The 82,833-nt window shown below is 46.4% G+C and carries 72 protein-coding genes, 1 tRNA gene and 1 pseudogene; 32 read left to right on the forward strand and 42 right to left on the reverse strand.

The window, feature by feature from the left end; all coding sequences use genetic code 11:
• Nucleotides 1-899: 899 nt before the first annotated feature.
• The 6 genes from RID53_RS11215 to RID53_RS11240 all read left to right on the forward strand — a co-directional run bounded on the left by RID53_RS11215 (nt 900) and on the right by RID53_RS11240 (nt 12,860).
• Nucleotides 900-2,180, forward strand: coding sequence for a response regulator (locus RID53_RS11215; protein ID WP_446388181.1), 1,281 nt, complete (start codon nt 900-902; stop codon nt 2,178-2,180).
• Between the two features lie 68 nt (nt 2,181-2,248).
• A complete protein-coding gene (locus RID53_RS11220; protein WP_446388182.1) occupies nt 2,249-2,614 on the forward strand; it encodes a response regulator transcription factor in 366 nt (121 codons plus the stop codon).
• A gap of 67 nt (nt 2,615-2,681) precedes the next feature.
• The gene (locus RID53_RS11225; RefSeq protein ID WP_446388183.1) at nt 2,682-3,218 is read left to right on the forward strand and encodes a chemotaxis protein CheW; all 537 of its coding nucleotides are present in this window, start codon (nt 2,682-2,684) and stop codon (nt 3,216-3,218) included.
• A 213-nt stretch (nt 3,219-3,431) separates the two neighbouring features.
• Nucleotides 3,432-8,411 carry a GAF domain-containing protein gene (locus tag RID53_RS11230; protein ID WP_446388184.1) on the forward strand — a complete coding sequence of 1,660 codons (4,980 nt, stop codon included), beginning with the start codon at nt 3,432-3,434 and terminating at the stop codon, nt 8,409-8,411.
• A 553-nt stretch (nt 8,412-8,964) separates the two neighbouring features.
• Nucleotides 8,965-12,333 carry a response regulator gene (locus tag RID53_RS11235; RefSeq protein WP_446388185.1) on the forward strand — a complete coding sequence of 1,123 codons (3,369 nt, stop codon included), beginning with the start codon at nt 8,965-8,967 and terminating at the stop codon, nt 12,331-12,333.
• A gap of 89 nt (nt 12,334-12,422) precedes the next feature.
• A complete protein-coding gene (locus RID53_RS11240) occupies nt 12,423-12,860 on the forward strand; it encodes a chemotaxis protein CheW (RefSeq protein WP_446388186.1) in 438 nt (145 codons plus the stop codon).
• A gap of 198 nt (nt 12,861-13,058) precedes the next feature.
• Here the strand turns inward: RID53_RS11240 and RID53_RS11245 are convergent, their stop codons facing one another.
• A complete protein-coding gene (locus RID53_RS11245; protein WP_446388187.1) occupies nt 13,059-13,664 on the reverse strand; it encodes a restriction endonuclease in 606 nt (201 codons plus the stop codon).
• On the reverse strand, nt 13,645-13,884 hold the full coding sequence (locus RID53_RS11250; protein WP_446388188.1) for a helix-turn-helix domain-containing protein: 240 nt from the start codon (nt 13,882-13,884) through the stop codon (nt 13,645-13,647). The genes RID53_RS11245 and RID53_RS11250 overlap by 20 nt, the downstream gene beginning before the upstream one ends.
• Before the next feature lie 224 nt (nt 13,885-14,108).
• Here RID53_RS11250 and RID53_RS11255 point away from each other — a divergent pair, with 224 nt between their 5' ends.
• Nucleotides 14,109-15,401, forward strand: a complete 1,293-nt coding sequence (locus RID53_RS11255) for a DNA methyltransferase (RefSeq protein ID WP_446388189.1) — start codon at nt 14,109-14,111, stop codon at nt 15,399-15,401.
• 91 nt (nt 15,402-15,492) lie between these two features.
• Here RID53_RS11255 and RID53_RS11260 read toward each other — a convergent pair whose 3' ends face one another.
• The 4 genes from RID53_RS11260 to RID53_RS11275 all read right to left on the reverse strand — a co-directional run bounded on the left by RID53_RS11260 (nt 15,493) and on the right by RID53_RS11275 (nt 21,100).
• Nucleotides 15,493-15,858 carry an aspartyl protease gene (locus RID53_RS11260; protein WP_446373961.1) on the reverse strand — a complete coding sequence of 122 codons (366 nt, stop codon included), beginning with the start codon at nt 15,856-15,858 and terminating at the stop codon, nt 15,493-15,495.
• A complete protein-coding gene (locus RID53_RS11265) occupies nt 15,855-16,172 on the reverse strand; it encodes a hypothetical protein (protein ID WP_446388190.1) in 318 nt (105 codons plus the stop codon). The genes RID53_RS11260 and RID53_RS11265 overlap by 4 nt, the downstream gene beginning before the upstream one ends.
• A 701-nt stretch (nt 16,173-16,873) precedes the next feature.
• Nucleotides 16,874-20,776 carry a HEAT repeat domain-containing protein gene (locus tag RID53_RS11270; RefSeq protein WP_446388191.1) on the reverse strand — a complete coding sequence of 1,301 codons (3,903 nt, stop codon included), beginning with the start codon at nt 20,774-20,776 and terminating at the stop codon, nt 16,874-16,876.
• Nucleotides 20,777-20,779: 3 nt separating this feature from the next.
• Complete coding sequence (locus RID53_RS11275; protein ID WP_446388192.1) at nt 20,780-21,100, reverse strand: CU044_2847 family protein; 321 nt, start codon at nt 21,098-21,100, stop codon at nt 20,780-20,782.
• A gap of 219 nt (nt 21,101-21,319) precedes the next feature.
• Between RID53_RS11275 and RID53_RS11280 the strand changes: the two genes are divergently transcribed.
• Genes RID53_RS11280 through RID53_RS11290 form a run of 3 tightly spaced genes read left to right on the forward strand, consistent with a single transcriptional unit; the run spans nt 21,320 to nt 22,700 of the window.
• Nucleotides 21,320-22,000 carry a Uma2 family endonuclease gene (locus RID53_RS11280; protein WP_446388193.1) on the forward strand — a complete coding sequence of 227 codons (681 nt, stop codon included), beginning with the start codon at nt 21,320-21,322 and terminating at the stop codon, nt 21,998-22,000.
• 51 nt (nt 22,001-22,051) lie between these two features.
• Entirely contained in the window at nt 22,052-22,369 is a 318-nt protein-coding gene (locus RID53_RS11285; RefSeq protein WP_446388194.1) for a nucleotidyltransferase family protein, read from the forward strand.
• Nucleotides 22,356-22,700, forward strand: a complete 345-nt coding sequence (locus tag RID53_RS11290) for a HepT-like ribonuclease domain-containing protein (RefSeq protein WP_446388195.1) — start codon at nt 22,356-22,358, stop codon at nt 22,698-22,700. Before RID53_RS11285 ends, RID53_RS11290 begins: the two co-directional genes overlap by 14 nt.
• Before the next feature lie 266 nt (nt 22,701-22,966).
• On the opposite strand, the gene RID53_RS11295 is transcribed toward RID53_RS11290, so the two are convergent.
• Nucleotides 22,967-23,854: a metal ABC transporter permease gene (locus RID53_RS11295; protein WP_446388196.1), complete on the reverse strand. Its 888-nt coding sequence runs from the start codon at nt 23,852-23,854 to the stop codon at nt 22,967-22,969.
• Nucleotides 23,855-24,010: 156 nt separating this feature from the next.
• Nucleotides 24,011-24,802, reverse strand: a complete 792-nt coding sequence (locus RID53_RS11300; RefSeq protein WP_446388197.1) for a metal ABC transporter ATP-binding protein — start codon at nt 24,800-24,802, stop codon at nt 24,011-24,013.
• A 339-nt stretch (nt 24,803-25,141) separates the two neighbouring features.
• Between RID53_RS11300 and RID53_RS11305 the strand changes: the two genes are divergently transcribed.
• The 3 genes from RID53_RS11305 to RID53_RS11315 all read left to right on the forward strand — a co-directional run bounded on the left by RID53_RS11305 (nt 25,142) and on the right by RID53_RS11315 (nt 26,605).
• Nucleotides 25,142-26,059: a metal ABC transporter substrate-binding protein gene (locus tag RID53_RS11305; RefSeq protein ID WP_446388245.1), complete on the forward strand. Its 918-nt coding sequence runs from the start codon at nt 25,142-25,144 to the stop codon at nt 26,057-26,059.
• 127 nt (nt 26,060-26,186) lie between these two features.
• Entirely contained in the window at nt 26,187-26,483 is a 297-nt protein-coding gene (locus RID53_RS11310; RefSeq protein WP_446388198.1) for a nucleotidyltransferase family protein, read from the forward strand.
• Nucleotides 26,480-26,605, forward strand: a complete 126-nt coding sequence (locus tag RID53_RS11315; RefSeq protein ID WP_446388199.1) for a hypothetical protein — start codon at nt 26,480-26,482, stop codon at nt 26,603-26,605. The genes RID53_RS11310 and RID53_RS11315 overlap by 4 nt, the downstream gene beginning before the upstream one ends.
• A gap of 16 nt (nt 26,606-26,621) precedes the next feature.
• Here RID53_RS11315 and RID53_RS11320 read toward each other — a convergent pair whose 3' ends face one another.
• Nucleotides 26,622-27,227, reverse strand: a complete 606-nt coding sequence (locus tag RID53_RS11320) for a hypothetical protein (RefSeq protein ID WP_446388200.1) — start codon at nt 27,225-27,227, stop codon at nt 26,622-26,624.
• Nucleotides 27,228-27,507: 280 nt separating this feature from the next.
• Entirely contained in the window at nt 27,508-28,356 is an 849-nt protein-coding gene (locus RID53_RS11325) for a hypothetical protein (RefSeq protein ID WP_446388201.1), read from the reverse strand.
• 70 nt (nt 28,357-28,426) lie between these two features.
• Between RID53_RS11325 and RID53_RS11330 the strand changes: the two genes are divergently transcribed.
• On the forward strand, nt 28,427-29,293 hold the full coding sequence (locus tag RID53_RS11330; protein WP_446388202.1) for a shikimate dehydrogenase: 867 nt from the start codon (nt 28,427-28,429) through the stop codon (nt 29,291-29,293).
• Between the two features lie 98 nt (nt 29,294-29,391).
• Here the strand turns inward: RID53_RS11330 and RID53_RS11335 are convergent, their stop codons facing one another.
• From RID53_RS11335 to RID53_RS11350, 4 genes are all read right to left on the reverse strand, one after another.
• Nucleotides 29,392-30,312 carry an alpha/beta fold hydrolase gene (locus RID53_RS11335; protein ID WP_446388203.1) on the reverse strand — a complete coding sequence of 307 codons (921 nt, stop codon included), beginning with the start codon at nt 30,310-30,312 and terminating at the stop codon, nt 29,392-29,394.
• The gene (locus tag RID53_RS11340; protein ID WP_446388204.1) at nt 30,309-30,761 is read right to left on the reverse strand and encodes a DoxX family protein; all 453 of its coding nucleotides are present in this window, start codon (nt 30,759-30,761) and stop codon (nt 30,309-30,311) included. Before RID53_RS11340 ends, RID53_RS11335 begins: the two co-directional genes overlap by 4 nt.
• A 285-nt stretch (nt 30,762-31,046) precedes the next feature.
• Nucleotides 31,047-31,448, reverse strand: a complete 402-nt coding sequence (locus tag RID53_RS11345; RefSeq protein WP_446388205.1) for a hypothetical protein — start codon at nt 31,446-31,448, stop codon at nt 31,047-31,049.
• Nucleotides 31,441-31,788, reverse strand: a complete 348-nt coding sequence (locus RID53_RS11350) for a hypothetical protein (protein ID WP_446388206.1) — start codon at nt 31,786-31,788, stop codon at nt 31,441-31,443. The genes RID53_RS11345 and RID53_RS11350 overlap by 8 nt, the downstream gene beginning before the upstream one ends.
• Before the next feature lie 283 nt (nt 31,789-32,071).
• Here RID53_RS11350 and RID53_RS11355 point away from each other — a divergent pair, with 283 nt between their 5' ends.
• Nucleotides 32,072-33,271, forward strand: a complete 1,200-nt coding sequence (locus RID53_RS11355) for an ImmA/IrrE family metallo-endopeptidase (RefSeq protein ID WP_446388207.1) — start codon at nt 32,072-32,074, stop codon at nt 33,269-33,271.
• 12 nt (nt 33,272-33,283) lie between these two features.
• Here RID53_RS11355 and RID53_RS11360 read toward each other — a convergent pair whose 3' ends face one another.
• The 5 genes from RID53_RS11360 to RID53_RS11380 all read right to left on the reverse strand — a co-directional run bounded on the left by RID53_RS11360 (nt 33,284) and on the right by RID53_RS11380 (nt 37,830).
• Nucleotides 33,284-33,481, reverse strand: a complete 198-nt coding sequence (locus RID53_RS11360) for a hypothetical protein (protein ID WP_446388208.1) — start codon at nt 33,479-33,481, stop codon at nt 33,284-33,286.
• 105 nt (nt 33,482-33,586) lie between these two features.
• Nucleotides 33,587-34,480: a hypothetical protein gene (locus tag RID53_RS11365; protein ID WP_446388209.1), complete on the reverse strand. Its 894-nt coding sequence runs from the start codon at nt 34,478-34,480 to the stop codon at nt 33,587-33,589.
• Nucleotides 34,481-34,810: 330 nt separating this feature from the next.
• The gene (locus RID53_RS11370; protein WP_446388210.1) at nt 34,811-35,041 is read right to left on the reverse strand and encodes a hypothetical protein; all 231 of its coding nucleotides are present in this window, start codon (nt 35,039-35,041) and stop codon (nt 34,811-34,813) included.
• 43 nt (nt 35,042-35,084) lie between these two features.
• Complete coding sequence (locus tag RID53_RS11375; protein WP_446388211.1) at nt 35,085-36,389, reverse strand: glutamate-cysteine ligase family protein; 1,305 nt, start codon at nt 36,387-36,389, stop codon at nt 35,085-35,087.
• A 157-nt stretch (nt 36,390-36,546) separates the two neighbouring features.
• Nucleotides 36,547-37,830 (reverse strand): valine--pyruvate transaminase, encoded by a 1,284-nt coding sequence (locus RID53_RS11380; RefSeq protein ID WP_446388246.1) that lies wholly within the window; start codon nt 37,828-37,830, stop codon nt 36,547-36,549.
• Nucleotides 37,831-38,023: 193 nt separating this feature from the next.
• Between RID53_RS11380 and recR the strand changes: the two are divergent.
• Nucleotides 38,024-38,614 (forward strand): annotated as a pseudogene (recR, locus tag RID53_RS11385) (recombination mediator RecR); the annotation flags it as partial.
• Between the two features lie 217 nt (nt 38,615-38,831).
• Here the strand turns inward: recR and RID53_RS11390 are convergent.
• Entirely contained in the window at nt 38,832-39,719 is an 888-nt protein-coding gene (locus RID53_RS11390) for an ABC transporter ATP-binding protein (RefSeq protein ID WP_446388247.1), read from the reverse strand.
• A gap of 223 nt (nt 39,720-39,942) precedes the next feature.
• Nucleotides 39,943-40,716 (reverse strand): ABC transporter permease, encoded by a 774-nt coding sequence (locus RID53_RS11395; RefSeq protein WP_446388212.1) that lies wholly within the window; start codon nt 40,714-40,716, stop codon nt 39,943-39,945.
• Nucleotides 40,717-40,858: 142 nt separating this feature from the next.
• On the opposite strand from RID53_RS11395, the gene RID53_RS11400 reads away from it, so the two are divergent.
• The 3 genes from RID53_RS11400 (at nt 40,859) to RID53_RS11410 (ending at nt 44,852) form a co-directional block, all read left to right on the forward strand.
• A complete protein-coding gene (locus RID53_RS11400) occupies nt 40,859-42,814 on the forward strand; it encodes an FAD-dependent oxidoreductase (RefSeq protein ID WP_446388213.1) in 1,956 nt (651 codons plus the stop codon).
• A gap of 155 nt (nt 42,815-42,969) precedes the next feature.
• Entirely contained in the window at nt 42,970-43,560 is a 591-nt protein-coding gene (locus RID53_RS11405; RefSeq protein WP_446388214.1) for a type IV pilin-like G/H family protein, read from the forward strand.
• A 263-nt stretch (nt 43,561-43,823) separates the two neighbouring features.
• Nucleotides 43,824-44,852 (forward strand): aromatic ring-hydroxylating dioxygenase subunit alpha, encoded by a 1,029-nt coding sequence (locus tag RID53_RS11410; RefSeq protein WP_446388215.1) that lies wholly within the window; start codon nt 43,824-43,826, stop codon nt 44,850-44,852.
• 387 nt (nt 44,853-45,239) lie between these two features.
• On the opposite strand, the gene RID53_RS11415 is transcribed toward RID53_RS11410, so the two are convergent.
• From RID53_RS11415 to RID53_RS11445, 7 genes are all read right to left on the reverse strand, one after another.
• Nucleotides 45,240-46,334 carry a hypothetical protein gene (locus tag RID53_RS11415; protein ID WP_446388216.1) on the reverse strand — a complete coding sequence of 365 codons (1,095 nt, stop codon included), beginning with the start codon at nt 46,332-46,334 and terminating at the stop codon, nt 45,240-45,242.
• Nucleotides 46,335-46,349: 15 nt separating this feature from the next.
• Nucleotides 46,350-47,837 (reverse strand): DNA methyltransferase, encoded by a 1,488-nt coding sequence (locus tag RID53_RS11420; protein WP_446388217.1) that lies wholly within the window; start codon nt 47,835-47,837, stop codon nt 46,350-46,352.
• Between the two features lie 191 nt (nt 47,838-48,028).
• Nucleotides 48,029-49,300: an ATP-binding protein gene (locus RID53_RS11425; protein WP_446388218.1), complete on the reverse strand. Its 1,272-nt coding sequence runs from the start codon at nt 49,298-49,300 to the stop codon at nt 48,029-48,031.
• Nucleotides 49,301-49,557: 257 nt separating this feature from the next.
• Nucleotides 49,558-50,838, reverse strand: coding sequence for a PAS domain-containing sensor histidine kinase (locus tag RID53_RS11430; RefSeq protein WP_446388219.1), 1,281 nt, complete (start codon nt 50,836-50,838; stop codon nt 49,558-49,560).
• A gap of 112 nt (nt 50,839-50,950) precedes the next feature.
• Nucleotides 50,951-52,822, reverse strand: coding sequence for a CheR family methyltransferase (locus tag RID53_RS11435; RefSeq protein ID WP_446388248.1), 1,872 nt, complete (start codon nt 52,820-52,822; stop codon nt 50,951-50,953).
• An 81-nt stretch (nt 52,823-52,903) separates the two neighbouring features.
• Nucleotides 52,904-53,533: a chemotaxis protein CheB gene (locus RID53_RS11440; protein ID WP_446388220.1), complete on the reverse strand. Its 630-nt coding sequence runs from the start codon at nt 53,531-53,533 to the stop codon at nt 52,904-52,906.
• A 190-nt stretch (nt 53,534-53,723) separates the two neighbouring features.
• Entirely contained in the window at nt 53,724-54,287 is a 564-nt protein-coding gene (locus tag RID53_RS11445) for a Uma2 family endonuclease (RefSeq protein WP_446388249.1), read from the reverse strand.
• Between the two features lie 530 nt (nt 54,288-54,817).
• Between RID53_RS11445 and RID53_RS11450 the strand changes: the two genes are divergently transcribed.
• Complete coding sequence (locus tag RID53_RS11450; RefSeq protein ID WP_446388221.1) at nt 54,818-54,943, forward strand: hypothetical protein; 126 nt, start codon at nt 54,818-54,820, stop codon at nt 54,941-54,943.
• Nucleotides 54,944-55,008: 65 nt separating this feature from the next.
• Here the strand turns inward: RID53_RS11450 and RID53_RS11455 are convergent, their stop codons facing one another.
• Nucleotides 55,009-57,237: a Na-K-Cl cotransporter gene (locus RID53_RS11455; RefSeq protein ID WP_446388222.1), complete on the reverse strand. Its 2,229-nt coding sequence runs from the start codon at nt 57,235-57,237 to the stop codon at nt 55,009-55,011.
• Between the two features lie 377 nt (nt 57,238-57,614).
• Complete coding sequence (argC, locus tag RID53_RS11460; protein ID WP_446388223.1) at nt 57,615-58,673, reverse strand: N-acetyl-gamma-glutamyl-phosphate reductase; 1,059 nt, start codon at nt 58,671-58,673, stop codon at nt 57,615-57,617.
• Between the two features lie 270 nt (nt 58,674-58,943).
• Here argC and RID53_RS11465 point away from each other — a divergent pair, with 270 nt between their 5' ends.
• Together RID53_RS11465 and RID53_RS11470 are read left to right on the forward strand one after the other, a co-directional pair.
• The gene (locus tag RID53_RS11465) at nt 58,944-59,354 is read left to right on the forward strand and encodes an ArsR/SmtB family transcription factor (RefSeq protein WP_446388224.1); all 411 of its coding nucleotides are present in this window, start codon (nt 58,944-58,946) and stop codon (nt 59,352-59,354) included.
• Between the two features lie 53 nt (nt 59,355-59,407).
• Complete coding sequence (locus RID53_RS11470) at nt 59,408-59,917, forward strand: hypothetical protein (protein ID WP_446388225.1); 510 nt, start codon at nt 59,408-59,410, stop codon at nt 59,915-59,917.
• A gap of 228 nt (nt 59,918-60,145) precedes the next feature.
• On the opposite strand, the gene RID53_RS11475 is transcribed toward RID53_RS11470, so the two are convergent.
• Nucleotides 60,146-61,555, reverse strand: coding sequence for an S-layer homology domain-containing protein (locus tag RID53_RS11475; RefSeq protein WP_446388226.1), 1,410 nt, complete (start codon nt 61,553-61,555; stop codon nt 60,146-60,148).
• Nucleotides 61,556-61,733: 178 nt separating this feature from the next.
• On the opposite strand from RID53_RS11475, the gene RID53_RS11480 reads away from it, so the two are divergent.
• From RID53_RS11480 to RID53_RS11490, 3 genes are all read left to right on the forward strand, one after another.
• Nucleotides 61,734-62,624: an alpha/beta fold hydrolase gene (locus RID53_RS11480; RefSeq protein ID WP_446388227.1), complete on the forward strand. Its 891-nt coding sequence runs from the start codon at nt 61,734-61,736 to the stop codon at nt 62,622-62,624.
• Between the two features lie 47 nt (nt 62,625-62,671).
• Complete coding sequence (locus tag RID53_RS11485; protein ID WP_446388228.1) at nt 62,672-63,445, forward strand: ZIP family metal transporter; 774 nt, start codon at nt 62,672-62,674, stop codon at nt 63,443-63,445.
• Nucleotides 63,446-63,723: 278 nt separating this feature from the next.
• A complete protein-coding gene (locus RID53_RS11490; RefSeq protein WP_446388229.1) occupies nt 63,724-64,248 on the forward strand; it encodes a hypothetical protein in 525 nt (174 codons plus the stop codon).
• Between the two features lie 356 nt (nt 64,249-64,604).
• Here RID53_RS11490 and RID53_RS11495 read toward each other — a convergent pair.
• Nucleotides 64,605-64,676, reverse strand: a tRNA-Gly gene (locus RID53_RS11495).
• A gap of 293 nt (nt 64,677-64,969) precedes the next feature.
• On the opposite strand from RID53_RS11495, the gene RID53_RS11500 reads away from it, so the two are divergent.
• A complete protein-coding gene (locus RID53_RS11500) occupies nt 64,970-65,845 on the forward strand; it encodes an Npun_R2479 family HD domain-containing metalloprotein (RefSeq protein WP_446388230.1) in 876 nt (291 codons plus the stop codon).
• 10 nt (nt 65,846-65,855) lie between these two features.
• On the forward strand, nt 65,856-66,971 hold the full coding sequence (locus tag RID53_RS11505; RefSeq protein WP_446388231.1) for an ABC transporter permease: 1,116 nt from the start codon (nt 65,856-65,858) through the stop codon (nt 66,969-66,971).
• Here the strand turns inward: RID53_RS11505 and RID53_RS11510 are convergent.
• The 8 genes from RID53_RS11510 to RID53_RS11545 all read right to left on the reverse strand — a co-directional run bounded on the left by RID53_RS11510 (nt 66,913) and on the right by RID53_RS11545 (nt 73,524).
• Nucleotides 66,913-67,923, reverse strand: coding sequence for a LysR substrate-binding domain-containing protein (locus tag RID53_RS11510; protein ID WP_446388232.1), 1,011 nt, complete (start codon nt 67,921-67,923; stop codon nt 66,913-66,915). The two genes, RID53_RS11505 and RID53_RS11510, sit on opposite strands and share 59 nt — an antisense overlap.
• Before the next feature lie 183 nt (nt 67,924-68,106).
• Nucleotides 68,107-68,259: a hypothetical protein gene (locus RID53_RS11515; RefSeq protein WP_446388233.1), complete on the reverse strand. Its 153-nt coding sequence runs from the start codon at nt 68,257-68,259 to the stop codon at nt 68,107-68,109.
• Between the two features lie 148 nt (nt 68,260-68,407).
• Nucleotides 68,408-69,187 (reverse strand): BMC domain-containing protein, encoded by a 780-nt coding sequence (locus RID53_RS11520; protein ID WP_446388234.1) that lies wholly within the window; start codon nt 69,185-69,187, stop codon nt 68,408-68,410.
• Nucleotides 69,188-69,352: 165 nt separating this feature from the next.
• A complete protein-coding gene (locus tag RID53_RS11525; protein WP_446388235.1) occupies nt 69,353-69,970 on the reverse strand; it encodes a hypothetical protein in 618 nt (205 codons plus the stop codon).
• A 277-nt stretch (nt 69,971-70,247) separates the two neighbouring features.
• A complete protein-coding gene (locus RID53_RS11530; protein WP_446388236.1) occupies nt 70,248-71,963 on the reverse strand; it encodes a ribulose bisphosphate carboxylase small subunit in 1,716 nt (571 codons plus the stop codon).
• Nucleotides 71,964-72,343: 380 nt separating this feature from the next.
• On the reverse strand, nt 72,344-72,646 hold the full coding sequence (locus tag RID53_RS11535) for a EutN/CcmL family microcompartment protein (RefSeq protein ID WP_446388237.1): 303 nt from the start codon (nt 72,644-72,646) through the stop codon (nt 72,344-72,346).
• Nucleotides 72,647-72,784: 138 nt separating this feature from the next.
• The gene (locus RID53_RS11540) at nt 72,785-73,126 is read right to left on the reverse strand and encodes a carbon dioxide-concentrating mechanism protein CcmK (RefSeq protein WP_006105258.1); all 342 of its coding nucleotides are present in this window, start codon (nt 73,124-73,126) and stop codon (nt 72,785-72,787) included.
• 86 nt (nt 73,127-73,212) lie between these two features.
• The gene (locus tag RID53_RS11545) at nt 73,213-73,524 is read right to left on the reverse strand and encodes a carbon dioxide-concentrating mechanism protein CcmK (RefSeq protein ID WP_006105229.1); all 312 of its coding nucleotides are present in this window, start codon (nt 73,522-73,524) and stop codon (nt 73,213-73,215) included.
• 555 nt (nt 73,525-74,079) lie between these two features.
• Between RID53_RS11545 and RID53_RS11550 the strand changes: the two genes are divergently transcribed.
• The 4 genes from RID53_RS11550 to RID53_RS11565 all read left to right on the forward strand — a co-directional run bounded on the left by RID53_RS11550 (nt 74,080) and on the right by RID53_RS11565 (nt 79,619).
• The gene (locus RID53_RS11550; RefSeq protein WP_446388238.1) at nt 74,080-75,963 is read left to right on the forward strand and encodes an NAD(P)H-quinone oxidoreductase subunit F; all 1,884 of its coding nucleotides are present in this window, start codon (nt 74,080-74,082) and stop codon (nt 75,961-75,963) included.
• Nucleotides 75,964-76,075: 112 nt separating this feature from the next.
• Nucleotides 76,076-77,572, forward strand: a complete 1,497-nt coding sequence (locus RID53_RS11555; protein WP_446388239.1) for an NADH-quinone oxidoreductase subunit M — start codon at nt 76,076-76,078, stop codon at nt 77,570-77,572.
• A gap of 201 nt (nt 77,573-77,773) precedes the next feature.
• Nucleotides 77,774-78,904 (forward strand): CO2 hydration protein, encoded by a 1,131-nt coding sequence (locus RID53_RS11560; RefSeq protein ID WP_446388240.1) that lies wholly within the window; start codon nt 77,774-77,776, stop codon nt 78,902-78,904.
• 79 nt (nt 78,905-78,983) lie between these two features.
• Nucleotides 78,984-79,619 carry a type I restriction endonuclease gene (locus tag RID53_RS11565; RefSeq protein WP_446388241.1) on the forward strand — a complete coding sequence of 212 codons (636 nt, stop codon included), beginning with the start codon at nt 78,984-78,986 and terminating at the stop codon, nt 79,617-79,619.
• Between the two features lie 161 nt (nt 79,620-79,780).
• Here RID53_RS11565 and RID53_RS11570 read toward each other — a convergent pair whose 3' ends face one another.
• Together RID53_RS11570 and RID53_RS11575 are read right to left on the reverse strand one after the other, a co-directional pair.
• On the reverse strand, nt 79,781-80,359 hold the full coding sequence (locus RID53_RS11570; RefSeq protein WP_446388242.1) for a hypothetical protein: 579 nt from the start codon (nt 80,357-80,359) through the stop codon (nt 79,781-79,783).
• Nucleotides 80,360-80,399: 40 nt separating this feature from the next.
• Complete coding sequence (locus tag RID53_RS11575) at nt 80,400-81,227, reverse strand: ABC transporter permease (protein ID WP_446388243.1); 828 nt, start codon at nt 81,225-81,227, stop codon at nt 80,400-80,402.
• A gap of 235 nt (nt 81,228-81,462) precedes the next feature.
• Between RID53_RS11575 and RID53_RS11580 the strand changes: the two genes are divergently transcribed.
• The coding region (locus RID53_RS11580; RefSeq protein WP_446388244.1) for a CHASE2 domain-containing protein at nt 81,463-82,833 on the forward strand (1,371 nt) is incomplete at its 3' end.

The raw sequence follows: 82,833 nt of genomic DNA on the forward strand, positions 1-82,833 counted from the left end.
CAACTCCTCAAAAATCGTACATAAGTAGCCCTTGCAAAAATACCGCGTTGGCGGAGCCTGCTGAAGAAGGAACGTATCGCGGTATTTTTGCAATATGACAAGAGATAGGCTGAAACCCACGCCACATCAAGGTTTCAGCGAGTGTACATAAGTAGGGTCTGCTGAATAACTCTTGTGGTGGGGAGAGGCACTAGGCAATAGGCAATGGTCATTGGTTTCAACCCTCTGTCGAGTGAAAATTCGGCGCTGATGTTGGCAAAAATTCCAGGATGCAAGAGAGTGGTAGTGTAAAAACCTTGCACTTGTTGGGTCAAAAAATGGCTTGAAACCCCTATCTAGTCTACCTTACACACTTATGCAGCAAGCCCTAACTATTGTGGTGAGGGGAGAGAACAGGGAACGGTTTTCCGATGACTTCAAGTGACTTTAAGCCCTACCTAAATTATTGGGCATGATTAAGGTTAACGCTAAAACTTCATTAGACTGTGTATTAAGTCGGTGGGGACAATTAAAATTAACGATTGATGTTGGGTGATATAAAAGAAAATGCAACAGTAATGTTCGAGAATTTTTAATGTTTTTTAGTACAGCGTACAGGATTAGTACAGGTATATTCAGGTAGTTGTTTGGCTGTTATTTTTATTTTAAAACAAAATAAAAAACAGCAAAATTAAATATTTTTGAGTTTTAGTATTGACATTTTGGCTTTTTAATAAGCTACAATTAAACCAGCTATTTATATAGCTAGTGTACCATAAAATGCCTAATAGTATAAATAGAGCCAATCTAGTGCATTCGAGAAAAGCTAATTTTAAATTTTCCGTAGAAAAATTCATCCGTTTTTTGAGGGTGATGACTAACTATAATGTCAAAAATAGTGAGACCAATTATAAACCAAAATGCTTGCCCCTTTATCTGTTCGTTCAACTCATTGGCCTATAACAAAACATGATGTTGTCTTTACCACGGAGGAACTGCTAAAACGCATTCAAACTTGTGCAAGTCAGCAATTTACAGGTCAGTTGGATTTCAACATAACTAATCCCCAACAACAGCAATGGAAGCTATTCTTTAGTGTCGGCAGTTTGATTGGTTGTCACAGTAAGGTACATCCTGTACGTCGTTGGTTTCGTCAGCTATCATTGCATTGTCCTTCGGTGGCTGTTAATGCTGTGGCGCAAAAAGGAGGGCTAATTCAATATCAAGATTATGAATCATTAGCCATACAAGTGAAACAAGGACAAATCCCTCTGGGACAAATGGCAGCACTGGTTGAAGGTCATACCAGCGAGGTTCTTTTTGATATTATCCAAGCTGGCGAACAACAAAACTATCATTCTGGGATTTATCTAAGCTACCGAGTTATTCCTCAAGATTCCATCGATTTAGGGTGGGTTGTGGTAAGAGCGGAGCGCGTTTGGCAGCAAGTTTTTCAGGATTGGCAAGCTTGGCAAAAAGCGGGTTTAGCTGACATTTCACCGAATCTTGCCCCCAAAATTTTGCAGGCAGATCAGTTACGCCAGCAGACATCCCCCTCTGCTTATCGCAATCTAACAGCGTTTGCGGACGGGAAACAAACGCTTCGGGATTTAGCGGTTAAGTTAAAACAAAGTCCTCTGCCCTTAACTCACTCGATTGCCCCTTATATTCAGAAAAATTTAATTGGATTAATTGAAGTTGAGGACTTTAAGAGTTCTATTTTACCTCGCCAAGTTGTTGAGGATAAATCTAATGAAAATGGCAAACTTACATCACGAAAGTCTTCTCGCCCGTCATCCTCCTCTAAATCAGCAAATGCGGTAATTGCTTACATTGATGATAGTCGAATTGACACTCAAATGATGGGTTATATTTTAGAGGAAGCGGGTTACAAGTTTGTCTCAATCCAGGATTCAGTGCAAGCCCTTGTTAAGCTTCTAGAAAACAAGCCGGATCTGATCTTCCTGGATTTGGTGATGCCTGTCGCCAATGGTTATGAAATTTGTTCTCAAATTCGTCGTGTTTCGATTTTTCAGAATATTCCCGTGATTATTCTGACCGGAAACGATGGCATTGTAGACCGGGTGCGTGCCAAGATGGTCGGGGCTTCTGGGTTTTTGCCAAAGCCGATTACTCAACAAAAAGTGCTGAGTACTTTGCAGAAGTATTTACCGACCAAATCGATATCGATGAGTAATTAAATAGTGTTCAGTATTTATGACTGAACAAAAAACTGCAAAGGTTGTGTATCGCAAACATTGGATTAACTATGACAACTGTTCTTTTAGTGGAAGATAGTGTAACCGAAACCCAGGTGCTAACTCGTTATTTAAGACAAGCCGGATTTAACGTGATTAGTGTGACAAGTGGAGAGGAAGCGCATAGAAAACTTCAAGCTCAAAAACCTGATTTAGTGATTCTCGATGTTATTTTACCGGGTCAAAGTGGCTTTGAACTTTGCCGCGAGATTAAAACCAACATCGACACGAAAAAAATTCCTGTGGTCATTTGTTCGACCAAAGGAACGGAAGCTGACAAATTATGGGGGTCAATGCTGGGTGCTGATGCCTATATGTCTAAACCCGTAGACCAACAGGAATTAATGAAAATCATTAATAAATTTACGTTGGTTTAGCTGTTCCCTGTGACACACCGAGCGAAGCCGAGGTGTTCCCTGTTCCCTGTTCCCTGTTCCCTAAAATATGACAAATTCACTTGACTCAATCCTATTAACCACGAGTCTTGATTCACTCACCCTTAAACCTTTACCTCCGGAAACACAGCGACGGTTACTTCGCTTTCCTCTGAGTCACCAAGATAGTGCCTTATTGCCCTTGGAACAAATTGGGGAAGTGCTACGGGTAAATGTAAGAGACATTCTGCCTGTTCCGGAAATGCCCGGTTGTGTTTTAGGGATCTGCAACTGGCGTGGCGATATGCTTTGGCTGGTTGATCTGAGCCAGTTGCTGGGCTATTTATCGTTAGACCAACAAGGGCAATTGGCTGATGTTTTGGTGGTTTTAGTGGTGCAGGTGAATGAGCAATCGATCGGACTGGTTGTTTCCCAAGTTAATGACATCGAATACCACAATTTGCAACATTTGCAGCCTGCTGTTCCGGGTGTATTTCCACCTAAACTGTTGCCGTTTATTCTGGGTTCCCTCCCTGAAGATCAGGGCATCGTTTTGAATGTTAATGCCATTAGCCACTATCCCCTGTGGCAAAGGCATCGTGAGTGAAAAATGAAGAAGATGAGGGAGATAGGGGCGATGAGGGCGGGTTTTGCACAAACGTTACCATCAATAGCGATAAAAAAGTTTCTAAACCCGCCCCTACAAACCATGTCCGACTAGGGAATAAAGGGTCAAAACTCTACTTTCTCTATCTTCCTCACTTTCCCCATTTTTTCCGATCGCAGATCGCAGATCTATTAGGACTAGACACATCGAATTATGCAAGAACTCGAACAATCCAAACAAGTACTCAACCCTGATGCGGAGAACGATTCCGCTCATAAAATTAGTAATGGCGATCGCGTGACAGATGAATCTCAGCCAGAGATGGGTGTCAATATCGAAACCTATTTTCAGGAACAACGCCAGTGGCTGTTAGCGGTTGCTCAACGGATGCGTCGTGCGTCTACGATTGAAACCGTTGATACGCTGCTGGAAACCACTGTGGCTGAAGTGCGAGAGCATTTCCAAGTGGATCGCGTCCTGATTTATCAATTTAAGACGGAAACCGAGGGCGTGGTTCGTGCCGAATCCCTGGTTGCGGGGTATACTCCCTGTGTGGGTGAATCCTTACCCGCCTTAACCTTTGGCGCCAACAGTCAAATCGAATATCAGCAGCAACAGGTTGTGACGCTGAGTCATCTGTATCAAGGTGTAACCAGTCCCTATCAACTGCAACTGCTGAAACGGTTTCAAGTTAAAGCCAGCTTAAGTTTACCGATTCTGTTCAGTAAACAAGTCTGGGGGTTACTAATTGTTCAGCAATGTTCCGGAACCCGCACTTGGCAAGACTCCGAGATTAACCTGCTGTATCAGGTGACAACGGAACTGGCTCTTAACTTGCAACCGGGAGAACTATTTAGCCAACTCCGCCGCCAAAACAAAAATACCAAAATTGTCGGTCAAGTCGCGGCGAAAATCCTCAAGAACATATTGCGATCGCTAAATATTCCCCAAGTCTTTAGCAGCGCTACACGGGAGATCCGTCAGCAACTCCAGTGCGATCGCGTGGCGGTGTATCGGTTTAATCCAGATTGGAGTGGGGAATTTATCGCCGAATCCGTTGCTCCTGGCTGGGTTCCCTTAGTTGGTCCGGATATCCAAACAGTTTGGGAGGATACCTATCTCCAAGAAACCCGAGGCGGACGTTATCGCTACGAAGAAACCAATGGCGTGAATGATATTTACGCCGCTGGGTTAACCGACTGTCACATCGATCTGTTGGAACAATTTGAGGCAAAAGCGTATGCGATCGCGCCCATTTTTGAAGGAGATAAACTCTGGGGATTACTCGCCGCCTTCCAAAACTCAGGTCCGCGTCAATGGGACACTTCAGAACTGAATATACTGGCATTAGTCGGACGTCAGTTTGGTGTGGCGCTTCAGCAAGCCGAATATTTGAACAGTTTACAAACGCGAACTGGACAATTAGCAAAAGCGGCGGAACGGGAACGCACCATCGCCCGGGTGATTGAGAAAATTCGTCAAACTACAGACTTAGAGACGATTTTCCAAACCACCACCAAAGAAGTGCGTAAACTCCTGAATATTGAGCGCGTCACCATTTATAAATTCCGCGACGATTACTTCGGTGATTTTGTCAGTGAATCCCAAAGCGGAGGATTTCCTCCAGTCGTGGGCAGTGGTTGGGAAGATCCCTATCTCAACGAACATCGAGGCGGACGGTTTCTCGATAATGAAGCCTTGGTGGTCGATGATATTTATACCGCCAATCTCACCGATTGTCATGTCGAAGCGTTAGAAAACTATGGCGTTAAATCCTGCGCCATTGTCTCGATTTTCCAAGGGCAAAAGCTGTGGGGATTACTCAGTGCTTTTCAAAACACCAGTACCCGCCATTGGGAAGAAGGCGAAGTCCAATTACTCAAACAAATTGCCAACCAACTCGGTGTCGCCCTACAACAAGCCGAATATGTGCATCAGATTCAGGTGCAATCTGAACAACAGGCGAAAGAGGCGGAACGCGAACGGGCGTTAGCCAAAGTCGTGGATAAGATTCGTCAACCCTTCAACATTGACAAGGTGTTTGAAACCACCACTCAGGAAGTGCGGCGACTGCTAAATGCAGAACGGGTGACGATTTATAAGTTCCGGGAGGACTATTTCGGTGACTTTATCTGTGAATCCGAGTCGGGCGGATTTCCTAAATTAGTCGGGAGTGGTTGGGAAGATCCCTATCTCAACGAACACCACGGGGGATGCTTCCGGGACAATGAACCGTTTGTGGTAGACGATGTTCACGATGGTACGCTGACGGATTGTCATGTTGAGGCGTTAGACTACTATGGCGTCAAATCCTGCGCGGTGGTGTCTATCTTCCAAGAAGACAAACTCTGGGGATTACTCAGTGCCTTTCAAAACACAGGGACACGCCACTGGGAAGACGGTGAAGTGCGCTTGCTCAAACAAGTGGCGTCTCAACTGGGCGTGGCGTTGCAACAAGCCGATTATTTGCAGCAATTACAAACCCAATCCCAGCAACTGCTGAAAACCGCCGACTTGGAACGAGTCACGGCTCAAATTATCAGCAAAATTAGCCAATCTCAAGACTTGGATCAGATTTTCCAGACGGCTTGTGGGGAACTACAAACCTTTTTGGGGGCTGATCGCGTGGGGATTTATCGCTTTGATCCCGAATCGGGGTTTGATCAGGGAGAAATGGTGTCTGAACGGGTCGTCGCTGGTTTCCCCTCTTCGATGTCGATCAAAGTTGATGACCATTGCTTTGGCGAAAAACATGCGGAAAATTATCGTAAGGGACGGGTTTGGGCAGTTGCCGATATCCATCACGCCAATTTAGCGCCCTGTTATATTGATACCCTCTCCAAATTCCAAGTGCGCGGGAATTTGGTCGCCCCTGTTATGCAAGGGATCGAATTGTGGGGATTACTCTGTATTCACCAGTGCAGTGGTCCACGCAAGTGGAGAAACCAAGAAGTGGAATTTGTCAAGCAGGTGGCGTATCAATTGTCTATCGCCCTAAAACAATCCCAGTACCTGCACCAGTTACAAGACCAATCCACGCAGCTCGCGACGATTGCCCAAACTCAGGAAACGGTATCCAGTGTTCTGACTAAGTTGAGCTATGGCGAGGATATCGCCACCATCTACAACATATCCACTCGTGAACTGCGGAAACTACTCAAGTGCGATCGCACGGCGGTGTACCAATTTGAACCGGATTGGAGTGGTGTGTTTGTGGCGGAGTCAGTGGCTACGGGTTGGACGCCGTTAGTGGGTCCGGATATCCGCACCGTCTGGGAAGACACCTATTTACAAGAAACTCAAGGGGGTCGTTATCGCGATCGGGAAAGCTTTGCCGTGGATGATATCCATACCGTGGGTCACTCCGATTGTCACGTTGAAATTTTAGAACAGTTTGAGGTCAAAGCTTACGCCCTCGCCCCGATTTTCGTGGCTGATGAGTTATGGGGAATCCTCTGTGCTTATCAAAATAGTGGATCTCGCCATTGGACAAGTACCGAAATCACTGCATTGACCCAACTCGCTCAAGGCGTAGGAACGGCATTACAACGCCTCTACTACTTGGAACAGGTGCAACAGCAGTCAGATCAATTCGCCCAGTTAGCGAAACGGGAAAGTAACTTTATCAACCTGCTGTATAAAACCGGACAACGGATTGCTGAACGCTTGCAGAAAGGAACCTTAAACCCAGAGGTTCTCCTACAGGCGACGAGTCAGGAACTGCGACTGCTGCTGAATGCGGATCGGGTGTCGGTTTATCGCTTTAATTCCGATTGGAGTGGGGAATTTGTGCTTGAAGATGTCGGGGGTTCCTACGTCAAGGTTGTCGGTTCCCAACTGGCAAAGGTGAGTGATCCGGTGTTGCAACAAAGTGAGGGTGGTGTTTATCGCCAAAATCAGACCAGTGCGGTTAACGATATCACTCAAGCCACGGAGTTGACATTTACTCGTGAACTGTTGCAGCAGTGGGGAGCGAAGGCTTACATCATCGCCCCCCTATTCCAAGGGGAACAACTGTGGGGATTGCTGGGGGTGTATCAAAACAGTGAACCCCGCACCTGGGAAGAGGGCGAGGTTAAACTTTTGGCGCAGATGGCAACTCAGTTAGGGATTGCTCTCCAGCAAGCGCAATCCTTGGAACAAGTTCAGGAACAGTCCCAGCAATTGATGGCGGCGGCGCAACGGGAGAAAGCGGCGAAGGAAGAATTACAACAGGGGGTGATTCAACTGCTAATGGCGGTACGTCCGGCGTTACAAGGGGATCTGACGGTACGAGCGCCGATTACCGAAGATGAAGTGGGAACGGTGGCGGATGCCTATAACAATACCCTGCAAAGTCTGCGGGCGATTATACAACAGGTGCAGCAATCCTCTCGCCAAGTAGCACAAACCTCCCAAGCCAGTGAAACCGCGATCGCAGGATTAGCCCAACAAGCCCAACGTCAGTTCCAGGCGCTGGAAAACACCTTGGAACAGATTCAGATGATGGTGAATACCACTGAAGCGGTGGGGGCTAGCGCTCAACAGGTGGAAGAAGCGGTGCAACGCGCTAACCAAACGGTTCAAGCCGGGGATGAGGCGATGAACCGCACGGTGGATGGGATTATGGATATCCGGGAAACCGTGGCGGAAACCAGTAAGCGGCTGAAGCGTTTGAGTGAATCGACGCAGAAGGTATCGCGAGTGGTGAATTTGATTAGTAACTTTACGACTCAAACCCAGTTGTTGGCGTTAAATGCGTCAATTGAAGCCACCCGCGCTGGTGAATATGGACGAGGGTTCGTCGTGGTTGCGGATGAAGTCCGTTCTCTGGCGCGTCAATCGGCGGAAGCGACGACGGAGATTGCCCAATTGGTGCAGGAAATCCAGATGGGTACGGCTGAGGTGTCATCGGTTATGGAAACGGGAATTCAGCAGGTTGCATCGGGTACAAACCAAGTCAACGAAGCGCGGGAGTATTTGTATGCGATCGTGGAAGCTACGAGTCAGATTAGTCAGGTGGTAGCGGGAATTACCCAAGCGACTCAAGTTCAGAGTCAGGAGTTGCAGTCGGTTACCCGAACCATGACTCAGGTGGCGACGATTGCTAACCAAACGGTGGAGAATTCGACGGAGATGTCGTCATCGTTCCAAGGTTTGTTGACGATGGCGCAAAATCTGCAAATGAGTGCGGATCAGTTCAAGGTTGAATAGTCTGTCATTTGTCCTTTGTCATTGGTCATTTGTCCTTTGTCATTGACGTTGTAGGGGCGGGTTTGACGATTATCGTTTTTTATCTTACCTAGGTGTGAGTAAACCCGCCTCTAAACCCAACCCTACTCGCTGAAGTGTTTATCCATCCTGCTTTTAGCCCATTTCTTTTTGTCACAGATAGGGTCAAAAATAGGAGTTTGTCTCTGGGGGACCAGCCCCCCAGACCCCCCGATGGGGGACGAGCGCCTCCCCCATACCCCCCGCGCAACGCTTCGCTTGACTATATCTCATCGGGTGGTCTTCATCTGTAAATAAGGATATCAATAAGGTTTCATCTTTGGAGATACTAATGTCGCTCAAAGCCTGATTTTAAAAGGTTTTAGATGCCTTGTCATTCCTTCAGTCCACCCCTACAAACCAGAATTATTGAGCCTAGCGTTGGGTCAACACTCAACACTTAGTCAGGGCGGGTTTTGTACCAAGGTTACTATCAATCGCCAACAGAAAGTCCCTAAACCCGCCCCTACATCCTTCACAATCCAACAGTTTTCCTATGAATGATCCAAATATTCGTGAACAAAGCTACCACTATTTTCTGGAAGAAGCGCCAGAACTTATGGGTATTATCGAACAAGAATTACTCGATCTACGGGCTAATTTTAGTGTTAATAAAGTTCATCACTTAATGCGAACCACTCACACCCTAAAAGGGGCGGCGGCGAGTGTGGAGTTGGAAACGATTAAAACAGTGGCTCACTCGTTGGAGGATATCTTTAAAACTCTGTTTAATCCCGATGTGGTGATTGATGCGGAGGTGGAGGCGTTACTGTTTGAAGGCTATGAATGTCTGCGGCTACCCCTGACGGCGGAAGTGATGGGGGGAAAGATTAATGAGGCGGAAGTTCTCGATCGCACGGCGGCGGTGTTTGCGAAGTTGCAGGAAAAGCTGGGTGATTGTTTTGACCAACAAGCGAATATTCCGAGTTCGTTGGAGTTGGGATTTGATGTCACCCAATCTATTTTTGAAGTGGGGGTGAGTCAGCGGTTAGACCAAATTACTGAGGCTTTGGCGAGTAATGATCCGTCAGTGATGGCGGATACCTTGCGATCGCAGGCGGAGGTGTTGCTGGGTGTGGCGGAATCGATGAATTTACCGGGGTTTGCGGCAATTGCTAGTAGTGCGATCGCGGCGTTGGAGAATTATCCGGATCAGGCGGAAATGATTACTCAGATCGCCCTAGCTGACTTCCAGGCGGGACAAAAGGCGGTGCTGAATGGCGATCGCACTCAAGGGGGTCAACCCTCGCAATCGCTGCAAGAATTGGCGGGTGTGGTAGATGGTGATCTAGAGGATGCTGCGCCAGCCGCCGCGCCAGAGAATGTCTGGGAAGCGGATCTGAGTGATTCAGAGGTTAATGAAGAGTTGGCGGCGTCTGATGCATACGCGGCGGATTCAGCTTACCCCAATGAGGAGTTTTCGCAACCTCCGATCACTGATTCGGCAGATTTTCAACTGGATGCGACGGATTTGACGCCTTTACTGGATATCGATATCAATGAGTATGAGGATTATAGTGTATCCGAACCGGAGACAGAAGGGGTTGAGGAACCCGATTCGGCTGACTTATTGGATAGTGTTTGGGGAAATATCTCGGTTTCCGAATCAACAACGGAGGAGGATGTTCCGGTAGAATCTGAATCGGAATCCGAAGAAGTGTTTCCCGTCTTCAAAACTCCAGCCAATAATTTTCAGGACTCAATCCCAGAATCTGTACCGACTCCTCCAGTAGAGGCGGAAGAACCCTTAATGGATTATGTTTTACCTTCGGCACGGGTACAACAAGAATCGGTTCCGGAAACGCAGCCACAAACGGTGCGGGTGAATATTGATCATTTAGAACATTTGAATTATGCCGTTGGGGAACTCTTAACCTACCAAAATCGCCAATCTCTCCAGGATGAGCAATTGCAATCAGCGGTGCGTTTGGTATTAACTCGGCTGCAACAGCATCAACAACTCTTGGATGAATTGCAAGATTGGCATGACCGTCAATTGCATCGATCGCAACAAAAACGGATGAATCTCAGGGGAAGAAAACGCCGAGAAGCGATTCAAGAAAAGCCGTCATTGGCTTGGCAAAATCCCCAGACAACAATCCCCAATTACTTTGACCCGTTAGAACTGGATAGTTATAACGAACCGCAGCTTTTAATCCAGTCGCTGATGGATGATACCGCCCAACTGACGGAAGCAACGGAGTCGATTGAAGTTTTTGCCAGTCAATTTAATCAAACCTTTGACAAACAACGGCGACTGTTAACCAGTATCCGGGATACCTTGATGGAGGCGCGACTGTTACCGTTAGGCACTTTATTTAGACGGTTTCCGCGAGTGTTACAACAGTTAGAAGTCACCCACAATAAATCTGTGGAACTCTACATGGATGGAACAGAAGTATTAGTGGATAAAGTGGTGGTGCAGAAACTTTATGACCCCTTACTGCACCTGATCCGAAATGCCTTTGATCATGGGATTGAGTCGCCAGAGGTTCGCCAAGAATCCGGCAAAACTCGTCAGGGTACTATTGCCATTGATGCCTATCACCAGAATCGATATTTGGTGATTGAAGTTCGGGATGATGGGCAAGGGTTAAACTTTGAGAAGATTCGCCAACGGGCGGTAGAACAGCGCTTAATTGACGCCGAACAAGCCAGACGATTGTCACCCGCTGAACTGGCTGAGTTTCTGTTTGAACCCGGTTTTTCCACCGCTTCCGGGTTAAGTGATTTATCCGGGCGGGGAATTGGTATGGATGTGGTGCGTTCTCAGGTGGAATCCCTGCAAGGGTCAGTGACGGTATATTCTCAACCCTATCATGGAACGACGTTTCGGCTGCAAATCCCCCTAAATCTGACCATCGCCAAGCTACTGTTGATGGAGGCGGGAGGTCAAACTTATGCTTTACTCTCAGATGCGATCGAACAAATCATTATCCCGTCACCGGAACGACTGCGCTGCTGGGATGAGGGGAAAGTGCTGCGATGGGGTACTGGCAAGGATGAGCAACTAATTCCGATTTTTTCGTTGGCAGAGGTGTTAGATTACCATATTCCTCAACCGAAAACCTTAGTGTTATCCTCTCAACGCCCGTTAGTTGAGCAAACTGCGAAAATGTCGGTGATTTTGATCCGGTGTCAGAATCGGCTATTAGGCTTGGAAGTCAACCAGCTTGTCGGGGAACAGGAATTAGTGATTCGTCCCTTGGGATCGATGATTGCACCTCCAGATTACGTGTATGGCGGCTGTATTCTGGCAGATGGTGGGTTAGCCCTGGTGCTAGATGGGACCACATTAATGCAGTCGATTGCCGATCAGCAGACGGCAAAATCCCCGCCAGAGTTTACCTCTGATTTTCAATCCTCAATGGTGGCTTTAACGGGTTCCACCTCCGTTGCATCCGATCGCAACCAGCGACAATTATCTCCCTCCCGCCCAGCCGCGTTACCTGCTGCACCTGAACCACCACCCCCTACGCCAACCCCCAGGCGATCGCCCCAACTGGTTCTTATTGTCGATGATTCGATTACCGTGCGCCAAAGCTTAACCTTTACCTTACAAAAGGCGGGCTATCAGATTCTCCAGGCAAAAGATGGGTATGAAGCCATTGAACAACTGCAAAATCATGGAGAGATTCAAGTAGTGATATGCGACATTGAAATGCCGCGCATGAACGGATTTGAGTTTCTCAAATACCGCCAACAGGAGCCAGAACTAGCCAAGATTCCTGTTTTAATTTTGACCTCTCGCAGTAGCGAAAAACACCGTTTAATTGCCACTGAGTTAGGGGCAAATGATTATATCACCAAGCCATTTATCGAACCTCAGTTGTTAGAGACCGTGCAGCAATTCATCAACACTTAGATGGTTATAACGTTCTGATTAATTTCCACCTGGAGAGGGATAAACGTGCTGCTGTATTTTGCATTCTGTCCTTTATCAACCAATAAACTATGACCAGTGACACCCAAAAATATATCGTCTTTAAGATTAGCGACTGTCTAATTTCACTGCCCATGGATAACGTGTTAAAAGTGCTAAACACACCATCCAATGAGAGTGGTTGGAATGCCATGGGATTACTGCAAATTGGAGATTATACAATTCGGATTGTTGATTTACATCAACAGTTAAATCCTGACCATGACACCGATTCAACCAACTTGCAATCCTTTTTAGTCATTACCAACCCCATAGAAGGCGATCTCTTTGGCATTATCGTTGATGAACCGCCCAATTTAATTGAATTAAATCCTGACCTCATTCGTAAGTTACCTAAATATAACCGTCGCTTACCGATGGTAAGTCATGCGGCGATTCTCCAGGAGAATGATAAAAAAACCACAATTTTCATGTTAGATTTATTTGAATTATTTAATCCAGTTGCATAAACTTCGTCATTTGTCCTTTGTCCTTCGTCTTATGTCATTTGTAAGAACCGTAGGGTGCGTTAGGCGTAATCAATTATATTGATCATCCTGTTAATGGGAATGTCGCCGTAACGCACCATTATTCTGGTCAAGGCAAAAAAGGGCTAAATGCCCTTACTACAAACGGCGCGATCGCACTCCTCACGACTGATGAAACAGTTAGCGTAACGCTCGCCCATCTGTTCCTTTTTCGATACGTTGAACAGACGGCGAAGTCCGATCATGTTCTACCTCAATGACAGCTAAAATTCCTTCCTCAACAGGGACAGAACGCCACAGAGGAAAATAGGGTTCAATCTCAAGAAAATTACCGATACGGTCTGTCAACCACTGGTACATTTCCCGTGAGGGTACAATCAGCAAGCCTCCAACTATTGCACGTTGAAGCAGTCCAATTGCAATTTTGTTCAACGCCCGGTGGCTTGAGGATACATTACCTGTTTCCCATTCAACGACGAATTGTCTATCATTAGAGAGTGTTTTAACTGCATCCACTGGACTAGGGCGAGCATTGGTTATGATCTTCATCCGTTTTTCCCGTTGCCAGCCAAACTGCTCATCTAGGACAGTGATACAGCTTTCTTTTATCGGTTTTACACCATTTTTATGTTTCTTGTTTTCCTCACGCAGGATAAACTGATTATTGCCTGGGGGCCAGTGAACTGCACGAATAGCAGCATAAACTTCTTTCAGGACTTGCTCAAATTCCTCTGTGTCTGCAAACTGCCCTTTTCTGATTAGAAACTCAGTCCTGTTTATCTTCATTCAGCAGGTTTTCTACTTCAGCCACTATGGATGTAGCCGACACACCAAGCGCTTCTGCAAGCCTGATAATCGTTGATAGGGTAGGTTGTCTTAGCCCCCCTTCTAGACGAGAAATAAATGTTCGATCAAGCTGACTTCGGAAGGAAAGTTCTTCTTGTGAAAGTCGTTTTGCCTTCCTAAGACGCTGAAGAACCTTCCCAAATGCTTTTTCTGGCGTCACGGTGTATCCTCCAAACTAGAGGGTATCCTGGTTGACGGAACGATGCAGTTGCCTATAGGCTACAAAAACCTAACCTCAGTCGAATGGTACTGACTGGTATGTTGGTGGGTTTCGACTTCGCTCAACCCACTCTACGGTATATCAATGGTTTTGGCGATGCCCTAATGCTTATTGAGCGTGCCATTCAATCTCAGTCTGATTGACATAACGGAGAAAAATTGCTCATGTCTGTCGCTTATCCATTTTTTCAAGCCATCGGGATCAAATTCGATGATTTAGCTGCGATTAAGCAATTAGCGTCTAAAACAGGCATTTCTGTTAAACGACTGAGATACTACGATAAAAATAGAATTCTGCCTTCAGAGACAGACTTAGAGAAAATTTGTTCGGTGACAAATATTCCTCTCCTAAAACTTAAGTTGTTAATGGGTTGTCTGGATCGGAAAACCATTGCCGCCATACAGAATAAGGCTGAAGAAATTTATGAACTTATTAAATCTGATAGTCCATCCTTGCCTGCTGAGACAACGACGCCAAAATTAATGCTCGAAACGGATTATGGACAGTTATATCAGGGAGATTGCCTAGACTTGATGCGCGACATGGAAGCAGAAACTGTTGATTTAGTTTTTGCTGATCCTCCTTTTAATCTCAGTAAACACTATCCTTCAGGAATAGATGATAATTTAAACAAATCGGATTATTTAGAGTGGTGTGAACTTTGGCTCAATGAATGTATTCGCATCTTAAAGCCTGCTGGGAGTTTATTCCTCTGGAATCTGCCTAAGTGGAATAGTCATCTATCTGGATTTCTGAATAACCGCCTGACATTTAGGCACTGGATATCTGTTGATATTAAATACAGATTTCCTATTGCTGGACGATTATATCCTTCCCATTATTCACTCCTTTACTATTGTAAGGGGGAAAAGCCAAAAACCTTTCATCCGGATAGGCTTCCCCTAGAGATATGCTCAAACTGTTACCGGGAGTTGCGCGATTACGGAGGTTATAAACATAAAATGAATCCTAGAGGTGTCAATCTAACCGATGTCTGGTATGATATCCCACCTGTTAGACACAAGCGTTATAAGCAGCGAGAAGGAGCGAATGAACTTTCTATTAAACTGATAGATCGGATTATTGAAATGGCATCTGATCAAGGAGATATTGTTTTTGATCCGTTTGGTGGTGCAGGGACAACTTATGTCGTCGCAGAGATGAAACATCGCCGTTGGCTGGGTATTGAGATTGGTTCCGTCGATGATATTTTAAGCCGTTTCCAGAAACTTGATCAGGAACGTGATTATTTACAACAAATTCGAGAGGATTATAATTGTCTGTTTACCAACAAAACATTGAAGGTAAGGAGGGAGAAGGGACTCTGGACTTCGGAATCGGTTAGAGAAAAAGCACAGATGTGTGGAAAAACACCAGGGAAGCGTAATCAGAAAGCTTTAGCTATTCAAACTGAACTGGATTTCTCAGGACTTAATAATCGGTCAAAGCCTACCTAGATCAGGACAGCATGATTCGGGTCAAGGTAAAGAAGGGCTAAATGCCCTTACTACAAACGGCGCGATCGCACTCACAAAAATGTGATTATTCTTAGCCAAGGGTTAATAATCTTTCTGGAAAATCTACTACAAGTCGTTTAAGTTGGAGCCAATACACACCTAAAAGAATATCTTCCAGTTCATCTCCACCCAAAGCTTCAATGGTGAACGCCTCTCCATCCAAAAGCACAGTCCCTTCGTAAAGATTAAACTGTGCTTCTCCCCATGCTGTTTGCATATCCTTTTGTTCAGTTTTAAGTAGCCAGCCTAAACTCTCTGCATCTTGGTTATTAATTGCCAGCCAACCTGTAAATCCTGTATCCAGAATTGCTTGAATTGGAATACTATCACTATCAACGGCAATTAATTCAATTTCAAAAATCAACTCCCCCTTACTGTTAAATTCGCCTGAAATCATATCCTGCCGCAAGTTCCTGTCTGATTAATACGCATGATGAGACGTTTAGAATTAGGATGGTTTTCACGAGCTTTTTTTCGAGCAACGGTTTCATCTGGGTCAATAAAATAATCTCCGCTTTCTGGCTCTATGACAATAAACCAATCATAGTGATGTTTGATAAGTTCAGGTTTAACTCGGTCAAAAACCACACGACAATTCCGATAAAAGCTTTCATTTTCTGCGCGGCGTTTGGCTTTCTCTTCTGGCGAGAGACGACGTTCGGGAAATACTCGTCCTTTACGGACAACGCGATTAGACGATAACTGACTCATATTGGGTTCTACCTGTCTAAGATGAAAATTAGTGTAATCCTCTTTCTTAGTTTAGTATAGTAAGATTTGAAGATTTGCAATAAGGTTCGTCAAAGCGATCGCATCAAACGAACGCTCCCACGAGTCAGACTCACCAGCGCTAGATCAGGGTACGATAATCAGAGTGCCCCTACCGGATCAATTCGCTCTAAATAGTGGTAAAGGCATCGCACTATTAAAGGAAGAACCGTAGGGTGCGTTAGGCGTAATCACTCATATTTGTTATCCTTCTAATAGAAATGTCGCCGTAACGCACCATGATTCGGGTCAAGGTAAAGAAGGGCTAAAGTTCCCTTACTACAAACGGCGCGATCGCACTGCACGTTCCGAGTTCCGAACTCCAAATGCTGTGTTTTTGGGTCAGGACTTACGCACCTACACCCTATACATGGATTAAGGTGCGTTACGCTTCGCTAACACACCCTACATTTAGAGCCTTGGCGTAATATCATGTCCGGTTGAATACCCATAATTACGGTGATGGGGAGAGGGGGAGATGCGGTGAGGGTGAGTAGGGGCTTGGGTTTTGGAGTCCGTACATTTTTATAGCAACCGCCATAGCGGTTAGGACACATCATTTATGTTCCAGACGCGCCATGGCGCGTCTCTACTATGGGTGAAAAGGTAACAGGGGAATGTCCTAACGTATCCCCATCATCTTGTCACCCCCTAGATAGGGCTTCCTGCCAAATTTCGTAGTTATAGAACTTGCAGTTTTCTTGGATAGCGAGGATGACGCTGAGGGCATTTTTACCAGAATCAGTTGGGATTAAGGTGAGGAGATGGGGGAGGTATTGAGTGATGGCTTCTGTGTTTTTCTTGGCGATTTCACCTAAGGCATCGGTGGCACTCCTATGCACCCAATACTCAGAATCTTCCACCAGTTTTAGCAAGGCAGGAATCGCCGCCTGTGAACCGATTTTACCTAAGGCTTCTGCGGCACTCCTACGCACAGAAGAATCCGAATCTTCCAGCCGTTTTAGCAAACTAGGAATCGCTGTTTCTGAACCAATTTTACCTAACGCATAGGCGGCACTACTACGCACATGATAATCCGAATATTCTACCAGTTTTAGCAATGCAGAAATTGTCCTCTCTGAACCAATTTTACCTAAGGCATCGGCGGCACTACTACGCACACCAGAATCCGAATCTTTTATCAGTTTAAATAACGCAAAAATTACCTTCTCTGAACCAATTTTACCTAAGGCTTTAGCTGCACTTCTACGCACATCAGAATCCGAATCTTCCACCAGTTTTAGCAATGCACAAATTGCCCTCTTTGAACCGATTTTACCTAAGGCATCGGCGGCTCTCCTACGCACAGAATAGTTAGAATCTTCTACCAGTTTGAGCAAGGCAGTAATCGCTGTCTGTGAACTGATATTACCTAAGGCTTTAGCGGCGCTCCAACGCACAGAATAGTTAGAATCTTCCACCAGTTTGAGTAAGACAGTAATTGCTGTCTGTGAACTGATATTACCTAAGGATTCAGCCGCACTACTACGCACAGAGCAATCCGAATCTTCTACCAGTTTGAGTAAGACAGTAGTCGCCCTCTCAGAACCGATTTTAACTAAGGAATTTGTGGCACTACTACGCACAAAAGAGTCAGGATGTTTTACTAGTTTGAGTAAGGTGGGAATTACCCTCTCTGAATCGATTTTAACTAACGCATAGGCGGCACTCTTACGCACATTACAATCCGAATCTTTTACCAGTTTTAGCAATGCAGAAATTGCCCTCTCGGAACCAATTTTACCCAAGGAAATTGTAGCCATCCAACGCACATAATAGTCAGAGTCTTTTGCTAGTTCAAGAAAGGCAGAAATAGCTGTCTGTGAACTGATATTACTCAAGGCTTCAGCGGCTCTATAACGTACAGAAGAGTCAGAATGTTTTACCAGTTTGAGTAAAACAGTAATCGCTCTCTCAGAACCAATTTTTCCTAAGGCATCGGTGGCACTACTACGCACAGAGCAATCCGAATCTTTCACCAGTTTGAGTAAGACAGTAATCGCCCTCTTGGAACCGATATAACCTAACGCATTGGCGGCATTGCAACGTACACCATAATCCGAATCTTCCACCAGTTTAAGCAAGGCAGAAATTGCCCTCTCGGAACCGATATAACCTAACGCATCGGCGGCTCTCCTCCGCACATAAGTATGAGAATCTTCCACCAGTTTGAGCAAGGCAGGAATCGCCCTCTCGGAACCGATATAACCTAACGCATTGGCGGCACTACAACGCACACGATAATCCGAATCTTCCACCAGTTTAAGCAAACCGGGAATGGCACTATCCGATCGCGTCTCCTCCAAATACTGAATCTTTAACCAAGCGGGTACATCCAACGCCTCCACATACCCAACTGTCTGTTCCTGAAACTCTGGCTTTACCTCCCCTGCTAACCGCGCTCCTAACCGCCAATCCACTTCTAGTGCCAATTGCACCACCTGCACCGCTCGCCTATCCTCCACCAGCGCCAACATCAACGCGATTGGCTCTGTCCACTTCAGATAGTTGAGATACTCCCGCTTCAGCACCTTATCACTCAACATTGGCAACCGTGCCAACAATGCCTCTGCTGCGTAATATTCCTGAATCAGTTGATGGCGAAACTCTAACTCTTCATTACCTGTTCCCGCCTGAATTAGATGATACTTCTGCAAATCCCGCAGACATTTGCGGGCAAAATCCTCGCCATACGCCACTTTGCCATGGAGAAATTGCGCGATCGCCTGTACTGCTTCTTCCCGTGGAATCCCTACCCGTAGTTCCGTCGGTGTCTCCCCCTGCATCATTACCCACGCCAACTGTTGCAGCACCGATTTCCACCAGTCGCGATCGCTCTCAATCACGACATCCTGTTTTAGGTTGCGCTCATACCCCTGAGTAAATAACCGGAACACCAACCCCAAATTCTCTGGAATTTCGTTTGTCTGCTGAAACAAGCTACACAGCATCCACAGCAGTAACGGGGTTTGTCCAAACTCTCGTAAGCGATCACCCAGTTGGCGCAGCATTTCCTCCGCTTGTTCTGGCAAGTATGCACGGATAAACGCCTGCATTTGCGCTTCCGTGAGTGGCTGCATTTCCAGCTTTTTCTCAATCCCCAGATCTCCCCCCAGGCTCAAATCCCGTGTGGTGAAGATCATCGGCACTTTGGGATGATTGCGCCGAAAATCAGAAAGCTGCGATCGTGCTTCTTCTGAGGGTAACTCATTCACCCCATCAAAGAGGATGAGGGAGCGAGACAACAGGGTTTCCAGTTGTGCCTCCCTTAAGGGGAGTTCATTTCGAGTAAAGGCATTGAGAATTAATTGGGTGATTGAACCTTGCCAGTAACGCAGTTCCACCAATACTGGAATCCTCCTAAGCTCCCCTCTCCCGTGCAACAAAAGCTCATCCGCCAGGGGTTCAAACCCCTGGCTCATAGCTAAAGTCCTCTGAAGAGGACTAATAATTGGTGGTTGAGTCGTCTTTAGACGACTTGGGCTATTAGGCAGGGACTTAAGTCCCTGACGGGCTTCGGGACAATGAATCAGCCCTGGGGAATGAGGGGGGTTGGCAGAGGGGCTGGAGTTTAGGACAGTTGTCGCCTCTTCCAACAGTAACCGTGCTAACGCCGTAGACTTTCCCGATCCGGGACGCCCGACTAACAAAACCTGCTCTTGGGCATACTTACGCAGCCCTTCCAGCACAGAAAATCGCTCAACCTTCTCTTTCTGTCGCTGTTCTCGCTCTTTCTCTTCCTGTCGCTGTTCTGGCTCCTCCTTTTCCACCATCTGCACCATCAACCCGAAGTCAAAAATCGGGGTCACATCTTCAGACTGCCGTTGTTTGCTTTCGGCATCGGTTAAGGTGTAAAGCTGCCACCACTTCTCATACTTGGTAGTAATTGCCGTTAAATAGGGCTGAAAATCAATGTCAGCCTGCTTTCCAACCAAATCCCGCCAGCGCCGATCGCGTTGATGAAACTGCTGCTGCAACTCTCGCAGTTGGGGGAACTGCTGCAAAATCGCCGTCGTTGGTACAGCACCACCCCCCAAATCAAACGAGCGATCGCGGGTAAACTTGACAATCCCACAAACCTTACCCGTTCGCTGATTCAGCAACGGTGCGCCACTCATCCCTGGACGCACCTGTCCCAATTTAAACTTAATTAATCCTGGCTCATCCCCGGTTAAACCTTCACAGTTAAACGTTACCGGACAGCCATTGTCAAACTCTTGATCCGGATAACCAAATAGATGGAGGGGATCGCGGGATTGAATCGCCCCATCCAAATACACACAAGGCGGATAATCATCAGTCGGAAGCGTCACCCGCAACAGCGCTAAATCATAAGGATCAGGGCGCAATTCCTCTACTACCGCCTGGGACCAATTCTCCTGGGTTTGCCAGCGTACCTGAACCGGTTCCCCTTCTGCCTTTTTCACCACATGAGCGCAGGTGAGAATCCATTCTGGAGCCACAAAAAAGCCTGTTCCCCAACCCATGCGACCCGGAAGGGAAAGCTTCACCGTGCATTGTTGCAACAGATTCTCGACCCGACTCATGGTTTACGTTTTCGGCTGGGCTTCCCATTCCAACGTGATTTCCAGATTCGCTTTCCCCGATCCTTTGACAATCACCGCCGTCAATTGTCCCGCCTCGATCGCCATTTCCATACCAAATTTTACCGTCGCCTTCTTCGGTCTGGCTTTTTTCAGGGGGGCGGCGACCATCTGTACTACCCCCTCGATCGCATCAGCGACAGGCTGAAACTGCTTGGCGTCAAAGCTGACATCTTCTCGCCCCGTGGTTGTCACCTCAAATTTCGCGATCGCCCCATTGGGAAGTTCAACGGGAACGGTGTCACTGCGGGATTCGGCAAAGGTCATTTGATTCTCCTCAATGGGAAATGTAAGGGCTAAGGTTCCCTGACTACAAACTTGTTATGCCTATTTTAAGCTCAAGCTGACTTTTCAGGGGATCTAGAAAACCTCTCTCCAAACCTCTCTCCTTGCAGGAGAGAGGCTTTGAATTCTCCCCCTTTCGTGTCACGCGATCGCATTCTAGAATTGCAACAGTAGACTTAAAATAGTCATCACTTGGGTGATATGGCAACTCTGACTCAGATTCGGGTACGAACATCGCCCGATCAAATTCCTCAATGGCAATCAGCAACCTGGGACGATTACGTGGCGTGCTGCGCGGATGCTGAACAGTCCCAGGTTGACCATTTTAGAATCTTTTTTAATCAGGGCTACCTCTTTGTTGACATGGGCTGGGAAGGTATTAATCACGCCAGATTTCGCGAACTCCTGACAATGTTAATTGCCTTCTGGTTTAGTCGTCAGCCAGAACAAACATTCGATTGTTTGGGAGGATGTATTCTCGAAAAACCAAAACAACGGGCGGCGTCTCCCGATCAGGTGGTGTATATTGGCGCAGAGTCTCCTCGTTGGCAAGTGGGAGAACCGCGACGGATTAATTTAAGACAGTGGCGAGTTCCTGATTTAGTCTGTGAAGTGGGAGATACAACTTTAGCAACGGATTTGGATGAAAAAAAGCAAATTTATGCCCGCCTAGAAATTCCCGAATATTGGGTGATTGATGTATCAGCCGCCAGAGTGATAGCATTTTATCTGCAAGCTGATGGTCGATATCAACAAAGTCACGTCTCTAGGGCATTGGATGGGTTAGCGATCGCGTTAGTTGAACAAACTTTTGCCCGTCTTGAACAGGAAACCAACGGCGCGGCGGCTGTTTGGTTTGCCCAGCAGATTGCTAATCTCTAGAACATCCGTTCCATACATGAGTGTGAATCGCTTATAAATACACTTGGATTTATGCAAAAATTAGAAAAGTTACCTATTGCACTCCCAAATGAAAAGATTAATAGGTTTTGCCAGCAGCATCAAATCCGCAAACTATGGTTGTTTGGTTCTGTACTACGGGAAGATTTTTCGCCCGAAAGTGATATTGACATTTTGGTAGAGTTTTTACCTGAAGCTAAAGTAACATACTTTGACCTTGCCCAGATGGAAAGGGAACTCTCGCAAATGTTTAATGGTAGGCAGATTGACCTCCGCACTCCGGCAGAATTAAGTCCCTATTTTCGTCAGGATGTGTTAGAGACGGCGTTAATGCAGTATGTCAAAGATTGATGATCCTACTCGGCTAAAGCACATGAGGGATGCCGCCGTTGAAGCACTGGGTTTTATCGCTGGATGTAATCGCCAGAGTTTGGACAATAACCGTATGTTAGTTTTTGCCCTCGTGAGAGCGATCGAAATTATTGGTGAGGCAGCGGCAAATGTTTCATCGGATTGTCGGAATAAGTATCCACAAATTCCTTGGGTAGATATCATTGGAATGCGGAATCGTCTCGTCCATGCTTATTTTGATATTGACTTGGATATTCTCTGGAATACGGCGACTACTAAGCTGGAACCGTTAATTGAGCAGTTAGACAGTATTATCTCATTGGAGACCTAAATAATAACCAAAATATCAAAGCTCAAGTAAGAATGCAGCTTACTTGGTAAGTCTTTGAACCCGTTTTAACGGGTTTAAGCTTTTAGCCCCAACTTTAGTTGAGGGCTGATACTGGGTTATCACGGGGATAGCGTTCCCCGGATTTGGTAGGGAGCATGTCAAGCTTGCACAAAATGTCCAAGTTAGTTTGCTCTCGTTGGGTTTCGTTCCTCAACCCAACCTACAAAGGTGACTTCCAATTTGCTATAACTAAAGCATGACTCATTTCATCTCAATAGTCCCTTTATTTCTCGCCAAATCTGTGACTGATTAGATTGAACTCTGGGATGAGTTAAAACGCCCTGACTGGGACTAAATAAAAACGCCAGCATGAAAAATCCAAAGGTAACTAATACAATCGCCGGACCCGATGGTAAATTGAAAAAATAGCTCAAATACATCCCACTAATACTGGCAACAACGCCAATTCCTGACCCTAACAGCATCATCTGGTGCAACCTTGTCACCAATAAATAAGCCGTCGCCCCTGGGGTAATTAGCATGGCTAAGACTAAAATCACGCCAACTGCTTTGAGACTGGCGACGATGGTTAAAGCAATTAAAATCATTAAGCCAAAGTTGAGTAAATTTGTCGGTAATCCGGCTGCTTTTGCACCTACGGGGTCAAAGGTATAATACATTAATTCTTTATACAGCAATAAAACAATGGCGAGAACAATGGCGGTAATTATAGCTGTATTGATCACTTCCTCGTTTGTAACACTGAGGATATTGCCAAATAAAAAGTGATTTAGGTCAATCTTATTGTCTTTTTGAATAACTGTAATTAAGGTAATCCCAAGGGCAAAGAATGCGGAAAAGACAATCCCCATCGCCGCATCTTCTTTAATCTGCGATCGCGTCCTAATCCAGGTAATGACAAGGGTACTGACAATACCCGCCAAGAACGCCCCTAGAAAGATATCCACACCCACAATATAAGCGATCGCTAATCCGGGTAATACGGAATGACTGATCGCATCACCGAGTAAGGCGAGGCGTTGTACCATCAGGTAGCTTCCTACCGAGGCGCAGACGATTCCCACCAAGACGGCTGTCATGAGCGATCGCTGCATAAAACTGTATTGCAAGGGTTCAATTAAAAGGTCAAGCATTATTTGTCATTCGTTATTCGTCATTCGTTATTTGTTAAATTCATCAAACGTTAGCCAGGGCGGGTTTTGTAGAAACGTTAACACAAACAATCAATATTAGTCCCTAAACCCGCCCCTACAAACCCGGACATTTGCGCGAAGCGAAGGGTCAAAAGTTTAAGCGGCGTCTGAGAAAAATACAACCTGACCTCCATACGCCCGTTGTAGGTTATTTGCCTGCATGACTTGTTGGCGGGAACCTGAGGCGATTAATTCCCGATTCAATAAAATTAAATCATCAAAATTGGTAATGGCTTCTCCTAAATCATGGTGAACCACTAACACGGTTTTCCCGGAATCGGCTAATTCGTGGAGAATCTCAAAAATAACGGCTTCGGTTTTTTTATCAATTCCCGCCATGGGTTCATCAAAACAGAAAATATCCGCTTCTTCAGCTAATGCTTTGGCGAGAAAGACGCGCTGCTGTTGTCCCCCGGATAATTGCCCAATTGGGCGATCGCGAAATTCACTCATCCCCACCCGCGCTAATGACTGGGCTGCAATTCGCCGGGATACGGTGGAGAAACGCCGAAACCATCCCGTCTTGCGTATCCGCCCCATTAATACCACATCCCACACGGTTGCAGGGTATGTCCAATCAATCTGCGATCGCTGGGGTACATAGGCGATCCTGTCTAACTGATCCATCATCGGTTTCCCCTGATACATGGCTGTACCACAGCTAGTCTGCACTAACCCCAGTATCGCTTTCATCAGCGTACTTTTTCCCGCACCATTGGGACCAATAATTCCCGTCAGTCGCCCCGGTTGAATCTGACAGGTGATATCTTTTAGCGCCTCCACGAAACGGTACTGCACACTCAGATGCCCAATCCGTATGGGTTCCTGGCTGGTAAGGGTTGGGTTTTGGGGAGTGCGATCGTTTTGCGTAAAGATAAGCGTTGACATGATTAAACCGGGTAGACTCCAGAAAATGAAACGAATATGAAAATATTGTATCCTCAAAAATGAAAACAATATGAAAACCACTATATAAACTCAATGAATGGAATGACTCACTCGCAGGGTAGAACTCAGTTGCAGGGGTGTACAGGTGTAGGGGCGGGTTTGACGGCTAACCAGAACCAACACACCAATACCTTGACTAAACCCGCCCTGCTTGGGGGAAAGGGTAGTTCACATCGGTTGGGTAGAGCGATCGCGAAATCCGACAGGCTTCCTCATCGGAGTTGGGTTTCGTTCCTCAACCCAACCTACAACAATGGAATATTTGCGCTGGCTGGGGTGATGCTGGGACTTTGGCTGAGTGGCTGTGAGGCGACAAATCCGACTCTTTCAGGAACCGATGCAGAGGATAAACCTAACGTTGTCGCTACCAGTACCATTATTGCCGACTGGACTGAACAAGTGGGGGGAGACGAGATTGAATTAACCGGAATCCTGGAACCTGGTGCTGATCCGCACGTTTACGAACCCGTACCTGCTGATACCATAGCCTTAGAACAAGCCGATTTGATTCTCTACAACGGGTATAACTTAGAACCCGCACTGATTAAACTGATGCAATCAGCCGGGGTAAATGCTAAAACCTTTGCGGTTGGGGAAGTTGTTACCTCCTTAGACTTTGAATATCAAGGAGAAACCGAACCTGATCCTCATGTTTGGGGAGATGCAGACCATGGGATTAAAATGGTCAATGCCATACGCGATCGCTTAATTGAATTATCACCAGAAGACAAAGACGAATTTACCGCCAACGCCGCCCAACTCACGGCTGAATTAGAACAAGTAGATACCTGGATTACCCAGCAGATTCAAACCATCCCCGTGAATCAGCGTAAACTGGTTACCACCCATGACGCCTTTCAATATTATGCTCAGGCTTATGGATTAGAAGTAATTGGCACACTAATCGGAATTAGCACCGAAGAACAACCCAGCGCCCAAACCGTGAAAACCCTATCCGATGCGGTGAAAGAAGCCGGAGTTCCGGCTATTTTTGCTGAAACTACAATTAACCCCGCCCTAATTGAAACCGTTGCGGAAGAAGCGGGAGTTAAACTAGCCCCATCCGAACTCTATTCCGATTCCCTCGGCGCACCTGGAAGTGAAGCGGATACTTATGTGAAAATGTTGATTACCAATACCCGTACTATTGTCGAAGCCTTGGGAGGCGATTATCAAGCATTTCTGGATGATGGATGATGGACAAAATGGATTAGTGGATCAGCTAATTTGATAGTGATACCATGGCGTAGCACAGCTAGAATAGTGGAATAGATTGTTAATGAAAATGATGCATTAAACCCCACAAAATTAAAGGATAAATAGCATGAAAACTTTCACAGAAGTTAAAGATATTTTTCGTGAATACAAACCAATCCTTTTGCAAAAATATAATTGGTTGAGCGAATTGGGGATTTTTGGTTCTTATGTGAGAGGAGAACAAAATGAAGAAAGTGATATTGATGTGTTAATTGATTATACAGAAGCACCTGACTTAATTGAATTAATTGATTTTGAATACTATCTCAGCGATAATCTGGGCATAAAAGTTGATGTAGTAACGAAAAATGGATTAAAACCCAGACTAAAAGAGCGAATTTTGTCGGAAGTGGTTTATGTATGACAAAACGAGAATTAGAGGATTTTATTGAAGATATTTTAGATGCCATTGCAGCGGTAGAACGATTCCTGGCAGGGATAAGCTTTGAAGATTTTACCCAAAATGAGGAGAAAATTTTTAGTTGACTCCCTGGAACATCGCTCACCCAGCTTCCTGTATCATCCACACCAAAAACCCTAAAATTTGCTCCACAGGTGGCAGAGGATAATCAATTAAATCAATGGTTACGGTTTGTCCTTCTAGCTTAAGGAATCGCCATTGAGTCCCACTACTAACCGCACCATAAATTGTGTAAATAGGTGTTTGCTTTGCCTGATTAAATCTTTGTGCGGCAACCATTTCAGCAATACATTGCCCAAATCCTGTTCTCAAATCTGCTTTTTTTGCCTCGATAATAATCACGACTGGCGCTTCAATTTCTAGAAGTTCCTCAGAACGACTCAAGAGAAAATCACATCGTCCATTAAGTCCAAGTGATTCATCAACGGTAAAATCCTCCCCGGAAAATAAGCTGACCTGTCGTTGCAGGATACGCCGAACTTCCAGCAAAACTGGATAAATAATGCCTTCCGAACGCGCTTTTTCACTAGCCGATGCTGCTAAAGGTAAACTTTCTTCTAAAAAGGATGTCAGGGTTGGGGACGGTTGAATGGGTTCAATATCTGGCAAAAAGTGAATCCCTTCGGCTGTGGTTAAATTAAACGCTTCTTTGACTTTACCAATAGTAGTAAATTGACTGTAGGGCATAGCTGAATAGTGATAAGGACAGGTTTTGTGGTTCAGCTATTGGTGGGGAGGGCGGGTTTTGTTGTTTCGTTATTGGTGGGAAGGGCGGGTTTTGTTGTTCCGTTATTGGTGAGGAGGGCGGGTTTTGTTGTTCCGTTATTGGTGGGAAGGGCGGGTTTTGTTGTTTCGTTATTGGTGGATATTTGAATTGATTCCCTAAACCCGCCCCTACGATTGATTCCCTAAACCCGCCCCTACAATTGTCCCTAAACCCGCCCCTATACATGACAAATGACAAATTCTAACGCCGTCTTCTTCCCATCGAACGCCGACGGCTGCCAAAACTGCTACCAAAACGACTGGAACGATTCATCCGTGTCGAACTCGATTTATTAGAACGGCGCAAATTACTAGAACCGAAACCTGAACCTGTCGCCCGATTACCTTTTTGGCGATTTTTGCTAGCCGTTGGTGATGAATTAGAGGAACGTCTTAATTGACCTGTACTGCGGAACGTTTGACGATTTTTTACCGCAGGTGGGGGTTGATTATGACGGGCTTGATATCGGTCTACCGCTTGCGAGTAGGTGCTTCCATATCCACCATATCCAGTCATAATTCCACCATGATAAACCGGGGGTACATAATAGCTGGGTCGAAATAATAAACTCCCCAAGGCTTGACCCGCCAAGGCACCTGCAAATGGTGTCCAAAAACTGGATTCTCGACGTACAATTACCGTTTCCGGTTGACCCGTTTGCGGATTCGTTTGGGTTTCGGTAACGTTATGCACATATTCAATCCGAAAGTCTTCACTTAAGTGCATATCGGCTTGACCATTTTCGATTTGCACGTATGTCTTTTCACCTGATGCTAATTCCTCATCGGTGAGACGGGCTAAGCGCAAATCGGGACTACGCAACACAGGGGGTGTACCGGGTGGTGTATTTAGCAACATCAGGCTATATTCACCACTGACATCATCATAAGTGGCTTGCTGAACCGGATATTTCCCATCACTGAACTGCTGGTCATTTGAGGTAACATTGACCGTCTGATTTGGGCTTTGGGCGACAGAAGGCGAACCACAGGCTAGGGTGGTTAAACACAATGCCAAAGACATGAAAAGGATAATAAATTTTCGCAGCATATCAGAACATTATTGAATTAGGTGATTCATTCGGGATTCAGCTCATCCCACGCCTTGCTAAAATAGCACAATGCAACAGATCACAGGGACAACTAAACTCTTAGGTGTAATTGGTCATCCGGTGGAGCATTCTCTATCACCAATTATGCACAATCGCGCGATCGCACAGTTGGGTGTGGATTATGTCTATCTCCCTCTCCCCGTCAAACCGGAGGATTTAGCTGTCGCCGTGGCGGGGTTTGCGGCGATAGGATTGCAAGGCTTTAATATCACGATTCCCCATAAACAAGCGATTATCCCCCTGTTAGCCGAGGTATCCGATATCGCCCAACTGGTGGGTGCAGTGAACACCGTTTGGCGTACCGATAAAGGCTGGAGTGGGACAAATACTGATGTTTTAGGATTTATCGCCCCCCTGAACCAATATCCGCGAGATTGGCATCAAACTAAGGCGGTAGTATTAGGCTATGGTGGTGCAGCCCGCGCCGTTGTCGTGGGTTGTATGCAGTTAGGGTGTCCAGAGATTTGGGTTGTTGGTCGCAATCCCTATAAACTAAGTCAGTTTCAGCAAAGTTGGGCAAATACTCCCTTATCTAAGATTCTCCAGGCTTATCCCTGGGAAGAACTCCCCCAATTACTACAACAAGCTGATTTACTGGTGAATACCACACCTGTAGGGATGCATCCTCATGTCGATCAATCCCCTGTCGATGAACAGACAATGCAAGGATTACCCAAAGGTGCGATCGCCTATGATTTAATTTACACCCCCAATCCCACCAAATTTCTCCAACAAGCCAAACAACAAGGCGCGAATCCCATTGACGGCTTAGAAATGTTAGTCCAACAAGGTGCAGCCGCCTTAGAAATTTGGTTAAAACAAACACCACCCGTTGATATCATGCGAGAATCCTTACAACAAAAATTAGGCTTGTAGGCTTGTAGTTGCGCTTTAGCGCCTCAAATGTTCGCATCGTTTACGACAAACACCGAAAATAATACCAAGCAACCGCCATGGCTGTTAGGACACATCATTTATGTAGAGACGCGCCATGGCGCGTCTCTACAATGGTGCTTAAATAAAAAACGCAACGCCTCAACAATTTGATTCACCGCATCCTCCTGCACAAAATGACCCGCACCTGAAAGAATAACCGTTTTAGACTTCTGAAAAACCTGCTGAAAACGCAAACGCTGACTCGCCCGAAACGCCGGATCGCGATCGCCCCACAAAATCAATGCTGGCTTATCCGCCAAACGAGAGAGACTTTGGCTAACCTGTTGCAGAAATAAATCACTTTTGAGAATCTCTCTAGCAAAAATATGAGTCGGTTCCCTCGAACTTGGCGTCGGAAAGGGAGCGCGATAATGGTGCATGAGGACGCGATCGCAACACTGGCGCTGGATTCCCACAGGAATGATCCAATTCACAAAAGCATTGAAACGGCGAATCAAGACACCACCCAGCGCACCTCCAAAGAATCGGGAAAATCCGGCTAACAGTAGGTTATCATCAACAGCCCAAGCAAACGTATTCGCGATCGCAAACCCCCGGAAACGCTGCGGTTGTTTTCCCGCCACACCCAAACCAATGGGTCCCCCCCAGTCGTGGACGAACAAAATAATCTCTTGCAAGTCAAGTTGATTAATAAACTCCTCGATCACCCATGCATGTTCTTGAGGAGTGAACCCATATCCCGCCGCCGCTTCGGAAAGTCCAAACCCTGGATAATCAACAGCAACACAGCGAAAGTCAGCTTTTAACTCGGCAATAATATGGCGATAGAGAAAAGACCAGGTAGGATTGCCATGCAAAAATAAAAGGGTAGCACCACTACCTTCATCAACATAGTGAACCCGATGACCTTCAATCTCAACAAAGCGAGACGTGAAGGGAAATTGGCGGCGGTCAAGCCAAGGGGGATGGCGGTTGTCACGGGGAAGGGTTTCTATCATTGGCGATTAATCAAAGGCTTAACTTTTTCAGCCACGGCTGATGCGCCAGCTTGTTTTTCCGGTTGGCGAGTATACCAATAAGCCCAAGCAATTAACACGGCTTGAAAGGGTAGCCGAATCCAATAAAACAATTGACTGTGGGGAATTCCTTCAATCTTGATATTATTCAGTGTCATGTAGATATTGGCAGGAAACACCGCAATAAACAGAGCAATCAGTCCCCAAGCGGCGGCGACGCTGACAAATGGAATCATTAAGCCAATACCGCCGAGAATCTCGAAGAATCCGCTCACATAGACGGATGTCAATGGCGGAAAGGGTGGCGGAACGATGCGGGCATATTGTTCGGGTTTCAGGAAATGGGTGATACCGACGATGATGATACATACTGCAAGAACACCCCGCAGGATTTCTTTGCGGCGATAACTGTTGTCAGGTGATTGAAACATAAGGAATAGAGGAAACTCACAATCACAGGATAGAGAGTGCGATCGCGATCGTGCGTCTATCCATAGTTAGCTCTTAAACTGCTCGATAAGCTGTCATGCATTTAAATTGGGTATTAGTAGCGAGCAAGATGCTCGCATTACAAGGCTTTCGCCGTTATTGATATTAAGGTTTAAATGCCGAACAGCTTAATCAGTATCGGGTTCTAAAAGCCCTCAATTGAATCAATCCGTCCTGAATATAGATGCCTAGAATAGGAGTCAATATTGATAATCTTTGCCGGACTTTTAATTGACCTGATCATACTGCAAATATTCCAGCATCAGTAAACGCAAGTAATCTAACATTCTAATATAACCCTTCATTTGCTCATACTTGCCATTACTGTCAAAGTAAAAATGGACGATAACAGTTATCCTAAAAACTCGCATTTCTCGCAATTGATCAATTGCCTGGGTTTCATTTAGAATCCACCCTTGCGTCTGAATTTGATTGGCATAACCTCGGAGACTGACCGTTAAGAGTTCAATTTCCTCTAACAGGGAAAACTCGTCATTAGATGGACAAAAATTAGACACAATTTCTTTTCGTTCTCTTTGAGTATTCTGTTCGGCTAATTTCATCTCATCTAGCAAACGCACAATATGAGTTTTAGTTGCTTCTCTTTCATTTAAGACTGCTTCACTCATCGTTAACTCCATAGGTGACAATTTTTTCAGTACCAAATTTGTCAGATCTAACAATCAGAAATTCATTTCCTTTGCGATATACGGCTGAAGCATCCCAACGATATCCTGTTTGCGGAATCCTAATGGCTCCTTTTTTATTAAAATTATGGGCTTTTCGGAGATATTTTAACGGTTCAATATCTTTTCTAGCCGCGTGGTCTAAGATACTCTGAGCTACACTGATATAGGTAGAAGCATCCCACTCATTCAAATACTGTTGAATCTCTGCGGCTTCGGCTTCAGTATATCCTGCGAGGAGATTTTCCCAAAATGGATCAGAGATAGACTGGTCTTCTGCCATTATTGCTCACTCATATCTCTGCTAGTTTCTCCGACTCAAGTAAGGATCTTGCTGCAAATCATTATATTGTGAATGCGTTGAAAGAGCGATCGCGCTCCTGGGTTGCTCCGCCGTTAATTGCCACCGCCCTAACCTGACATTAGAAGTCAAAAATGCAACTTAATGATTGACATTGTTAGATTAATGATCTAACTTCATCAACACCTCGGCTCCGCTCGGTGTTGACCCTGAGCGGAGCCGAAGGGTCAAATCTGTCACTCCACACCGTTGAGGGACTCTTGCCATGACGAACAACATCCTTGACAAAATTGATACCCAGAGATTGGGGGAACTCCTTCAACAAGCGCGTAATCAGTGTGGCATGACCCAAGCGGATGCAGCTAAAGTCATCGATGCAGCGCGTACAACGATGGTTGCGATTGAGAAAGGAGAGCGCCGTCTTAAGCCAACAGAACTGATCAAGCTTGCCCGTGCTTACGGACGAGCCGTCAGCGACTTTGTGCGCCAACCTCCAGTGGCGCAACCGTTGGAGGTTCAATTCCGAGCAGCTTACCGACGCAATGCTGTTGAAGAGTTGCAGATTGAACCCATCATTCGACTCCTAGAGGAGTTGTGCCAGAATTATCTGGAGCTTGAAGAGATTATGGATGCACCACTCCCGCGAAACTATCCTCGTGAATATCAGGTGAGTGGTATGCCCATAGAACGGGCGGCGGAGAGTATTGCCGTTGAAGAACGTCAACGCCTCGGTCTTGGAGATGGTCCCATTCCTCTGCTTCGAGACATCTTAGAGCAGAGTGTAGGACTCCGCATCTTTTACTTAAAAATGCCACAAAAATACTCAGAACTCTATAGTTACGACGAGCAACGGGGTGGCTGCATGGCAATTAATGCTCATCATCCCGAAGAACGGCGACGTTGGTCATTAGCCCATGGATATCTACACTTTCTTGCTCATCGACGCAAGCCTGTACTTGATTTTGAGGGACAGTATAAGAGAATGCCAGAAAGTGAACGACTTGCCGAAGCCTTCCCCAAATATTTCCTGATGCCAACGAGTGGTTTACTTAAACGATTTAATGATATGTATCGCGCCAATGGTAAGTTCACTCCCACCAATTTATTTACGTTGGCTCATTACTACGGCGTATCTGTGCAAGCGCTGATTTATCGGTTAGAGGAGATGGAACTGCTGCCATCTGGAACGTGGGATCGATTAAGCGATCGCGGATTGAAAGTCAGAAAAGTACAGGAGGAACTTGGCTTGGAAGAAATTCCCCAACGTACTGATACGATGCCAGTCCACTACCAACATCTTGCGATTGAAGCATTTGATCAGGGGCTGATTACTGAAGGGCGCTTCGCCGATTTTCTTCATGTTGATCGCCTCGAAGCCCGTCGCCTTGCCGAAGTATTGCGAGAGTATTCCAGTGGAATGGTGGAGGAAGCGACTGATTTGGATTTACGCCAAGGGCAGGAATGACGGAAGGTTAACTTATCCAGAGATAATCAAGCATTGGTCTGAGAAAGTATCTCTTGATGCTTCAATACTACGGGATGCACTCAGGGCAATTCGGGTCAAGGGACGATATTTACCGCCTAAAAACCATCCTTTACTAAGTTGGTGGCAAGCTGCTTTGACTGAGCCAGATGCTTTAGAGGAATGAGATTCTATTGCTAAGCTGTTATTCATTTAAACCTTAATGTCAGAAACTGCAAAACCCTTGTAATGCGAGCATCTTGCTCGCTACCCATTCCCAATTTAAATGCGTGACAGCTTACTACCCTAACTTGAGGTCTAAGAATACCGGATTTGCAGCAGTAGTCTATCTGCTTTAACCGGAGAAATTACGCGGTGAATGCAGGAAGGGTCTTGCACAAAACCAAATCCACTTTCTCCTTCAATGATCAGTTGATTGTCTTGTCCGTAATAATTAAGTACCGCCTTGTCCGACTGACGACCCGCAGCCAAGGTCATGTAAAGTGGCTTTTTCCGATGAGAGCCTTTGATCATAACATGAGCGCCCGAATCAGCATTCACATCGGTGATATAAAAATAGGCGGTCATAAAGTTGTACCCAGCGATATCATAGTGAAAATTTGTGGGTGGATAACTCTGTCTAATTTCTGACTCTCTGAGATCTGACACTAAACTCCAAGTCAGATGCTGGGTAATTTGGTTGGGCCAATACCCCAGATAGTTCTTAACGATTTGCAACAGCAGAGGATCTTGGGTAATTTTTTGAATGGCTTCGCAATTCATGACATCACGCACCAAGGCACGCAGCACGGGATGCTCACCTCGCTTTCGACTATTTCTAATTACCTCTTCGATGAAAAACTCGTCGTCAGACTCAGGTTCAATACAAGGTGTTTGAATGGCATATTGATAGATTTCTTTGACCATTGACGGCGATAAATGCAGACCAAATCCTACTCCTTCATGACGGAGTTGTTGGACACATCTATCTAGGGAAACACCGTCAAACATTGAATCGGAAGCAATCTTCAGACGTTTTTTGTAGAAATCGGGATTTAGGCGCTGTCGCCTAGCTTGGAGAAGACTATATATTCTCCGACAGATAAGGAAACGACCAAACCGCTGCGTGAAGTCTCCTTGGGTTAACCGCTTGATCGGGTTTGAGGCTGAACTTAAGCGTCCTTTTGAACGTTCTAATGGGGCAGTTTTCATGACAATTCTCAAGACACTTGGCTACATCTACTACTCTCATCATTACTTTTGGGGATCAGGAGTGTCACACCCAGTTTTAGATCAGTAGTTTACGTCGCGAAACTGATCCGTTATTTCTTTTAGAGAGAATTGTACAGGCAATCTATTCGAGTTCCCTCCCCTTGGTAAGGGGAGGGTTAGGGTGGGGTTAGATCAAGGTATCGCTGTCTTTTTAAAGCTTAAGTTGACACCAATGAATGCAATAGCCCCTACAGCCCTAAAACAAGCCAAGAACTCAAGTTCTTGGCTTATAGCTCAAGTCCATTAAAATGGACTAATACCAAATCCGGGTTAACTACCCCCTTTATGGGTGGGGAATAGCAGCCAAGGGATAAAGGGGATGACAACGGCGGATTTGGTATTATAACCTAGTCCGCGCAGGCGGACGCAAGTTTGTGTAGCAGCGATTTCAATCGCCGTGGCAAAAGGGAGTGATAAAGACTGAGGAATTAGTTTAGGAATTAGATTGTTATATACTATGGCTGCATTTTCAAACGTTTGGCGAACTTGTTCAGTATTCATTAATTTTTACCTCGATTATAATTAAACCTGAACCCGAGGTGACCTAAACAGAATACTTTTGTGAAAAGGATGAAACCTGGGCTTCCAACTCATCGCACGCTTCACGTACCAACCGCAACCCTGCTTCCTTTTCTAGTTTAGCGCCTGCGGGAACAAACTCTTGCATAATTTCCGCTTCTGTTGTTTGATAGTCACCCCAATCTGACTTCAATTTTTCAAAGTAATTAATTCCCTCACTACCATCTTGAATCGCAAACTCTAAAATAGAATCCAGATAAGCCGTAACCTTAGAACTCTTCACTCCCTCCGTCACAGCCGCAAATAATAATTCACCATTGAGATAGTCAAAATCGGGTACAATTAGCCAATCATCACGTAACTCAAAGGTCTGAGCGCCTTGAGCAGGTCTAACTGTTATTCCTTCCTGTCTGACTCGCTGAGCTGCATTGTAAACTAATCTCATAATTGTGAAAATTACGTCTGGATAATTACTATCAATTCCGCGTAATTCCACCGTTCCTAATGCATTGAGTCGCACTGGATTCCAACCCGCTTTTAGTAAATTTCCGCCGCCTTCAGTAAATAAATCCCGCTCAACTCCAGCATTATCCATCGCGGTTAGCCATGCATAATAGCGTTCAAATTGCAACTCTACTAACTGTTCCACAGAATCGGCATAGGGCATTAAACCGCCAACCGATTGTAAGTGAGTATACACGCCTTCCCAGCCAAATCTGTCACTCCCCCGATAGCGGACAATGTGATAGGCAAGTCCCGTGGCTTCTCCTTCATAAAAGGGACAGGCGCGTCCCAAGGCGATGAGGGCAGAATCTAAGGCTGTGGCTAAATTGTAAATATTAATCAGTTCTTCGCGTTCGGCGGCGCTGCTGTTGTAAGAGACACCAACGCGGGAATCAATGACTCCTGGTGGTACTTCTAAATGGATATGGGTTCCTGTACATTTACCCGCATTTAAAAATCGGTCATAGCCAACGGTGCGAACTTGGACATGATAGCTTAATTTATCCCGAATAACGGGAATTAAATGTAAGGGATAGCTGGATAGGGGATAAAGCCGCAAATGCATCTTTTTCCCCACCTGTAATCCGAGTTGTAAGTTTTTTAGATAGGCTGAGGCTAATTCGGTGGGAGTATGGGCGGGAGGGGTATTAATTTCGATCATTCCCTTTACCCATTCCGGCATAAAGTAATCGGGATTTAAACCAATGGATTCGGCTTCTTGGCGACAATTTTTCAAAAATTCATCGGCACGATTGGAAAATTTTCCTGTTTCTTCTACGAGGAAAAATTCTTGTTCTAAACCGATGCGACGTTTACCTAGTTTCATAGTGTTAACGGTTTCTGGGTTATTTCAAGGAGGCGGAACCTCCTCAATAGCATTTCCTTTTCATACCTGGAACGAGACTAAGCAGTCAGGGCGGGTTTTGCAGATAGGTTATTATCAATGGCGAAACGATATATCCTAAACCCGCCCCTACTCACCATCAAACCTCCACCACGGCTTGCTGATACACCTGTTGTGTTACTTTAACTAATCGTTGCATGGCGGTTTCTAATTCGCGATCGCTTGCGGTTAAACTAATCCGAATACACTGATGCTGGTGTTCCCAGGTATCCCGTAATCCGGGGAAGAAGGTGTTTCCAGGGACGGCGATTACTCCCACCTGCTTTAACTGTTGATACAAGTCCCAATCGGTTATCGGTAAATCTTTGAACCACAACCAGGCAAAAATAGCGCCTTCACCCCGATGTAAAAACCACGGTAAATCTTGGGGCATAAATTGATTCAGCGCTGTTTCTAATACGGTAAACTTGTGCTGATAATAGGGACGAATCACATTAACAGAAATCTCAGCCAATGCGCCAGAACTAATCGCCTGTGCAGCAATGGCTTGTCCGTAGCGGGAGGAATGGATGCACAGATTCGTCTGGAAGGATTGCAAAATATCAATCCTATCCGGATCACCAATAGCGACGCCAATTCGTTCTCCGGGGAGTCCGGCTTTGGATAAACTCAGACAATGGATAATATTATCACCAAAAATTGGTGTCATTTGGGTAAAGTTTAATGCCGGAAATGGCGGCGCATAAGCCGAGTCAATGAACACTGGGATATGATAAGGTGCGGCGAGTTGGGCAATTTTTCGCACCTCATTATCGGTGAGAACGTTCCCTGTGGGATTACAAGGACGAGAAAATATGACACATCCGGTATCTTGATTAATTTTCAATTGACTGAAGTCGGGACGATATTTATAACGATGCGCCGCTTCGTCAATCTCTAGGCTGGGTTTATAGGCGATTAGGGCTTCTGGGGTTAAGCTGACGCCACCGTACCCGGTATAATCGGGACTCAGGGGGAGAACGATTTGTTTTAACTCACCCGCTTGGGTATAGCCGCCAAAGGCATTTGCGCCGTAGAAGTAAATGGATTGAGAACCGGGAGTAATTAAGATATTCCGTTCAGTTAGACTCAAGCCATAACGCTGATTGAAATCTTTTGCGATCGCGTCAATCAAGGGCTGGTATCCTTGAGATGACCCATAACGGCAAACCACTTCTCCGTAGTCGGGACTTGCCAAGAGTTGGGCGGTACAGTCTCGCCACAGTTGTTCCACCTCTGGCAAAATCACCGGATTTCCCGCACTAAGATTAATGAACTCCTGTCCCTGACCTAATCGTAACGTTTCAATAATATCCTTCATAATAGCCCGGACGCCCGTCAGGTTGGACATCTGAGTACCGAATTGAGTGAGAGACGGTTCTATCATGCGCGATCGCTCTTGTTACAGCAGTTAACTTGCTTTACCCCAAATTGAGTCAAATTTACTGATTCACGGGGACTGTACTCATTTAACCGCAAATTTCCCCACCCGACTCCCCCAATTCTCCGTCCTTTTCTCAACTGGGGAGCGTACTATAGGTAAGGTGAACGCATAGACTGGGAGAACAACCACGGCTTACACACGTCCCCTCGCTCGACTGATCGAGCAACTACAACGCTTACCTGGAGTGGGTCCTAAGACCGCTCAACGATTGGCATTACATATTATTAAACGCTCAGAGGATGAAGTCAAAGCCCTGGCGCAGGCTTTAATTGAGGCGAAAAAGCAGGTTGGCTTGTGTCAGGTTTGCTTTCACCTGTCGGCTGAATCGGTTTGTGATATCTGTCGTAATCCGAATCGGGATAAAACAACGCTTTGTGTGGTAGCGGATTCCCGTGATGTGATTGCGTTGGAGAAAACACGGGAATATCGGGGAAATTATCATGTTCTCGGTGGTGTGATTTCTCCCATGGATGGAATTGGACCCGAACAATTACATGTTGAACAACTGGTGCGCCGCGTTAGCCAGCAGAAGATTCAAGAGGTAATTTTAGCGATTAGTCCGAGTGTGGAAGGGGAGACGACAACGCTGTATGTTGGTCAACTGTTGAAACCGTTTACAAAGGTGACTCGGATTGCTTTTGGTTTACCCATGGGTGGGGATTTGGAATATGCGGATGAGGTGACATTAGCACGGGCGTTGGAAGGGCGGCGAGAGTTGGATTAGTTATTTGTCATTTGTCATTTGTCATTTGTCATTTGTCATTTGTCATTTGTCATTTGTCATTTGTCATTTGTCATTTGTCATTTGTCATTTGTCATTTGTTGATTGTTCATGGTTGATTGGTAATCCTCTTCCCCAGCTCCCAGACGCGCCATGGCACGTCTCTACATCACTCCCCCAGCTTCCCCGCTGCCTTCCGCCTTTTGCCTGCCAAGATCCTTCATCGAGTCACTTCGATATAAATATGCTCTAATCGTACAGGTTGGCGAGTGATTGAATCTAGGGAAATGCCTTCAAATCGCTCAATTATTTCTTTTAAATCTAACGCTTCGGGTAACCAAAAGGCTAAATCATTCCCGTAGCGCCGATGGGTGAAACCGAGTTCTGTCGCCCGCGCGATCGCACGTTCCTCTTCTTGTGTTTGGATAATCACAATTTCTTGGGCGGGAATCCGTTGGCGCAGGCGGTCTAAACTCCCTTCGACGAGGATTTTTCCGCCTTTGAGAATGCCAATCCGCTGACATAGGCGTTCGGCTTCATCGAGTAAGTGAGTGGTTAATAAAATTGTTAATCCTTGACGTTGAAGACGGCGAATCAAGTCCCAAACTTCATATCGGGCTTCAATATCTAAACCCGTTGTGGGTTCGTCTAAAATGACCAGTTTCGGCTGATGAACCAGGGCGACGGCTATATTTAAGCGTCGCTGCATTCCGCCACTTAAGGTTTCAACGGGACTTTGGGCGCGATCGCATAGATTAACGGCGTCTAAACAGGTGTGGACTTGTTGTTGTCGTTGTCGCTTGGTTAAGCCATAGATGCGGGCAAAAAAATGCAGGTTTTCGGCACAGGTTAAGGTTTTATAGAGTAAGTTTTCCTGGGGGGCAATTCCGATTAGGGTTTTGGTGGCGTCGGAGACGGGTTGGTGATTAATGGTGATTTTGCCACTGTCGGCTTTAAGTAGGTTACAGATAGTATTAATTGTGGTTGTTTTTCCGGCGCCATTGGGTCCGAGTAATCCGTAAATTTCTCCGGGGTGGATGTGCAGGGTGAGATTTTGTAGAACGTGGCGATTGCCGTAGGATTTACAGAGGTTTTCGATATGCAGCACAATGAGTAATACATAAAATAGGACAATTTTATGAGTTTCTGACACGGACTAATTGAAATTTCAAAAATCTCAAATGGGAGGTTGCCAAAATTGTCAAAGGCTAAAGCCCTTACTACAAACCTACTCCCCTCTCCCCTGGTGGGAGAGGGGCTGGGGATGAGGGGGTTTCGCCTTAAGTTGACACCAGTGACGTCGGTGCGCCCCTACGAAGATTTATCTGATATCATAACCTTCGCTCAACTCTCAGCATCCGCTGATAAGATAACCATCCGGCTACTACCATAATTAAGGCAAATACGCCCAAAAACCAAAAATGTTCCCGGATATCCGCCAATCCCGCGCCATTTGCCCACACACCTAGCAGCGCTTCGTTGATATGGTAAATCGGGTTAAATTGGGCGATGTCTAGCAAGGTGTCGGGAAATAGGGAGGTGGGTAAAAATGCGCCGCCTAAAATTAACAGAGGTACGCCAAATGCTGCAACCAAGGCGTTTACATCCTCCGTGCGACGGGCAAACTGGGTACCGAGGATGAATCCCACTCCCACATACGCCATGATACTCTGTAGAATGATCAAGATGCCTAAAACTAGAGACCCCTGAAACTTAGCACCCCAACATGCTGCGATCGCATAAACCAAAACGGCTTGACCCCCAGCAATGGCGCTATGGGCGCAAAAGATACCTAGAAAATAGGATATGCCACTTAAGGGTGAGATGAACAGACGTTTAAGGGTTTGCTGTTCTCGTTCCCCTACCACTGTGGCTACCGTACCCCCCAGACAGCTAAAAAATAAAGCAGCACCTGCCAATGTCGAAGGGGCGGCATTTTCAAAGGCTTGCGCCATCGACAATTGGGCGCGTTCTGCCAATATATAACCGTTGAGTAATAATACCGAAATGGGGAAAATTCCCCAAAACACCAGACTGCGGCGTCTTCGCCCCAGTTCGATTAAAATGCGCTGGGCTACAGCTAATGTTTCATGCCAATAGTTCATTTAATTTTTCTGTCGGGGCGGGTTTCATTATTATCCTCTCTAAATGCGAGAACTAACCTGTCAGTGTCATCAGTGTGTGACTAACCTCTCACCTCCCTACCCCCATCTCTCCAATAAATCCGTGAAATCAGTGTTTTAAACAATGACCAATGACAAATTAAACCGATTCTACCTTTCCCGACGCACCGCCCTGAAACTGATTGGTGTGGCTGGGGTGGGTAGTGTGATCGGATATTCTCGCTGGGCGAAACCGCAACCGACGGTTATTCAGCCGGATACCCTGGATTTACCCCGAACCCTGACTCAGCCGAAATCGGTGGTGGTTGTAGGTGCGGGATTGGCGGGGCTTAGTTGTGCCTATGAGTTGAGTCAACGCGGCTTTGATGTCACTTTATTAGAACGATCGCCTCAATTGGGCGGTAAGATTGCCAGTTGGCAAATTCAGGTGGGCGATCACGCCCTGCGGATGGAACATGGGTTCCATGGCTTTTTCCCGCATTATTATAATTTGAATCGGTTGGTGGCTGAGTTAGACATCCAGGATCACTTCCGTTCCCTGGAATTTTACTCGGTGGTTTTTCGGGATAATCGGTATCAGCCGGAAGTCTTTCGCCCTAGTCGTTCTGCTTTTCCCTGGAATGTAGTCGATTTAGCGATCGCGTCTTCCAATCGCTGGCGTTGGGGGATTAATTTGACCAAGCTGAAACATTGGCAGGTGTTTCGGGAAATTGGCGGTTTCCAAATCCCCGATAGTTTTCAGCGGTTGGATCATTTATCGGTTGCGGATTGGGTAAAGGGTGAGTTTCCCCAAGGGCTTTATGATCTGTATTTTTTACCCTTTGCTAAATCCAGTCTGAATGCGCCGGATGTGCTGAGTGTGGGCGAATTAATGCAGTTTTTCCACTTTTATTTTTTTGGTAATCCGGAGGGATTGGCGTTTAATGGGACGCGCCAGGATATGGGTAGGAGTTTGGTGGAACCGATTGCCCAGGCGATTCAAAATCGGCAGGGAACGATTGTTACAGATGCCACGGTGAGTAGCATTAATTGGCAAAATGGGCAGATTCATGCGATTGGGTATCAGTCGGGAAATACTCAACCTTCGGTGCCGTTTTGGGTGAAGCGGAATCGCAGGATGGAAACTGATGAATCTGATCAGACTGTGGACTATTACGGGGCGGGGGATGCGATGTTTGCCCTGTTTCCAGAGGAGAATCAAGCGATTTCTCTAACTTGTACCCATCAAGGCTGTACGGTACAACGCCAAGGGGATGGTCAGTTTATTTGTCCCTGCCATGGGGCGGTTTATAATTCCCAAGGGCAGGTGATTGCGGGTCCGGCGAAACGGGATTTACCTCGGTTTAACCTGATGCAACGCCAAGAGGATGAGGTGCAACTGGTGGGACTTTCGACTCCAGAGTCATCCCAGGTAGCTACGGAAACGATTCAGGCGGATTATTATGTCTTTGCTACGGATGTTCCCGGTGTTCAACATTTGTTTAAATTGGCAGAAGGGGAGGTGAATTCCCAAGTATTAACTCAGGTGGAACAATTAGCCGTGGCTGATCCCTTTGCGGTTGCCCGATTTTGGTTTGATCGGGATTTTGCTTGGGATCATAGTAATTTTACTTCTCTGTCTGGTTATCGTCTCACGGATAGTATTACGCTGTATCATCGTATCCAAGATGATTATATTCAGTGGCATAAAAAGACGGGGGGAAGTGTGGTAGAGTTACATGCTTACTGTTATAAAGAAGACGAGTTTCCCAATCAGCAGGTTCTATTAACCACGTTTGCACAGGAACTCTATGAAATAGTGCCAGAATTACAAACGGCGACGATGTTACATCGGGAGTTAGTGAATCAGAAAAACTTCTCCGGTTATCCGCCGGGGAGTTATCAGGAACGCCCAGAAACCGATTCGGGGGTAGCCAATCTATTTTTTGCTGGAGACTGGGTAAAAATGCCCTTTCCCTGTGGCTTAATGGAACGGGCGGTAAGTAGTGGATTCCTGGCGGCGAATGGGATTATACACCGGGAAGGATTGCAACGGCGATCGTTGTTATCGGTGAATCCAGAAGGCATTTTTTCAATATGATTCGTCATTTGTCATTTGTCATTTGTCATTCGTCATTCCTCAGAAACCCTTGATACACCGTAGGGTGGGTTGAGCGAAGTCGAAACCCACCAGCCTTAAACAGGAATCTCACCAACAGTACAGATAATTGTAGGGGCGGGTTTAGGGATTCAATCGTGACTATTACCGATAACGTATCAACAAAACCCGCCCTGACTTCCCCTATCCCCAATGAAGAGGAACACGCTATGATTAAAGGTGCGATCGCGAAATTAGGACTGATTAGTTTATTAGCAGGATTTTCGCCAACAATACAGGCGCAGGAATCGCCTTCCTACATTCCCCAAACAGCCGCAGCTTTGGCGCTGCAAGGGGAGGTGCAAGAATATTTAAATGCGGTGAATTTGGCGCAATTCAATTATTTTCTGGAGTATTCTCAGTTTGCCACAAGTTTAACTGAGTTAAATTTGGCGGGGTTCCAGGAAACGGAGAATTATCGCTATTTGATGTTACCTGCAAAGAATCCGCTTCAGGGTATGATTATGATTGCCCAAGCCAAAGATCCGAGATTAAAAAGTTATGCGGGGGCAGCGTTTGTGGTATCGTCGGGTGAGATTCTTAAGGGGATCGGGGGGATTTGTGAGACGAATTTGCCTTCAACCTCTCCGCCTGTGATTCCGACTGCGCCGACGTTTGCTTCTACGGGGATATTATGTCCCTTTGGTTCTCATGCGTTAACGGATTTTGATCGGGACAGAATATTATAGGGTGTGACACCGTAGGGGCGCACCGACGTGCGCCCGATTCAATGGTAAAAGATTTTGCTGTTCCGTTATTGGTGAGATAGGGCGGGTTTTGCTGTTCCGTTATTGGTGAGATAGCTGAGTTGAATTCCTAAACCCGCCCCTACAATGGATAAACCCGCCCCTACAATGGTTAAATCTGTCCCTACAATTCCTAAATCTGTCCCTACAATTCCTAAACTTGCCCCTACAATTAAATTATAACTACAATTGAATTATGACTTAGTATGACCAAATTAGACGTTCGCCAACTCGGAATTAATCTCAATCATTGGTATGTTGTCGCCCGTAGCGATGAGGTTAAATCTAAACCTATCGGCGTAACCCTTTGGCATCAAAATATTGTTATTTTTCGCGATAGTACGGGTGAAATTCATGCCTTAGAAAACCGTTGTCCCCATCGCCAGGTGCAATTGAGTCATGGTCAAGTTAAGGGGGATTTGTTGGAATGCGCCTATCATGGATGGCAGTTTAAGTCAACGGGAACTTGTGTTTTTGTTCCCTATTTAGCCGAAAATCAAAAATTGCCGAGTTGTGCAATTCGTGCTTATCCGGTGCGGGAAAAGGATGGGTTTATTTGGCTGTTTCCAGGGGAGGGTGATAGGAACATTCGACAACCGATGGGACTCCCGGAGTGGGAGCATTTGAATTATATTGCTACGGTTTCTCGAATTGACTGTAATGCCCATTATTCATTTTTAATTGAGAATTTGATGGATATGTATCATGGGCATTTACATCAGGATTGGCAAGCGTGGGCTGATCCGGTTTTGGTGGATATTGATGAGGATGAACATCGGGTGGATGCTCATTATCAGGCGCAGAGTTATTATAAAATTGATAAAATTTGGTCGATTTCTCAGTTGTTTTTTCCGGCGCTGCGGCGTTTGCATCCGGAACCGTTGGATGTGAGTTATGTTTATCCCCATTGGGTGTCGAGTTTGGGGGAAGATTTTAGGATTTATTGTTTATTGTGTCCGGTGAATTTACGGCAGACTCGTGCTTATTTGGTTCATTTTACGTCGCTGAATGCGTTTTGGCGGTTGCATAAGTTACCGATTTGGTTTCGGCGGTGGATTAAGGAGAGTTTATTTGGTTCGGCGCAGGGGTTGTTGGATGGGTTGGTGCGTCAGGATGTGCAGATGATTGAGGAGGAACAGTTGGCGTATTTGGCGCATCCGGAAGGGAGGGGGTATGAGTTGAATCGGGCGTTGGTGACTGTGCAAGGGTTGATGGGAAAGCAGGGCGATTTGTAGGGGCGGGTTTAGGGTTTTAATTGGGAATTTTGCTGATAATGTTTGTGGCAAAACCCGCCCTTGGTTAAGGAACAGTTGGTGACTGTGCAAGGGTTGATGCGAAAGCAGGGTGAATTGTAGGGGCGGGTTTAGGGATTTAATTGGGAATCTCACCGATAATGTTTGTGGCAAAACCCGCCCTTTGTTAAGGAACAGTTGGTGACTGTGCAAGGGTTGATGCGAAAGCAGGGTAATTTGTAGGGGCGGGTTTAGGGATTTAATTGTGAATCTTGCTGATAATCTTTGTGGCAAAACCCGCCCTTTTTTAAGGTTGAATGTATATTTTACGTTGGTGGTGTCAGCGTTGCGTTGATGGGCTGAAGCCCACACTACAAACTACGAACGACATTATCCTGGCGGTTTAGTAATAATTATCGCGTCTGATATGACTGTGTAGTTTTTTCCTTCCCAGATGAAGTTTAGGGTTTGTCCGGGAGATGAAGAGATTTTATCTAAGTAAGCTGTTATTCTAGCGTCGAGAAGCGGTTTGGCGCGTTTCAATTTCCAGGATTGAAAGAAATTTGAGGGGTCAATCAGAACTAAGAACAAGCGATTCGAGGCGTCAAATCGACGGATACCTTGATTTTCGTATAGCCATTTGATTAGATTAACTGGATTTGTCTGTGCTTCTTGAATCAGTTGTTCCCGAAAATTAGTGAGTTCAGAGAGTAAGGTTTGGGCGTCTTCTGACGGATAATCACTGGCTTTTTTCCATAAGTCTGAGAGTAATTGACTGTCAGGAATATTCCTGCTGAATGTGACTTGATGCTGACGCGCCCATTGTTTCAATAGTGTAAGTTCTGGACGCTTTTGTTCTGAACGACGGCACTGTTTGATGTATCCTTCAGGAAAATAAGTGACTTTCAGGTCAAAGGGAACATTATTTATAAAAAAGTCTATTTTTTTGATTAATCCTACCGCAGGTAATACTTTATCATGATCACGAAAAATATCTTCGATTATGATTGATGTCCAATGGTTATACCATGAACATAAAACGTAACCTCGCATACTATAGTGAAGCTCATTCTCGATACTGTTTGAGAGGTGATCATAGTTATGGATTTTTTTAACGTAGTTGTCTATAATTGTTCGTTCCAGGCTATTTTGATGCAGTCCACCCCAGTCGAAACTCTCTAGACGATAGAGTTGATTAACGAGTTCTGGCTCTTGTTGACGGCGTGTTTCTCGCTCTGAGGCGTAAATTTGTTGAATGGTAGAATTAATAATGGTGTCATTAATAGAGGTGGTATTAAATGCTTCTTTCAATAACTCTCGTGCTGAGGTTGTTTGGGGGGTTAAATCTGCGGATGCGAATAATTGGTATAAGTGTTCACGGCGCGATAAGGAACGTAGTTTAAGAAAACGGAGTCCGTCATTGGTTTGGGATAATTCTCTGATGCGATTGTCTCGAAACCAGGCTTGTGCTGTCTCAAAGTCCATCGGGTTAATTCTTGACTAATGGGGAAAAGTATCTGACCAACCGTGAATGGTTTTTAATTGCGAAATTTTGTTTAAATTAGCGTTAGGGTTGCCGAAAACGAGGGCAATGTCATGCTTGAGACTCCCTTTTCGGTTATCTTGGACAACGGAACGGGCTGAATAGTTACAGGGGAATTGTCCTAGATAGTTGAGAGTTGATGATGGTTCGGAACCATCTATTAGTTGTTTGATAAATGCCCAGCTTTTCTGTTGTCTGGCATTATAAATTAGGACGAGGAAGCCGTCGTCTCGCAGGATGGATGAACAGTCGGCAAAGAAGGCGCTCATGGTTTGATTGTAGAGGGTGGCGGTTTTGGCGCGTTCTTTGGCGTTTGAGATGACGATTTCTGAGTCAAAGTTGGGTTCAATTCCTAAGATGCTATTCCACAGTTCACTGAGTTCTAGGTAGGGAATGCGATCGCTGTGTGGAGGATCGGTTATAATTAGGTTGATTGATTTCTCTGGCAGTTTTTTTAATTCAGCTTGGCAAGGGGCGCAGATAATGCTACATTCTGCGTTGTTTTGGTAGAATTGATCGAGAGTTTCACTAATAGTGCTGCCTTGTAAGGGATCACCGTTTTTGATGGCGTTTAAGAGTTTGATAACGCGCCGCTCGAAACAGTTCCAAACGTTTACTTCAAAGTGTAATGGGGGTCGCCAGTAGCCAATTACCCAACTCCCGACTTCTATTTTTTTGGCGGGGTTTCCGTTGGTTTTGCCTCTGCCTGTAACGGCGAATACCATTTTAGTCATTTGTCCCGATGCGGCGGTTAGGCATAGCTTCATCGCGGGTTGGGCGGCTTGGGGAAGTTGGTTAATTTGGTTTATGATTAAGTCCAGGTTATGTTGGGCGCGACCTGTGATTAGGTCGGATAGGGAGAGTTGCGGGGTGGCGTTGATGCGGCTGTTGGCGAAGAATTTAGGGGGACGAATGGTTTGGCTTTGATAGGTTGAGAAGGTGTCGATGAGTTTCAGGTCTTCGGGTGTGGGGGGGAGTTCAAGGCGGCTGGTGCTACGATTTCCGGATAACCAAATTTGACGTAATTGGTTGTTTTGCCAAAGATAGTGGGATGCGATTCTTCCATCGTTGAGTTGATAGGTTTGGTTGATTTGGGGTTTGAGGGTTTTTTCTAGGGATAGGAAGGCTTGGCGGATGAGGGGGTAATCGGGTGGGGAGATAAGGAGTTTGGTGAGTTCGGTGGCGATGGGGTTGATGTCTATTCCGATGAAACGGCGATTCCGCAGCCGGGATTCACGGGCGGCTATGCCGGAACCGACGAAGGGGTCTAGGATGATATCGTTTTCTTGGGTGAGTTGTTGGATGGCGAGGGCGAGGGGTTCGTGGGGTTTTTTCCCCCAGTATTTGTGTAGTCTGTACCAGCCTGAATATCCAGTGGGATGAGTGATGGTTTGGGGGGATGGTTCGGGATTGTTGGTAAGTTCTAGGGTTAGTTGTTTGTACACTCGGTTTGTTTGGTTTTATCAGGTTTTGGGGTTGGGTTGGGGGCGGTTTGATTATTTTACAGGATAATTTGCTCGGCGTTGCGTTGATGGGCTAAAGCCCACACTACGAACGATGAATGTAGGGGTGGGGGAGGTTTGATTATTTTACAAGATAGTTTGCTCAGCGTTACGTTGATAGGCTAAAGCCCAAACTACGAACCTAACGGTAGGGTGACGGTGAAGGTTGTGCCGATGCCGACTTCACTGTGGACGTTGATGGTTCCACCGTGAATTTCGATCGCTTTTTTGACGATGGATAATCCCAGTCCGGTTCCGGGTAGGTTGCTGACGTTTCTCGCCCGGTGGAAGGGGTCAAAGAGTCGGGGAATGTCTTCTCTGGGTATGCCGATTCCTTGATCTTGGATCTGAAAGCATACTGTATGATCTGGGTAGGTTAGGGTGAGGGTTATGGTGCTGTTGGGCTGGGAATAGTTGATGGCGTTGGATATGAGGTTGCCGAGTATTTGATAGAGGAGTTTCTCGTCGAGGCAAACGCTGTGCTTGGTTCCGGGGGCGTTGAATTGTAGGGTTTTGCTGCTACCGGCGATGACTTGATAGTCTTCGATGATGGTTTCGCAGAATTGTTCTAAGTCCAGTAATGTGGGGTTGAGTTCGAGTTTGTCGGCGCTGGCTTTGCTGAAGACGAGAACGTCATCGAGTATTTTGGTAATTCGCCGCACAGCTTTATCGGTTCGTTGCAGTAATTGATTGCATTTTTCTTCGGTTAAGCCGTCGTGAGAACGGGCGAGGAGTTGGGCGGAGACGTAAATCATGTTCAGGGGGGTGCGGAATTCGTGGGAGACGGTTTGGATGAAGCGGGATTTGAGTTCGCTGAATTCTTTTTCGGCTTCTAATTCTCGGCGTAGGCTTTCGGCTTGATGGCGATAGGTCATGTCCCGAATTAACCAGCGCAATCCCACGATTTCTGATTGGGGGTTGAGAATGGCTGAGATGGAAATCTCCGCCGGGAAGGGTTCACTCTGGCGCGGTTTAATGAATATTTCCCAGTCTCGGTAGAGTAGGGTGGAGGGAAAGTCGGGGGAGGATAAGTGGGTGAGTCGGTTGAGTTGGGTGCGAAAGGTGCGTTTGCTTGTATCAGCAATAAACACAGCCAGGGGTTTGCCGATGAGACGCTGCTTATCTATATTCATTAGGGTAGCGGCGGCTTGGTTGGCGTCTTGAATTATACCGGATGCGTTAGTGATGAAATAGCCGTCGGGGGCGAATTCAAAGAGTTCTTGATACTTTCGGCGTTCGTCTTCTGTGGCTTGATGCGCTGCGGAGATTTCCTCGTTTCGTTCTTGGATTTCTTCGACGGCGGCTTGTAATTCTTCTAGGGTGGTGGATAGTTCAGTAACGGTTTCGGCTAGCTGAATTGAGCATTCATCGGGTGAAATGTCAGCTTCAGATTGAGCCTGTGTCAAGCGTTCCTGGGCTTGGTGAATATGCTGGTTAATGGCTTCGGTTAAGGTGTCTGAGGATAAATTTAGTTTTTTTTTGCGGATTGGTTAGGATTCATCATTTTCTCCATCACATCAGGGGTGTCTAGGTTATTAAGTTTTATCTAGGGTTAATGCAAGGTTTTATTGATAATTGCGTTGAAAAAAGAGGAATCTGTTTGTCTGACTATCTAAAAACAGTTATATCAGGATTAGTCTGGATACGACAAGTCGTATCCAGACTAGAATTTTTTGGCATTATTCAGGAGCGGTAAGTTGACAGTAAATGTCGTACCAATGTCAATCTCACTTTGGACAGATATCATGCCTTGATGTAAATCCACGGCTTTTTTGACGATCGCGAGTCCTAATCCTGTTCCGTTTATTGTACCTGTATTCTGGGCGCGATGGAAGGGTTCAAACAAATGCACTTGGTCATTGGCGGGAATGCCGATACCGCGATCGCGAATTAATAGTATAGCTTGATTCTCCTCACGATTCAGTTCAAAATCGACGGGTTCACCGTTGGGTGAGTATTTCAGGGCGTTGGTGAGTAAGTTACTCAGAATTTGCCGCAGCAGTTTGGGGTCAAAATTGCCGCAAATGTTATCATCGTTACACTTAAACTGAATCCGTTCTTGATTCGCGGCTTCTAGGTGCAAGTCCTCGACTAAAGTCTGACAGAATTCGCTTAAATTGACAACGGTGGGATTAAATTCTAGTTTTTCGGCGTCGGCTTTGCTATAGATTAAGATATCTTCCAATAACTGGGTCATATAATCGACCGATTGGCTAATTTTCTGGAAATGTACGGCTTTTCGTTCTGGACTCAAGCGATCGCTATACCGTTCTAGCATTTCACTAGAGGAGAGAATCGTGGTTAGCGGGGTGCGGAATTCGTGGGAGACGGTACTGAGAAACCGGGATTTGAGTTCGCTGAGTTCGTGTTGTTCGGCTAATTCCTGGCGCAAGGCTTCGGCTTGCTGGCGCTGACTGATATCGCTGATTAACCAGCGCAATCCGGTTAGATTACGATGATTATCGCGAATGGGAGAAACCGCGATCGCGGCGGGAAAGGGTTCTCTGTGGCGAGGCTGTAGCTGCACGTCCCATCCCATCGACTGGGAGGATGTTCTCACTTGTTGCAGTTGGTTGCGAAAGGCTTTGCGGTGAGATTCAGCGACAAAGACAGTTAGTGGTTTGCCAATAAGATAGGTTGGCGAGATGTTCAACATAATACTGGCGGCTGGATTGGCGGTATGAATTTCTCCCGTCAGATTCGTCACAAAGTAGGCTTCTGAGGTGCATTCAAATAACTCTCGGTAGTGCTGGAGTTCGCTGTCGCTGGCGTTATTTCTGGTGACTGACTCCTGCTGTTGCTGATCGAATTCCTCTAATGTGATCGAAAACTCCTCTAGAATCGTTGAGAGGATTTCGGGATTAACTGTCGCTTGATTGATCCGGTTCAAAAAGGATTCTAGGCGTTGTTGGGAGAGTTGAATCGGTTTGTTTAGGTTAATCATGGGGATTGGGTAAGGGCAGGTTTACACTTATCTTATCTTTCGTTCACGAAGGATGCTTCGCTTTTGTTGCATGGGTGAGGGGTTGAGCTTAAGTTGACACCAATGTCACCCCTCATCCATCTTCTTGATTCACTTCATCTACCAATATAATCGTGCCGTGTAATTGTTCTTCTATCCCTTTCAAGCCGTGGAACGTAACCTGACATTGAATGGATTGACCTCGGCGATTAATCGCATCCACCATGATTGTCTGATGATTGACCTCGCCCTGATAACAGTTACGGATTGGTTCGCGCAACTGTTCCACAGGTAAGCCTATATCTAAACTGAGGAGAGATTTGTCTTCTACCTCGTCACTGCGTAGTCCCCAAAGTTCCTCGGAATATTCATTCCAACGGATAATCTTAAATTCGCGGTCTACAATAATCACCCCCATTTGGAAACTTTCTAGAATTGAATTTAAAAAGGCATTGACTTGGTTGACTTGATCCGTCCGCAAGCGCAATTCATCATTCATCGTCCGCAATTCTTCATTGGTCGATTCGAGTTCTTCATTCATTGTCTCCAGTTCTTCGTTCGTGGATTGCAATTCTTCGTTCGTCGTTTCTAGTTCTTCGTTGGTGGATTGCAATTCTTCATTTGTCGTTTCTAGTTCCTCATTACTCGACTGGAGTTCCTCATTCGCCGTCTCCAGTTCTTGGGAGGATGTTTTATATTTATTGTATAACTGGTTGTAGCGAGTGACATCATGAAAAGAAATACTCACTCCCAACAACTGCTCACCATTGACATTTTCCTTTAAAGGAGTAATTTGCACATCCAAATACTGAGTTGTATTGGACTCCTCCCGCACCACATCGTTAATCGTAATCGACGTGCGATCGCGATAGACATCATCGATGATAGACCGCAGTTCTAGGGGACGGTAGGAAAGTTCCAAATCTCGAAACAGTTTGCCCAGATCTTGCCGTTTGATATCAAACATTGACCGGGCGATCATATTTGCCAACACTAAGTAACCATTGACATCAACAATAATTTGGGCAATGGGTGAGGTATTAAACGCTGCTTCTTGTAGCCGCACCCGCTCAGACAGACGCGCACTCGATTCTTTATCTCCAGCTTGGGCGAACATCAGCAGGCGATCGCTTAGTTTCGGTTTGGCTACTTTGGTAAAGAGGCGGTGCTGTAAATTCACAGGTCTAAACAAGTTGCTATTGGTTAGCAGCATCTCCGCTTTGCCCAAAAATAGAGTGCCATTCTCCTTTAGCGCAAAGTTAAACCGTGCCAAAATCCGTTTCTGAGTTTCCGCATTAAAATACATCAGTGTGTTGCGGCAAATCAGTAAATCCAGTCGGGAAATTGGCGCATCTTGAACCAAATCATTCCGACCAAAAATCACCACCCGGCGAATATCAGATCGGAATACATACTGATTGTTAACTTGTTCAAAATAGCACTGTCGCCATTCCTCAGACAGGTTTTCTAAGGCTTTGGAAGTATAGCGTGCCCAACGCGCTTGATCCAAAGCTTCTTCGTCTACATCCGTAGCATAAATTTTAACCCGTTGGCGAAATTGCTCCAACCCCATGATTTCTGCCAAAAGTATGGCGATAGAATAGGCTTCTTCCCCCGATGAACACCCCGCACTCCAGACACGGATTTGCTCTCGCTCATCCTTTTGCTGCAACAGTTGCGGCAGAATTTGATCGTGCAAATAGTTCCAGGCGTCGGTATCCCGGAAAAATGCGGTAACGTTGATTAAAATTGTATTGAACAGGGACTCAAATTCTTCCGGATGAACTTCCAGGTAGTCCAGATAATCACCAAAGTTATCGATATTGTGCGACTGCATTTGCCGGGTTACCCGCCGCTTGAGTGTAGAGCGTTTGTAGCCTGTAAAATCAAAGCCGCGTGTTTCTTTTAGGTACTCCAGTAAGGATTCAAAAATTCGATTTTCTTCTTGTTGTTGGTCATTACTTATTACTTATTACTTATTACTTATTATAAAAGCAACAGTTAAAGATAAAAAGTAAATAGCAAATTCCAGAAATATTCAAATAGTCTATCTTCTACCTTTTTTTACAAGTTGGATGAGTGTTTCAGCAATTTCGGGTAACGGTAAAATCAAATTGACGATCCCGGTGTCAATGGCAGAACGGGGCATACCAAAGTGTTCCGACGTTTCTTGATTTTGGCTAATCACCATACCGCCCATTTTCGCGATCGCCTGCACTCCTTTTGTGCCATCTTTCCCTGTCCCGGTTAAAATCACAGCTATTGCCCGATTTTGGTAACTATTTGCCAGCGACTCAAACAGTAAATCTGCTGAGGGACGGACAAAATTGACTATAGGTGACTGCGTTAAGGAAAGCGTACCATCAGAGTTGACCAAAACATGATAATCCGGTTGAGCAATATAGGCTTCTCCCGGATTCAGCTTGTCTCCATCCTCCGTCTGCTTAATCGGCAAAGAAATCCGTCGGCGGAGTATCTCTGCCATTAAAGAACGGTGACTGCGGTCAAGATGCTGTAAAATCAGAACGGCTGCTGGAAAGTCAGTCGGTAGATGGGATAAAACCTCAGATAGCGCCTTTAGTCCCCCAGCAGATGCGGCGATGGCGACGACATCAAAGGCGGTATTGGCAAAGGCTGGGGGGGGATTGCTGTGTTGATCGACCTGGGGTTGTGTCATAGGGTAGCACTGACATATAAGGTTAACGCTTTCAGTGTACCGATTTTGGCAATATCGGGGCGACGTCAGAGGTTATGGTGAATCCAGCACGTTAGTCAGGGTTTGGTGACCAAACCCCTACACAATGACACGAATGCACGTTGGCAAAGGGCGCACGTCAGTGCGCCCCTACGTGCGCCGACAATCGGGTTTAATTCACCTCCAACGTGAATCCGGGCAAAACATCCTCCCCCGACAACACTACAGGCATTCTGACCACTTCCACCTCTTGTCCCTGACGATAAATTTCCACCTGCCGATCCTTACGATTAATCAGCCAACCCAACCGCAATCCACTCGCCCAATACTCCAACATTTTGGTCTGAAGTGGCTTTAATCGATCTGTGCGAGACCGCAATTCGATCACGAAATCTGGGCAAATTGGCGGAAATCCCTCCCGTTCCTCCTGACTCAATCCTTGCCATCGGCTTAATTCTACCCAAGCCACATCTGGAGAGCGATCGCCTCCTCCAGGTAAACTAAATACAGTTTGAGAACTAAACACCACACCTAACTGAGTTTGTTGGTTCCAAATCCCCACCTGAATAATCAGATTTGCCTCACGTTTGCCCCCTTCACCCCCGATAGGTGTCACGATAATTAATTCTCCCGTTGATGAACGTTCTAGCGGTACATCCGGATTCGCCTGACACAGTTGAAAAAACTGTTCCCTTGTCAGGGTGGTAATTGGGTCTAAATTCAGTACCGTTGTCATATCCGTTATATAAGAGGCTGTTGATGACGTTGGAGTTGAGGCATGACCCAAGAGGGACGCGATCGCAGAAAATTCCGTCCTATATAACGGTGCAATTCTTCTCCACACTCCATGTATCATCAAATTGTTTTTTTGTCAAATATGCCCCTCTCGCCAGTGCCGAAATTGGGTCATTGGGGTATGGTTGTAGTCTTTTATTTTTTCGACGTCTGGCGAGGTGGAATGACGTGATTTTAGGATGTTGAAGCGTTTGGTGGAAAAATTGACAGGAAAAACCTAACTTACCTTAAAAAACAAAACTTCATAAAGTATACTACAGAGGAAAAACAACGTCAAATTAGGCATTGTCAGCGATGGCTGGGGTCAGCCGTATTTTGCCTTGTCTTTAGAAGATTAAAACTAAAATGTTAAAATGAAAAGTTTTGTTTAACATTTGATGGTTCCCTCCTTTTCTTAATTCCCCCCTTTCTTAATTCCCCCCTTTCAAAGGGGGGATGGGGGGATGGGGGGATGGAGATTAGAGGATGAGGGTGAAACGGTTACCCGTCTTGGTTTTCAGTTTAAGTTGCATGGATGCACGTTGGCAAAGGGCGCAAGTCTTTGCGCCCCTACATGCCTCCAACCTAGGGCGGGTTGCGATCGCATCCTTGTCCTGATTATTGGGGGTTGAAACTATTCCCTGTTCCCTGTTCCCTGTTCCCTGTTCCCTGTTCCCTATTCCCTACACGCCCCCTTCCTGTAACACTTCCGAGAAGGCAAAATCGGGTTCGGCTAACACAAATACCGTTGTCGGTAATCCTGTGGCTAAACCTTGCAAGCGTTCGTAATAACTGGTGTAATCATCCATCGGTTTTGCCATCCCCAAGAAAACTAAATCCGCACTTTGGGACGAACGGCGCAGGATTTCCGGGAAGGGGCGTCCCTTTGCCTCAATCACTTGCGATCGCGCCCCAATCCGTAGTTGTTTAGTCAGGTTTTCCACATTCGTCCGCGTGGCTTGGGCGGCGGCGTTATTGGCAACAACTAATTTAAGATTGATTTCGGCACTACGCCATTCCAGACTCGTCCGCAACAGATACGCCAAAATTAACATCAAGCCCCCATTTGCCTGTAATCCGCCCCACCAAACATCAATCCGTTTGCGGCGACCAAATCCCCGTTCCTCCACATCCCGTAAAATCACCACATTCCGACGGGCTTGATGCAAGTTAGCGATCATCTGACAGTAACTCCCCCGATGGGAGGCTTGTTCACTATCCCCTAACAGAATCGTATTGGGAACCAACGGACCAATCCCATACGCCTCAACTAACCGTTCCGCCCCAATAAACGGATCAGGGGCGGTAATTAACCGGGCTAACCCTTGCACCCCCCGCTTCTCCAAATACTCCCGAATCGTGGCTTCCATTTCCAACTGTTTAGCTGGATCACGAGACCCACTGGGAATTACACTGGCGACAGTAAATAAGCTGCGTTTGTGGGTTAAATTTGCGGCAAACTCCACCAAATGCCAGCGACGAGTCGGGGCGCCAGAGAAAACCAGAATATGAGGACGCCAGTTTTTCGTATCAGCCGTATAGTCGAGGCGATTAATTCCAGTACGGACCAACGCCATCCAGACACCCTGACGCACATCCCCCCAAGCACTTTGTAATTCCCGCCGTTCTAACCAAATATAAACACTCGATACAATCACCGCCGCCATAATTGTCGCCACGGCGTTGAGTAAGAACATCACCCCCAAACAGCCAACCGCCCCCAACAGGGAGAAAGACCAATGCACCCGGAAGGAAGGGCGAAACGAGGGAGAACGTAAAAAGCTTTCAATTCCCGCCGCCACGTTCAAGACTAAATAGGTGGTGAGGAAGAACATACTCAACACTGGGGCGATTAAATCCAGATCCCCCAACGCCACGGCGACTAACACCAAGCCCAATGTAATCACCGTCGCAATACGCGGTTCATCTTCCGATCCGTAACCCGTTCCCAGAAACTTCAGCCACCGAGGTAAAATCCCATCCCGCGCCAGCGCCTGCATGACCCGAGGCGCACCCAGAATACTACCAATCGCACTGGATAATGTCGCCCCCCAAACCCCCAATAACACCGAAGGACCCCAGAGGGAGATTTTCTCCATAATTAACGGGTTTTCGACTAAGGTAAGAGCATCCGCCCGCAGCGCTAAAATTATGGGTAATGCCATATAAACCACATAACCCGTCCCCACCGCCGCCAAGGTACCAATGGGAATCGAACGGGTGGGATTGCGTAAATCCCCGGACATATTCACCCCCGCCATAATCCCAGTCACGGCGGGAAAGAAGACAGCGAAGACAGTCCAGAAGGGTTCGGAGTTTTCCGGTTTCGCCCCCCACAATTCAATGTGAGTATTCGGGTCAACGGGGGAACCAAAAATCAAACAAATTAAAGACAGCGCGATCGCTGCCATAATAAAATACTGTGCCTTAATCGCAATTTGGGCAGAGGCGATCGCCAAAATTGCTACCAGAATCGTGGTAATGATTGCCGTCAGCCGTTGATTTAAGTCCGGAAACGTCAGCGTCAGACTCTCAGCAAAACCAATCGTATACAGCGCCACCGATATCGCCTGGGCAAAATACAGGGGAATCCCCACCGCGCCGCCCGTTTCAATTCCCAGAGAACGGCTAATCATATAATAAGCCCCCCCCGCCCGCACCACCCGATCTGTTGCGATCGCACAAATTGACAGCGAAGTCAGAAACGTAATCGCCGTAGACAGGGTGACAATAATCAGCGTGCCAAACAACCCCACATTCCCCACAACCCAGCCAAATCGCAGGTACATGATTACACCGAGAATCGTCAGCAGGGACGGTGTATAAACTCCCCCAAATGTACCTAAACCGGTCTCCGGTTCAGAGGGAGTGGGCGAAGATGAGGGTGATTGTTGACGGAAGGGGTTTTTCATGGTAAGCACCTAAGCCTGGTTCAATCCAACGAGAAAAGGGGAAATTGTTTCAGCCAAGACAGCCTGAGTTATCTATGTACTTCCCCGTAAACAAGCAAAAAAAATGAGATATAGCTTTTTAGCACCCTCACGAAACCGATGTCACACCCTAATTGGAACGATTGTCAGCAGCGGGCGATTGATTCGACTAAATACCCGTGTCCGCTACTGTAGCAAAAAAAATTCTCTTTACTCTCTATCTATCTAACGATTAGGGTATGTTGATCCTTAGCTGCGATCGAGGAAACCAGGTTTGTAGGGGCGGGTTTAGGGACTTTCGTCTCGCCATGAGATAATAACATCTGTGCAAAACCCGCCCCCTCACCCCCTCACCTAATCTACGGATAAAAACTCAACAACGGTAATCCCAGCTTTTCATCCCAGCCCATAATCAGATTCAAACATTGAATCGCTTGACCAGCTTGACCTTTAATCAAGTTATCGGTAACTGACATAACAATTACCCGGTCAGTACGTGGATCAACTTCAACGCTGATATAACACAAATTCGTCCCACACGCCCACTTGGTTTGCGGATACGTCCCACTAGGTAAGACGCGCACAAAGGGAGACGCACGATAAAATGCATTATAGATCGTCGCCAGATCTTCTCGCACTAATCCGGGGTCACGCAACGTTGCATAAACCGTCGCCAGCAGTCCGCGCACCATTGGCATTAAATGAGGCGTAAACTGAACCATCACCTCATGACCCGCCAAATCACTGCAAATCTGCTCAATTTCCGGCGTATGGCGATGACGCGCCACCCCATAAGCCGCCACCGAACTATCCGCTTCTGCGAGTAAAAGATTAGTTTTCGCCTTACGCCCCGCCCCCGATGTACCTGATTTAGCATCAATAATCGCCGTATCGGGTTGAATCAACCCTTGTTTGAGCAACGGTGCAAGTGCCAAAAGACTGGTGGTAACATAACAACCCGGACACCCCACCAACTTCGCCTCAGCGATGCGATCGCGATATAATTCCGGTAAGCCATAAACCGCTGAAGCCACAGTTTCCTGGTCATTACGTTCTCCCCCATACCAGGTTTTATAGGTTTCCAAATTCTTAAACCGATAATCCGCCGAAAGGTCAATCACCTTACAGCCTTTCGCCAACAACGGCGGCGCCATCTGATACGCCAAACCATTGGGTAACGACAGAAACACCACCTGACAACGGCTGGCGACTTGATCTAAATCAATTTCCTCTATGGTCAAATCCACACAATGACCCAAATGAGGATAGAGTTCCGAAAACGCTTTCCCCGCACTACTACTTCCCCCCAAATAAACCACCTCAACACCTGGGTGATCCATCAATAGGCGTATCAATTGCACGCCCCCATAGCCAGAAGCGCCAATAATTCCGACAGGCAATTGTCCTAAATCACCCATAATATTCCTTCCCTAACAGAGTTAACATCAAAAACAGATGAACATTTGCTGCATTTTAGCTTGAACCAGCGATGGGGGATATTAGGGAACAGGGAACAGGGAACAGGGAACAGGGAATAGGCTATAAAAATTTTTTTGTCTTCCATCTCCCCAACACCCAACACCCGACACCCAACACCCGACACCCGACACCCAACACCCAACACCCGACACCCCCTGAGTTAGCTACCATAAAATCAGACCATTCAACAGCCAAGAGATAGTAACTCAATGCCAATCCGATTATCCACGCCAGAGGTAACCGTTTCTGCTAATCCAGACACAGACACACCTCATTGCCATCCGCCCCATAAGGTTGAACGCCAGCGGATTGGTTCATTGCAGCCAAAAATGCTCAACACCGAAAAAGCCCAACGCATGGCAGAATTGTTCAGTTCCCTAGGGGACACAAATCGGCTGAGGATCATCTCCCTACTCGCGATCGCAGAACTGTGCGTATGTGACATCGCCGCCGCCCTGGATATGACTGAATCCGCCGTCTCCCATCAATTACGCACCCTACGAGCCATGCGATTAGTACGGTATCATAAACGCGGTCGCAAGGTCTATTATCATCTTCAAGATCAGCATGTTCTCGACTTATATCAATCCGTCGCCGAACATCTAGATGAACCTGTCTAACTATGAATCCTAAATTCCCCATTCCCCATTCCCCATTCCCTGTTCCCTAAACAATGATTACTTGGCAACAAAATAGTGACAATCCTGAAAATGGCGCAAATCTCACCAAAATCAGCAAATTTTGGACAGCGCTAAACAACCGTAAAATTGCATGGCGACAGCGACTAATTCCTCCCAGTGGAAATGCCCAGGAAAGCGACTGGGAATGGCAGCGATTTGACGACGAATTTAAACTGCAAAATCCCCAACTTCGCGGAATTACCCTCTACTGGCAAAAAGTGGACACCGATCAAGAACGCAGCACCACCCCCTGGAAACTTGAACTCGATCCGCAACGGCTACAGCTTTATATTTATCCTCAATCTCAGAAAAATTTAGTCATCCGGGTAGGGATTCCGGAAGTTATCTATCAGAAAATAGAAATTACTAATCCTCAATGGGAAAGTAACCCTCAAGGAGAAAATCATAGTATCACACTGCGCGACAAGCAGCAACAAATCGAAGTCAAGCTTACCCTAAGTCCCGAAAATATCGCCCAGCTTAAAGAAAATCTGCCTGGATAGACGATTGAATCGGGCGCAAGTCTTTGCGCCCCTATGGTTTCGGGTCTCCCATTCTAATTCATCAAATAAGGTGTGCCACACCATTACTTGCTACTTGCTTTTACTTCTTGCTCCCCTCTCCCCTGGTGGGAGAGGGGCTGGGGGTGAGGGGGTTTATTGACTTAACTTACAATAAACGAGACAGTAATTGGCAAAAAAGACAGATTGTAGAAGCAATTCTACAGCCAATTAATCGTCATCATCGTCATCATCATCGTCATCATCATCGTCATCATCATCGTCATCATCATCGTCATCATCGTCATCATCATCACCACCCCAATCATCCTCTTCCTCCATTTCTACTTCTTGTTCTTCATCCGATTCTTGCACCTCATTTTCGATTTCTTCAAACTCAACCGCCGCCACATAGGGAGAAGAAATCGCCACCGTTTCCCCGGTACTCACCAAAGCTTGATACAAAAATGCCGCCACTTCTGCCCGGGTTGCAATCTGATTAGGATTCAATAATTCGACATTAGGATAATTGACCACAATCCCTCGCTGCGTCGCCGCAGCAACTAACGGACGAACATTAACCGGAATCGTTGATGCATCCTGATAAAACTGCAAAATGTTCGTCGCTGATCCATTCACCGAATAATTTAACCCCTGAGTTAATGCCAATAATACTTCCAATCGCGATAACTTTTGCTTGGGGTTAAAATTATTAGCAGAATTAACCGTTAAAAACCCCGTTTCACAAGCTTCTTCAATGGCATTGTATGCCCAGTGACGGGTAGAAACATCCCGGATACTAACATTACGGATTTTCGTCTTCTCAAACGCCTTACGAATCATCGCCGCAAACTGGGCGCGAGTCACAGGTTCATTGGGACGAAATGTGCCATCAGGAAATCCACTGAGAATATCTAAGCGTACTAATTCAGCAATAAAGTCCTGCGCCCAATAATTACTGGTAATATCCGTGAAACTCGTTTGTACAGTTCGGCGGATTTGGGAACCACTAGCGGCGACTTGTTGCTGTTGAGTTGTCTCCCCACTCATCTGAGTGGTTGAGTTGCTTTGGCGTTGACTAGCGCGACGGTCAACAGTTCCCTGTGTCGTTTGACGGCTGGTACTCCCGGAAGTAATTTCCGTAGTTTCACGGTTGCGGGTGCGGATGCGTTGTTCTTCAATCAGCGTCGCGGTATACCGGGCGGTCATTTTCTGGCTTAAAGTTTCATCCAGGGTGACAACTGAACCCATCTCATCCGTCCGATACGCCCACAGTTTATCCTCACTCCCGACAATCACCAACCAGCCAGGAACTAGCGCCTGGGTACAAATCTGATCACCACCTAATCCCAAACAACCATCAGACCAGGTTTGGCGGGCGACGTTGAGGATTTTTAGCTGGGATGTATCTAAATTATGGCGACGGCTGATATCATCAAAGACAGCCTCTGCGATCGCCTCAGGTAAAGATTCAGCGGTATCCGCTTCTACTGAGGGATTTTGGGCAAGTTCCATCCCCTGAATCACCTCTAGGGGAGATGTGGGGATAGGATTCGCAACAGAAGGAGTAGCGGTGGCGATCGCGAATCCAGCAAACGCGATCATTATCCTACTACTTGAGGCAAATAATGGTTGACTCATAACACGCATACCAAACACAAACAAAAGGAATCCAAAGACAGAACTGATGGGGAAACTGTTCCCATTTATTCAAACGTGGCGATTCTCAATAAACAGGAATCTGGGCAAAAATTTTCCAGAATCTGTCTCAATCCCGGTATCATAGAACAAAACGCTTAAACAAACTTCATAAAGCACCGTGATTACCCAACCGCGAATCCAGAACAACCCCTTAGAAAAGCACGTTTGGACTTGGCAAGGTCACTCAATTCAATACACCGTCCAGGGAACAGGTCAACCCTTGGTATTAATTCACGGCTTTGGTGCATCCATTGGACATTGGCGAAAAAATATCCCGGTGCTAGCGGATGCAGGATATCGGGTGTTTGCGATTGATCTGTTAGGATTTGGTGGATCAGATAAACCCGCCTTAGACTACAGCTTAGACGTATGGCAGGAACAGATCAAAGACTTCTGGGCTGCCCATATTAACGAACCAACGGTATTTATTGGCAACTCAATTGGGGCGCTATTGAGTTTAATGGTCGTTACCCAAGACCCAGATATCGCCATGGGTGGTGTTTTAATTAACTGTGCAGGGGGATTAAACCACCGTCCCGATGAGTTAAATTTACCCTTACGGCTGGTGATGGGAACCTTCACCAAATTGGTCAGTTCTAAAACCGTCGGTCCATTTTTATTTAACCGCATTCGCCAAAAAAACCGGATTCGCAACACCCTGCGTCAGGTTTACTGTGACCCCCAAGCGATTACAGAAGAATTAGTTGATTTACTCTACCAACCCTCCTGTGATCCGGGTGCCCAACAAGTCTTTGCGTCAGTCTTGACGGGTCCAGCCGGTCCTGCGCCTGGGGAATTATTACCCAAATTACACCGTCCTCTATTAGTGCTTTGGGGAGAAAATGACCCTTGGACACCCATTAATGGGGCGGCGATTTACCAGCAACAGCGCCAAATGGAGAAAGATGTGGCGTTTTTTGCCATCCCCCAAGCGGGTCATTGTCCTCACGATGAGAAACCAGACATGGTTAATTCTCTAATTCTCGATTGGCTGAGTCATAAGACATAAGACGAATGACGAATGACGAATGACGAATGACGAATGACAAATAACTTATGAATCCAATTCTTGCGGGTTTTATCGCCAGTTTACTGGCGGGACTCGCAACCTTTGTCGGTGCGTTACCCGTATTTTTACCCATCCGCTTAACCCACCGATTACAAGCGATCGCGTTAGGATTCGGGGGTGGGGTAATGCTAGCCGCGACCTCGTTTTCATTAATTGTACCGGGTAAAGATGCGGCGATTTCTCAAGGCGCTTCCCAAATAGTTGCGGCGTTAATTATGGGTGTGGGTGTGCTTTTGGGAACGGCGTTTTTAGGGTTAAGTAATAAGTATCTACCCCACGAACATTTTCATAAGGGTTCAGAAGGGGTAAATTCTCAACATCTCAGACGCATTTGGTTATTTATTATCGCGATTACAATTCATAACTTTCCCGAAGGCTTGGCGGTTGGGGTTAACTTTGGTGCAGGAAATCCGGCGCAGGGAATTCCTTTGGCGATCGGAATTGGATTGCAGAATATTCCAGAGGGTTTGGTTGTAGCGGTTTCGTTGTTAGCTGAAGGCTACTCAAGCTTTTATGCTGTGGGGGTTTCGTTGTTGACAGGGTTAGTCGAACCCGTGGGGGGTTTACTCGGTGCAGGTGTGGTGGCGATCGCACAACCACTTTTACCCTGGGGAATGGCATTTGCAGCGGGCGCAATGCTATTTGTGATTAGCGATGAAATTATCCCCGAATCCCATCATCAAGGTCGCGAACACGAAGCCACAATTGGGATTATGGTAGGATTCGTGATCATGATGCTTCTCGATATTGGCTTAGGTTGAACCGATACCTCGACAAAACTAAGCATATACCACGATCTATTACTTTTGTCTAGCTCCATCTATATTTACTTTATAAATAAACCTCCATCGGTGAATCCACGCGGACTTTTCGGGAATTTCACCCAAAAATTTCCGTAGTTCTCAGGATGTTTTTTGGGCTGAGATCTCCCAAAATTGAATTGGGTGAATTCTGTGAGGGACTACCCTCAGCAAGCCAGGTCAATGATTAGATTGTCTGGCGACTTCGATTGTCAGTTGGTTGCATCTAACAAAAACACATGAATCTTGAAGACATTGCTCGGTATTACATTGATACCCCAGCGTATGATCTCTCGCCTTCCGTCGTGAAAGGCTTCCGTCAGTTTATCGTGGATATAGCACAGGTAGAACTCCAGGGTATGGAGTTTCAGTATGTTGATTTTTTCCCTTACATGAAAGGAACAGAACTGAGCTTAGAGCATATCTATAGGGATTACGACCACGGTAAACTAATGATTACCACTCAGTTCAACAACTCTGATCTTTTGGGTTCAGACATTAACCTGATTTTCCGCTGTATTCACGAAGTCCATCACATCAAACTGAATGTTGGTTTTGATTTAGAAGGGGAATTTGCGACAGCGGTTCATCTGATCGAAATGACCGATAATCTTTTATTTAAACAGATTCTCTTCAGTGAAAGCTTAGGACAAATTGCCGTGCGCTTATGCCAAGGGAAGTTTCCCGACGACCAAAAAGTTGTCCTCTTTGAGCCTGAGGTGTTGCACTGTTTGAAAAAAGAGTGGAAATCTTTATTGAACTGAATTTCCCAACCAGGAGATAGGTGAGATAAAGGAAATGGGGAGTTAAGCCAATTTACTCAGGCAACTCTCCAAAGCGTTCCCGATAAGTAGGTTGGTGGAAATAAACCGAACTATGTTAAGTTCTGTGAATGTTCCTCAAACCCTTACATAAACGAATGACTTAGCTTGCTTCTCGCGAAAGCGAGTTCCCCACCGTTAACTTTAATTGTCCCCACCTACTTACTAGTCACTGTAGTGGCGTGACACACCTTATTGGATGAATTAACCATTAGCCCGGAAACCGTAGGGGCGCAAAGACTTGCGCCCGATTCAATGGTCACATCTAATCCACAATTTTAGCTGTGCCGAGTCAGTAGAGCGGGTGATGGGACTCGAACCCACGACATCCAGCTTGGGAAGCTGACGTTCTACCACTGAACTACACCCGCGAGTAGCTCTCAACGATAATCTTTAGGCTATTATATCAATAGATTTGCCTCATGTTCTACCTGACTCTGGAGTTAAAGACTTAACCTTGATTGAGTTAGGAAGGGTAAAACCCCTGAAACTCTTACACATAAAGGGGTTGCGAGTTCGGTAACAGTTAGCTATGACCAAAAACACGCCGAGGTTGTGAATCTTTAGCTTCCAATCAACTTAAATTTATCGCATCCTGTAAAGTATAGAGTTATAACTGTTCGATTGATCCTCAAACCATTGCACTCCGCAGGGATTACCCAGGATGTTTAACGCAACAGAAATTCTCATAAACTCATTTGTCCAAAGACTCCGGGACGGCTACCACCGAACTTACGGGGGGCTGAAAACCGACTTTGAGGACATTATTGCTTGGGCAGGCAGTATGGCAATGGAAAATATTGCCAACAGCGATGCCCTCTATCATAATGTCGAGCATTCTATCCTCGTCACCTTAGTCGGTCAGGAGATTCTCCGAGGCAAGCATATCCGTGAAGGTGGCGTCACCCCAGAAGATTGGTTGCACTTTATCATTTCTCTGGTTTGCCACGACATTGGCTATGTCAAAGGCGTCTGTCGTCAGGATCGCGAAACTGAACGACTTTATGCGACGGGCAAAAATGGTGAGATGGTGCATCTGCCTCCTGGCGCTACTGATGCCTCCCTAACACCTCATCATGTTGATCGGGCGAAACTGTTTATCGATGAGCGATTTGGCGGTCACAAACTGATTGACGCAGAACTGATTAAGCTCAATATTGAACTGACTCGTTTCCCGGTTCCCAAAGAAGGGGATCATCGAGATACCCTGAATTATCCCGGTTTGATTCGTGCCTCTGACTTAATTGGTCAGCTTTCTGATCCGCGCTATCTCAAGAAAATTAGCTCTCTATTCTACGAATTTGAAGAAACGGGTGTCAATCAAGCCTTAGGCTATGAGCATCCTGGTGACCTTCGTGCGGGTTATTCCAGGTTTTACTGGAATGGAGTGTTTCCCTTTATCCAGGAAGCCCTGCGTTACCTGTCCCTCACCCAAGAGGGTAAGCAAATCACCGCCAACCTCTACTCCAATGTGTTTGTTGTCGAACACGAAAAAAACGAAGAACAACACCGACAACTCGCCCAACAGCTTAATTCTTAACCTGTAATCCATGAACTGGTGGCAAAAACTGAAAAAGAACCCCTTGGCTCGGTTTGGCGCGATCGTGCTATTGATTTTTTACCTTGCCGTAATTGCGGCTGATTTTGTCGCGCCTTATGACCCGTATGTCTCCCAACCCAATGGTTCCCTGTTGCCACCCACCCAAGTTTACTGGCGCACTCCCGAAGGCAGGTTTATTGGTCCCCATGTCTACCCAACCACCCAAGGACCAACGGATTTAGAGACGGGGGAACGAGAACTGATGGTGGATTGGCAAAGTCCGTCCCCCATCCGTTTATTTGTTCAAGGTTCGGGATACCAGTTTCTGCAACTGCGTTTCCCCTTACCCCCCAACTTTGAAGAGGTGGAGATATTTGGCGGAATTCCGATGAACTTGCACTTGTTCGGTACGATTGGTGAGGGCAAACTGAATCTGTTGGGAACCGATGAGCAAGGTCGGGATCAATTCAGTCGTCTGGTGTATGGAGGGCGAATTAGTCTAAGTATCGGGTTAGTGGGGATTGCCATTTCTTTTCCTCTGGGTTTAATTATCGGCGGAATTTCTGGCTATTTCGGGGGGTGGATTGATGCCATGTTGATGCGCCTCGTGGAAGTGATGATGACGATTCCCACTCTATACCTACTCGTGGCATTGGCGTCAGTGTTACCACCGGGACTAACCAGCGCCCAACGATTTTTACTAATTGTTTTAATTACCTCGTTTATTGGCTGGTCTGGATTAGCCCGGGTGATTCGCGGACAGGTGTTGTCGATTAAAGAACGAGAATTTGTCCAAGCATCCCAGGCGATGGGGGCGAAACCGCTGTACATTATTGTCCGCCATGTGTTGCCCCAAACGGCAACCTATGTAATTATCTCAGCCACTCTCGCCGTCCCCAGTTTTATTGTGGCGGAATCGGTGCTGAGTTTAATCGGTCTGGGCATTCAGCAACCTGACCCCTCCTGGGGAAATTTGTTGTCCTTGGCAACGAATGCTTCGATTTTGGTGCTACAACCCTGGTTAATTTGGCCCCCCGCCGTGCTGATTATCTTGACCGTGTTAGCCTTTAACTTGCTGGGGGATGGTCTACGGGATGCCCTTGATCCTCGGAGTTTGCAGCGCTAGGAGGAGGAGTTCCATTGGATTGCGCTGGTGGCAAGGTTCGGCGTAGGGCAGTCTTTTGGGCAAAGTCTTTGCCTTCAGACAGTAGATAATCGAGAAAGGTACGAGCGACAATGGAGAGTTGTTTGCCATTTGGGTAAACCGCATACCAGTATCGTTCAATCGGGAATTCTTCCACATCTAAAATAGTCAGTTGATGGCAGATGCCTTCTAGGGCTAAGGTATGACGGGATAAAACCGAAATGCCTAACCCTCCCGCGATCGCTTGTTTAATGGCTTCATTGCTGCCTAAGTCAAGCTGCACTTTTAAGTCAATATCACGGGAATCAAAGAGTTCTTGCACTGCCTTGCGCGTTCCTGATCCAGGTTCTCTCATAATAAAAGGTTCCTCTGCCAAACGCTCTAGAGGAATATTGGTTTCATTCACCAACGGATGATCCGATGGCGCGATGACAACCAGGGGATTGTCAAGAATGGCTTCGTAGGTAATATCCAGATCCGGAAGTTGACTCATGACATACAAGTCATCGGCATTGTCATTCAGACGATTCAAGATAAATTCATGATTGGTCACCTGAAGCGACACATCGATTCCTGGATAACGCCGACAAAATGGACCGAGTAACCGAGGAATAAAATATTTGGCGGTTGTGATCACCGAAACCCGCAAGCGTCCCTGTTTCAGACCTTGCAGGTCAGCAACAGTCATCTCAAACTGGTCTAAATTCTCAAATATGGCACGGCAGGTCTTGACGAGTTCCTCTCCGGCTTGGGTAAGATAAAGACGTTTGCCTACTTGATCAAATAAGGGAACACCAACCGCTCGGGTAAGCTGTTTCACTTGCATTGACACCGTGGGTTGGGTGAGAAATAGTTCTTCGGCTGCACGAGTAAAACTATTATGTCGAGCAACGGCTTCAAAGACTTTGAGCTGATGCAGCGTGGCTTGCTTCAACGATACTCCTCCTTGATAGGAATAATTTATAGATTATAGTCTATGATTTCTATTAGAACAATGTATTTTTTCTATGGTAACTCTGAGTTAAGATTTCAGATAACACCAAACAAGTGACAGTCTTCCTTCCAGCCTGCGTTGCCCCCTAACCAATTTGTATGTTCCGGAATAAGCGGTTTGGTTTTAGCCTGTACCTACAGGAAAGCTTAATCTGGTCATTGCTGGAATTGGGTGCAACGCCTTTTTTGTTAAAGGCAGGAGGTAGGAGGCAGGAGGATTATTATAGCAATAGACACATCGATTAGGACGTTCGGCACCATTGTAGAGACGTTGCATGCAACGTCTCTACATAAATGATGTGTCCTAACAGCCATGGCGGTTGCTATACATGAATTTACACAATTTTTTTGAGCATTTAAGTTTGTCTTCCCCAGCTTCCCCAGCTTCCCCAGCTTCCCCAGCTCTGCTAATCGGCAATGTAATATCAGAAATCAATTTCTTTAGTCGGCGCGGGCAATTTATCTAAATCAGGAAGTTCGACTAATTCCTTCTCTGTTTCCTTCACCTCGACAGGCAATCGTAGGGGTTCGGGTGTTTCTTCCTCTTCAATAAAGTAACTTGCCAAGGGTAGGGCTTGTTCGAGATCTTCTAACGGTCGAGTAATCACGGTAACTGCAACCAGTTCCCCAATCCGTTTCGCTTCTGCCATACCCACTTGCAGCGCCATGGCGACTTCCGCCACTCGACCCCGGATAATCACGGTACATAAGCCCGCGCCAATGGTTTCGTAACCCGTGAGTTCTACATCGGCGGCTTTCAGCATCGCATCCGCTGCACCGACGATCGCGGGAAAGCCACGAGTTTCTAGAAGTCCCAGGGCTTGGGAACTATGGCGCGATCGCGTCTGCTGTTGCGCCTCTTCTAGCAAATGAGAACCCAGAGGTAAGACAACCTCCAAGTTTGGAAACGGTCGAGGAATTACTAAGGAGGACAATAACTGACCTTCTCGTTTAGCATGTTCAACCCCAGCTTGCACCGCAATCCGTACTTCTGCTGTAGCGCCGCGCACAATTGCTGTACAATGACCACTACCAATTTTTTCAAATCCTATCAACGTCACGCCAGACGCCTTGAGCATCGCATCAGCCGTACTCACAATCACGGGAAAACTGAGTGTAGACACCAAACCCAAAGAGGAATGACGAAAGCGATTTCGTTGAGTAGAAGGGGCGTGGGGGATAATTCCAGGGTTGTATGACTCCATAGCTCGGCTCTCCATGTCGTTGTTGGCTTTTCAGTGTTGCCTCTAATCCAGTCTAAGAAAACCAACACTCTAACCCTAACAACTTATCGGTATGACCTATCTCAGCGCTGATCTTAACACTACAGTTGAAGGGGCTAAATGACTCCCCTGCATCAGGAATCCAAATTATTGATTATAGGGAAATAGAGTTTTGAGAATCCGGTCTACACTCCCTTGTCCATAGATTGAGTTTCCCTCCGGGGAGTCAGCAGAGTCGGGTTCCTCTTCCGACGGGGACTCACTGGAACTGACCTCGGAATCAACGTCTGGGTTGACCTCCTGCGGTTCAGACTGTTCAGGAGAGGCAGATGGACTAGAGGCGATCGCCTCTTGTTCAGGTTCAGGATTCGCCGCTTCTGGGGGATTAGAGCTATCAACCGGAGGAGTCGCGGCTGGGGAAATCTCGGCAACTTGACGCCCCGCATCACCAACAACAGACCCCGCAGGCACAACGGTTAATCGCTCAATCGAAGCATTCCAAATCGTGGTCAGTGAACCGATACAAGAATTTGCCCCAATTGTTCCGTGACCCACGATCAATACACCTGTACCCATATTGACACCGGTTTCTATCTCTAACGTCCCTTGGTCAGCGTGCAGAATTGAACCTGCACCAATACAAACACCTGCCGCGATAATCATTTGACTCTCAGGATTAGCCCGCAAAATTACTCCCGATGAAATCACAGCACTCGGATCAATGGTTACATCACCTTGCACGTAGACATGAGAGTGACTGCTCAATGGTAGTGGCAGGGGCAAATGCATTTTATAGTTATGGACGTTATCAACGTGAAGATAATTAGGTCAATTGAATCAGAAGTCCCGCGATTTTGAAGTCAGTGATTTGGAATTACCTCTGTGGGCAAGGAAAGGGATTGAGGATTAAAACTTGTCAATTTTTTGTTGAACAATTTCGGAGAAAGCATTGAGTTCAACCCTAACTCCATCGCCAATCCCTAATCACAGATCACCCTTTCCTTTCCCGCTGACTTCTAAGGGTTATTGAGGGAATGATTGCTCAACTTGGCTTTTGAATCAGGGTTTCCAAGATACGCCGCTTGGCTTTTGGATCAATACCAATTAGACGCACATATTCCCCACTATGTTCAGCCATACAGCCTTCTAACCCCTCAATCACCTCAGCAACCTGATTGGAGTCGATCGGAGCGCAGCTTTGCCAGGAACCGGTGCGGAAGCGACGCTTGTCGGCGTGTTCGGTACCAATTTTGTAGCCTTGAGCTAACAAACCCCGGACTTGATCAATCGCCTCTTGGCTCAAAGACGTATCCGCAGGTGATACAGAATCCACTTTTGAGGGTGCGGATACCGGGCTGTAGCTGCGGCTGGTGCGATCGCGCCGACCATTTGAGGAGACCGATGTCCCTGTGGTCAAGGCTTTACTATCCGGTCGTTGAATAATTTCTTGTAGCACCCGCCGTTTCACATTGGGGTCAATGCCAATCAAGCGCACATACTCGCCTTCATGGTCGGCTAAACAGTCGGTAATCGCGTCCATCACCTCTGATTCCCGATTGGATTGAATCGACATCGCGCTCTTCCAGGAACTGGTGCGGAAGCGCCGCTCATCGGCATATTCTAAGCCAACCCCATAACCTTGAGCGACCAGTCCCGCCACCGTTTGCTGAAGATCAGACTCGAGTTGGGGTTGTGAACGGGAAACCTGACGGTTTTTGCTCGCCGCAGGTTGACTGTAACGATAACTCGAAGACGCTTTCGCTGGGGTGGACTTGGACGGCTGATCACCGGGTCTTTGGATAATTTCTTCCATCACCCGCCGTTTGACTTTCGGGTCAATCCCAATCAGGCGGACATATTCGCCTTGATGATCCTGCAAACAATCGCTCAAAGCATCAAGTACCTCTGATTCACGATCTGAGTGAATCGCGATCGCACTCTTCCAAGAACTCGTCCGGAAGCGCCGCTCATCTGCATATTCGGCACTAATCCGATATCCTTGAGCTAACAGTTGACGAATTTGTTTCTGCAGGTCTGAATTTATGGCTGTAAATGAAGGCATGGAACTATAAGAATAAGAAGAACGACGAGAAGGTTGATTTCCATTTTCCTGATCAGAGTCAGAGGCTTGAACCCTCTCCTTGCGGATTGGCGCAATACAAGCTTCATCCTCTGCACACTGATACCCTGATCGCAATGCATCGTTGCATGCGATCAGATTATGAGCAAACGTGAGATCCTCCTCTTGGACATCGGGCAGTCTATCCGCTTGCTGCTGATTATTAATGACTGCTCCAGAGGGTACATATTTCCCCGGCGGAATTTCCACATCTTGCACCAAGGCGTGCATCATAACGATACAGCCATGACCGATGCGAGCATTAAACACAGTGGAGCGAAAGCCAATAAAGCAATCATCTCCAATGTAGGCTGGACCGTGAATCAGGCACAGATGAGTGACGGAGGTATTCTGACCAATCCAGACGGAGTAAGCTTTTTGGTCATCCCCCATCACTCGCCCATCTTCTAAGCCATGAATCACCACTCCATCTTGAATATTCGAGCCAGCGGCAATGTAAAACGGTCCACCTTCGTCTGCTCGAATGGAAGTCCCCGGAGAAATCATGACATTTTCGGCGATTCTGACATCTCCGATAATGTTAGAAAAGGAGTGGACGTAGGCACTTTCGTGAATTTTGGGTTCCGCCAAACTTTTTGACCAAGGGGTCGGGGGTGCCGCGTAGCTACGAACTACCATGATAATATTTTCCTGCCTTGCACAACGTATATCAACGTGTTGTTTTTTTTGATTAAACCAAGAGCATTTTATCCATAAGCCTTGGATGTTTATCCCCATAGGGATATAAAGATCTTTGTTTAAGCTGGATCTTCAAACATCAGCAATTCTAGTTAGTTGGGTTTTGAGGGAGAAGTTTTTCGTTAAAACCGGGCGACTGAGCCGAGGGCTATTGGGTTGACTCCCCTCCCGCCAGCCGAATAAGTATTGGCTTTAATACGCCAAATTAGGATATGAATTCTTGGTCTGGCGGTCAGTCATCTTAGACCGATAAGGGAGTCAGACTCAGGGCTTGCTCATGATTGGTGTTAACGATTTCGGATGACGTTTTCCACCCCAGACTATCGATATTGATCTTTTTTACTGTAGAGAATGTGACTATCTACACTAACGGTGTCGATAATCCCCACTACCATAGCATCAATAGGGCGCTTATCACTTTCACCCACCTGACGGGCTGCGCTGCCACAACTCACCAAAACCCACTCATCCACACCCGCACCGACGACATCTGCTGCCACTTCGTAGTTAGGTAGAGGTTTACCCTCATCATCCATAAACTGTACTAAGAGAAATTTTACACCTCTCAGGCTGGGTTCTTTACAAGTACTAACGACTGTCCCCCGCACTCTGGCAATTTGCATTTATCCTCCACGGTTGGGATTTTGGATCGTCGGTTCTGGGCGGACTGAGTTGCCGTTTTTTTTAACGAGCGAGTCTTGCCTTTGTCTCAATCCCCAATTCACCTTTCCTATAATCATTTAAGGATAAGGGTATTGGTCTTAGGGACGGTTAAGCGGACGGATCGCATTCGTGCTTTCTCGGAACTGTTCTACATCCTCAGTGTACCGAATCGGCAGCACGTACTCTAGGTTTTCATGAGGGCGAGCAATAATGTGAGTGGATAGAACCTGACCCCCATTGACGCGCTTGACGTTATCCACACCAGCGGCTACAGAGGCTTGGACTTCCGACACATCGCCCCGGACGATAACCGTAACCCGACCACTGCCGATTTTTTCATACCCGACCAGGGTGACGCGGGCGGCTTTCACCATGGCGTCAGCGGCTTCGACGACAGCCGGAAAGCCGAGGGTTTCTACCATTCCAACGGCGATTGACATGAATGTTTCTCCAAAATCTAGGGGTTTGTCTGTTTTGACACCTTGGGAGCGCCAGGATTTAGCCCAATCTAAGCGTAGAGGTCTCGCTAATAGGATCGGAATTGTTCCACGGCTTCGCTATATCGAATCGGTAGAACGTATTCCAAGTTTTCGTGGGGACGGGCAATGATGTGGGTGGATACGACTTCACCCCCATTGACCCGATTGGCAGATTCTACGCCAGCAGCGACGGAGGCTTGAACTTCTGAGACATCGCCCCGAACAATAACCGTGACCCGCGCACTACCAATTTTTTCATACCCGACCAAGGTGACACGGGCAGCTTTCACCATGGCGTCAGCGGCTTCGACGACAGCCGGAAAGCCTTTGGTTTCAATCATTCCTACAGCAATTGGCACGTTGATTTTCTCCTTGTGAATACGTTGACCATGAGTCCGCCCATCCCGGTTGGGCAAAAATTTGGACGGGAATGCCGAAGTTTAGACTAATAAATTACTAGCCAAAACCAAGCATAGAGAAGCTTGGCACAATTGACAATATAAATTATTATGATAATTCTTAATCAAACTGTTTAACAAAACTTAACTTTAGAGCGATAATAATCGAGAGGTTGGGCAAAATTCTCAGCTTTTGCGAAATGTTGGCTTTGTTTTATAATTTTTGGGTAACGTTTTTATACGTTAAAATGACTTGTCTCCAGACGCCGGGACAATCACCTCATAATCAAGCAGGGGCAACGGGTAGGAGAACCGCTTGACCGAACAACTCAAGTATGGAGAGAAGGTCAAGGCTCTAGTATTAAGTATCACTTTGATTAAGCTGACCTTTAAATAGAGGGACTCAAGACAAGAGGGACTCAAACCGCGATCGCGCCAGCGAATCCCTCGGTCAATAGGCAAAATTCTGTATCGATATGATCCAGTGATAAAAAACCAACGAGGTACGCAAGCGGGATGACAGAGTTTCTGAATCAGACAATTTGGTTAGTGCCGTTTTATGGGTTAATTGGTGCCATTTTAAGCTTACCTTGGGCAACGGGTGTGATTCGCCGTACCGGTCCCCGTCCGGCTGCCTATCTTAACATATTAATGACGCTTTTTGCCTGTATTCACGGTTGGGTAATCTTCGGGTCTGCCGTGAATCAGCCGATGGTGAACGAGTTTGTATTTGACTGGCTGCAAGTTGGCGGCGTGAATTTCTCCTTCGCCCTAGAGGTTTCGCCCGTGAGTACAGGTGCGGCAGAGGTGGTGACCAGCCTCAGCCTGTTGGCGCAACTGTATGCCCTAGGATACATGGAAAAAGACTGGGCATTAGCCCGCTTTTTTGCCTTAATGGGATTCTTTGAAGGGGCGATGAGTGGAATTGCCTTGAGTAATTCCTTACTCTTGAGCTATGCTCTGTTGGAAATGCTCACCCTCTCCACCTATTTACTGGTTGGCTTTTGGTATGCTCAACCCTTAGTGGTTACCGCTGCACGAGATGCCTTTTTAACCAAGCGGGTGGGTGATATGTTGCTGTTAATGGGGGTTGTCACCCTGGGAAGCCTCGCGGGTAGCTTAAACTTTAATAACTTATACGATTGGGCAGGAACCGCCACCCTCCCCCCCATCCTCGCCACCTTGCTGGGATTAGCCCTAATTGCCGGACCCTTAGGGAAATGCGCTCAATTTCCCTTGCATTTGTGGTTAGATGAAGCGATGGAAGGACCCAACCCCGCCTCCGTCTTGCGGAATTCGCTGGTTGTCTGCTGTGGGGCGTATGTGTTGATTAAACTGCTGCCGATTTTAGCCATATCCCCAGTCACCTTATCCGTGTTAGTGGTAATTGGCACGATCACAGCGATTGGTGCATCCTTAGTCGCCATTGCCCAAATTGATATTAAGCGATCGCTCTCCCATACCACCAGTGCGTATTTAGGGTTGGTGTTTATCGCCGTGGGAACTGGACGCGCCGATATTGCAGCGACGTTACTCCTCGCCCACGCCGTTGCCAAAGCCCTATTATTTATGAGTACCGGTTCGATTATTCTCACCACCAGTAACCAAAATCTCACCGAGATGGGCGGCTTATGGTCACGGATGCCCGCCACAACCAGTGCCTTTGTCGTCGGAACAGCGGGGATGATTGGACTATTGCCCCTAGGGGGGTATTGGGCATTAAGTAAAGGCATTAATTCCCTGTGGGCGGATTCACCTGGATTAGTTGCCACCTTTATCGGGGTGAATGGGATTACCGCCCTCGGCTTAACCCGCGTCTTTCGCTTAGCCTTTTTAGGCAATCCTCAGCCCAAAACCCGCCGTACCCCGGAAGTGGGGTGGCCCATGGCGTTTCCGATGGTGGGGTTAACCCTAATTACTCTGGGGATGCCCTTGTTGCTGCAACAATTAAACCTGTTACCCAGTGCTAAGTATGAGTACCTGATTGAAGTCCCCCAACTGTTATTATTTGGTTCCAGCGTCGTGGGTTGTGCGATTGGCGGTTTAATGGACTTACACAGAATTGGATTGCGATCGATTCTCTTACCTGTGAGATTTTTGCAAGACCTTTTAGCTTATGATTTTTACGTCGATCGACTCTACAACCTGACTGTGGTCTTTGCCGTTGACCTGTTTTCTAAACTGACCGACTGGATTGACCGTCATATTGTCGATGGTGTGGTGAATTTAGTTGGTTTGGCGACTGTGGTTGGGGGTCAATCATTGAAATATAGTGTTTCGGGGAAATCCCAGTTTTACCTGTTAACGATTCTCATCGGCGTCAGCTTATTAGCACTCTTGATGAGTTGGCCCCTCAGTCAGTGGGACTGGGAACAGTGGTTGTTTCTGAATGGGCAGTAAAAATGTTGGTGTCGGTTGTAGGGGCGGGTTTTACCGATAACATTACGGATAAAACCACTAACTTATCTACCCTGTTCCCTGTTCCCTGTTCCCTGTTCCCTATCAAATAACTATGCTAAGTGCTTTAATTTTAGTCCCGCTATTAACAGCCCTAGTTGTCGGATTTTTGCCCACGACGCTGATGGCAAAAGGGGCGCGTAAAGTCACCTTAATTGTTACCAGTGGTCTATTTATTTGGTCACTGGTACTGCTAGCGCAGTTTAATCCTGGTCAGATGAGTCTTCAATTTCAAGAAAAACTGTCTTGGATTGAGTCAATTGGGTTAACCTACAGTTTAGGTATCGATGGGTTGTCAATACCCTTAGTGGTATTAAATGGCTTACTCACCGTGATGGCGGTTTACGCGACGGATGAGGAGTTAGAACGCCCTCGATTTTATTACACGCTAATTCTGTTATTAAACGCTGGGGTAGCCGGGGCATTTTTGGCGCAAGACTTATTGCTGTTTTTCCTCTTCTATGAACTGGAATTAATTCCCTTATATTTGTTAATTGCTATCTGGGGCGGAAAACGGCGTGGCTATGCGGCGACTAAGTTTCTCTTATATACAGCTGTGTCTGGGGCGCTGGTTTTAGCGGTCTTTTTAGGTTTGGTCTTTTTGAGTGGGGCAAATACCTTTGCCTACAGCAATGTGCAGAACTTAGCCTCATTATTACCCGTGGGTCGTCAATTGCTATTATTAGGCGGAATTCTAATCGCCTTTGGGATGAAAATTCCTTTAGTACCCTTTCATACCTGGTTACCGGATGCCCACGTTGAAGCCTCTACGCCTATTTCCATGCTGTTGGCGGGGGTGTTGCTGAAATTAGGAACCTATGGATTATTGCGCTTTGGTTTAGGATTATTCCCAGAAGCTTGGACAGTCGTTGCGCCTTGGTTAGCGATATGGGCAGTTGTCAGTGTGCTTTATGGGGCGTTTAATGCGATCGCGCAACGGGATATGAAGAAGATGGTGGCGTTTAGTTCAGTGGCGCACATGGGGTATATTTTACTAGCTGCGGCGGCGGCGACATCAATTTCCCTGGTGGCGGCGGTGATGCAAATGGTGAGTCATGGGTTAATCTCGGCGTTACTGTTTTTTTTGGTGGGTGTGGTTTATAAGAAGACGGGTTCGCGGGATTTAGATGTTCTCAATGGACTTTTGAATCGGGAACGCGGATTACCGTTGATTGGTAGCTTCATGGTATTGGCGGTGATGGCGAGTGCGGGAATTCCAGGAATGGTGGGATTTATCTCAGAATTTCTGGTATTTCGGGGGAGTTTTCCGGTGTTTCCTGTGCAAACGCTTCTGTGTATGATTGGGACAGTTTTAACGGCGGTGTATTTCCTAATTTTGCTGGATCGTACCTTTTTTGGGCGTCTCTCGGCGCAGTTGATTAATTTACCCCGGGTTTACTGGAGTGAACGGATACCGGCGATTGTCTTAGCGGTGTTGATTGTTATTTTTGGGATTCAACCGGGATGGTTAGTGCGGTTGAGTGAAACCACTACGGCGACGATGGTGACGAATTCACCGACAATGGCTTTAGGCGTTGAGGTGAGTCGATAATATTGTGGTCAGTTGTCATTTGTCATTTGTCATTTGTCATTTGTCATTTGTCATTTGTCATTTGTCATTCGTCATTCTAACGGATCAGTCGGGGCGGGTTTAGTTACATCTAGGTTAGGTTAGAAACGATAGTCGTGAAACCCGCCCCTACAAAACCAATTGATCAAAAGTCATCAAGGGTAACAACTAATAATTATTCCCATGGTAATCAGTCACAAAACATCTAAAACTCATCCCCTAGAACCTTATATTAAACGCCTCAATTCCGGTGAAGCGTTGCTGGTGGATTCACCAGAGAATGTGCTAGAGGTTGTGGGGATTTTACATAGTTATGGCATTGTCCTAGATGCCTATTCGCGCAATCTAATTTATATTGCTGAGAATCAGTTTTTAGTTTTTTTCCCCTTCTTTAAATACTTCAACGGGGAGGTTTCTCTCCAGAAGCTAATACGGCACTGGTGGCATAATCGGATTAATTTTGAATATGCCGAATACTGTATGAAATCGATGTTTTGGCATGGGGGTGGAAAATTAGATGCTTATCTAGATACGCCAGAATTTGAACAACACTGTGCCGCCGCGATTCAGGCAAAGTTTAAGGGGAATCCGTTTGTCCAAGGGTTAAACTGGTTATTTCCCAATTTTCTCACCGAACAAGTGCGTCAGATGGCATATTACAGTGGCTTGGGTCAATTCTGGCGGGTGATGAGTGATATTTTTATGGAGTTATCTAGTCGCTATGACAAGGGGGAAATTAAGACGATTCCCCAAGTTGTGGAACATATTTTAAATGGATTAGTGGCGGCGGCGAGTAAACCGATTACCTATAGCGTGAAAATTCGCGATCGCGAGTATGAGATACTTCCCAAATCCGCTGGGTTAACCTTTCTCATGGATACAGCCGTACCCTATGTGGAGGCGATTTTCTTTCGGGGAACGCCGTTTTTAGGGACGGTTTCCTATAACGCCCAAGCCAATCAGATTCCGCCAGAACAAGGTAAGTTTACTTATGGGGCATTATATGCTGATCCGTTACCTGTGGGTAGTTCGGGGATTCCACCCACATTATTGATGCAGGATATGCGTCATTATTTACCGGATTATCTGCATCAAGTCTATCAGCGATCGCGTCGGGGAGAGGATGATTTGGGGGTGCAGATTTGCCAAACGTTTCAGAAGTCGATGTTTTGTGTAACAACGGCGGCAATTTTGGGATTAGCGCCTCATCCCTTGGATACGACGGAACCGGAACAACAAGCAGAAAATCGGGCGTATTTGGAGAATTGGATGGATCGATTTGTGACATCGCGGATCAATGATGTTAATCAGTGAGTCATTTGTCATTTGTCATTTGTCCTGTCATTCGTTTGCAGCCCTACACGCGCCGACGAAATAATTCTTGTCTATTATTATGACTCAAACTCTTCCAGCTAGAGAGATTACTCTCCATGAATTAGAAACAAAATTTGGCATCCAGTTGGTTGAAGATGACCAATTCTTCCGAGAATGGCAGGACAACTTACCGGAAATTACTGACGCCGAGAAAGAAAGGTTGGACAGAGTAAAACTCAGTTATCAGAATTTAACGAAATACCCACCTCTGTTGGAAAACACCGTAAAAATGGTTGTTCTCTCTCCCTTGCTAGACTTAGCGGATTTCTACCTCCACCCCTTCCACATCAAATCCGAGACGTCTGTAGCAATAGCAGCAGAAGATGAGGGAGTTATTGTCAGAGGAGAGATCGATGTATTGGCTTTATTAGAACAAGTTTGGCTAGTTGTCATTGAATCAAAAAAAGCCGCATTTTCTCTAGACGTTGGCAAACCACAACTTCTCGCTTATATGTTATCAAATCCTGATCGGGAAGAACCTGCCTACGGACTAATTACGAATGGGAGTAGCTTTAGATTTATAAAATTAGTCAAAGGAGAAACAACTCGATACGCTGTATCTAAATTGTTTGATATTTTCAATCCGGGAAATGAACTGTATAGCGTTTTGAGGGTACTGAAGCGTTTAGGTCAATTAGCAATGAGTAACCAATGAGGTAGTTTTTGTTTATACTAAACCTCTAAGTAGGTTGGTGGAAATAAACTTAACTAGATCAAGTTATGTAAACAAGCCTTAAACCCTTACTGTTCCCTGTTCCCTGTTCCCTGTTCCCTGTTCCCTAATCTCAACCGTTAACTTTAATTGTGTCCACCCACTTAAACGATCAGATTAAGCCAACTAGGATAGGCACAAGACTGGTGATTTTGTAAGGGTAATCCCTGATACGTCGAACCTATTTCGCTAACACCCTGCTCAAATTCCTCCAGATTCATAGTATCAACTTCAACAAGTGCCTCAAACGCAATTGTCCACCAATTCTCATTGTTAACGGTAAGCTGGGTTAATTCATAGGTAATCTCTTGGTAAAAACGTTGCGATCGCGCTTTGTTCACCGACACCCATGATCCTTGTGTCAAGCCGCCTTTGGGCATGAGACTCTCAGACGTTGAGTCTTGACAACTCCACTTAATCCATTGTTCAATCCCGCCTTCCCAGTGGCGACTAAATTGTCGGATACCCAATTCTGCCTTACGCCACTTAACCTCTAAACTGCCTTGCCGAAATTTAATATTCAGATAGGGACAATCGGGGATATAAAGATAAGTATCCTCCCTGGTTTCTGGCGATCCTAATATCTCACCTGGACAATCTGTGGTGAACCAATCATTCACCTGTTTGGGTAAACTACCGCGATTGAACCAGCGCAGTTCTAATGTGATGAAGTCATTTGTCATTTTTTAGGTGTAACAGGGAACAGGGAATTAAAATTCAGACTTAATCTTGCTGGTGAGCGAATTTATAAGCGCCAACAAAGGATAGTGCGATCGCAAAGGCTAATAACACGGGGATAGAATACCAGGGAAACTGGGATAGGGGTAAATAAGCAGCCGCCCGGAGTCCGGTACTAGCATAGCTGAGGGGTAACAAGTAGACGATAACTTTTAATGCCAAGGGTAATGTTCTCGGATCAAAGAACGTTGCACCCAAAAATGACATTGGTACAATCACAAAATTGTTGTACAATCCCACGGATTCTAAGGACTTGACATTCAATCCCACCAGTACCCCTAACCCGGCAAATACGGCACAATTTAGCAGCAACACTAGCAAAAATAAGGGATTGATAAAGCTGAAAACTTTACCGGTAAATAGAATCGCTACCACAATCACTGAACCGGATGTCATCAACCCGCGCACGATTCCGGCTAGAATTTTACCCAAATACAGTGCTAACGGGTGTACAGGCATCAGTAGTGTTTCAGCAAAGGTTTTGGTGTAAAGCCGTTCACCGCATATCGAAAAGGTTGTCCCACTGAAACTAATCGTCATCGATGAGAGGGCAATCATCCCCGGTAGGATAAACTCTAAATAGCTGTCACCCGCCGCAGGTTCCATGGCTGAATCCAGGGCGCTACCCAATCCCAAGCCAAATCCGATAATGTAAATTAGTGGGGAGATGAGTCCAGCCGCCGCGACTTGCAGGATTCTCACCCGTAGCTTTAACCATTCACCCCAGAATACGGTGAGGCTATCGGCGATGATGGTTTGCCATTGACTGCCTTTGAGAGTTTTGCTCAAGGGGAATACGAGATTAGACTTCACAATATCGATAGGATTAACATCTCTTCTTAATATTACTTCATAATTCCGGGCATCTGGCTTATGGTGTGGGGGAGTCAGTTATTGGTGAGGAGGGCGGGTTTTGTTGTTCCGTTATTGGTGAGGAGGGCGGGTTTTGTTGTTCCGTTATTTCAGCAATAGCTGACAATAGTCCCTAAACCCGCCCCTACAGTCCCTAAACCCGCCCCTACAGTTTATTGACCATTTAGGCGGCGGAATGTTTCGCGATGTTCCGGTTAGGTATGAGGGAGATGGGGAAGCTGGGGAAGATGAGGGAGATGAGGGAGATGGGGAAGAGGGGAAGGTCAGGGCGGATTTAGCCATACTTGTAGGGGCGGGTTTAGCCACTCAATTCAGACATTCACCGATAACTTCTCAACAAAACCCGCCCTCCCCACCAATAACCTATCAACAAAAACGGTTTCAGGATAAGGTGGTGTTGATTGGGGCTTACGCGCCCTCGTTACGGGATAGGTTTTATACCCCCTTTTCTCACTATCAGGGAACTACACCGAAACCGATGTATGGGGTGGAGATTCAGGCGCTGTTGACGAGTCAGATAATTCAGGCGGCGCTGGGGGAAGCTGGGGGAATTCGGGGGGTGGCGCAACTGTGGGAATATGGCTGGATTTGGCTGTGGGTGAGTTTGGAATATGGGTTTCTACGACGCTGGCGACGGGGGCGTTATCCGGGGTTGACGTTGATTATGGCGTTAATTGGGGGGATGGGTTTAAGTGGTGTTGTGCTGGGGGTGACATACACAGCGTTTTTGCTGGATATCTGGATACCGTCGGGGGCGGCGTTGGTGGGAATTGGGCTAATGGGGGTGTGGGGAGTGCTGTATTTTTATCTTCAGGAGTTGCAGGAGTATAACCGTTTATTAGTCGCGCAGGTGAATCAGAAGACGCAGCATTTAGAGGAGGCGTTGATTCAACTGCAAACGACGCAAAATCAGTTAATTCAGCAGGAGAAACTCACGGCGATGAGTTCCTTGGTGGGAAATTTATCCCATGAGTTGAAAAATCCCCTCTGGGCGCTGGGAAATCGGTTGGAGATTTTAACCATGTTAACTCAGCAATGGCGACAGGGGAAGGGAGAGGAGGTGGTGTTCAAATGGGAGGAGCAGATAGAGAAGGCGAAACAGGAGTTAAATCGGGCGAATGGGTTGGTGGCGACATTGCTTCCGGTTCCCCAGGGGGAGTTACCCCAGAGTTTGGCGAGGGCGACGGTGGGGATGATTGTAGAGTTGGCGGTGAAGTTGGCTTGTCCCCAGGATGAGGGGATTGAGATAGAGTGGCGATTGGGGGAGTGGGATGGGGTTCCGGTGAAGGTGCCGTTGTTGGTGTTGCGGGTGTTGACAAATTTACTGGATAATGCTGTGTATGCGGTGCGGTGTAAGCGGGAAGGGTTGGAGGAGTCTGATGCTTCCCCATCTTCCGGTTACATTCCCCAGATTCGGATTGAGTGGGTTAACCCTGAGCGAAGTCGAAGGGTTAACACCGAGCGACTTGTATCGAGCGGAGTCGAGATAAGTCGAAGGGTCAACAATGAGTCGGTAATTTGGCGGGTTTGGGACAATGGGATAGGG

It is taken from the genome of Coleofasciculus sp. B1-GNL1-01 (assembly GCF_040220235.1).
Classification (GTDB): domain Bacteria; phylum Cyanobacteriota; class Cyanobacteriia; order Cyanobacteriales; family Coleofasciculaceae; genus Coleofasciculus.

Coding starts and splice junctions, on each gene's coding strand:
- RID53_RS11215 (WP_446388181.1), top strand. CDS start 900: ATGCTTGCCCCTTTATCTGTTCGTTCAACTCATTGGCCTATAACAAAA.
- RID53_RS11220 (WP_446388182.1), top strand. CDS start 2,249: ATGACAACTGTTCTTTTAGTGGAAGATAGTGTAACCGAAACCCAGGTG.
- RID53_RS11225 (WP_446388183.1), top strand. CDS start 2,682: ATGACAAATTCACTTGACTCAATCCTATTAACCACGAGTCTTGATTCA.
- RID53_RS11230 (WP_446388184.1), top strand. CDS start 3,432: ATGCAAGAACTCGAACAATCCAAACAAGTACTCAACCCTGATGCGGAG.
- RID53_RS11235 (WP_446388185.1), top strand. CDS start 8,965: ATGAATGATCCAAATATTCGTGAACAAAGCTACCACTATTTTCTGGAA.
- RID53_RS11240 (WP_446388186.1), top strand. CDS start 12,423: ATGACCAGTGACACCCAAAAATATATCGTCTTTAAGATTAGCGACTGT.
- RID53_RS11245 (WP_446388187.1), bottom strand. CDS start 13,664: ATGAAGATAAACAGGACTGAGTTTCTAATCAGAAAAGGGCAGTTTGCA.
- RID53_RS11255 (WP_446388189.1), top strand. CDS start 14,109: ATGTCTGTCGCTTATCCATTTTTTCAAGCCATCGGGATCAAATTCGAT.
- RID53_RS11260 (WP_446373961.1), bottom strand. CDS start 15,858: ATGATTTCAGGCGAATTTAACAGTAAGGGGGAGTTGATTTTTGAAATT.
- RID53_RS11265 (WP_446388190.1), bottom strand. CDS start 16,172: ATGAGTCAGTTATCGTCTAATCGCGTTGTCCGTAAAGGACGAGTATTT.
- RID53_RS11270 (WP_446388191.1), bottom strand. CDS start 20,776: ATGAGTCGGGTCGAGAATCTGTTGCAACAATGCACGGTGAAGCTTTCC.
- RID53_RS11275 (WP_446388192.1), bottom strand. CDS start 21,100: ATGACCTTTGCCGAATCCCGCAGTGACACCGTTCCCGTTGAACTTCCC.
- RID53_RS11280 (WP_446388193.1), top strand. CDS start 21,320: ATGGCAACTCTGACTCAGATTCGGGTACGAACATCGCCCGATCAAATT.
- RID53_RS11285 (WP_446388194.1), top strand. CDS start 22,052: ATGCAAAAATTAGAAAAGTTACCTATTGCACTCCCAAATGAAAAGATT.
- RID53_RS11290 (WP_446388195.1), top strand. CDS start 22,356: ATGTCAAAGATTGATGATCCTACTCGGCTAAAGCACATGAGGGATGCC.
- RID53_RS11295 (WP_446388196.1), bottom strand. CDS start 23,854: ATGCTTGACCTTTTAATTGAACCCTTGCAATACAGTTTTATGCAGCGA.
- RID53_RS11300 (WP_446388197.1), bottom strand. CDS start 24,802: ATGTCAACGCTTATCTTTACGCAAAACGATCGCACTCCCCAAAACCCA.
- RID53_RS11305 (WP_446388245.1), top strand. CDS start 25,142: ATGCTGGGACTTTGGCTGAGTGGCTGTGAGGCGACAAATCCGACTCTT.
- RID53_RS11310 (WP_446388198.1), top strand. CDS start 26,187: ATGAAAACTTTCACAGAAGTTAAAGATATTTTTCGTGAATACAAACCA.
- RID53_RS11315 (WP_446388199.1), top strand. CDS start 26,480: ATGACAAAACGAGAATTAGAGGATTTTATTGAAGATATTTTAGATGCC.
- RID53_RS11320 (WP_446388200.1), bottom strand. CDS start 27,227: ATGCCCTACAGTCAATTTACTACTATTGGTAAAGTCAAAGAAGCGTTT.
- RID53_RS11325 (WP_446388201.1), bottom strand. CDS start 28,356: ATGCTGCGAAAATTTATTATCCTTTTCATGTCTTTGGCATTGTGTTTA.
- RID53_RS11330 (WP_446388202.1), top strand. CDS start 28,427: ATGCAACAGATCACAGGGACAACTAAACTCTTAGGTGTAATTGGTCAT.
- RID53_RS11335 (WP_446388203.1), bottom strand. CDS start 30,312: ATGATAGAAACCCTTCCCCGTGACAACCGCCATCCCCCTTGGCTTGAC.
- RID53_RS11340 (WP_446388204.1), bottom strand. CDS start 30,761: ATGTTTCAATCACCTGACAACAGTTATCGCCGCAAAGAAATCCTGCGG.
- RID53_RS11345 (WP_446388205.1), bottom strand. CDS start 31,448: ATGAGTGAAGCAGTCTTAAATGAAAGAGAAGCAACTAAAACTCATATT.
- RID53_RS11350 (WP_446388206.1), bottom strand. CDS start 31,788: ATGGCAGAAGACCAGTCTATCTCTGATCCATTTTGGGAAAATCTCCTC.
- RID53_RS11355 (WP_446388207.1), top strand. CDS start 32,072: ATGACGAACAACATCCTTGACAAAATTGATACCCAGAGATTGGGGGAA.
- RID53_RS11360 (WP_446388208.1), bottom strand. CDS start 33,481: ATGAATAACAGCTTAGCAATAGAATCTCATTCCTCTAAAGCATCTGGC.
- RID53_RS11365 (WP_446388209.1), bottom strand. CDS start 34,480: ATGAAAACTGCCCCATTAGAACGTTCAAAAGGACGCTTAAGTTCAGCC.
- RID53_RS11370 (WP_446388210.1), bottom strand. CDS start 35,041: ATGAATACTGAACAAGTTCGCCAAACGTTTGAAAATGCAGCCATAGTA.
- RID53_RS11375 (WP_446388211.1), bottom strand. CDS start 36,389: ATGAAACTAGGTAAACGTCGCATCGGTTTAGAACAAGAATTTTTCCTC.
- RID53_RS11395 (WP_446388212.1), bottom strand. CDS start 40,716: ATGAACTATTGGCATGAAACATTAGCTGTAGCCCAGCGCATTTTAATC.
- RID53_RS11400 (WP_446388213.1), top strand. CDS start 40,859: ATGACCAATGACAAATTAAACCGATTCTACCTTTCCCGACGCACCGCC.
- RID53_RS11410 (WP_446388215.1), top strand. CDS start 43,824: ATGACCAAATTAGACGTTCGCCAACTCGGAATTAATCTCAATCATTGG.
- RID53_RS11415 (WP_446388216.1), bottom strand. CDS start 46,334: ATGGACTTTGAGACAGCACAAGCCTGGTTTCGAGACAATCGCATCAGA.
- RID53_RS11430 (WP_446388219.1), bottom strand. CDS start 50,838: ATGATTAACCTAAACAAACCGATTCAACTCTCCCAACAACGCCTAGAA.
- RID53_RS11440 (WP_446388220.1), bottom strand. CDS start 53,533: ATGACACAACCCCAGGTCGATCAACACAGCAATCCCCCCCCAGCCTTT.
- RID53_RS11445 (WP_446388249.1), bottom strand. CDS start 54,287: ATGACAACGGTACTGAATTTAGACCCAATTACCACCCTGACAAGGGAA.
- RID53_RS11455 (WP_446388222.1), bottom strand. CDS start 57,237: ATGAAAAACCCCTTCCGTCAACAATCACCCTCATCTTCGCCCACTCCC.
- argC (WP_446388223.1), bottom strand. CDS start 58,673: ATGGGTGATTTAGGACAATTGCCTGTCGGAATTATTGGCGCTTCTGGC.
- RID53_RS11465 (WP_446388224.1), top strand. CDS start 58,944: ATGCCAATCCGATTATCCACGCCAGAGGTAACCGTTTCTGCTAATCCA.
- RID53_RS11470 (WP_446388225.1), top strand. CDS start 59,408: ATGATTACTTGGCAACAAAATAGTGACAATCCTGAAAATGGCGCAAAT.
- RID53_RS11475 (WP_446388226.1), bottom strand. CDS start 61,555: ATGAGTCAACCATTATTTGCCTCAAGTAGTAGGATAATGATCGCGTTT.
- RID53_RS11485 (WP_446388228.1), top strand. CDS start 62,672: ATGAATCCAATTCTTGCGGGTTTTATCGCCAGTTTACTGGCGGGACTC.
- RID53_RS11490 (WP_446388229.1), top strand. CDS start 63,724: ATGAATCTTGAAGACATTGCTCGGTATTACATTGATACCCCAGCGTAT.
- RID53_RS11500 (WP_446388230.1), top strand. CDS start 64,970: ATGTTTAACGCAACAGAAATTCTCATAAACTCATTTGTCCAAAGACTC.
- RID53_RS11505 (WP_446388231.1), top strand. CDS start 65,856: ATGAACTGGTGGCAAAAACTGAAAAAGAACCCCTTGGCTCGGTTTGGC.
- RID53_RS11515 (WP_446388233.1), bottom strand. CDS start 68,259: ATGCAACGTCTCTACAATGGTGCCGAACGTCCTAATCGATGTGTCTAT.
- RID53_RS11520 (WP_446388234.1), bottom strand. CDS start 69,187: ATGGAGTCATACAACCCTGGAATTATCCCCCACGCCCCTTCTACTCAA.
- RID53_RS11530 (WP_446388236.1), bottom strand. CDS start 71,963: ATGGTAGTTCGTAGCTACGCGGCACCCCCGACCCCTTGGTCAAAAAGT.
- RID53_RS11535 (WP_446388237.1), bottom strand. CDS start 72,646: ATGCAAATTGCCAGAGTGCGGGGGACAGTCGTTAGTACTTGTAAAGAA.
- RID53_RS11540 (WP_006105258.1), bottom strand. CDS start 73,126: ATGTCAATCGCCGTTGGAATGGTAGAAACCCTCGGCTTTCCGGCTGTC.
- RID53_RS11550 (WP_446388238.1), top strand. CDS start 74,080: ATGACAGAGTTTCTGAATCAGACAATTTGGTTAGTGCCGTTTTATGGG.
- RID53_RS11555 (WP_446388239.1), top strand. CDS start 76,076: ATGCTAAGTGCTTTAATTTTAGTCCCGCTATTAACAGCCCTAGTTGTC.
- RID53_RS11560 (WP_446388240.1), top strand. CDS start 77,774: ATGGTAATCAGTCACAAAACATCTAAAACTCATCCCCTAGAACCTTAT.
- RID53_RS11565 (WP_446388241.1), top strand. CDS start 78,984: ATGACTCAAACTCTTCCAGCTAGAGAGATTACTCTCCATGAATTAGAA.
- RID53_RS11570 (WP_446388242.1), bottom strand. CDS start 80,359: ATGACAAATGACTTCATCACATTAGAACTGCGCTGGTTCAATCGCGGT.